The organism is Ensifer sp. 4252 (assembly GCF_050434565.1).
In the GTDB taxonomy this organism is placed as follows: Bacteria; Pseudomonadota; Alphaproteobacteria; order Rhizobiales; family Rhizobiaceae; genus Ensifer.
The window spans coordinates 1187874-1301174 of record NZ_JBNDIU010000001.1; the positions used below are offsets into that span (position 1 = coordinate 1187874).

General features: G+C 62.8%; 104 protein-coding genes, 3 tRNA genes, 2 pseudogenes and 1 riboswitch (2 of these 110 running past the window's edge). Of the genes and pseudogenes, 52 read left to right on the forward strand and 57 right to left on the reverse strand.

Annotated elements, in window-relative coordinates:
- Positions 1-266, reverse strand: the start of a protein-coding gene (locus ABIE33_RS05770; RefSeq protein WP_429122467.1) for a calcium:proton antiporter. It extends 823 nt beyond the left edge of the window; only the first 266 of its 1089 coding nucleotides appear in the window; the start codon lies at positions 264-266; the stop codon falls past the left edge of the window.
- Positions 267-450: 184 nt separating this feature from the next.
- Here ABIE33_RS05770 and ABIE33_RS05775 point away from each other — a divergent pair, with 184 nt between their 5' ends.
- From ABIE33_RS05775 to ABIE33_RS05790, 4 genes are all read left to right on the forward strand, one after another.
- On the forward strand, positions 451-1095 hold the full coding sequence (locus tag ABIE33_RS05775; RefSeq protein ID WP_429122470.1) for a S24 family peptidase: 645 nt from the start codon (positions 451-453) through the stop codon (positions 1093-1095).
- A gap of 13 nt (positions 1096-1108) precedes the next feature.
- Positions 1109-1939: a thermonuclease family protein gene (locus ABIE33_RS05780; RefSeq protein WP_429122472.1), complete on the forward strand. Its 831-nt coding sequence runs from the start codon at positions 1109-1111 to the stop codon at positions 1937-1939.
- A 50-nt stretch (positions 1940-1989) separates the two neighbouring features.
- Positions 1990-2400 carry a tellurite resistance TerB family protein gene (locus ABIE33_RS05785; RefSeq protein WP_429122475.1) on the forward strand — a complete coding sequence of 137 codons (411 nt, stop codon included), beginning with the start codon at positions 1990-1992 and terminating at the stop codon, positions 2398-2400.
- 98 nt (positions 2401-2498) lie between these two features.
- Positions 2499-3317, forward strand: coding sequence for a sterol desaturase family protein (locus tag ABIE33_RS05790; RefSeq protein WP_429122477.1), 819 nt, complete (start codon positions 2499-2501; stop codon positions 3315-3317).
- Here the strand turns inward: ABIE33_RS05790 and ABIE33_RS05795 are convergent.
- The 3 genes from ABIE33_RS05795 to ABIE33_RS05805 form a co-directional block, all read right to left on the reverse strand.
- Complete coding sequence (locus ABIE33_RS05795) at positions 3311-4144, reverse strand: transporter substrate-binding domain-containing protein (RefSeq protein ID WP_429122480.1); 834 nt, start codon at positions 4142-4144, stop codon at positions 3311-3313. The two genes, ABIE33_RS05790 and ABIE33_RS05795, sit on opposite strands and share 7 nt — an antisense overlap.
- A 184-nt stretch (positions 4145-4328) precedes the next feature.
- A tRNA-Gly gene (locus ABIE33_RS05800) sits at positions 4329-4403 on the reverse strand.
- Between the two features lie 80 nt (positions 4404-4483).
- Complete coding sequence (locus ABIE33_RS05805; protein ID WP_429122483.1) at positions 4484-5581, reverse strand: 2'-deoxycytidine 5'-triphosphate deaminase; 1098 nt, start codon at positions 5579-5581, stop codon at positions 4484-4486.
- A gap of 74 nt (positions 5582-5655) precedes the next feature.
- Positions 5656-5734, forward strand: a riboswitch (SAM riboswitch).
- A 44-nt stretch (positions 5735-5778) separates the two neighbouring features.
- Here ABIE33_RS05805 and ABIE33_RS05810 point away from each other — a divergent pair.
- Positions 5779-6963, forward strand: coding sequence for an O-succinylhomoserine sulfhydrylase (locus tag ABIE33_RS05810; RefSeq protein WP_429122486.1), 1185 nt, complete (start codon positions 5779-5781; stop codon positions 6961-6963).
- A 44-nt stretch (positions 6964-7007) separates the two neighbouring features.
- On the opposite strand, the gene ABIE33_RS05815 is transcribed toward ABIE33_RS05810, so the two are convergent.
- Positions 7008-7622, reverse strand: a complete 615-nt coding sequence (locus tag ABIE33_RS05815) for a CDP-alcohol phosphatidyltransferase family protein (protein ID WP_429122489.1) — start codon at positions 7620-7622, stop codon at positions 7008-7010.
- Positions 7623-7733: 111 nt separating this feature from the next.
- Here ABIE33_RS05815 and apaG point away from each other — a divergent pair, with 111 nt between their 5' ends.
- Positions 7734-8126, forward strand: a complete 393-nt coding sequence (gene apaG, locus ABIE33_RS05820) for a Co2+/Mg2+ efflux protein ApaG (RefSeq protein ID WP_429123117.1) — start codon at positions 7734-7736, stop codon at positions 8124-8126.
- A gap of 3 nt (positions 8127-8129) precedes the next feature.
- On the opposite strand, the gene ABIE33_RS05825 is transcribed toward apaG, so the two are convergent.
- The 3 genes from ABIE33_RS05825 to ABIE33_RS05835 all read right to left on the reverse strand — a co-directional run bounded on the left by ABIE33_RS05825 (position 8130) and on the right by ABIE33_RS05835 (position 11813).
- A complete protein-coding gene (locus ABIE33_RS05825) occupies positions 8130-9119 on the reverse strand; it encodes an Hsp33 family molecular chaperone (protein WP_429122492.1) in 990 nt (329 codons plus the stop codon).
- Positions 9120-9465: 346 nt separating this feature from the next.
- Entirely contained in the window at positions 9466-10383 is a 918-nt protein-coding gene (gene argF, locus ABIE33_RS05830) for an ornithine carbamoyltransferase (RefSeq protein WP_429122495.1), read from the reverse strand.
- Between the two features lie 230 nt (positions 10384-10613).
- Entirely contained in the window at positions 10614-11813 is a 1200-nt protein-coding gene (locus ABIE33_RS05835) for an aspartate aminotransferase family protein (RefSeq protein WP_429122497.1), read from the reverse strand.
- A 421-nt stretch (positions 11814-12234) separates the two neighbouring features.
- Between ABIE33_RS05835 and ABIE33_RS05840 the strand changes: the two genes are divergently transcribed.
- Positions 12235-12756: a GcrA family cell cycle regulator gene (locus ABIE33_RS05840; protein ID WP_429122500.1), complete on the forward strand. Its 522-nt coding sequence runs from the start codon at positions 12235-12237 to the stop codon at positions 12754-12756.
- Positions 12757-12824: 68 nt separating this feature from the next.
- On the opposite strand, the gene phoB is transcribed toward ABIE33_RS05840, so the two are convergent.
- The 7 genes from phoB to phoR all read right to left on the reverse strand — a co-directional run bounded on the left by phoB (position 12825) and on the right by phoR (position 20685).
- Positions 12825-13508 (reverse strand): phosphate regulon transcriptional regulator PhoB, encoded by a 684-nt coding sequence (gene phoB, locus ABIE33_RS05845; RefSeq protein WP_065794638.1) that lies wholly within the window; start codon positions 13506-13508, stop codon positions 12825-12827.
- Between the two features lie 198 nt (positions 13509-13706).
- Positions 13707-14417: a phosphate signaling complex protein PhoU gene (gene phoU / locus ABIE33_RS05850; RefSeq protein WP_025425799.1), complete on the reverse strand. Its 711-nt coding sequence runs from the start codon at positions 14415-14417 to the stop codon at positions 13707-13709.
- Positions 14418-14472: 55 nt separating this feature from the next.
- Positions 14473-15288, reverse strand: a complete 816-nt coding sequence (gene pstB / locus ABIE33_RS05855) for a phosphate ABC transporter ATP-binding protein PstB (RefSeq protein WP_429122504.1) — start codon at positions 15286-15288, stop codon at positions 14473-14475.
- Positions 15289-15301: 13 nt separating this feature from the next.
- On the reverse strand, positions 15302-16624 hold the full coding sequence (gene pstA, locus ABIE33_RS05860) for a phosphate ABC transporter permease PstA (protein ID WP_429122507.1): 1323 nt from the start codon (positions 16622-16624) through the stop codon (positions 15302-15304).
- Positions 16621-18105 carry a phosphate ABC transporter permease subunit PstC gene (gene pstC, locus ABIE33_RS05865; RefSeq protein ID WP_429122509.1) on the reverse strand — a complete coding sequence of 495 codons (1485 nt, stop codon included), beginning with the start codon at positions 18103-18105 and terminating at the stop codon, positions 16621-16623. The genes pstA and pstC overlap by 4 nt, the downstream gene beginning before the upstream one ends.
- A gap of 95 nt (positions 18106-18200) precedes the next feature.
- Positions 18201-19235, reverse strand: coding sequence for a substrate-binding domain-containing protein (locus tag ABIE33_RS05870; protein ID WP_429122512.1), 1035 nt, complete (start codon positions 19233-19235; stop codon positions 18201-18203).
- A gap of 193 nt (positions 19236-19428) precedes the next feature.
- On the reverse strand, positions 19429-20685 hold the full coding sequence (gene phoR / locus ABIE33_RS05875) for a phosphate regulon sensor histidine kinase PhoR (RefSeq protein ID WP_429123120.1): 1257 nt from the start codon (positions 20683-20685) through the stop codon (positions 19429-19431).
- Between the two features lie 146 nt (positions 20686-20831).
- Between phoR and ppk2 the strand changes: the two genes are divergently transcribed.
- The gene (gene ppk2, locus ABIE33_RS05880) at positions 20832-21728 is read left to right on the forward strand and encodes a polyphosphate kinase 2 (protein WP_429122515.1); all 897 of its coding nucleotides are present in this window, start codon (positions 20832-20834) and stop codon (positions 21726-21728) included.
- A gap of 105 nt (positions 21729-21833) precedes the next feature.
- Here ppk2 and ABIE33_RS05885 read toward each other — a convergent pair whose 3' ends face one another.
- A complete protein-coding gene (locus ABIE33_RS05885; RefSeq protein ID WP_429122517.1) occupies positions 21834-23009 on the reverse strand; it encodes a biotin transporter BioY in 1176 nt (391 codons plus the stop codon).
- Positions 23010-23421: 412 nt separating this feature from the next.
- Here ABIE33_RS05885 and ABIE33_RS05890 point away from each other — a divergent pair, with 412 nt between their 5' ends.
- From ABIE33_RS05890 to ABIE33_RS05900, 3 genes are all read left to right on the forward strand, one after another.
- Positions 23422-24432, forward strand: a complete 1011-nt coding sequence (locus ABIE33_RS05890) for an NAD(P)H-dependent flavin oxidoreductase (protein WP_429122520.1) — start codon at positions 23422-23424, stop codon at positions 24430-24432.
- 78 nt (positions 24433-24510) lie between these two features.
- Positions 24511-24586, forward strand: a tRNA-Thr gene (locus ABIE33_RS05895).
- A 116-nt stretch (positions 24587-24702) separates the two neighbouring features.
- On the forward strand, positions 24703-25053 hold the full coding sequence (locus ABIE33_RS05900) for a hypothetical protein (protein ID WP_429122522.1): 351 nt from the start codon (positions 24703-24705) through the stop codon (positions 25051-25053).
- 28 nt (positions 25054-25081) lie between these two features.
- Here the strand turns inward: ABIE33_RS05900 and ABIE33_RS05905 are convergent, their stop codons facing one another.
- On the reverse strand, positions 25082-26254 hold the full coding sequence (locus ABIE33_RS05905) for an MFS transporter (protein WP_429122525.1): 1173 nt from the start codon (positions 26252-26254) through the stop codon (positions 25082-25084).
- 357 nt (positions 26255-26611) lie between these two features.
- On the opposite strand from ABIE33_RS05905, the gene ABIE33_RS05910 reads away from it, so the two are divergent.
- On the forward strand, positions 26612-27835 hold the full coding sequence (locus tag ABIE33_RS05910; RefSeq protein WP_429122528.1) for an alpha/beta hydrolase: 1224 nt from the start codon (positions 26612-26614) through the stop codon (positions 27833-27835).
- 39 nt (positions 27836-27874) lie between these two features.
- On the opposite strand, the gene ABIE33_RS05915 is transcribed toward ABIE33_RS05910, so the two are convergent.
- From ABIE33_RS05915 to ABIE33_RS05950, 8 genes and pseudogenes are all read right to left on the reverse strand, one after another.
- Positions 27875-28567, reverse strand: a complete 693-nt coding sequence (locus ABIE33_RS05915) for a response regulator (RefSeq protein ID WP_429122531.1) — start codon at positions 28565-28567, stop codon at positions 27875-27877.
- Positions 28564-31260, reverse strand: a complete 2697-nt coding sequence (locus tag ABIE33_RS05920) for a DUF4118 domain-containing protein (RefSeq protein ID WP_429122534.1) — start codon at positions 31258-31260, stop codon at positions 28564-28566. The genes ABIE33_RS05915 and ABIE33_RS05920 overlap by 4 nt, the downstream gene beginning before the upstream one ends.
- A gap of 21 nt (positions 31261-31281) precedes the next feature.
- A complete protein-coding gene (kdpC, locus tag ABIE33_RS05925; RefSeq protein ID WP_429122537.1) occupies positions 31282-31851 on the reverse strand; it encodes a potassium-transporting ATPase subunit KdpC in 570 nt (189 codons plus the stop codon).
- A gap of 2 nt (positions 31852-31853) precedes the next feature.
- A pseudogene (kdpB, locus tag ABIE33_RS05930) lies at positions 31854-33979 on the reverse strand (potassium-transporting ATPase subunit KdpB).
- An 11-nt stretch (positions 33980-33990) separates the two neighbouring features.
- Positions 33991-35700: a potassium-transporting ATPase subunit KdpA gene (gene kdpA / locus ABIE33_RS05935; protein ID WP_429122540.1), complete on the reverse strand. Its 1710-nt coding sequence runs from the start codon at positions 35698-35700 to the stop codon at positions 33991-33993.
- Between the two features lie 131 nt (positions 35701-35831).
- Positions 35832-35918 (reverse strand): potassium-transporting ATPase subunit F, encoded by an 87-nt coding sequence (locus ABIE33_RS05940; RefSeq protein ID WP_429123122.1) that lies wholly within the window; start codon positions 35916-35918, stop codon positions 35832-35834.
- A gap of 331 nt (positions 35919-36249) precedes the next feature.
- The gene (locus ABIE33_RS05945; protein WP_429123125.1) at positions 36250-37410 is read right to left on the reverse strand and encodes an AI-2E family transporter; all 1161 of its coding nucleotides are present in this window, start codon (positions 37408-37410) and stop codon (positions 36250-36252) included.
- A gap of 280 nt (positions 37411-37690) precedes the next feature.
- The gene (locus ABIE33_RS05950) at positions 37691-38914 is read right to left on the reverse strand and encodes an MFS transporter (RefSeq protein WP_429122543.1); all 1224 of its coding nucleotides are present in this window, start codon (positions 38912-38914) and stop codon (positions 37691-37693) included.
- A 341-nt stretch (positions 38915-39255) separates the two neighbouring features.
- Between ABIE33_RS05950 and ABIE33_RS05955 the strand changes: the two genes are divergently transcribed.
- Together ABIE33_RS05955 and pgi are read left to right on the forward strand one after the other, a co-directional pair.
- The gene (locus ABIE33_RS05955; protein ID WP_429122545.1) at positions 39256-40956 is read left to right on the forward strand and encodes a long-chain fatty acid--CoA ligase; all 1701 of its coding nucleotides are present in this window, start codon (positions 39256-39258) and stop codon (positions 40954-40956) included.
- 128 nt (positions 40957-41084) lie between these two features.
- Positions 41085-42710, forward strand: coding sequence for a glucose-6-phosphate isomerase (pgi, locus tag ABIE33_RS05960; protein ID WP_429122548.1), 1626 nt, complete (start codon positions 41085-41087; stop codon positions 42708-42710).
- 39 nt (positions 42711-42749) lie between these two features.
- Here the strand turns inward: pgi and ABIE33_RS05965 are convergent, their stop codons facing one another.
- On the reverse strand, positions 42750-43343 hold the full coding sequence (locus tag ABIE33_RS05965) for a hypothetical protein (RefSeq protein ID WP_429122550.1): 594 nt from the start codon (positions 43341-43343) through the stop codon (positions 42750-42752).
- An 81-nt stretch (positions 43344-43424) separates the two neighbouring features.
- On the opposite strand from ABIE33_RS05965, the gene ABIE33_RS05970 reads away from it, so the two are divergent.
- Both ABIE33_RS05970 and ABIE33_RS05975 read left to right on the forward strand, forming a co-directional pair.
- Positions 43425-43979, forward strand: a complete 555-nt coding sequence (locus tag ABIE33_RS05970) for a DUF2975 domain-containing protein (protein WP_429122552.1) — start codon at positions 43425-43427, stop codon at positions 43977-43979.
- Between the two features lie 107 nt (positions 43980-44086).
- The gene (locus ABIE33_RS05975; RefSeq protein ID WP_429122555.1) at positions 44087-44305 is read left to right on the forward strand and encodes a helix-turn-helix domain-containing protein; all 219 of its coding nucleotides are present in this window, start codon (positions 44087-44089) and stop codon (positions 44303-44305) included.
- Between the two features lie 18 nt (positions 44306-44323).
- Here ABIE33_RS05975 and ABIE33_RS05980 read toward each other — a convergent pair whose 3' ends face one another.
- From ABIE33_RS05980 to ABIE33_RS06010, 7 genes are all read right to left on the reverse strand, one after another.
- The gene (locus ABIE33_RS05980; protein WP_429123128.1) at positions 44324-45250 is read right to left on the reverse strand and encodes a carbohydrate kinase family protein; all 927 of its coding nucleotides are present in this window, start codon (positions 45248-45250) and stop codon (positions 44324-44326) included.
- A 71-nt stretch (positions 45251-45321) separates the two neighbouring features.
- The gene (locus ABIE33_RS05985; RefSeq protein WP_429122558.1) at positions 45322-46020 is read right to left on the reverse strand and encodes an orotate phosphoribosyltransferase; all 699 of its coding nucleotides are present in this window, start codon (positions 46018-46020) and stop codon (positions 45322-45324) included.
- Positions 46021-46046: 26 nt separating this feature from the next.
- A complete protein-coding gene (gene pyrC / locus ABIE33_RS05990) occupies positions 46047-47084 on the reverse strand; it encodes a dihydroorotase (RefSeq protein ID WP_429122560.1) in 1038 nt (345 codons plus the stop codon).
- 142 nt (positions 47085-47226) lie between these two features.
- On the reverse strand, positions 47227-47847 hold the full coding sequence (locus tag ABIE33_RS05995; RefSeq protein ID WP_429122562.1) for a nucleoside triphosphate hydrolase: 621 nt from the start codon (positions 47845-47847) through the stop codon (positions 47227-47229).
- Positions 47844-48626: an ATP-binding cassette domain-containing protein gene (locus ABIE33_RS06000; RefSeq protein ID WP_429122565.1), complete on the reverse strand. Its 783-nt coding sequence runs from the start codon at positions 48624-48626 to the stop codon at positions 47844-47846. Before ABIE33_RS06000 ends, ABIE33_RS05995 begins: the two co-directional genes overlap by 4 nt.
- A complete protein-coding gene (locus tag ABIE33_RS06005) occupies positions 48626-49711 on the reverse strand; it encodes an ABC transporter permease (RefSeq protein ID WP_429122567.1) in 1086 nt (361 codons plus the stop codon). Before ABIE33_RS06005 ends, ABIE33_RS06000 begins: the two co-directional genes overlap by 1 nt.
- 201 nt (positions 49712-49912) lie before the next feature.
- Positions 49913-50938: a sugar ABC transporter substrate-binding protein gene (locus ABIE33_RS06010; protein ID WP_429122570.1), complete on the reverse strand. Its 1026-nt coding sequence runs from the start codon at positions 50936-50938 to the stop codon at positions 49913-49915.
- A 283-nt stretch (positions 50939-51221) separates the two neighbouring features.
- On the opposite strand from ABIE33_RS06010, the gene ABIE33_RS06015 reads away from it, so the two are divergent.
- Together ABIE33_RS06015 and ABIE33_RS06020 are read left to right on the forward strand one after the other, a co-directional pair.
- Complete coding sequence (locus ABIE33_RS06015) at positions 51222-52454, forward strand: ROK family transcriptional regulator (RefSeq protein ID WP_429122572.1); 1233 nt, start codon at positions 51222-51224, stop codon at positions 52452-52454.
- Positions 52454-52882, forward strand: coding sequence for an RbsD/FucU family protein (locus tag ABIE33_RS06020; RefSeq protein ID WP_429122575.1), 429 nt, complete (start codon positions 52454-52456; stop codon positions 52880-52882). Before ABIE33_RS06015 ends, ABIE33_RS06020 begins: the two co-directional genes overlap by 1 nt.
- A 73-nt stretch (positions 52883-52955) precedes the next feature.
- On the opposite strand, the gene ABIE33_RS06025 is transcribed toward ABIE33_RS06020, so the two are convergent.
- Positions 52956-53378 carry a DoxX family protein gene (locus ABIE33_RS06025; RefSeq protein ID WP_429122577.1) on the reverse strand — a complete coding sequence of 141 codons (423 nt, stop codon included), beginning with the start codon at positions 53376-53378 and terminating at the stop codon, positions 52956-52958.
- Between the two features lie 265 nt (positions 53379-53643).
- On the opposite strand from ABIE33_RS06025, the gene ABIE33_RS06030 reads away from it, so the two are divergent.
- Both ABIE33_RS06030 and ABIE33_RS06035 read left to right on the forward strand, forming a co-directional pair.
- The gene (locus tag ABIE33_RS06030) at positions 53644-54348 is read left to right on the forward strand and encodes a Crp/Fnr family transcriptional regulator (RefSeq protein WP_429122579.1); all 705 of its coding nucleotides are present in this window, start codon (positions 53644-53646) and stop codon (positions 54346-54348) included.
- Positions 54349-54353: 5 nt separating this feature from the next.
- Positions 54354-56228, forward strand: a complete 1875-nt coding sequence (locus ABIE33_RS06035; protein WP_429122581.1) for a CHASE2 domain-containing protein — start codon at positions 54354-54356, stop codon at positions 56226-56228.
- Positions 56229-56300: 72 nt separating this feature from the next.
- Here ABIE33_RS06035 and ABIE33_RS06040 read toward each other — a convergent pair whose 3' ends face one another.
- On the reverse strand, positions 56301-56918 hold the full coding sequence (locus ABIE33_RS06040) for a FecR family protein (protein WP_429123129.1): 618 nt from the start codon (positions 56916-56918) through the stop codon (positions 56301-56303).
- Positions 56919-57140: 222 nt separating this feature from the next.
- On the opposite strand from ABIE33_RS06040, the pseudogene ABIE33_RS06045 reads away from it, so the two are divergent.
- From ABIE33_RS06045 to ABIE33_RS06085, 9 genes and pseudogenes are all read left to right on the forward strand, one after another.
- Positions 57141-57686: pseudogene (locus ABIE33_RS06045) on the forward strand (sel1 repeat family protein); the annotation flags it as partial.
- Positions 57663-58001 (forward strand): tetratricopeptide repeat protein, encoded by a 339-nt coding sequence (locus ABIE33_RS06050; RefSeq protein WP_429123132.1) that lies wholly within the window; start codon positions 57663-57665, stop codon positions 57999-58001. The pseudogene ABIE33_RS06045 and the gene ABIE33_RS06050, both read left to right, overlap by 24 nt.
- A 130-nt stretch (positions 58002-58131) precedes the next feature.
- Positions 58132-58938 (forward strand): 2', 3'cyclic nucleotide phosphodiesterase SpdA, encoded by an 807-nt coding sequence (spdA, locus tag ABIE33_RS06055; protein WP_429122584.1) that lies wholly within the window; start codon positions 58132-58134, stop codon positions 58936-58938.
- A 311-nt stretch (positions 58939-59249) separates the two neighbouring features.
- Positions 59250-59564, forward strand: coding sequence for a YkgJ family cysteine cluster protein (locus ABIE33_RS06060; protein ID WP_429122586.1), 315 nt, complete (start codon positions 59250-59252; stop codon positions 59562-59564).
- Between the two features lie 189 nt (positions 59565-59753).
- Positions 59754-63461, forward strand: coding sequence for a trifunctional transcriptional regulator/proline dehydrogenase/L-glutamate gamma-semialdehyde dehydrogenase (gene putA / locus ABIE33_RS06065; RefSeq protein ID WP_429122589.1), 3708 nt, complete (start codon positions 59754-59756; stop codon positions 63459-63461).
- A 358-nt stretch (positions 63462-63819) separates the two neighbouring features.
- Positions 63820-64404 (forward strand): IMPACT family protein, encoded by a 585-nt coding sequence (locus ABIE33_RS06070; RefSeq protein WP_429122592.1) that lies wholly within the window; start codon positions 63820-63822, stop codon positions 64402-64404.
- 97 nt (positions 64405-64501) lie between these two features.
- A complete protein-coding gene (locus tag ABIE33_RS06075) occupies positions 64502-65488 on the forward strand; it encodes an aldo/keto reductase (RefSeq protein ID WP_429122595.1) in 987 nt (328 codons plus the stop codon).
- Between the two features lie 89 nt (positions 65489-65577).
- Entirely contained in the window at positions 65578-66012 is a 435-nt protein-coding gene (locus tag ABIE33_RS06080; protein WP_429122598.1) for a DUF1810 domain-containing protein, read from the forward strand.
- 688 nt (positions 66013-66700) lie between these two features.
- Positions 66701-67171, forward strand: coding sequence for an aminoacyl-tRNA deacylase (locus ABIE33_RS06085; protein WP_429122600.1), 471 nt, complete (start codon positions 66701-66703; stop codon positions 67169-67171).
- A 195-nt stretch (positions 67172-67366) separates the two neighbouring features.
- Here the strand turns inward: ABIE33_RS06085 and ABIE33_RS06090 are convergent.
- The 5 genes from ABIE33_RS06090 to ABIE33_RS06110 form a co-directional block, all read right to left on the reverse strand.
- Positions 67367-67443: transfer RNA gene (locus ABIE33_RS06090), tRNA-Arg, on the reverse strand.
- Between the two features lie 161 nt (positions 67444-67604).
- Positions 67605-69086, reverse strand: coding sequence for an ATP-binding protein (locus ABIE33_RS06095; RefSeq protein ID WP_429122603.1), 1482 nt, complete (start codon positions 69084-69086; stop codon positions 67605-67607).
- A gap of 22 nt (positions 69087-69108) precedes the next feature.
- Complete coding sequence (locus ABIE33_RS06100) at positions 69109-70533, reverse strand: dihydrolipoyl dehydrogenase family protein (protein ID WP_429122605.1); 1425 nt, start codon at positions 70531-70533, stop codon at positions 69109-69111.
- A 16-nt stretch (positions 70534-70549) separates the two neighbouring features.
- On the reverse strand, positions 70550-71350 hold the full coding sequence (locus ABIE33_RS06105; protein WP_429122607.1) for a TVP38/TMEM64 family protein: 801 nt from the start codon (positions 71348-71350) through the stop codon (positions 70550-70552).
- 244 nt (positions 71351-71594) lie between these two features.
- A complete protein-coding gene (locus tag ABIE33_RS06110; protein WP_429122609.1) occupies positions 71595-73598 on the reverse strand; it encodes a methyl-accepting chemotaxis protein in 2004 nt (667 codons plus the stop codon).
- Positions 73599-73986: 388 nt separating this feature from the next.
- On the opposite strand from ABIE33_RS06110, the gene rpmH reads away from it, so the two are divergent.
- The 6 genes from rpmH (at position 73987) to ABIE33_RS06140 (ending at position 78799) form a co-directional block, all read left to right on the forward strand.
- Positions 73987-74121: a 50S ribosomal protein L34 gene (gene rpmH / locus ABIE33_RS06115; protein ID WP_081788836.1), complete on the forward strand. Its 135-nt coding sequence runs from the start codon at positions 73987-73989 to the stop codon at positions 74119-74121.
- A 20-nt stretch (positions 74122-74141) separates the two neighbouring features.
- Positions 74142-74540: a ribonuclease P protein component gene (gene rnpA / locus ABIE33_RS06120; protein WP_025425750.1), complete on the forward strand. Its 399-nt coding sequence runs from the start codon at positions 74142-74144 to the stop codon at positions 74538-74540.
- Positions 74540-76336: a membrane protein insertase YidC gene (gene yidC / locus ABIE33_RS06125; protein WP_429122614.1), complete on the forward strand. Its 1797-nt coding sequence runs from the start codon at positions 74540-74542 to the stop codon at positions 76334-76336. Before rnpA ends, yidC begins: the two co-directional genes overlap by 1 nt.
- A 158-nt stretch (positions 76337-76494) precedes the next feature.
- Positions 76495-77409, forward strand: coding sequence for a DMT family transporter (locus tag ABIE33_RS06130; RefSeq protein WP_429122617.1), 915 nt, complete (start codon positions 76495-76497; stop codon positions 77407-77409).
- A 77-nt stretch (positions 77410-77486) separates the two neighbouring features.
- Positions 77487-78140 (forward strand): ribosome biogenesis GTP-binding protein YihA/YsxC, encoded by a 654-nt coding sequence (gene yihA / locus ABIE33_RS06135; protein ID WP_429122620.1) that lies wholly within the window; start codon positions 77487-77489, stop codon positions 78138-78140.
- 119 nt (positions 78141-78259) lie between these two features.
- Complete coding sequence (locus ABIE33_RS06140; RefSeq protein WP_429122623.1) at positions 78260-78799, forward strand: DUF1269 domain-containing protein; 540 nt, start codon at positions 78260-78262, stop codon at positions 78797-78799.
- A 46-nt stretch (positions 78800-78845) separates the two neighbouring features.
- Here the strand turns inward: ABIE33_RS06140 and msrB are convergent, their stop codons facing one another.
- From msrB to ABIE33_RS06160, 4 genes are all read right to left on the reverse strand, one after another.
- Positions 78846-79340, reverse strand: a complete 495-nt coding sequence (gene msrB, locus ABIE33_RS06145; RefSeq protein ID WP_429123135.1) for a peptide-methionine (R)-S-oxide reductase MsrB — start codon at positions 79338-79340, stop codon at positions 78846-78848.
- Between the two features lie 217 nt (positions 79341-79557).
- Entirely contained in the window at positions 79558-80115 is a 558-nt protein-coding gene (locus tag ABIE33_RS06150) for a fasciclin domain-containing protein (protein ID WP_429122626.1), read from the reverse strand.
- A 161-nt stretch (positions 80116-80276) separates the two neighbouring features.
- Positions 80277-80999: an anti-sigma factor gene (locus ABIE33_RS06155; protein ID WP_429122629.1), complete on the reverse strand. Its 723-nt coding sequence runs from the start codon at positions 80997-80999 to the stop codon at positions 80277-80279.
- Complete coding sequence (locus ABIE33_RS06160; protein ID WP_429122632.1) at positions 80996-81535, reverse strand: sigma-70 family RNA polymerase sigma factor; 540 nt, start codon at positions 81533-81535, stop codon at positions 80996-80998. The genes ABIE33_RS06155 and ABIE33_RS06160 overlap by 4 nt, the downstream gene beginning before the upstream one ends.
- Before the next feature lie 156 nt (positions 81536-81691).
- Between ABIE33_RS06160 and argB the strand changes: the two genes are divergently transcribed.
- On the forward strand, positions 81692-82579 hold the full coding sequence (gene argB / locus ABIE33_RS06165; RefSeq protein ID WP_429122635.1) for an acetylglutamate kinase: 888 nt from the start codon (positions 81692-81694) through the stop codon (positions 82577-82579).
- A gap of 79 nt (positions 82580-82658) precedes the next feature.
- Here the strand turns inward: argB and ABIE33_RS06170 are convergent, their stop codons facing one another.
- From ABIE33_RS06170 to ABIE33_RS06185, 4 genes are all read right to left on the reverse strand, one after another.
- Positions 82659-83426, reverse strand: coding sequence for an isocitrate lyase/PEP mutase family protein (locus ABIE33_RS06170; RefSeq protein WP_429122638.1), 768 nt, complete (start codon positions 83424-83426; stop codon positions 82659-82661).
- Positions 83423-84502 carry a bifunctional transcriptional activator/DNA repair enzyme AdaA gene (locus ABIE33_RS06175; protein WP_429122641.1) on the reverse strand — a complete coding sequence of 360 codons (1080 nt, stop codon included), beginning with the start codon at positions 84500-84502 and terminating at the stop codon, positions 83423-83425. The genes ABIE33_RS06170 and ABIE33_RS06175 overlap by 4 nt, the downstream gene beginning before the upstream one ends.
- An 80-nt stretch (positions 84503-84582) precedes the next feature.
- Positions 84583-85497 carry an EamA family transporter gene (locus ABIE33_RS06180; protein ID WP_429122644.1) on the reverse strand — a complete coding sequence of 305 codons (915 nt, stop codon included), beginning with the start codon at positions 85495-85497 and terminating at the stop codon, positions 84583-84585.
- A gap of 80 nt (positions 85498-85577) precedes the next feature.
- Positions 85578-86369, reverse strand: coding sequence for a sterol desaturase family protein (locus ABIE33_RS06185; RefSeq protein ID WP_429122647.1), 792 nt, complete (start codon positions 86367-86369; stop codon positions 85578-85580).
- A 156-nt stretch (positions 86370-86525) separates the two neighbouring features.
- On the opposite strand from ABIE33_RS06185, the gene ABIE33_RS06190 reads away from it, so the two are divergent.
- Positions 86526-87239, forward strand: coding sequence for a pyrimidine 5'-nucleotidase (locus ABIE33_RS06190; RefSeq protein WP_429122649.1), 714 nt, complete (start codon positions 86526-86528; stop codon positions 87237-87239).
- Between the two features lie 128 nt (positions 87240-87367).
- A complete protein-coding gene (locus tag ABIE33_RS06195) occupies positions 87368-87889 on the forward strand; it encodes an EF-hand domain-containing protein (RefSeq protein ID WP_429122652.1) in 522 nt (173 codons plus the stop codon).
- 217 nt (positions 87890-88106) lie between these two features.
- On the opposite strand, the gene ABIE33_RS06200 is transcribed toward ABIE33_RS06195, so the two are convergent.
- Complete coding sequence (locus ABIE33_RS06200) at positions 88107-89006, reverse strand: LOG family protein (protein ID WP_429122655.1); 900 nt, start codon at positions 89004-89006, stop codon at positions 88107-88109.
- A 310-nt stretch (positions 89007-89316) separates the two neighbouring features.
- Between ABIE33_RS06200 and dapD the strand changes: the two genes are divergently transcribed.
- From dapD to ABIE33_RS06215, 3 genes are all read left to right on the forward strand, one after another.
- On the forward strand, positions 89317-90174 hold the full coding sequence (dapD, locus tag ABIE33_RS06205; protein ID WP_429122658.1) for a 2,3,4,5-tetrahydropyridine-2,6-dicarboxylate N-succinyltransferase: 858 nt from the start codon (positions 89317-89319) through the stop codon (positions 90172-90174).
- 4 nt (positions 90175-90178) lie between these two features.
- Positions 90179-90562, forward strand: coding sequence for a DUF805 domain-containing protein (locus tag ABIE33_RS06210; RefSeq protein ID WP_429122660.1), 384 nt, complete (start codon positions 90179-90181; stop codon positions 90560-90562).
- Positions 90563-90718: 156 nt separating this feature from the next.
- Complete coding sequence (locus tag ABIE33_RS06215; protein ID WP_429122663.1) at positions 90719-92680, forward strand: DEAD/DEAH box helicase; 1962 nt, start codon at positions 90719-90721, stop codon at positions 92678-92680.
- A gap of 92 nt (positions 92681-92772) precedes the next feature.
- Here the strand turns inward: ABIE33_RS06215 and ABIE33_RS06220 are convergent, their stop codons facing one another.
- Positions 92773-93090: a DMT family transporter gene (locus tag ABIE33_RS06220; protein WP_053248943.1), complete on the reverse strand. Its 318-nt coding sequence runs from the start codon at positions 93088-93090 to the stop codon at positions 92773-92775.
- 82 nt (positions 93091-93172) lie between these two features.
- Between ABIE33_RS06220 and ABIE33_RS06225 the strand changes: the two genes are divergently transcribed.
- The gene (locus ABIE33_RS06225) at positions 93173-93574 is read left to right on the forward strand and encodes a winged helix-turn-helix transcriptional regulator (RefSeq protein WP_429122667.1); all 402 of its coding nucleotides are present in this window, start codon (positions 93173-93175) and stop codon (positions 93572-93574) included.
- A gap of 2 nt (positions 93575-93576) precedes the next feature.
- Here the strand turns inward: ABIE33_RS06225 and ABIE33_RS06230 are convergent, their stop codons facing one another.
- Positions 93577-94488, reverse strand: coding sequence for a LysR substrate-binding domain-containing protein (locus ABIE33_RS06230; RefSeq protein WP_429122670.1), 912 nt, complete (start codon positions 94486-94488; stop codon positions 93577-93579).
- Positions 94489-94628: 140 nt separating this feature from the next.
- Between ABIE33_RS06230 and ABIE33_RS06235 the strand changes: the two genes are divergently transcribed.
- The 5 genes from ABIE33_RS06235 (at position 94629) to ABIE33_RS06255 (ending at position 102031) form a co-directional block, all read left to right on the forward strand.
- Positions 94629-95453, forward strand: a complete 825-nt coding sequence (locus tag ABIE33_RS06235; RefSeq protein WP_429123138.1) for an alpha/beta hydrolase — start codon at positions 94629-94631, stop codon at positions 95451-95453.
- Positions 95454-95538: 85 nt separating this feature from the next.
- Positions 95539-96744: an efflux RND transporter periplasmic adaptor subunit gene (locus tag ABIE33_RS06240; RefSeq protein WP_429122672.1), complete on the forward strand. Its 1206-nt coding sequence runs from the start codon at positions 95539-95541 to the stop codon at positions 96742-96744.
- Between the two features lie 139 nt (positions 96745-96883).
- The gene (locus ABIE33_RS06245) at positions 96884-100069 is read left to right on the forward strand and encodes an efflux RND transporter permease subunit (RefSeq protein ID WP_429122674.1); all 3186 of its coding nucleotides are present in this window, start codon (positions 96884-96886) and stop codon (positions 100067-100069) included.
- 185 nt (positions 100070-100254) lie between these two features.
- Complete coding sequence (gene dapE / locus ABIE33_RS06250; protein ID WP_429122677.1) at positions 100255-101448, forward strand: succinyl-diaminopimelate desuccinylase; 1194 nt, start codon at positions 100255-100257, stop codon at positions 101446-101448.
- Positions 101435-102031, forward strand: a complete 597-nt coding sequence (locus tag ABIE33_RS06255; RefSeq protein ID WP_429122680.1) for a hypothetical protein — start codon at positions 101435-101437, stop codon at positions 102029-102031. Before dapE ends, ABIE33_RS06255 begins: the two co-directional genes overlap by 14 nt.
- Positions 102032-102091: 60 nt before the next feature.
- On the opposite strand, the gene truA is transcribed toward ABIE33_RS06255, so the two are convergent.
- The 3 genes from truA to def all read right to left on the reverse strand — a co-directional run bounded on the left by truA (position 102092) and on the right by def (position 104400).
- Complete coding sequence (gene truA / locus ABIE33_RS06260; RefSeq protein WP_429122683.1) at positions 102092-102835, reverse strand: tRNA pseudouridine(38-40) synthase TruA; 744 nt, start codon at positions 102833-102835, stop codon at positions 102092-102094.
- Positions 102835-103770 (reverse strand): methionyl-tRNA formyltransferase, encoded by a 936-nt coding sequence (gene fmt / locus ABIE33_RS06265; RefSeq protein WP_429122686.1) that lies wholly within the window; start codon positions 103768-103770, stop codon positions 102835-102837. Before fmt ends, truA begins: the two co-directional genes overlap by 1 nt.
- A 105-nt stretch (positions 103771-103875) precedes the next feature.
- The gene (gene def / locus ABIE33_RS06270; RefSeq protein WP_429122689.1) at positions 103876-104400 is read right to left on the reverse strand and encodes a peptide deformylase; all 525 of its coding nucleotides are present in this window, start codon (positions 104398-104400) and stop codon (positions 103876-103878) included.
- 151 nt (positions 104401-104551) lie between these two features.
- Here def and ABIE33_RS06275 point away from each other — a divergent pair, with 151 nt between their 5' ends.
- From ABIE33_RS06275 to ABIE33_RS06285, 3 genes are all read left to right on the forward strand, one after another.
- On the forward strand, positions 104552-105745 hold the full coding sequence (locus tag ABIE33_RS06275; RefSeq protein ID WP_429122692.1) for a DNA recombination protein RmuC: 1194 nt from the start codon (positions 104552-104554) through the stop codon (positions 105743-105745).
- Between the two features lie 51 nt (positions 105746-105796).
- Entirely contained in the window at positions 105797-106696 is a 900-nt protein-coding gene (locus ABIE33_RS06280; protein WP_429122695.1) for a ribokinase, read from the forward strand.
- Positions 106697-107178: 482 nt separating this feature from the next.
- The gene (locus ABIE33_RS06285) at positions 107179-109584 is read left to right on the forward strand and encodes a methyl-accepting chemotaxis protein (RefSeq protein ID WP_429122698.1); all 2406 of its coding nucleotides are present in this window, start codon (positions 107179-107181) and stop codon (positions 109582-109584) included.
- A 72-nt stretch (positions 109585-109656) separates the two neighbouring features.
- On the opposite strand, the gene ABIE33_RS06290 is transcribed toward ABIE33_RS06285, so the two are convergent.
- On the reverse strand, positions 109657-110601 hold the full coding sequence (locus ABIE33_RS06290; RefSeq protein ID WP_429122701.1) for a nucleoside hydrolase: 945 nt from the start codon (positions 110599-110601) through the stop codon (positions 109657-109659).
- Positions 110602-110759: 158 nt separating this feature from the next.
- On the opposite strand from ABIE33_RS06290, the gene ABIE33_RS06295 reads away from it, so the two are divergent.
- Positions 110760-111191, forward strand: a complete 432-nt coding sequence (locus tag ABIE33_RS06295) for an Hsp20 family protein (RefSeq protein WP_053248867.1) — start codon at positions 110760-110762, stop codon at positions 111189-111191.
- A gap of 47 nt (positions 111192-111238) precedes the next feature.
- Positions 111239-111496: a DUF1150 family protein gene (locus tag ABIE33_RS06300; RefSeq protein ID WP_112809081.1), complete on the forward strand. Its 258-nt coding sequence runs from the start codon at positions 111239-111241 to the stop codon at positions 111494-111496.
- Positions 111497-111613: 117 nt separating this feature from the next.
- Here the strand turns inward: ABIE33_RS06300 and trmB are convergent, their stop codons facing one another.
- Together trmB and metK are read right to left on the reverse strand one after the other, a co-directional pair.
- Positions 111614-112312: a tRNA (guanosine(46)-N7)-methyltransferase TrmB gene (gene trmB, locus ABIE33_RS06305; RefSeq protein ID WP_429122706.1), complete on the reverse strand. Its 699-nt coding sequence runs from the start codon at positions 112310-112312 to the stop codon at positions 111614-111616.
- A 99-nt stretch (positions 112313-112411) separates the two neighbouring features.
- On the reverse strand, positions 112412-113301 hold the 3' portion of the coding sequence (gene metK / locus ABIE33_RS06310) for a methionine adenosyltransferase (RefSeq protein WP_429122709.1). 349 nt of this gene lie beyond the right edge of the window; only the last 890 of its 1239 coding nucleotides appear in the window; its start codon lies off the right edge, out of view — the gene reads right to left on this strand; its stop codon occupies positions 112412-112414.

Consider the following 113301-nt stretch of genomic DNA (forward strand, 5'->3'; position numbering starts at 1 on the left):
ATGATCGCGAGGATGATCACCTCCACCAGGACGGCGGAAAGCGTCAGGATCATCGTGCCATAGGGGTCGCCGACCTTGGCCGCCAGGACTTCGGCGTGATGGGCGACCCGCATCGACGCCAGCACGATCGCGCCCACCAATGCCGCCGCCCCGGCAAGCGAAGCTGCCTGCCCCATTTCGAGCAAGGGGTACTCGAGCACAAAACCGGCGACTGCGGCAAGCAAGGCGGCGAACAGCAGTCGTTCGGATTTCAGCACCGCCAACAAATGAGCCCCCTCGCCGGCCAAACTCAAGCAATGACAAGGACTATAGAAGCAGGCCACTCTATTTCAATCGGAACAGCTAAGGATTATTTTCCTCCCTGTTCTTTACCACCCTGGCCGGCTTGGTTAATCTACTGTCGAATAGAGGCGTAGCGGCCGTCGCTGCCCTGGCCCGGAACAGACATTCATGCTGTCGCACGATACCATCTGGCACGCCATCGATGCGCTGGCCGAGCGCCACCAGCTCTCGCCCTCCGGGCTTGCGCGCCGCGCCGGGCTCGACCCGACATCCTTCAACAAATCGAAGCGCCAGTCCGCCGATGGCCGCGAGCGCTGGCCGTCGACGGAATCGATCGCCAAGGTGCTTGATGCGACCGGAGCCACCATCGACCAGTTCATGGCACTGATGCGCCCGGACACGACCCGAAGCGAGCCTTACAAGGGTGCCATACCGCTGATCGGTTTTGCCCAGGCCGGCGCCGGCGGCTTCTTCGACGACGGCGGCTTTCCGGCCGGTCAGGGCTGGGACGTCGTCGACTTCCCCGCAGCGGCCGAGCGGCGCGCCGGCATCTACGCGCTCGAGATCCAGGGGGAAAGCATGCTGCCGCTTTATCGCGATGGCGATGTGCTGATCGTCGATCCGGGTGCGCAGGTCCGGCGCGGCGATCGCGTCGTGGTCAAGACCCGTGAAGGCGAGGTCATGGCGAAAATCCTGGTGCGGCATACTCCGCGCAATATCGAACTGCTATCGCTCAACCCGGAGCATCCCAACCGGAGTTTCGAAATGAGCGAAGTCGAATGGATCGCCCGGATCATCTGGGCCAGCCAATAGGACATCTTTCCTGATGCGGCAGCAACTGATCACCCTTGCAGGCGGGATTGCCGCCCTGGCGCTCTATACGGGCATCCTCTATGCCGGTGCTGCGACGATCCGCGACCGGGAAAGTGCTGCCACGCCGGACTTCGTGCTCGAAACGCCCGACATGGGGGAAATGGAGCCGGCGGACGGAGCCGACGACGTGCCGTTCGACATGACTGCCCCTGAACCGAACGACACGCCGCCTGATGGCGGCCAGAGCGAAAGCAGCTCCCACTCGACCGAGACCACTGCCCGGACCATCGAACCGCAACAGTTCGGCTTGCCCGAAGAGGTGACGACGAAGCCGCTTGAACGCATAGAGCCGCGCACGCCGCTGTCGGATACGAACACGGAAAAGCCCAAGGCGCCGACGATCCTCCAGCGACCGCTAGCGCTCGCAGCCGGGCTTATCCGCTTCGACAAGATGACGCTTCAGCTCGACGGCATCGAGCCGGAAGCGGCGGAACGGACCTGTGAAAGCGGCGGCAAGAGCTGGCCCTGCGGCATGGTCGCCCGGACAGCGTTCCGCAATTTCCTGCGTGCCCGCGCGGTCAGTTGCGATATTGCCGGCGACGGAACGGGCGAGACCGTCACCGCCCATTGCACCGTAGGCGGCCAGGATCCTGCAGCCTGGCTCGTTGCCAATGGCTGGGCGATGCCGTTGCCCGGCTCGCCGCTCGAAGAGCAAGCCGACGCGGCGCGCAAGGCAAAGCTTGGCTTCTACGGCGATGACCCGCGCGATTTTCGCCAGACGCCGATGCCATTCGACGATCCGAGCGCAGCAGCGGCGATGGACGAAGCTGCACCGGACTTGTAAGGAACGGCGGAACACACCAACTCTTCCCCGACACTTGCCGGAAAGCACCCATGCCCCCAAGCCTCAGCCAGCACGAAGCCCTCGTCTATGTCATGGTCATGATGTCGGCCGTCGACCGGGAGATGAGCGACGACGAGTTCGCGCGCATCGGCAGGCTCGTGCAGTTTCTTCCGGCCTTCGAAGGCTTCGACGAGGACCAGCTCGTGCTTGTCGGCCACGAATGTGCGGCCCAGCTTGCCGCCCCCGAGGGTCTCGACATCGTGCTTGAGATCGTGCGCGAGGCGCTGCCCGAGAGGCTTCACGAAACGGCTTATGCACTCGCGGTCGAGATTGCGGCCGCCGACCAGCGCATCCGCAACGAGGAGATCCGCCTGTTGCAATTGCTGCGCGATCGCCTCAGCCTCGACAAACTCACCTGCGCCGCAATCGAGCGCGGCGCCCTCGCCCGCTTCCGCAAATAACGACGGCCCCATTCAGCCGGCTCACGTCAACGTGTCTTGGCGCGGCGCTGGTGACGCGTGATATCGCTTTGCGGCAAACCAACAGTGAGGCGTAACGGATGCAGCTTTTCGGCGTGACCGAGCCACTATGGCGCCTTGCGGCCTTTCTCTCGGTCTTTGCTGCCCTGGCAGTGCTTGAGCTTCTGCATCCGCGTCTGGAGCGCCCAGAACTGCAACGGGCGCTGAAGGCGCGGCGCTGGTTTACCAACCTCTCCATTCTGGTGCTGTCCTCGCTTTCGCTGCGGCTGATCTTCCCGGCCGCGGCTACCGGCGCGGCACTCTGGGCCCAGGCCCGGGGATACGGCCTGCTGCCGGTGTTGGGCGTTCCTTCGCTGCTCGCCGGCGTGATCGCCTTCATCGTACTCGACTTCGCCATCTGGCTGGAACACGTCGTTTTTCACAAGATCCCGCTCCTGTGGCGGATGCACCGGGTGCATCACGCCGACCCTGGCGTCGACCTGACCACGGCGTTGCGGTTTCACCCGCTGGAGATCCTCTTCTCGATGGCCTGGAAGACTGGCGTCATCGTCGTGCTCGGCGCGCCTGCGGTCGCCGTGCTTTTGTTCGAGATCGTGCTGAACGCCGCCGCCATGTTCAATCATGCCAATCTGCGGCTGCCACCCCGCCTCGACCGTGCGCTGCGGCCGCTGATCGTCACGCCCGACATGCATCGCATCCACCACTCGACCGAGCGCTCGGAGACGGATTCGAACTACGGTTTCAACCTGGCGATCTGGGATCGGCTGTTTTCGACCTATACGGACCGGCCGAAGCTGGGCGACGATGCGATCGAAACGGGGCTCACTGCCTATGGCCGAAGCGAGCCGACCAGGCTTCTGTGGTCGTTGCTTCTGCCGTTCCGGCGTACGGATCAGTAAATACCGTTCGGGAAATAGCGAAGGTAGATCTCGTCCAGCCGTCCGCTGCGCGAAAGCGCCAGCAGGGCATGATCGATCGCCTGCGTCAGCGCCGGCTCGGCCTTGCGGTTCATGATCGTCAGCCCCTCGCCCAGAAAGCGCTGCGAGAAATAGGCGCCGTCGACAAGCGCGCAGCAACCGGCAGCAGCGCTGCCGGACACCCAGAAGGAAAGCTGCATGCCGTCGGAAAAGACGGCCGGCACCTCACCCTTTTGCAGGGCAGCGAGCATCGCATCGCGATCGGGAAAGATCTTGGCTTCGAGCTTCGGGAAGAAAGCCCTAAACATCACCTCATGCGTGGTCCCGGAGACGACGCCGACCGACTTGGCCTTCAGATCAGTCGGAGTAGAGACGGCACCGGCCGCCTTGGTGTTGACGGCGAAGCGTGCGGGAAGCCGCATGAACGGCCGCGAGAAGCCGAAGCGCTGACGCAATTCCGGGCTGACCGCGATGCCGGCAGCAACCGCCTCGCCCTGCCCCTCTTCCAGCGCCGGAAGCAGTTCGGCATAGGTTACCGCCTGGATCTGGCATTTGGCTTCGATATCGAGTTCGCGGCAAATCTCGCGCACCAGGTCGACATGGAAGCCCGAAAGCTTGCCCGACTGGTCAATGAAGTTGAACGGTGGAAAATCCACCGTGGTCAGAAACCTGAGCCGCGCAAGGCCGGTCAGGTCCGGCTTTGCGATGCGCTCACGCGCATCGAACAGATTGGGCAGGTCCTTGGGCTGGGCGGCGAGCGGAGCGGCCATCAGATAGACGCAGAGAGCCAGCAGTCGGTGAATTTTCATGGGCAAGGGCCAGCGCGTCTCTTCGGGATGCCATGCGGCCTGCAAAGCCGCGGATGATTCATGGGTGATGACAAGATTAGCCGGATGGAACCGGGCTGGCTACTGGCTTCGGCGCCATACCGTTCGCGCCGTCGCCCTCAGGAGTGCCGGCTCAAAGCCTGGCTGGCCGATATCGAAGAAAAAGTGGAGCGGGTGATCGGGATCGAACCGACGACATCAAGCTTGGGAAGCTGGCGTTCTACCACTGAACTACACCCGCAGCGCTTCGGAAACTTCCTCAACCGCATGCATCTGTCAAGGACCGTTGCGCCGCGTTGCCGCGCAACGGCGCTTTTTCTGTTATTCCGCGTGGAAATGTTTGGAGAGCTTGAGGCCCTGCGCCTGGTAGTTGGAGCCGAGGCCGAGGCCGTACAGTCCTTCCGGACGCTCGAGCATATGCTCATAGACCAGTCGGCCAACGATCTGGCCGTGCTCGAGGATGAACGGAACCTCGTGGCTGCGCACTTCGAGCACGGCACGGCTGCCGCTGCCACCGGCGGACGCGTGGCCAAAGCCCGGATCGAAGAAGCCGGCATAGTGCACGCGGAATTCACCGACCAATGGATCGAACGGCGTCATCTCGGCAGCGTAAAGCGGCGGAACGTGCACCGCTTCGCGCGACACGAGGATGTAGAATTCGTCGGGATCGAGGATCAGCTCGTCGCGGCCGCGGCTGTAGAGCGGCTCCCAGAAATCGAAGACCGCATGCTGCGCCTTCTTGTCGACGTCGACGACCGCCGTGTGATGCTTGCCGCGATAACCGATAAGCCCGTCCGGACCGGTTCCCTTGAGGTCGATCGAGAGCGCAATCCCACCGCCGCTGACATTGGGTTTCTCGCTTGCAACCAGCATGTCGCTTTCATGCAGCGCCAGCAGCTCCTGCTCGGAGAGCAGCGACTGGCCGGTGCGGAAGCGGATCTGCGACAGGCGCGAGCCGCGCCTAACGACGATCGGGAAAGTGCGAGGGCTGATTTCGAGATAGAGCGGGCCGCGATATCCAGCCGGGATCTTGTCGAACTCCTGGGCGCGATCGGTGATGACGCGGGTGAAGATGTCGAGGCGACCGGTCGAGCTCTTCGGGTTCGCCGAAGCCGACATGGTCTCCGGCAAGTCGAGGCTTTCCATCAGCGGCACGATATAGACGCAGCCGGTCTCCAGCACGGCGCCGTCGGAGAGATCGACGACATGCAGTTTCAGCCGGTCGAGCTTGTCGGCAACAAGGTGAGCCGGACCCGGCATGAAGCTCGCGCGCACGCGAAATGCCTTGGCGCCAAGGCGCAGGTCGAGGCTTGCCGGCTGGATCTGATCGGCATCCAGCGCCTTTTCGCTTTTCAAGCGCCCGGTCGCAAACAGCGCGGCGATCGCGCGGTCGGCCAAAATCCCAGTCTCGCGGCCCATTTCGATCCTCTTTTCAGTTGCGAGACAAAACCAAACTCCAGGAATTGACGCAAGCGCACCCAAGCAGTATTGGAGCTTTATCCCGTGGTGATTTGGCCGGTCGGCTTGCAGCCACGTTAAACAAGTAGCTAAAAAGGCCGGGTATCAAACCGGCCCTTCACGCGGCCGGTTTTTTTGTTTTTGAAGGTGACCGTCACATGAGCAAAAACTGGCGCCCGGCAACCCAACTCGTCCACGGCGGAACGACCCGCTCCCAGCACGGCGAGACGTCCGAGGCTATCTTCCTCACCCAGGGCTTCGTCTACGACACATCCGAGGCGGCGGAGGCGCGCTTCAAGGGCGAGACCGAAGGCTTCATCTATGCCCGTTACGGCAGCCCCACCAACGACATGTTCGAAAAGCGCATGTGCATGCTGGAAGGCGCCGAAGATGCGCGCGCCACGGCATCGGGCATGGCCGCCGTCACCGCCGCCATTCTCTGCCAGCTGAAGGCCGGCGACCATATCGTTGCCGCCCGCGCCCTCTTCGGCTCCTGCCGCTGGGTGGTCGAGACGCTGGCGCCGAAGTACGGCATCGAGTGCACGCTGGTCGACGGTCGCGATCTCGCCAACTGGGAAAAGGCAATCCAGAAGAACACCAAGGTCTTCTTCCTGGAAAGCCCGACCAACCCGACGCTCGAAGTGATCGACATCGCCGGCGTTTCCAAGCTTGCCAACCAGATCGGCGCCAAGGTGGTGGTCGACAACGTCTTCGCCACGCCGCTGTTCCAGAAGCCGCTCGAGCTTGGCGCGCATATCGTCGTCTACTCCGCCACCAAGCATATTGATGGCCAGGGCCGTTGCCTCGGCGGCGTGGTGCTGTCCGACAAGGACTGGATCAACGAGCATCTGCACGATTACTTCCGCCACACCGGCCCGGCGATGTCGCCGTTCAACGCCTGGACCTTGCTGAAGGGCATCGAGACGCTGCCGCTGCGCGTCAAGCAGCAGACCGAGAACGCCCGCCGCATCGCCGATTTCCTCGCTGAGCAGCCGCAGGTCGCCAAGGTGATCTACCCCGGCCGCGCGGACCATCCGCAGGCCGACATTATCGCCAAGCAGATGACCGGCGGCTCGACCCTCGTCGCCTTCGAACTCAAGGGCGGCAAGGATGCGGCCTTCGCGCTGCAGAACGCGCTGCAGATCGCCCGCATCTCCAACAATCTCGGTGATTCCAAGAGCCTGATCACGCATCCGGCGACGACGACGCACAAGAACCTGACGGACGAGGCTCGCGACGAACTCGGTATTTCTGCTGGTACCGTGCGTTTCTCGGCCGGCATCGAGGACAGCGACGACATCGTCGAGGACTTCGCCCGCGCGCTGAAGGCCGTGAAGGCCTGATGCACACGAACAAAACGGCCGCCCCACGAGATCGGCGGCGGCCGCTACTCTACGTCGCGAAAACGCATTCGCGCGAGCACAATGCGCGATAGCGCGGTGTAGAGGCAGACGACGGCAAACAGCGCCGCCAGCACCGGAAACCACGTCGGGAACAGGCAGAAGGCCAGGAAGACGGCGATCGTCTCGGTCGCCTCAGCAAGCCCCGTGGTGAAGTAGAGCGACTTTGCCCCCCGCACCTCCGTCGTCATCGCGCGCTTCTCGGCCATGATGGCATAGGCGAGAAAACTCGACCCGTTGACGTAGAACGAGAAGAGCAGCAGACCGCCCGCGAGACCGTTGGCCGGCGGATCGGCGACGATGAAACCGAGCGGGATGGCGCCGTAGAAAACGAAGTCGAGCACGATATCGAGGAAACCGCCGAAATCGGTCTTGCGCGTCGCCCGCGCCACCGCGCCGTCGAGCCCATCGCAAAGCCGGCTGACGGCGATAACGACGGCTGCGACAAGATAGTATTGTCCGGCAATCAGCACGGCGGCAACGAGGCCGAACGCGAGGCCCGCGATCGTGACCGCATTGGCGCTGACACCGCCGCGGGCAAGTGCCACACCCAACCGATCCAGCATCGGATCAAGCCGTTTTCTCACCGCACCATCAAGCATCGGCCTCGCCTTTCCGCCGCCTTGCCGCCGACGCATGCAATCCTGCCGTTATTCTTGACGAAACCATCTTGCTGTAGAATACCCTGAAAGACTTGAAACAAGGTGTTGCCCATGTATCGCGCGCTCACTCGCGACATAGAAGTTACGGTGGAGCCTTACTATCTGGAAGAGCAATCTGATCCGGATGACAGCCGCTATGTCTGGGGCTACCGCATCGTCATCGCCAACCATTCGGCCGAGACAGTACGGCTGATGACGCGCTACTGGCACATTACCGACGAGAACGGCCAGGTAGACGAAGTCAGTGGCCCGGGCGTCATCGGAGAGCAGCCGTTGCTGAACCCCGGCGATACCTACGAATATTCCTCCGGATGCCCACTCGACACGCCGTCGGGAGTCATGTTCGGCCACTACAGCATGGAATCGGAAGGCGGAGAACACTTCAACGTGGCAATCCCCGCCTTCTCGCTTGATTCACCAGGGCTCGTTCGAACCCTGAATTGAGATCTACTGTTGACGAACTTCGCTTGCTTCGAAGCGATAGGTGGTCGAGCAGAACTCGCACGTCACCTTGATCAAGCCGTCCTCGATCGTGCTCTCGATATCGTCGGCATGCAGCCCGATCAGCACCGAACGGATCTTTTCGCGCGAGCAGCTGCAGCGATCATAGACCGCTTGCGGCTGGTAGACGCGAACGCCGCGCTCGTGGAACAGCCGATAGAGCAGACGTTCCGTGCCGACCATGGGGTCGGTCAGCTCGTCGGCATCGATCGTCTCGACCATAACCTTGGCTTCCGCCCAGAGATCGTCCTCGTCGAAGAGGTCCTCGTTGTCGTCGCCGTCGCCGCCCGAAAGATCCGGCTGGCGCATGCGCTCCGGCGCATCCGGCAGGAACTGCGCGACCATGCCGCCGGCACGCCAGCGATGGCGCGGCTTGCCGTTCTCGTCGCGGTCGAGCAGTTCGGCGACGCCGAGGCGCACCTTGGTCGGGATCTGCTCGGACTGGCGGAAATAGACGCCGGCGATCTCCTCGAGCGTAGCGCCATCGAGCGCAACGATGCCCTGATAGCGCTGGGTATGGGCGCCCTGGTCGATGGTGAAGGCGAGAACGCCCTTGCCGAGCAGTTCATGAGACTGGGTGCGTCCGTCCTTCAGAGCCTCCTCCAGCGCTTCCTCATTGAAGCGGGCATAAGCGCGCACCCGATCGGGCGTGGCAAAATCGGCGACGACGAGATCGACCGGACCGTCGCCCTTCGTCTGAACGATAAGCTTGCCTTCGAACTTCAGCGACGTGCCGAGCAACACGGTCAACACGACGGTCTCGGCAACGAGCCGAGCGACCGGAAGCGGATAGTTGTGGCGCTCAAGGATCGCATCGAGCATCGGGCCGAGCTGAACGGCACGGCCACGCACGTCGAGGCCTTCCACCTGGAAGGGCACGACATGGTCGTCACCGGCAAAATCGAATTCGCCAAGTCCTGGTGCCATCTCAGTCATCTGCTGCTCCTTACGTCACTAAAGCGCGTCGCGATCGCCAGGATTCGCTGACTGCGCCTTAAGTTTTTGTTCTCACGCATGTCGTTATCGCAAAACCGCTGCGCACTTTTCCGCGACATGCTCTGGAGAAGGCCGCGCAGAGGACATAAACATCCTCCGGCGCAGCCTGCCCGTTACCCTATTTGATCCCGCCATAAACGGATTTGTCCAGCAGGCATGTGCCGTTTTGACGGCCGATCATGCGCTGCCTGTCGTCAGGTTGCGTCCGTTGTTTCCACCCCGGAACGTCCCGTATGCGGCCTAAATCGGGTCGCATGCGGCAAATTTCAATAGGCAGACTCGCCGATCAGACGAGCCCCATGCACCAGGCGATGATCGACTTCTGTGCGTGCAGCCTGTTTTCCGCCTCGTCGAACACCACCGACTGCGGGCCGTCGATGACCTCGTCGGTCACTTCCTCGCCGCGATGCGCCGGCAGGCAGTGCATGAACAGCGCGTCCGGCGAGGCGTGCTTCATTAACGCTTCGTTGACCTGGAACGGCTGGAAGACGTTGTGGCCGCGAGCGCGATGCTCCTGGTTCATGGAGATCCAGGTGTCGGTAACGACGCAATGGGCACCGGCGACGGCCTGCTCGGCATCATGGCAAAGCAGGATCTCGCCGCCATTGTTGCGCGCCCAGTTGAGGATCTTGTCGTGCGGCTCGGAGCCGAGCGGCACAGCCATGTTCATGCGGTAGCCGAAACGAGCAGACCCCTCGATCAGCGAGTGAAGCACATTGTTGCCGTCGCCGGTCCAGGCGATGGTCTTGCCCTTCACCGGGCCGCGGTGCTCCTCGAAGGTCATGATATCGGCCATGATCTGACAGGGATGGGTGTCGTCGGTCAGGCCGTTGATGACGGGTACCGTCGCGTGCTCGGCAAGCTCGATAAGCCGGCGATGGTCGGTGGTGCGGATCATGATCGCATCGACGTAGCGCGACAGCACCTTTGCGGTGTCGCCGATGGTCTCGGCACGGCCGAGCTGCATCTCGGTGCCCGAGAGAAACAGGGTTTCGCCGCCGAGCTGGCGCATGCCGACATCGAAGGAGACGCGCGTACGGGTCGAAGGCTTTTCGAAAATCATCGCCAGCATCTTGCCGGCGAGCGGCTTCTCGGCCGTTCCGGCCTTCGTCGCCGTCTTTCGCACGAGGGCATCGTCGATGATGGTCCTGAGATCCGCTGCCGTCATGACCGAAAGATCGATGAAATGTCTTGTGCCTGCCATCGTACTCAATTCCTGTCCTCAGAATGGCCCGTGAAGCGCGGCTGGTGTCGAAGAGCAAAAAACGCTTCGACACCTCGGGTTCGCGCATGGACCCTTGGGAAAATCGCTGCCGATTTCCGGGTTCACAAACTCGAGCGTTTCTGGCTTAGAAGGAACAACAGAAACGCTTATCACTTTGTTTTACGCATTTTCCCAACGGAAAACCGCTCCGCACTTTTCCTGGAAATGCTCTAGGCTGCGGCGGTGCCGCTGCTGCTTCTCACCGCTTCGGCCGCGCGCTCGATGCGCGCCAGACCCTCGCGCGCTTCTGCGGCCGTCACCGTCAGCGGCGGCAGCAGGCGCAGCACGTTCTCGCCGGCCGGAACGGCCAGCAGCTTCTCTGCGCGGATCGCCTTCAGGAGATCAGCCGAAGGACCTTTCGCCTTGATACCGAGCATCAGCCCATCGCCGCGAATGTCCTCGATCACATCGGGGAAACGATCCTTCAGCGAGGCGAGACCCTGACGGAAGACCAACGCAACGTCGCGAACATGCTCCAGGAAGCCGTCGGCCAGGATGACGTCGAGCACGGCGTTGCCGACGGCCATGGCAAGCGGGTTGCCGCCATAGGTCGAACCGTGCGTACCGGCGACCATGCCGGCAGCCGCCTCTTCGGTCGCAAGGCAGGCGCCGAGCGGAAAGCCGCCGCCGATGCCCTTGGCGACAGCCATGATATCCGGACGGATGCCAGACCATTCATGGGCGAAAAGCTTGCCGGTGCGGCCGACGCCGGTCTGCACCTCGTCGAGGATCAACAGCAGACCGAACTCGTCGCAAAGCGCGCGCAACTCCTGCATGAACTCCTTGGTGACCGGGCGGATGCCGCCCTCGCCCTGGATCGGCTCGATCAGGATCGCGGCCGTCTCGTCGGTGATCGCATCCTTGACCGCTGCGATATCGCCGAAGGGAACCTGGTAGAAACCCGGAGCCTTCGGACCGAAGCCTTCGATGTACTTCTGCTGACCGCCTGCCGCGATAGTGGCGATCGTGCGTCCGTGGAAGGCGCCCTCGAAGGTGATGATGTGGAACTTCTCCGGATTGCCCTTGGCATAGTGGTACCGACGGGCAGTCTTGATCGCGCATTCGAGCGCCTCGGCACCCGAGTTGGTGAAGAAGGCACGATCGGCGAAGGTGACGGCCGTCAGCCGGCGTGCAAGGCTCTCCTGGCCGGGGACTTCATAAAGGTTGGACAGGTGCCAGACCTTCTCGGCCTGCGCCTTCAACGCCTCGACCAGATGCGGATGCGCATGGCCAAGCGAGTTGACGGCGACGCCGGCGGCGAAGTCGAGATAGCGCGAGCCGTCTTCGGCGATCAGCCAGACGCCCTCTCCTCGCTCGAAACGCAACGGCGCACGCATGTAGGTGTCGTAAAGCGGCGTGGTTGCAGTCATGGCGAGCCTCTCCTTCATTGCTATCGGCATCGATCCGAGCCCTCATTGAGCGCGGCAAAAAATTAAAAATGCCGCCTTGCGGCGGCGCAGGCACTATTCCTATTTCGCAGCGCAATGTCAACAAAACCAAGCTGTGCAGTGCGGTCGGACGGGTCTGATCCATGCGACGAAAAAATCGCGCGGCAGGGCTTGCAAAAATGCAACGCCCGCAGAGCAAGTTGGGGAAAACTAGGAAATCGATTCGGCGTGATTCCCGGGACTCTTGCCACGGAGTCCAGCGGTCAGTAGGTTAATGTTCAATTACTAGACGCATGCGGCGGACCTAGTCACCAAAAGTGTTATCGCGTTGCAGCTCCGGAGCCTGTCCGGAGCGTGGTGAGAGATTCTGTCATCGCCAACGCTGAGAACGGAGAGTGCAGAAATGAACTGGACTGACGAGCGGGTGGAAAAACTGAAGAAGCTTTGGTCCGAGGGCCTGAGCGCGAGCCAGATCGCGGCACAGCTCGGCGGCGTCAGCCGCAATGCGGTCATCGGCAAGGTTCACCGACTGAGCCTGCCCGGCAGGGCCAAAGCTGGCGGAACCACCGCCGCGACCCGGCCGAAGCAGCGCCCGACTTCGGCGCCGCGCGCTCCGAACTACGCTTCGCGCGTCACCACCCGCACGGTGACCCGTGCGGCCGGAGCAACCGTCCTCAAGGAAGAGGTCGAAGTCGATCTCGTCGCCGAACAGGACTTCCACATTCAGAAGGATGTGGTCGTGCCGATGTCGCGCCGCCTGGAGCTGACGCAGCTGACCGAACGCACCTGCAAGTGGCCGATCGGCGACCCGCTGAAGGAAGAGTTTCACTTCTGCGGCAACGACTCCCCGGAGGCTTCGCCCTATTGCAGCTTCCATGCACGGCTTGCCTACCAGCCTTCCGCCGAGCGCCGCCGCGCTCGCTAAGGCTACCAAGGATACGTACAGAAAAGGGGCCGCGCGGCCCCTTTTTTATTGCCTGCCGATTGGCCGGCTCAGCTTTCCAGCGAGTAGCCGGCGCCACGAACGGTGCGGATGACATCCGGCATGCTCGAGAAGTTCAGCGCCTTACGAAGGCGACCAACATGCACGTCAACTGTGCGCTCGTCGACATAGATATCGTGCCCCCAGACGCCGTCCAGAAGCTGTGACCGAGAGAAGACCCGGCCCGGAGAAGACATCAGGAATTCGAGCAGACGGAATTCCGTCGGTCCGAGACGGACCTCGCGGCTGCGGCGATGGACGCGGTGGGTCTCGCGGTCGAGCTCGATATCGCCGCAGCGAAGTAGCGTCGAGAGAACCTCGGGCTTGGCGCGTCGCAGCATCGCCTTGACGCGGGCCATCAGCTCCGGCGTCGAGAACGGCTTGACGACATAGTCGTCGGCTCCGGTGGCAAGGCCACGAACCCGCTCGCTCTCCTCGCCACGCGCCGTCAGCATGATGATCGGCAGGCGCTCGGTTTCCGGGCGCTGGCGAAGCCGGCGGCACAGCTCGATACCGGAAACCCCCGGCAGCATCCAGTCGAGGATCAGGAGATCCGGCAGGCGCTCCTGCAGGCGGATCTCCGCCTCGTCTCCGCGCAGGATCGTATCGACATCGAACCCTTCGGCTTCGAGGTTATAACGCAACAGGACACTCAGCGCCTCTTCGTCTTCGACAACGGCGATTTTCGGCAACATCAGGTAACGTCTCCTTACCCAGAGCGTCTCGCGTTCGATCGAACGGGCAGAGATGCTCGAACATATAGAATCTGGAGCATTCCGCGCGTTTTCAAAGGCACGTGCGAAAACGGATAGCTTCAGACGCAGTAGAGCTGGGCCGCAACCAGGGCTGCGACCGGAGCAGGTTCACAAGCAGGCACTCGAACGTATCCGGGCTCAGTCCTTCACGGCACCCAGCGTCGACGTATTGTCATCCTTCGGACGCTCGCCTTCCGGCTGCGCGCCCGTCGCCATGTAGTAGATCGTCTCGGCGATGTTGGTGGCGTGGTCTCCGATGCGCTCGATGTTCTTGGCGCAGAACAGAAGATGCGTGCAGGGCGTGATGTTGCGCGGATCTTCCATCATGTAGGTAAGCAGCTCGCGGAACAGAGAGGTGTAGATCGCATCGATCTCCTCGTCGCGCTCGCGAATGCTGTTGGCCTTCTCCGGCGAGCGGGAGGCGTAGACGTCGAGGACTTCCTTGAGCTGCACGAGCGCAAGCTCGGCCAGGTGCTCGAGGCCGCGTGCCAGCTTGCGCGGGATGCCGGAGCCGGCAACGGCAATGACGCGCTTGGCGTTGTTCTTGCCGAGGTCGCCGACGCGCTCGAGATCGGACGCGATGCGGATAGACCCCATGATCTCGCGAAGGTCGGCAGCAACCGGCTGACGCTTGGCGATGGTGACGATCGCCTTTTCGCCGATCTGGCGTTCGGCTTCATCAAGAATGGTGTCGTCGGAGATCACCTTCTGCGCCAATGCAAGGTCGGAATTGACCAGGGCGCGAACGGATTCACCGACCATCTGCTCGGCCAGGCCACCCATCTCGGAGATGCGGCGTGTGAGGTATTTCAGTTCTTCGTCATAGGCGGACATTATGTGCATGGACATAGTCTTCGATCCTTGCGGGCGCGTTCAGGAAACGGGTTGAAGGGGGCTTCGGCCATCAACCGAAGCGGCCCATGATGTAGTCCTGGGTACGCTGGTCATCCGGATTGGTGAACATCTTGTCGGTGTCGTTTTCCTCGACGAGATTGCCGAGGTGGAACATGGCGGTGCGCTGCGAAACGCGCGCCGCCTGCTGCATCGAGTGGGTGACGATGACGATCGTGAAGTTCGTGCGCAGCTCGTGGATCAGTTCCTCGACCTTGGCCGTCGCGATCGGATCGAGCGCCGAACAGGGCTCGTCCATCAGGATCACTTCGGGGCTGACGGCAACGGCGCGCGCGATGCACAGGCGCTGCTGCTGGCCACCCGAAAGCCCGGTGCCCGGCTCCTGCAGACGATCTTTCACCTCGTTCCACAAACCAGCCTTCTGCAGGCTGGTCTCGACGACTTCGTCGAACTCGGACTTGGTGCGGGCAAGCCCGTGGATGCGCGGGCCGTAGGAGACGTTATCGTAGATCGACTTCGGGAACGGGTTTGGCTTCTGGAAGACCATGCCGACGCGGGCGCGCAGTTCCACGACGTCGATCGTCGGGTCGTAGATATCATCTTCATCCAGCGTGATCTTGCCGTTGACGCGGCAGTTCTCGATGGTGTCGTTCATGCGGTTCAGCGTGCGCAGGAAGGTCGACTTGCCGCAGCCCGAAGGGCCGATCAGCGCCGTAACCGTGTTCTCGCGGACGTTGAGGTTGACGTCGAAAAGCGCCCGCTTCTCGCCGTAGTAGACCGACACATCCTTGCCGATCATCTTGTAGGGCACGGTGTTCATTTTCTGATCCAAGGCTTTCTCGACTGCTGCTTCTGACATGATGTTCATAGTAATTACCTCACTACCAACGGCGCTCAAAGCGACGTCGCAACAGAATGGCGCCAAGGTTCATGACGACGAGGAAGATGAGAAGAATGATGATCGCGCCGGATGTGCGCTCGACGAAGGCGCGTTCTGCCTCGTTGGCCCACATGTAGATCTGCACCGGCAGCGCGGTCGACGGCTCCATCGGTGAGCCGGGATAGTCGACGACGAAGGCGACCATGCCGATCAACAATAGCGGCGCGGTTTCGCCAAGCGCATGGGCGAGACCGATGATCGTGCCGGTCAGGATACCCGGCATCGCCAGCGGCAGGACGTGGTGGAAAATGGTCTGCATCTTCGACGCACCGAGGCCGAGCGCTGCCGAACGGATCGACGGCGGGACCGCCTTCAACGCCGCACGGGTGGCGATGATGATCGTCGGCAATGTCATCAGCGTCAGCACCAGGCCGCCGACGAGGGCCGCCGAGCGCGGCATGCCGGCGAAGTTGATGAACACGGCCAACCCCAGGAGACCGTAGACGATCGACGGAACGGCGGCGAGATTGTTGATGTTGACCTCGATGAGATCGGTCAACCGGTTCTTCGGCGCGAATTCTTCGAGATAGATCGACGCGGCAACTCCGATCGGCAGCGACAGCACGAGCACGATCAACATCATGAACAGCGAGCCGAGGGCGGCAACGCCAACACCTGCCGCTTCCGGACGGCTCGAGGCGCCGAAGGTGAAGATGCCGGTGTTGAAGCTCTTCTTCAGGACGCCGGCACTTGCAAGCTCGTTCATCCAGGTGACCTGCTGGTCCTTGACCTTGCGCTTGCTCTCGTCGACCTTCAGGTCGATCTGCCCCTTGAAGGCGGAGTCGACATTGGCTTCGGCGAGCAGTGTCACCGGTACGGTCTTGCCGATAACCGACGGGTCGGCGACGACGATGTCGCGCAGCAGCGTGCGGGAGCTTGCAGACACCATGTCGGTGGCTCGCTTGACCAGCGGGCGATTGCTCGGATCGATGCCGAGTTGCTTGATCAGCGCATCGCGCACCAACAGCGGATAGTTGGCCGCCATCAGCACCTTGCCGTCGGTCGCGCGCTCACCCTTGGGATCGATGACCTTTTCGGTGAATTCGATCGGCAGCGTGATCGTCGTCTGCTGGAACGCGGTGTAGCCGTTGGAGATCACAGTCCACAGCAGCAGAGCGAGAAAGAACAGGCCGAGACTGATGGCGCTGATGCCATAGGCACGGAACCGACGCTCGGCCGCGTAGCGACGCTTGATGCCGATATCGCGCTTGGCGGATTCAGGACGGGCGGAGATCCGGACGGTCGGGGAAGCGATGTCGGTCATTCGTACTGTTCCCGATATTTGCGCACGATGTAGAGCGCATAAATGTTGAGGCCGAGCGTGATGACGAAGAGCGTGATGCCGAGTGCGAAGGCAACCAGCGTCTGCGGCGAGGTGAACTCAAGGTCACCCGTCAGCTGGTTGACGATCTTCACCGTCACCGTGGTCATCGGCTCGAAAGGATTGATTTGCATACGGGCCGCGACACCGGCGGCAAGCACCACGATCATCGTCTCGCCGACGGCACGCGAGGCGGTCAAAAGCAGGGCGCCGACGATGCCCGGAAGTGCTGCGGGAAGGATGACCTTCTTGACCGTCTCGGAACGCGTTGCACCGAGGCCGAGCGAGCCGTCGCGAAGCGCCCGCGGCACCTGGGTAATGATGTCGTCGGAGAGCGAGGACACGAACGGGATCAGCATGATGCCCATGACGATGCCGGCGGTCAAAACGCTCTGTGCCTGGATGAAGTTCTGATAATTGCCAGTGACGAGACCGTTCAGCTGGGCAGAAATATCGCGCAGGAACGGACCGACGGTCACGAGCGCGAAGAAACCGTAGACGATGGTCGGAATGCCGGCGAGCACTTCGAGCAAGGGCTTTGCCGTCGAACGCAGGCGGGGGCTGGCATACTCCGCCATGTAGATGGCTGCAAACAGGCCGATCGGCACCGCAAAGAGCATGGCGACGAAAGCGATATAGAGCGTGCCGGCGAGAAGCGGGATCAGGCCGAACTGGCCGGAAGAGCCACCGCTGCCGGCAGCGGCAAACCGCGGATCCCAGACCGTGCCGAAGAAGAACTCGAAGGGCGAAACCATGGTGAAGAAGCGGCCGGCTTCCGACAGCATCGAGGCGATGATGCCGACCGTCGTCAGGATGGCGATCGAGGAAGCGACGATCAGCGCGCCGAGCATGACGCGCTCGACCTGATTGCGGGCGCGGAAACGGGTGGCGATGTTGCGGATCGCGTAAACGCCGCCGGCAATGGCGATCAGCAGGACGACGGCGCTCATCAGCCAACGGTTGGTGACGCTCATCGCGTTGAAATGCTGGGCGGCGGTGATCATGTAGGCCTCGCCCTCGCCGGCAAGAGCCACGCCCTTGGCCGCAAGCGTGGAGCGAAGATTGGTCGAGCCGCTTTCAAGCGCCTGAACTTCTTCGGCCGTCAGCCGCTTCAGGCCGCCGGCGACCGACTTGACCTGGCCAAGCGCCAGCTCGACCGTGGCACCGCCCTGCGTCTGCACCGTCTCGGGCAGGGTCGCCCGGGTGCTGGAGTCGATATACATGGGCGCGGCGATGAGCCAGGCGCCAAGCACGAGTGCGGCCGGAAGGATCGCCCAGATGGCGACATAGCTGCCGTGATACCCGGGCAAGGAATGCAGATTGGAGAGCTTGCCGCCAGCCTGCGCGAAGGAGCGCGCACGGCCCGCAAAGTAAGAAATAAAGCCAATTATAACAATGAGCAAAAGAAGAAATGAAGTACTCATCGGCACGTCTCCGTGGCGTGACGCTCAATGCGCTGCCGGCAGTTCGGATGGAGGCATGCCCCGGCGCGAGACCATCGCGCCGGGGCTTGTCAGTATCAGAGCATGTTGCCGGCTGTGAAAGCCTTGCGAACTTCTTCGCGCTCGGCGTCCGGAGCAGCAACGAGGCCGTATTCGGCAAGCGGGCTTTCCGGGCCGATCATCTGATCGTCAAGGAAGAACTCAACATATTCCTTGAGGCCCGTGATAACGCCGAGATGTGCCTTCTTGACGTAGAAGTACAGGGGGCGGGACACCGGGTATTCGCCGGAAGCGATCGTTTCGGTCGACGGAACGATGCCGTTGACGGTGGCGACCTTCAGCTTGTCGGCGTTGTTTTCGTAGAAGGACAGGCCGAATACGCCGATGCCGCTCTTGTTGGCAGCGATGCGGGCCAGCGTTTCGGTGTAGTCGCCGTCGATGTCGACAGCCATGCCGTCCTTGCGGACCGCGACGCACTTGCTGTGCTGCTGCTTTTCATCGGCAACGGCAGCCTTGATGACGTCAACGGCGCCGGCTTCCTTGCAGCCTGCGGCCAGGATCTTCTCTTCGAAGACTTCGCGCGTGCCGTGCTTTTCGCCCGGGATGAAGGCGGCGATGTCGGCGTCCGGCAGACCGGAGTTGACTTCAGACCACTTCTTGTAAGGGTTGGCGACGAGCTTGCCGTCGACGACGACTTCAGCAGCCAGACCCTTGTAGAGATCAGCAGGCTTCAGGGCGAGGTCGGCGTTACCGGCGTCGGTTGCGAAGACGATGCCGTCATAACCGATCTGGATTTCCTGGATCTCGGTGACGCCAGCGGCCTTGCAGGCCTCGACTTCGCTGTCCTTGATCTTGCGCGAGGAGTTGGCGATGTCGATGGTGTCAGGGCCGACGCCCTTGCAGAATTCCTTCAGGCCGGCCGAGGAGCCGCCGGATTCGACAACCGGAGTCTTGAAGTCCGGGAAGGTTTCGCCGAACGTCTCGGCGACGATCTTTGCGTAGGGAAGAACGGTCGAGGAGCCGGCGACCTGAACCTGATCGCGCGCGGCAGCCACGCCAGCGAATGCAGCGGATGCGACGAGCGCCGCTACAGTGAGTTTAAGAGCTTTCATAGAAGTTCTCCCGGAATGGGCTTGTGTTGAGTGCGCCAGCGTTGCAGCGCTCTTCGCCGTTTGATCGGCTGCCCCTAACTAGCCGCCGATAGCCACACCTTTTATGTCAGTTTCGCGAAACATTTATGACAGTTCATGTCATTGAAAATAATAATGAAAAATGCACCCGGTGACTTTATCCCGCGCCAATATGTCAAAAACGCACGGTAAACACGGTGCCCTTGCCCAACTCGGAGTGGATCAGGAGCCGCGCGCGATGGCGGGTCAGGATGTGCTTGACGATCGCAAGGCCGAGACCGGTGCCTTTTTTCGAACGGCTCGCCTCCACATTGACGCGGTAAAAGCGCTCGGTGATGCGCGGCACATGCTCGGCCGGAATGCCGGGGCCGTAGTCTCTGACCACAACCTCGGCCTGCCCGCCCTCCCCGCCGGAAAGCTCGACATCGACCTTCTTGCCTTCCTGGCCGTATTTGCAGGCATTCTCGATCAGGTTCTCGAAAACCTCGATCAGTTCGTCGCGATCCCCCTGAACGACCACAGGCGTCTCGGGCATTGTCAGCGTGATCGTCACGTCGAGATCGCTCGCAAGCGGCGCAAGACTGTCGCGGACATGGCCGAGCAGCGGGCGCAGATCGATCGTATCGTCGGGCGCAATGTGCGATTTCAGCTCGAGCCGCGACAATGACAGGAGGTCGTCGACGAGGCGGCTCATGCGCGTCGCCTGCTCGTGCATGATGCCGAAGAACTTTTCCTGCGCCTTCATATCATTGCGCGCCGGCCCTTGCATGGTTTCGATGAAGCCGCGCAGCGAAGCCAGCGGCGTGCGCAGCTCGTGGCTGGCATTGGCGACGAAGTCCGAGCGCATGCGATCGATGCGGCGGGCCTGCGAAATATCGCGGTAGGTCAAGAGGAAGATCCGGCGCCATGGGCCATCGCCGCCGATTTCGGCGGGCGCCACCCTGACCACGTAGACGGCATCGGACGGCAGCCGCTCGGTGTGCTCGATCTGGTTGATCTTACCGGTCGCGATCGTCTCGCGGACCATATCGAGAATGCCAGGCGAGCGGACGCGGGCGGCGAGATAGCTGTTGGGTGGGATGGTGCCGAAAGCCTTTTCGGCAGCGATGTTCTGGAAGACGACCGTTTCATCGACGGCCACCACCAGCACCGGCATATCGAGCGCGTTCAGAGCCGGAATCAGGGCGTCGCTTGCCGCGCCCGTCACTGCCGCCACCTTCGCCGCTTTTGCGGCCTTCGGCAGCACTGAAGGCGCACTGCGGTTGAGCAGGGCTGCGGCAAGCACGATCCAGAACGGCAGGACAACGAGGAAATGAATGCCAGCGACAGTCGCAAGCGCGGCGAGCAGCGCCGTCAGACCCAGCAGCCAACGCTCTGCCTTCAGTCGCGGCACGAGCGCCCGCCAGAACGCCTTTGAACCGTCCAGCACCATATCCTCATGAATCACTTTGTCTTCCTCCCGACCCTAAATGGTCGAGAGATAGCGACCCTTCATGACATGATTTTCACGACGCGCTTGAATCCGCAATGCAATTGTGGCCTCCTCACAGGAAATCGCTCGGGCTGGAGGAAGACCATATGGCGTCGATGCAGGCAGCAACGAAGACCGAAAGCCGGGCCGTAGAACTCGATATCGGCGGCAAGAAGAAGCTCTTCGACATCGACAATCCCGAATTGCCGAAGTGGATCGACGAGGCCGCGTTCTCCTCCGACGACTACCCCTACAAGAAGAAGGTCGATGAGGAAGAATACTTAGAGACGCTGGAAAAGCTGCAGATCGAACTGGTCAAGCTGCAGCTCTGGCAGCAGGCAACCGGCAAGCGCATCATCGCCCTGTTCGAGGGCCGCGACGCCGCCGGCAAGGGCGGCGCGATCCAAGCCACCAGCGGCAACCTGAACCCACGCTGGGCGCGCGTGGTTGCGCTTACAAAGCCGACGGAGACCGAGCGTGGACAATGGTATTTCCAGCGCTATATCGCGACGATGCCGACATCAGGCGAACTCGTTCTCTACGACCGGTCCTGGTACAACCGCGCCGGCGTCGAACCGGTCATGGGCTTCTGCACCCCCGAGCAGCACGAACAATTCCTGAAGCAGGTGCCGCGCTTTGAAAAGATGATCGTGCACGAAGGCATTCAGTTCTTCAAATTCTGGATCAACATCGGACGCGAGATGCAGCTCAAGCGTTTTCACGACCGCTGCCATGATCCCCTGAAGATCTGGAAGCTGTCGCCGATGGATATCGCCGCACTCAACAAGTGGGAAGACTATACCGAGAAGCGCAATCAGATGCTGAAAGAGACCCATACGGACCAGGCGCCGTGGACCGTGGTGCGCGGCAACGACAAGCGGCGGGCGCGTCTCAACCTCATTCGCCACATGCTTTCCAGGCTCGATTATGACGGCAAGGACAAGGACGCGATCGGCGAAGTCGATGACAAGATCATCGGCTCAGGCCCCGGCTTCCTGAAATAGGCTTACAGCGCCGCGCGTCAATTATGACGCGCAAAGGACGCTGTAACGCTTTAAACTTGCTCCGCCGGCCGGCCGGAGGTCGGCTTATACCAACCTGCGCTGGTCTTATTGTCCCGGCAGAACGCGGATGGCGTAAAGATTCAAGCCCTTGCCGCCGCCGCTGATGTCGCTGTTGATGACGATCTGCCCGGCAGCACTCGGCGCAAGGCTGCGATCGAACGTCACCTTGAACAGCATGTCGACCCGTTCGTCATGCAGAGTAAAGCGGTGGCGGCCGCACTCGCCCAGCGATGAGAAGTTGCACTCCACCGCAAACTCGGTCGACTTGCCGGGTATGGCCTGCACGGTCAACGCCAGTGTCGACGTCTTGCCTGAAAGCTCGGCCAGGATCTCGGCCGGGATCTCGATGGTCACGTCGCCGTCGGCATCGGCATCCGCCGATGTCAGCAGGACGCGCGGTCCGCCATCGTCGTTGACCTGCTCGGCGGTCGCCTGCGGGCCGGGCGTGATCGCGCCTGTTTTCCCGGGCGCGTACACTTCGACCCAGTCGCCGGTGAAGCCTTCCTGGGCACCGAGGGTCTGCAGGCCGGCAGCGCCATCGAAATCCTGCGATGCCACGGTTGCCGGCGGATTGGCGACATTGGTATCGCGCGCGGCCGGCGACTGCAGCAGATTGTTGGTCTCGACCCACCAGACGGCGGCCACCACCGCGGCAGCAAGCGTCGCAACGACCATGGCGAGCGAAAGCAGACGCCCCCGCTTGCGTCGACGCTTGCGACCGTCCATCGCGCGCACTTCCGGCGCGACCGCGCCTCGGCCCTCATTCGACTGCCTGGCTGCAACCTCGCCGGCCGCTGCCGTCGAGACAACCGGGCCATCGCGATCGGCGCGCAGGCCGCCAAGTCCACCATCATTCTGCGCGTCGCGCGGCGGCTGGCCGGCAAAAGCCGGCTCGCGGCGGCCAGTGGCGGGCGCGGACGGCTGCGGCTCGGGCCTGGCCGCTGCTGTATCGCGTGGTGCAACCGCCTCATCGAGGCTGACCGAAGGGGCCGGCGCCGGGCGTGCCTTCAGCGCCGCGCGCTCCTCGGTTTCGATCGCGTGAATGACCGCTTCCAGCCGATGGCGCTGCTGGGCGACGACGTTCTGGTCCTCGATCCCCTGCTTCTGCAGCCCGGTTTCCAGCGCCTGTCGCGCGGATTGATAGATGCGCGCCCGCGTTTCGGCGTTGGTCCTGTCGGAGCGCTCCAGCGCATTTCGGATTGCAGTTTCGAGTCCGCTCACGTCAAATCCTTCTGTGCACATCGGGCCTTACGGCGCCGCGCGTCAAATATGGCGCGCAAGGACGCTGTAACGCTTTAAATCTGCTGCATAATCTTATCCTTAAATCGGATCCGATTTAAGGGATCGTGCAGCAGCCCCGCCGGCGCCCGTCATTCGATCGGCGCTTTTTCATCACCCGCAAGCTATTATCGTTTGACTCCGGATTCACGCCGTTGGTTTTGTTAACAATTGCGTAACCGCTGCTTTCAAAATCCGCAAGTCCGGCGCGCTGGCGACCCCGGCAACGCCGGGGAAAACTGCATCCGCACCGTCACTTCGCCCCAAAAATCCGTATCTTTGCAAGCGCGCAACTTGCTGCTATCTATTTTGACGTTTACGCAAACGTCAAAAATTTCATGGGATGGAGAACTCGATGTCGCTGCCGCCAATTCTTTCCGGAACAACGAGACTGCCTGTTGTCGGCGCACCCTTGTTCATCATCTCGCATCCCAAACTGACGATCGCACAATGCAAGGCCGGCGTGATCGGCGCCTTCCCGGCGCTCAACGCCCGCCCGCAATCGCAGCTCGACGAGTGGCTTGCCGAAATCACCGAAACGCTGGCTGACCACGACGCCAAGAACCCCGGCCGCAAGGCTGCCCCCTTTGCCGTCAACCAGATCGTCCACAAGTCCAACACCCGCCTCGAGCAGGATCTGATGCTCTGCATCAAGTACAAGGTGCCGGTGGTCATATCTTCGCTTGGCGCCGTGCCCGAGGTCAACGCCGCCATTCATTCCTATGGCGGTATCGTCCTGCATGACGTCATCAACAACCGCCACGCCAATTCGGCGATCCGCAAGGGCGCCGACGGGCTGATCGCCGTTGCGGCCGGCGCGGGCGGCCATGCAGGCACGCTCTCGCCCTTCGCCCTCGTCCAGGAAATCCGTTCCTGGTTCGACGGCCCCCTGCTGCTCTCCGGCGCGATCGCCAACGGCGGCGCCATCCTGGCAGCCCAGGCGATGGGCGCCGACATGGCTTATATCGGCTCGCCCTTCATCGCCACGGAGGAAGCACGCGCCAGCGACGCCTACAAGCAGATGATCGTCGACAGCAATGCCGCCGACATCGTCTATTCCAACTACTTCACCGGCATCCACGGCAACTACCTGAAGCCATCGATCCTGGCGGCCGGCATGGACCCGGAAAGCCTGCCGGAAGCGGACCCGTCGAAGATGGACTTCGCCCAGGCCACCGAGGGCGCCAAAGCCTGGAAGGACATCTGGGGCTGCGGCCAGGGCATCGGCGCTGTCCGCGAGGTCACTTCGGTCGCGCATATGGTCGATCGGTGGGAGCGCGAATACGACGCCGCGCGCGCGCGCCTCGGGCTCCGTCCCACCCCCACGATCGCTGCCAACAAGGAATTTTCAAGTTCTCGAAACTGATGGCTTGAAATCTTGGCGCTTTGCGTTTATCAGCGCCTCACACTTCGTTCCGCGGTCTTTTCGCGGAACCGCCTCAGGGCCGCTTTAGCTCAGTCGGTAGAGCACATCATTCGTAATGATGGGGTCACGTGTTCGAGTCACGTAAGCGGCACCATTTTCCTTCAAAGAAATGAGCACTGTAGCGGGATGATAGTCTGAAGCTGGCCCAGGGCCAGTTCGTCTGCCACGCATGAGCGGCCGGCAAGAGGTCCATTTCGAGGAAGCCGATCGATGTCACTTAAGGTTAGCCGTTTTCAAGTTCATGAGAATTCCGTCCAGGCCAATGTCTCCGGCCGGACCTGCGCCTTGTCGGCGCTTGAGATCGGCGGCGAGGTGCTTGTCGTGCTCACATGGCTCGGAAACAAGGACGCGGGCCTGCGCCGGCCCGAATACGTGCTGCCGCTGGCCTCGATTCCGCATCAATCGCGCGAACCGGATGCCAGCTCGCCCTATCGCTGGGTCCTGACCGGGACATTGCCGATGTCGCTGTTCGACGGCAGCGCGTCGCGGCAGGTCCGCCGGCAGCATGGCGTCAGCCCCGGCCCGGCGCTCAACCTGCCGCTGCCCGTTACCGCCTCTTGATCTGCAAGCCAGCGGCAGCCTAAAGCGCTTACGACGCCGCTTGGCGGCTGACCTTGTTCGACGCTGGCGCTCGCCATGTTGCGGCAAAGGCCGCGACGACGGCAAGGCCGGCCAGGATCGCGGCTGCGGCCGGAAGCGCAGATGGCGAGGCCGCCTCGACCAGCACGCCGCCGATACCCGTGCCCAACCCGACGCCGACATGCATCGCCGACAGGTTGAGACCGATACCGGCTTCCGCCGTCTGCGGGCTCTGCCTGATCAGGAAGCTCTGCACCACCGGCGAAATCATCCAGCTGATGCAGCCCCACAGCATCATCACCGCAAGGAACGGCAAACGCGTATCGGCCACGAAGGGTATGGCGATCAGCGCGAGGAGGTAGGCGAGCGGCGTCAGGCGGATCGCCAGCCGCGGCGCCACGGCATCGCTGAACCGGCCGCCGAGATATCCACCGCAGACACCCGCAACGCCGAAGGCGAAAAAGGCCGTGACGACCTCATCGCCCCGCATGCCGACGATCTCGGCCAGATAGGGTGCGAGATAGGCGAACAGGATGAAGTGACCGCCGATCATCAGCACCGACACGAGTTGCGCGCAGACACAGGAGAGCGAGCGCAAGTGGCTGGCATAGCGGCCACCGCGCGGCGGCTTCGACCGGCCGGCCACTGGCACAAACCACCGGCATGCGAACAGGACTGAGGCCGCAAACAGCGCAAGGCCGATGAAGACGCTGCGCCAGCCGAAGGCGCTGCTCACCAGCATGCCTGCCGGCACGCCGAGAACGAGCGAGGCGCTGATGCCCATGAAGATCAGGCCGATCGCGCGGCCTCGCTTCCCGGGCGGCACGATCTCCGTTGCCAGCATGGTCGCGACCAGGCAGGCGGTGGCGCTCGCGGCTGCCATGCCAATGCGGGCGGCGACCAAGACGCCGTAGTTCAGGCTGGCAGCCGCCAACAGGTTGCTGGCGACGAAGAGCCCCAGCGCCAACAAAAGCAAGGTCTTGCGCCCCAGACGTGCCGTCAGCAGCAGGGCTGCTGGCGCCGCCAGTGCAAATGTCACCGAGAAGACCGAGGTCAACTGACCGGCGAGGCCTGTCGAGACGCCGAGCCCTGACGCCACATCCGGCAGGATGCCGATGACGATGTTTTCCGCCGTCCCGGTTGCGAAGGTTGCCAATGCGACGAGAAGAAGGGGGATGTTCATCTTGCCTTTTCCGATCGGTGGACGCCACGATCGGAAAAAGGCTTCCCGATGTGGCGACTGGTTGCACACCGGGTTTCGAGGCAGAGCTTCGGTTATCCCTTTGATTGCGCTCCTAACACGGATCGGCGCCGGCGAGAAGCGCCAAGGTCCGCCGACTTGTGCCGCCCCCACCCAGCCACCACCTGACCCGCACCACCATAACGCGAGAAACCGGGAAATACCCGCTTTCTTCCGCCGGCATGGAGTGCTGTCATCGCGCCGTCGCGAAAGCACAGTCTGATGCGGCTCGTTTTGTTTCTGCGTGGGGCGCCGATGATTGAGAATGCGCGTACGGTCTTGGTGGCACGGGCACGGGGAATGAAAACCCTTGTCCTGCCTGTTGTCCTTTCCTTGGCGCTTTCAGGCTGCGGCGGGAACGCAAAAGGCGTCATGACGCCGGTGGCCCTGACGGCACAGACACCGAAAACATCACAGGTGGACATGCTCGTCGCGACGACCCGGCAGCCTTCGGGCGATCCCGCGACGCTGTTTTCCGGCGAAAGAGACGCCAACACGTTCATGACCGAAGTCGCGGTGTCGATCCCGCCGGACTCGGTGCGCAAGCCCGGCACCGTGCAATGGCCGCGCAAGCTGCCGCCCAATCCGAGCACCGACTTTGCGGTCACGCGGGTGCGGGAGCTGGACACGCTGGCCGACGGCAAGGCCTGGTTCAAGCAGCACAGCGTCGGCGGCCACGCCTTCGTCTTCGTGCACGGGTTCAACAACCGCTACGAGGATTCCGTCTTCCGGCTGGCGCAGATCATCCACGATTCGGGCGCCCAGACGACGCCGATCCTCTTCACCTGGCCGTCGCGCGCCAATGTGTTCGAATACAATTACGACAAGGAAAGCACGAACTACTCGCGAACCGCGCTCGAAGACACGCTGCGCATCCTCGCCGACGCGCCGAACGTCAAGGACATTACCATCCTGGCGCATTCGATGGGCACGTGGCTGACGATGGAATCGCTCAGGCAGATGGGTATTCGCGACGGCAACGTGCCCCCGAAGATCCAGAACGTGATCCTGGCCTCTCCAGATATCGACCTCGACGTCTTTGCCAAGCAATGGGTCGAGATGGGCAAGCGGAAGCCGAAGTTCACAATCTTCGTCTCGCAGGACGATCGCGCGCTCGCGCTTTCGAGCTTCATTTCCGGCGACGTTTCGCGGCTCGGCGCCATCGACCCGTCGAAGGAGCCCTATCGCACCGACCTGGAGAAATCCGGCATCACCGCCATCGACCTGACCAAGGTCGAGACCGATGACGGGCTGCATCATGGCAAGTTCGCCGAGAGCCCGGAGATCGTGCAGTTGATCGGCCAGCGGCTGATCAAGGGCCAGACGCTGACCGATTCCAACATCTCGGTCGGGACGGGCATTGCCGCCGTCGTGGCCGGCACGGCCAGAGGCGTCGGCAATGTCGCCGCGACAACGCTATCCGCGCCGGTCAACATCATCGAGAATCCACGCCCCGCGAAAAAGCGGCCGGTGGTCGGCGACACGCTGGCCGAAGATCAGCCGAAACCGTTGGTGACCAACTGAAGGACGGCTCGATAAGACGATGGGTGAGGCCGGTCGACGTCAGTCGCCGTCGCCGACGAAGCGGTAGCCGACGCCCGGCTCCGTGCGGATGATCTTCGGATCGGCCGGATCACGCTCGATCTTGCCCCGCAACTGGCCGATGAAGACGCGCAGATAGTGCAGGTCCTCGCCATGGGCCGCACCCCAGACCGACGTCAGCAGCGTCTTGTGGGTGACGACGCGCCCGGCATGGTGCGCCAGCATGACGAGAAGGTCATATTCCTTCGGCGTCAAACGCACTGGCTCGCCGTCACGCGTCACCAGCCGCTTGATCGTGTCGATCGCGACGCCATCGGCCGAGAGCTGGGTGTGACCGCCCTCCATCTGGATGCGGTGGCGAAGGGCCGCCCGGATGCGCGCCGTCAACTCGCCGATGCCGAAGGGTTTTTCGATATAGTCGTCGGCGCCGAGATCGAGGGCAGCGATCTTTTCGCTCTCCCGGTCGCGCGCCGACAGGATGATGATCGGCACCTGCGACCAGGCACGGATGTTGGCGATGACATCCTTGCCGTCCATGTCGGGCAGGCCGAGGTCGAGGATCACCACGTCCGGCGCGGTGGTCGCTGCCGCCTTCAATGCCTCCGTTCCGGTCAACGCCTCCAACACTTCGTAGCCGGCCGCGCTCAAGGCCGGTCGCAGAAAGCGCTGGATCTGGGGTTCGTCGTCGACAACGAGGATACGCTCCACGCTCATGCACGGTCCTTTTCGGAAATTTCAGCTTCGGCGGCGGGAAACCGCATCGAGATGCGCGTTCCGCGGCGCCTGAGCGCCGGGCTCTCCGCCTTGATGCGCCCGCCCATCGCCTCGACGAAGCCCTTGGCGATCGACAGTCCGAGACCGGTGCCCGGCGTGCGGCCGTCCACCTTGCCCCTGCGGAAGAATTTCTCGAATACCTGTTCCAGATCGCCCGCCGCAATCCCCTTGCCGAGATCGGTCACCGACAGGACGATCTCGTTGCCTTCCCGGCGGGCATAGATGCTGACCGGCTCGTCGCCACCGTATTTGTTGGCATTGTCGAGCAGGTTGAACAGCACCTGGCCGAGAAGCACGCTGTCGCCGCGCATCAACGGCAGCTCGGGGGCGATGCTGGTCTCGACCTCGCGATCCGGAAAATACTTGCGTGCCCGGTCGACGGCGGCGCGCACAGCGTCGGCGACATCCACCCAATCCCGCTTGGCATTGACGGTTCCTGCCTCGATGCGGGTCATGTCCAGGAGGTTGGCGACGAAACGCGTCAGCCGACCGCCCTCCTCCTCGATCGACTGCAGCAGATCGTCACGGCTTTCGGGCGGCATGCGGTCGCCGAGCTGGCGAAGGCTGGTGACGGCGCCGGTGATGGTGGCAAGCGGCGTGCGCAGATCATGCGAGATCGACGACAGCAGTGCGGCACGAAACCGCTCCCCCTCGAGCTTGGCGGCGTGATCCAGGCTCTCGCGCGAAAGGCGCGCCCGGTCGATGGCAATCGCCGTCTGGTCGAGGATTGCGGCCAGCGCCCGCTCCTCGTTGATGTCCAGCGGTTTGCCGGCCTGCACAAAGCCGCAAACGCCGACGACGCCATGGGGGCTCGTCAGCGGCCGGAAGTGAAACGGGCTGTTCGGCAGCGTGCCGGTGCCGTTGCCGGCCGCCTCCTTCTTGTCCATCGCCCAGCGCGCGGCCATGGTGTCGGTGACATCAAGTTCGGTGTCCGGCGGCCAGGCGGCCTTGAGCCGCAAGTCCCCCTCCTCCGGCAACAGGAGCGCGACATTGCGCTTCAGTGTCGTCTGCATCCGGGTGACCGCCGCCCAGAGCACATCGTCGACATTGGCGGTTCCGGAAAGCTTGCGGGAGAAATCGTAGAGCGCCTGCGTTGCCGCGGCACGACGCCGCGCGGATTTCGCCTGTTCGCGCACCCGGGAGGCGAGGCTGCCGGCAAGTGCTGCCGCAACCAGAAAAATGAACAGCGCGAAGACTTCGTGAGGCTCGGCGACCGTGAACGTGCCGACCGGATTGATGAAGAAGAAGTTATAGGCAAGGACGGAAAGCAGGGCAGCCGCGATCGCCGAGACGTGGCCGGCATAAGTCGCCGAGGCCAGCACTGCGAGCAGGAAGAGCAGCGAAATATTCGGCAGGTTGATGAACCGCTCGATCAGGACGCCGAGCGCAACTGCCGCCGCCACGGTGGCGGTGGCGATTGCGAGCGCCCGCCCGAAACCCTCCGGCACTTGCCGCTTGACGGCCGCGCCTCTCTTCGGGCGCGGCGGCTCCTTGTCGGTCACCAGATGAATGCCGACGCCGCTTATGCGCTCCGCCAGCGCATCGGGAAGCGATTGCCGGAAAAGCCGCAGCGGGAACGGCTGGCGCCGGATGCCGATAACGATCTGCGTCGCATGCTCGCGGCGGGCGAGCTTGAGGATTTCCTCGACAAAGTCGTTGCCGACGATGCGGCGGGTCTCGGCGCCGAGCTGTTCGGCAAGGCGGAACGTCTCGTCGAGCCTTCGGGCCGCCTCGCCATCGCCGCTTTCGCGGTCGGCCCGTTCGATGAAGACGACGATCCAGGGCGCGTTCAGCCCCGAAGCCAGGCGGCTGGCGGTGCGTACCACCTTTTCCGACAGCGGATCGGGACCGATGCACACCAGCAGACGTTCACCGCTCGCCCAGGGACCCTCGATGGCATTCTGCTTGAGATAGTCGACCATCTGGTCGTCGACCCGATCGGCCGTCCGCCGCAGCGCCAACTCGCGCAGCGCCGTCAGGTTGCCCAGGCGGAAGAAGCGCTCGATCGCGCGCTTGGCGCTGTCGGGCAGATAGACCTTGCCCTGGTTCAGCCGCTCGATGAGCTCGGCCGGCGGCAGGTCGACCAAAAGCACGTCGTCGGCACGGCTGATCACCGTGTCGGGCACCCGCTCGCGCACCGGAACGCCGGTGATCTGGGCGACGACATCGGACAGGCTCTCCAGATGCTGGATGTTGAGCGCCGTCCAGACGTCGATGCCGGCGGCAATCAGTTCCTCGACATCCTGATAGCGCTTCGGATGGCGGCTGCCCTCCGGGTTGCTATGCGCCAGTTCGTCGACGACGATGATCTTTGGCCGACGGGCGAGCGCTGCGTCGAGATCGAATTCGGAAAGCACGCGGCCGCGATGGTTGACATCGCGGCGCGGCAGTATCTCCAGCCCGTCGACGAGCGCGGCCGTCTCGCCGCGCCCATGCGTCTCCACCAGGCCGATGACGATATCGACGCCGTCAGCCTCGAGCCGACGCGCCCGCGTCAGCATCGTATAGGTCTTGCCGACGCCAGGGGCTGCGCCGAGAAAAACCGTCAACTTTCCTTTTCGCCCCTGCCCGGCCAGTGCCAGCAGTGCGTCCGGGTCGGGACGGCTTTTCGATTCGCGATCATTTTCAGGCATTCAGTGTCTCTGGCTTCAAACTCAGCTTCTCCGGGCATCCAGAGCAAGGTTGAGTTCTAGCACATTGACGCGCGGCTCGCCTATGATCCCGAGCAAGCGTCCTTCCGTCGCCTGTTCGACCAGGGTCGCCACATCCGGCTCCGCAAGCCCACGTGCCTTGGCAACGCGGGAAACCTGCTCGCGGGCGAAAGCCGGCGAAATATGCGGGTCAAGACCGGAGCCGGACGCCGTGCCGCCGTCGGCGGCGATTTCCCCTGTTATGCCGCTGGCGCGCAGCTTCTCGACGTCGGCAGCGACCCGATCCTTCAGCTTGACCGAGGTCGGGCCGAGGTTGGAGCCGGTCGAACCGCCTGCATTGTAGGCTTCAGGACCGGTCGCGGAGGGCCGCGGCCAGAAATACTTGTCGGAGGTGAAGTTCTGCCCGATCAGATCGGAGCCGACGATGGTGCCATTCATGCTGATCAGGCTGCCATTGGCCTGCGCCGGCATCAGCGCCTGCGAGACGCCGGTGATTGCGAAGGGATAGGCAAGGCCGGTGATCGCGGTCAGCAGCAGGGCCATGACGATTGCGGGGCGAAGTTGGTTCAACATGATTACACCAGATTGAGAGCAGAGACGACGATGTCGACGAGCTTGATGCCGGCGAAAGGCAGGACCAGGCCACCGAGACCGTAGACCAGCAGGTTGCGGCGCAGGAGAGCGGCGGCGCCGACCGGACGATACTTGACACCCTTCAGCGCCAGCGGGATGAGCGCCACGATGATCAAGGCGTTGAAGATGACCGCCGACAGGATCGCCGATTGCGGCGACGACAACCCCATGATGTTGAGTGCTGCCAGCGCCGGATAGGTGGTGATGAACAGCGCCGGGATGATGGCAAAGTATTTTGCCACGTCGTTGGCGATCGAGAAGGTCGTCAGCGAGCCGCGGGTCATCAACAGCTGCTTGCCGATCTCGACGATCTCGATGAGCTTGGTCGGGCTGGAATCGAGGTCGACCATGTTGGCCGCCTCGCGCGCCGCCTGCGTGCCGGTCTGCATCGCCACGCCGACATCGGCCTGAGCCAGCGCCGGCGCATCGTTGGTGCCGTCGCCGCACATGGCGATCAGGCGGCCGCCCTGCTGCTCCTTGCGGATAAAGCCGAGCTTGTCTTCCGGCGTCGCCTCGGCGAGGAAGTCGTCGACACCCGCTTCCGACGCGATTGCCGCTGCCGTGACCGGGTTGTCACCGGTCACCATGACGGTGCGGATACCCATGGCCCGCAGAGCTGCGAAGCGCTCCTTGATGCCGGGCTTGACCACGTCCTTGAGGTGAATGACGCCAAGCAGACGGTTGCCGTCGGCAACGGCCAGCGGCGTGCCGCCGGTGCGCGCGACCTGGTCGACGGCCCGGCGGAACTCGGCCGGCACGTTTTCGTCACGAACGCCAGCGAACTTCAGGATCGAGTCCACCGCGCCCTTGCGCAACCGCCGACCGCCAAAGTCGACGCCCGACAGCCTCGTTTCGGCAGCAAAGGGCACGACAGTATCGATTGCCAAAGCTCCTGCTTGAACCGAGCCGCCACCGACCGCCAAGGCCACGACTTCGCGGCCCTTCTGCTTGCCGGAAACCGGCAGAGACACGGCCGGCGTCTGACGACCGAATTCACCGGTCGCAAGCGCTGCGATCGAGCGGCCCTCCGGCGTCTCGTCAGCGAGGCTTGCCAGCAGCGCGGCATCGGCAAGTTCGGCATCCGTCACGCCGGGGACCGGCATGAAGTTGGCGGCCATGCGGTTGCCGAAGGTGATCGTGCCTGTTTTGTCGAGCAGCAGCGTATCGACGTCACCCGCCGCCTCGACGGCGCGGCCGGATGTGGCGATGACGTTGAAGCGCACCAGCCTGTCCATACCGGCGATGCCGATGGCCGACAGCAGGCCGCCGATGGTGGTCGGGATCAGCGTAACGAGCAGCGCTGCAAGAACCGTGACCGAGAGAACCGTACCGGAATAGCCGGCCAGACCCCAGAGCGTCACGACGGCAACCAGGAAGACCAGCGTCAGACCCGAGAGCAGGATCGACAGCGCGACCTCGTTCGGGGTTTTCTGGCGCTGTGCGCCTTCAATGAGCGCAATCATGCGGTCGACGAAGGTGTCGCCAGGCGCCGTGCCGATGCGCACCTTGATCCAGTCCGACAGCACCTGCGTACCGCCGGTGACGGCGGAGCGGTCACCGCCGGACTCACGGATGACGGGGGCCGATTCACCGGTGATCGCACTTTCGTTGACCGAGGCGACACCCTCGACGACGTCGCCGTCGCCCGGGATCAGTTCGCCTGCTTCGACCAGCACGAGGTCGCCGACCTTCAGCGAGGTGGCAGCGATCGTCTGCGTTTCGCGACCTTCCGCCGAGACCAGCTTGCGGGCCATCAGTTCGGACTTTGTGCGGCGCAGGCTGTCGGCCTGCGCCTTGCCGCGCCCTTCGGCAACCGCTTCGGCGAAGGTGGCAAAGAGCACCGTGAACCACAGCCAGGCGGCAATCTGCCCCGAAAACAGCGGACTGCCGGTGCCGGTGGCAAGGTCGCGGATGAAGAAGACCGTGACATGGCTGCCACAACCTCGGTGACGAAGATCACCGGGTTGCGAATAAGCTGGCGCGGGTCGAGCTTGGTGAATGCGGCCTTGAATGCCGGCAGGAGAATCGCCGGGTCGAGAAGACCAGGGGCGACGGGTTTCGAAGACATTGTTTGTTCCTTCAGAAGGTCTGGCCCGAGAGCATGGCGAATTGCTCAGCGATGGGACCAAGCGCGAGGGCCGGGAAATATTGCAGCCCGCCGAGGATGAGGATGATGCCGATGAGCAGGCCGACAAAGAGCGGCGTGTGCGTCGGGAAGGTTCCCTTGGAAGCCGGATGGCGCGTCTTGGCGGCAAGCGAGCCGGCAATGGCGAGCACCGGGATCGCATAGGCAAAGCGGCCGAGCAGCATCGCGAAACCGAGCGTAGTGTTGTACCAGGGCGTGTTTGCCGAAAGGCCGCCGAAGGCCGAGCCGTTGTTGCCGGTTGCCGAAGTATAGGCATAGAGGATTTCCGACAGGCCGTGCGGTCCGGCGGTACCAATGCTGGCGACGGCCGAGGGCATGACGGCTGATATCGCGGTGAAGCCGAGGATCGAGGCCGGCAGGATGAGGATCGCCAACATGGCATATTTCATCTCACGACCTTCGATCTTCTTGCCGAGCAGTTCGGGCGTGCGCCCGACCATCAGGCCGGCGACGAAGACGGAGAGGATCGCAAAGACGACCATGCCGTAGAGGCCGGAGCCGACGCCGCCGGGCAGCACTTCACCAAGCTGGATGAGCAGCATGGGAACAAGGCCGCCGATGCCGGTGAAGGAACCGTGCATGCCGTTGACCGCCCCGGTCGAGATACCGGTGGTCACGCCGGCATAGGCCGCCGACATCGCCTGGCCGAAGCGAACTTCCTTGCCTTCCATGTTGCCGAGGGACGCCTCGAGGCCGAGGCTGTGAAGGATCGGGTTGCCGTAGCTTTCGGCCCAGTAGATGACGCCGATGCCGGCAATCAGCAGGGTCGCCATGGCGGCGATGAAGGCCCAGCCCTGGCGGCGGTCACCAACCATCTGGCCGAAGGTGTAGACCAGCGCCGAGGTGATCGAAAGCATCGCGAAGATCGACAGGTAGTTGCTGAGCGCGCTCGGATTTTCGAACGGGTGGGCAGCATTGGCGTTGAAGAAACCGCCGCCATTGGTACCGAGCTGCTTGATGGCTTCCTGGCTTGCGACAGGACCAAGCGCGATCGTCTGCTGCACGCCCTCGAGCGTGGTGGCACTGACGGAGGCGTGGAAGGTCTGCGGCATGCCCATCGCGACGAAGGCGAGAGCAACGAGGATTGCCAGCGGCAGCAGCACATAGAGGGTCGAGCGGGTCAGGTCGACCCAGAAATTGCCGAGCGTCGATGCACCGGAACGGGCAAAGGCGCGGGTGACGGCAAGCGCGATGGCGATACCGGTCGCCGCCGAGACGAAGTTCTGCACCGTGAGGCCAGCCATCTGGCTGAAGTGGCTCATGGTGGTCTCGCCACCATAGGATTGCCAGTTGGTATTCGTCAGGAAGCTGACCGCCGTGTTGAAGGCGAGGTCCGCCGGGACGTTGACAAACCCTTGAGGGTTCAGCGGCAGCGAACCCTGGAAGCGCAGGATCGCGTAGAGAAGCACGAAACCGGCCGCGCTAAAGGCGAGCATCGACAGCGTATAGGCAAGCCAGCCCTGCTCCTTCCGGTCATCGACGCCGGCTGCGAGGTAGAGGCCGCGCTCGACGGGACCGAGAACCGGAGAGAGGAAATTGCGTTCGCCGGCGAAAACCCGTGCCATATAGAGGCCAAGGGGCTTGATCGCGAGGAAGACGGCGAGGAAGAGGAGGCTGATCTGCAGCCACCCGATAATAGACATGAGGAATTCTCCACGAAAGACGACCGGAGGTGGGAAGGACGGCCCCTCGGGTACGAAACTCGACCTGGAGGTACGAAACTCGACCTGGAGGTATGGACTTCGACCCCGGGGGTATGAACTTCAACCCGGGATCAGAACCGTTCCGGTCGAACGAGCGTCACGATGAGGTAGACCGTCAGTGCGGCGGCTATAGTGAGACCGAGCAAGGCTTCGAACATCGACGCCTCCTAGAGCCGGCTGAGCGTGCGCGCGTAGAGCGCAAACACGACAAGGCCGCCGATGCCGGCGGCTAGAAAAAGTAGATCGGACATGTGCATACTCCGGGACTGGTTATTGCCGGATGATGCACCTTGAGCGGGTCAATTATCGATTGGGATGGTTTCGCGGGCGCATAAGGAAAAGATAAGGACACTGGCGCCGCCCAACGGCCGCTGACGCATTGGCGGCGTCAGCGCGTTTCCGGTTTAGACGGAGCCGCAGAACACTCTATCTCCTTGATTCCACGCATTTCCTGACGGAAACCCGCTTCGCACTTTTCCTGGAGATGCCTCAGCCCTTGATGATCGGACTTACCGTCGGCGCCGCTTCGCTGGTCACTTCGCGCATCCACTCGCGCCAGATGGCGACCAGCAGTGCCATCAGCACCGGGCCGACAAAGAGGCCGAGAAAGCCCATGGTCTTCACGCCGCCGACGAGGCCGAAGAAGGTCGGCAGGAAGGGCAGCTTGATCGGTCCGCCGACGAGGCGCGGGCGCAACGTCTTGTCGACGATGAAGAGTTCGGTCGTGCCCCAGGCAAACAGCGCAATGCCGTGAACCGGCGAGCCGCTGGCGACGAGATAGACGGAAACCAGCGTGAAGCAGAGCGGCGCACCGCCGGGGATCAGCGCCATCAGGCCGGTGATGATGCCGAGCGTGACCGGGGACGGAACGCCGGCCAGCCAATAGGCGACGCCGAGCACGATGCCCTCGCCAATGGCGATGATGCCCATGCCGGTCACCGTCGAGCTGATCGTCAGCGGCACCACGCGCGACAGCCGTTCCCAGCGCATCGGGAAGATGCGCTCGCCGAGATGGTCGAGCTGCTTGGAGAAGGAGTGTCCGTCGCGATAGACGAAGAACAGCGTGATCAGCATGAAGAGCAGCGTCAGGAAGGCATGAAACGCCGACGCGCCGATAACCAGCACGCCGCGATAGATATTGCCGATGTTGGAGCCGCTGACGAGCTGGACCAGTTCGCCGAGCGCGCCGGGATGACCGACATATTTGACCCATTGTTCGCCGAGCCAGGCGCCGGCAACCGGGATCGTCGTCAGCCAGACGGGCACGCCCGCGCCGTTGGCATTGGTTTCAACCGCCCACACCAGCCAGTCGCGCACTTCGTCGACGGCATAGACGGCAGCAACCGAGATCGGCACGACGATGAAGGCGACGACGCAGATGATGGCAATGGTCGCCGCTAATGTGCGATTGCCGTCGACGGCCGCCAGCAGGCGGCGATAGATCGGCCAGCTGGCAAACCCGATGACGACGGCGGCCAGAACCGGGACGAGGAAGCCGTGGAAGAAATAGACGCCGGCCAGAAGCACGAAGACGAGCATCCAGCGCGCAGCGGTGATCGGACCAACCAGAGCCGAGCGCGACGCCGCCGCATGCCCGAAGAGCCGCGGCTCTGCGGGAAGGTTTTCTCGTTCGCGATTGCCCAGCTGCACCAACATTCCTCCGTCTCCAGACGACTTTACAACAAACCCGAGGCCTTGCCAGCCTGTACAGCGCGCGCGTCTCCTACAAAGACGCGCAAAGGTCGCCGTACCACGATCTGATGCATGATTTTGCGCTTAAATCGACCCCGATCTAAGGACAAAATCATGCGGTAGCGCCCCAATGACCCCGGTTTACGGTAGTTTCGGGGCCATAGCCGACGCTAGCGGCGGGACATGACAGAAAAATTTAGCGGCGCGCAAGCTCTCGGGCTTTATTTGATGGCAGGAGTCATTCTGCCGCACGCGTCGCGGCCTGCCTTGTCGTCTCGGCGCGATCGATGAAAACCGAGGCGAGAAAGATGCCGAAGCCAGCAACACCCATGACGGCGCCGACAAGGCCGGTCGAGGTCCAGCCATAGCCTGATGCAATAGACCAGCCGCCAAGCCAGGCGCCAAGCGCATTGGCGAGGTTGAAGGCGGAATGGCTGAGCGCTGCAGCAAGCGTCTGTGCCTCGCCCGACACGTCCATCAGCCGGGTCTGCACACCCGGCACGACGGCGAAGCCGCCGCCGATGAACAACACGTTGACGATAGCGATCCACGGATTGCCCATGGTGAAATAGAACAGCACATAGGCGAAGATGTTAAAGGCAAGCGCGATGCCGATCGCCGGCAGCAGCGCCCAGTCGGCAAGACGCGAACCGACAATGTTGCCAAGGATCATGCCGGCGCCGAACACCGACAACATGATCGGCACATTGGCACCGGAAACGCCTGCGACTTCGGTCAATGCCGGGGCGATGTAGCTGAACACGGCGAACATGCCGCCGCAGCCAATGGCACAGATGCCGAGCATCAGCCAAACCTGCAGCTTGCCCAGGGCGCCAAGCTCGCGCAGCGGCGTCGCCTGTGGATTGCCCTTGTCGCGCGGCACGTAGGACCAGGTGAGCGCAATGGTCAGAAGGCTGATGCCGCCGACAATGGCGAAGGCCGAACGCCAGCCGAGCGCCTGACCGAACCAGGCAACGAGCGGCGTTCCAAACAGGGTCGCGATCGTCAGGCCCATCATCACCCGCCCGACGGCACGCGCCCGCTGGTTGGGTGCGGCCAGCCCTGCAGCCACCAGCGCCGCCACGCCGAAATAGGCGCCGTGCGGAAGACCGGCAAAGAAGCGCGCAGCAACCAGCGTGTAGAAATCCGGCGCGATGGCGCTTGCGAAATTGCCGATCGCAAACAGCAGCATCAGCACCAGAAGCACACGAAAGCGGGAAAACCGTGCGGCAAGCACGGCGATCAACGGTGCGCCGACGACAACGCCGAGTGCATAGGCGCTGATCACGGCGCCGGCCTTCGGCACCGAAACACCGACGTCGTCGGCCACCTGCGGCAGCAGCCCCATGATGGCGAATTCGCCCGTACCGATCCCGAATCCGCCAACGGCAAGCGCAACCTCGGCAACAGAGATGCGGCTTCGGCGCGGATCGACGGCAGAAGAATAGGCTTCGTCACACATGAGCAATGACCTGTGTCGTTCGGCCTCGAACAGCGGAACAAATCTGTGGGTGCTGGCAGCGGATAGCGGACGGTATCCGATGTAGATATGCTGCAACGCAATACAGGCTTTGAGCCCGACTGGCAAAGGGTTTGCGGCACTCATCATACTTTTTCACGTGCGAACAAGCCGGGTCGGTTAACCGTTACCTGAGTTGACGTTTACGTCAAAGTTATATAATCCCGAATCTCGGCTTGAAGAGGTGTCGCAAAAGCATCATCTTCATCGGCAAGAGAAGACCGGGAGGGTACTTCTTTGGCCGCAAGCAAGGCCAGCCTGTGGCGACCAGAGGGAGAGAGGTCATGGCGGAACTCAACACGCAACCAACAGGCACCAGCCCAGAGAAGATCTGGCTGAAGTCCTATCCGCCGGGCATTGCCGCCGAGATCGGCCCGCTGCCCTACAAATCGATCGGCGACTTCTTCGACCATGCCGTCGCGCGTTATTCGCGCCGCTTCGCGTTTACCTGCATGGGCAAATCGCTGACCTTCTCCGAACTCAATGCCGAATCCGCCAAGATCGGCGCCTGGCTGCAGGCACACGGGCTGTCGAAGGGCGACCGCGTCGCGGTGATGATGCCGAACATCCTGCAGAATCCTGTCATCGTCTACGGCATCCTCAGGGCAGGTTTCACGGTGGTGAACGTCAACCCGCTCTACACGCCGCGTGAACTCGAGCACCAGTTCGTCGACTCGGGTGCCAAGGCGATCTTCGTGCTTGAGAACTTCGCCCATACGGTCCAGCAGGTTGCGGCCAAGACCAGCATCAAGCACGTGGTGGTCGCGACGATGGGCGACATGCTCGGCTTCAAGGGCGTAATCGTCAATCTGGTCGTGCGCCGGGTGAAGAAGCTCGTGCCCGCCTGGTCGATCCCCGGCCATCATTCCTTCAAGTCGGTGCTTGCCCAAGGCGGTCGCCTGAAGCTGACCAAGCCCAACGTCGCGCCTAGTGACGTCGCTTTCCTGCAATATACCGGCGGCACCACAGGCGTTTCCAAGGGGGCGACGCTCACCCATTCCAACCTCTTGTCGAACATGGCGCAGATGGAAATCTGGTTCGACACGGCGTTCCGTTCGCGTCCGCGCCCCGACAATCTCGTCTTCATGTGCGCGCTGCCGCTCTATCATATCTTCGCGCTGACGGTGAACTCGCTGATGGGCCTTGCCACCGGCGGCAACAACATCCTGATCCCCAACCCGCGCGATATTCCCGGCTTCGTCAAGGAGCTCGGCAAGTACAAGACCAACATCTTCCCGGGCCTCAACACGCTGTTCAACGCGCTGATGAACAACGCCGAATTCCAGAAGCTCGACTTCTCGTCGCTGATGCTCACCTTCGGCGGCGGCATGGCCATCCAAAGACCGGTGGCCGAACGCTGGCAGAAGATGACGGGGTGCCCGATCGCCGAAGGCTACGGCCTTTCCGAGACGTCGCCGGTCGCCACCGCCAACCTTCTCGATTCGACCGAGTTCACCGGCACGATCGGCTTTCCGATCCCCTCGACCGACGTTGAGATCCGCGACGACCAGGGCAACACCCTGGCGATCGGCGAAGTCGGCGAAATCTGCATTCGCGGGCCGCAGGTGATGGCCGGTTACTGGCAGCGGCCGGACGAGACCGCCAAGGCGATTTCGCCTGATGGTTTCTTCCGCTCCGGCGATATCGGCTTCATAAACCCCGCGGGCCTCGTCAAGATCGTCGACCGCAAGAAAGACATGATCCTGGTTTCAGGCTTCAACGTCTTCCCGAACGAGATCGAGGAAGTGGCGATGACCCATCCCGGTATTCTCGAATGCGCAGCGATCGGCGTTCCGGACGAACATTCGGGCGAAGCGGTCAAGCTGTTCGTCGTGCGCAAGGATGCGACTCTCACCGAAGAGGACGTCAAGCGGCATTGCGCGGCCAATCTCACCAACTACAAGCGGCCGCGCTTCGTCGAATTCCGCACGGAGTTGCCGAAAACCAATGTCGGCAAGATCCTGAGGAAGGATCTACGGGGGTAAATTACTCCGAAATTTTAAACGATTTAAAAAACCCTGAAAACCGCCATTTCGGCGGTTTTGCGGGCTTGATTTGAGCGGCTTAAAGCGAATAGCTACGCAGGCGAATGTCCGACACAAGGAGCCCCGCGATGAAAGCGCTTGTCGATCAACTCAAAGCAACCGCCGCGCAGACCAATGCGACCGATATCCGCGCCGCCTTCGCGAGCGATGCAGAGCGCTTCTCGCGCTTCAGCACCTCGCTCGACGATCTGCTGCTCGATTATTCGAAATGCGCGGTGAACGAGCAGGTGCTCGACGGTCTCGAGGCGCTGGCGAAAGCAGCCAAGGTCGAAGAGAAGCGCGACGCGATGTTCCGCGGCGACATCATCAACATCACCGAAGAACGGGCCGTGCTGCACACGGCGCTGCGCAACCGCGGCAATCGCCCTGTGATGGTCGATGGCAAGGATGTGATGCCCGACGTCAACGGCGTGCTCGAAACCATGGGCGCCTTTGCCGATGGCATCCGCTCGGGCGCGCTCAAGGGTGCGACCGGCGAGAAGATCACCGATGTGGTCAATATCGGCATCGGCGGCTCGGATCTCGGCCCGGTGATGGCAACGCTGGCACTTGCACCGTTCCACGACGGCCCGCGCCTGCATTTCGTCTCCAACATCGATGGCGCGCATATCGCCGATACGCTGAAGCTCGTCGATCCGGAAACGACCCTCTTCATCGTCGCCTCCAAGACCTTCACCACCATCGAGACGATGACCAACGCGGCGACCGCCCGCGCCTTCATCGCCGGCAAGCTCGGTGAAGCCGCCGTCGGTCATCACTTCGCCGCCGTCTCAACCGCGCTCGACAAGGTCGCGGCTTTCGGCATCGACCAGGCGCGCGTGTTCGGCTTCTGGGATTGGGTCGGCGGCCGCTACTCCATCTGGTCGGCGATCGGCCTGCCGCTGATGATCGCCATCGGCAAGGAGAACTTCGGCCGCTTCCTCGATGGCGGCCATGCCATCGACGAGCATTTCCGCACCGCGCCCGTCCGCCAGAACCTGCCGATGCTGCTCGGCCTCCTCGGTTTCTACAACCGCAACGTTCTCGGCTACCCCTCGCGCGCAATCCTGCCCTATGACCAGCGCCTGTCGCGCTTTCCCGCCTACCTGCAACAGCTCGACATGGAATCGAACGGCAAGGCCGTGACGCTCGACAGCAAGCCGGTCGAGTATTCGACCGGTCCGGTCGTCTGGGGCGAGCCGGGCACCAATGGCCAGCACGCCTTCTACCAGCTGATCCATCAGGGCACGGACGTCATCCCGGCCGAGTTCATGATCGCTGCCAACGGCCACGAGAAGAACCTGCGCCACCAGCACGAACTGCTGATTGCCAATTGCCTTGCCCAGTCTGAAGCCCTGATGAAGGGGCGCACGCTTGCCGAGGCGAAGGCGCAGCTGACCTCCAAGGGCATGGCGGACGCCAAGGCCGACAAAATCGCACCGCACCGTGTCTTTGCCGGCAACCGCCCGTCGCTGACACTGGTCTACGACCAGCTCGACCCCTTCGCGCTCGGCCGGCTGATCGCCCTCTACGAGCACCGCGTCTTCGTCGAAGGCGCGCTCTTCAACATCAACTCCTTCGACCAGTGGGGCGTCGAGCTCGGCAAGGAGCTGGCAACGGGTCTGCTGCCAGTGGTCGAAGGCAAGGAAAGTGCGGCAGGTCACGATTCGTCGACATCAGGCCTTGTGGCCGTGCTGCTCAAGGCTGCCCGCTAGAAAGCCAAGGCCAGGGGCGCGAACGTCGCCCCCGGCCACTCACGCCGCGCAGGCCGGCAGCGCCTTGACGCCGGACTGGCGGAGCGTGTCCATCAGATCCAGTCCTGAAAGGATCTGGAAGTAGCTTTCGTCGGAACGGGTACGGATCCAGGCATCGACCGTGATCTTCTGGTCGGCGGGGAATTGACCGGTCCAGCAGCCGCCGGAAAAACCGACCGCGAGGCTGCCGCGCCCCTTTGCTTCGATACCCTTGGTCACCGCAATCTTCTCCTGCATATCGCGCAGGCGCTCGGCATCAGCGGGCGTCAATGTCAGGACATAGAGTGTCTGCCCGTTCCGCATCCGCTCAGTCAGGGCCGGCGCTCCGGCATTGCCGGACTGGATCTGAAGCGCGAAATGGCGGGTGTCGAGGGGAGTGCCATCCGCCTTCCACGAAATCCCGAGCATCGCATCGCCGCGCCGCAGCGACAGCCCTTCCGGCACCAAAAGCGCAACACGCAGCTCTGCCGGATCGGACGTGAGCGGATCGACGCTCGAGAGCTTTTCAAGCGAACCGACATTGAGCGCCGCGCAGGCGGCGAGCACATTGAGCGACAGGAAAAGGCATGGGTTCATCAAAATACGGAAAGACATAAACGCACCAAAATCACAATTGACGCGAAATAATTATTGTTTTACAACAAAAAAACAAGTGAGCCGATAAGGAATTTTCCAATGAGCGAATCCCCCGAGCGGCTACGCAAGCTGAGCCGCATCATGAAGCACATGGTCGTCTTGTGTGGTGCAGTGTTCTGCGCAGCCGTCGTCTATATGCATTGGCAGATTTTCTTCGACCGGGCCGGCTTCGAGCAGGGCATCCGCGATGTCGTGTTCCCGAAACTTGGGACGATTACGCTCTCCTATCGCGCAATCTCGACCGTGATATTTCTCACCGCCTTGAACAATGCGCTTGTCATCGCGGGGCTGGCTTTCGCCTGGCAGCTCTTTGATGGGTTCGAGCGCAGGGAAATTCTCTCCAGCCGCAATGGCGTCCTTTTGAAGCGGATCGGGATCATCGCAATCGTCGGCTCGCTCAGCCTCGTGATCAGCAACGCGATCGGCGTGATGGCCGTCACCTATGACAATCCCAGCGCGACCGGACACTCCGTTCTCATCGATATCAATGGAGGAACGGTGATCGTTCTGTTAATGGCCGGACTGCTTCTTGTGCTTGGCCACGTCATGGTCATCGCATCGGGGATCGACGCCGAGAACCGGAGCTTCGTCTAGAGACGTTTCCATCTCAGGCAGAGTCATGGAAACGCTCTTTCTCTTTAATTTCTGAGCATTTCCTGACGGAAAACCGCTTCGCACTTTTCCTGGAAAGGCTTTAGGCGATGCCCATCATAGTCAATCTCGACGTCATGCTGGCAAAAAGGAAGGTCCGCTCCCGCGACCTTGCAGAGCAGGTCGGCATCACCGAGCAGAACATATCCCTTTTAAAATCCGGCAAGGTGAAAGGCGTGCGCTTCGACACGCTGGAGAAGATCTGCGCCGTTCTCGACTGCCAGCCGGGCGACATTCTCGAATATCGTCCGGTGGAGGAGGAAGGTTGAGTTATGGGCGGGCTCTCCTCAGAGCCCGATTTCATGCTTCCAGGGTGGGTTTGCGCCGGCACGCGAAACGGTGACGGCGGCCGCCTTGGCACCCAGCGCCAGGGCGTCGCCGACGGCGCTCTCCGAGAGGTTTGCGACGGTGTCCTTGGTCAGCAGATCGCTCAGCTTCAGCGACGCCAGCACGCCGGCATCGAAGGTATCGCCGGCGCCGACCGTATCGACGACGGCCACGCGCTCGCCGGTGACGTCCACCTTGTGGCGGGCGGTATAACCCACGGCCCCGTCGGCGCCCTTGGTGATCAGAACAAGCTTCGGCCCACGCTTCAGCCATTCGGCCGCCAGATCGTCGTGGCTGCCGGTCATGCCGAACCAGTCGAGATCCTCGTCGGAGAACTTGATGATGTCCGACATCGCCGCCATGCGGTTCATGCGGGCGAGATGGGCTTCCCGGTCCTTGATGAAGCCGGGCCGGATGTTCGGGTCGAAGGAGATGACGCGCTTCTCGTGTTCGCGGGTCATCAGCGCCTCATAAGTCGAGCCGCAGGGCTCGGGGATCAGGCTGATCGCGCCGAAATGCAGCGCCTCGCAGAAATCGCCGAGCGCCGGCAGATGGTCCTTGGTGATCATGCGCCCTGCCGTATTCTCATCGAAAAAGGCGTAGGTGGCATGGCCATTGACGAGCTTGACGAAGGCAAGCGTCGTATGCAGCGACAGGGTCGCGCACGGGCCGAAGTCGACATTCGCCGCCTTCAGCGTTTCGCGGAGGATATCGCCGAACATGTCATCCGAAAGGCCGGTGAAGAAGCCGGTGGGAATACCGAGCCGACCGAGTGCGATCGCGGTGTTGAAGATCGCCCCGCCGGCATAGGGTGCAAATGCACTCTCGCCCGCGGTCGTGTCCCGCGGCAGCATGTCAATCAGCGCTTCACCACAACATACGATCATCGGCATTTCTCCCCTGAAGACATTTCAATTGATTTCAATGACTTTCGACGAAACCCCAGAACTGCTGGCGCCTACTGGGCGGCAAGCGCGCTGACGCCGCCATTGCGGCCCGACCAGGCCAGCGGGTCGTTGAGGAAGGCCTCGACTTCGCCCAGCGTCTTGTCGTCGAACAGCGCCTGCTGACGGGCGACGGCCAGAACGTTGCGCCACGTGGCGATCCAGTGCAGGTCGACACCCTTCGACTTCATGTCGCCGACAGCTTCCGGGAAGATGTCGTAATAGAAGAGCGCTATGCCATGGTCGACGATGCCGCCTGCAGCGCGGATCGCGTCGATGAACTTGAACATCGAGCCGCCGGCCGTCGTCAGGTCCTCGATCACCAGAACACGGGCGCCCTCCGGCATGTGGCCTTCGATCTGGGCGTTGCGGCCATGGCCCTTCGGCGCCTTGCGCACGTAGATCATCGGCAGGCCCAGGCGCTCGGCCAGCATGGCCGCGAAGGGAATGCCGGCCGTCTCGCCGCCTGCAACGACGTCGAACTGCTCGAAACCGGCCTCACGCAGGATGGATGCCGCCGCAAAATCCATCACCGCCGAGCGGATGCGCGGATAGGAGATCAGCTTGCGGCAGTCGATATAAACAGGGCTCGCCATGCCGGACGACAGCTTATAGGGCTTGTCGGCGCTGAAATGCACGGCCTTGATCTCCCAGAGCATTTTTGCGACCAGCTCGGCCATGACGGCCTTGTCGGTGAACGCGTTGGAAAACATCAAACTCTCCTTCAATTGTCAGGCGATCAGACGACGGCCCAGTGTAGCGGGAACATCGGATCGAAAACGGTGACCGGACCGGCGCCGGTGTCGATCTTCTTGGGATAGCTGACGGCGTCCGCCTGCTTCCTGAGGGTGATCGTCTCTTCGTTGATAGGCAGGCCGTACCAGGCCGGGCCGTTCAGCGACGCGAAGGCTTCGAGCTTGTCGAGCGCGGCTTCCTCTTCGAACACATGGGCAAGGCAGCTCATGGTGTTGATCGAGGTGTAGATGCCGGCGCAGCCGCAGGCGCATTCCTTCAGCGGATCGACATGCGGCGCCGAGTCGGTGCCGAGGAAAAACCGCTTGTCGCCCGAGATCGCCGCTGCGCGTAAAGCCAGGCGGTGGTTTTCGCGCTTGGCAACCGGCAGGCAGTAGTAATGCGGCTTGATACCGCCGACGAGAATGGCGTTGCGGTTGATGATCAGGTGGTGCGTGGTGATCGAGCCGGCGAGATTTGCCTTCGACGCCCTGATGTAGTCGACGCCGTCCTTGGTGGTGACGTGCTCCATCGTGACTTTCAGTTCCGGCAGGCGCTGGCACAAGGGATCAAGCACCGTTTCGATGAACACCGCCTCGCGGTCGAAGATATCGACGTCCGACGTCGTCACTTCGCCGTGGACGCAGAGCTGCAGGCCGATCTTGGCCATGCGCTCCAGCACCGGCATCGCCTTGTCGATGTCGCGAACGCCGCTGTGCGAGTTGGTCGTCGCCCCTGCCGGATAGAGCTTGACCGCCTTGACGAGACCGCTTTTGTGGCCGGCCTCGACATCGTCGGGGTCCGTGCCCTCGGTCAGATAGAGCGTCATCAGCGGCTCGAAGCGGTCGCCGGCCGGAATGGCGGCGACGATCCGCTCGCGATAGGCAGCCGCTTCGGCCGCGGTGACGACCGGCGGCACGAGGTTGGGCATGATGATCGCGCGGGCGAAATGGCGGCTGGTATCGGCGATGACGCCCTTCAGCATGTCGCCGTCGCGCAGGTGAAGGTGCCAATCATCCGGCCGGCGGATAACGAGGTCTTGCATGGTCAGCGTTCTCCTCGCGCCCGATCCGCGCGCGCAGCTTTGCAGCCGGCAGGTGCGGGCGACGGGCGGTAACTCATGTGGTGAAACCGCGTCTCGATATCACCAATGCGCCCGGGAATACAATCCGCAATCCGACCATCGCTCAGAAATCCGCAAGCACGAGGTCGGCAGGCTGCTGATGATCGACAACCCGATGCGCGTTTGGAATGTCGTTGCCTAGCGCCTTTCGGCGGGCTCCTTCCTCGTCATAGCCATGGTCGCGCCAGCGCTTCAGCAGGCGCCGCTCCAACTCCTCAATGCCGGGATTGATGAAGATGGAGAAGTCGAAGGCGCCATCGAGTTTCGACCAGGGCGCTTCGTCGAGCAGCAGGTAATTTCCTTCGACGAGAATGAGGCGGGTGTCGGCCGCCACCACGCGCGCCGAGGCGATCGCCTGTTCGCGCGAGCGATCGAAGACCGGGACCAGCACTTCGCCGTCATTGGCCCTGACGGCGGCGATCGTCGCCAGGAACGACCTGAGGTCAAAGGTCTCCGGCGCGCCCTTTCGGGCAAGCAGGCCCTTCTGCTCGAGCACGGCATTGTCCATGTGGAAGCCGTCCATCGGCAGCACCGCTGCCTTTTCTCCCGCAGCAATCAGCGCTTCGGCAAGCGCATCCGACAGCGTCGATTTTCCGGCGCCGGGCGGACCGGCAATCGCCACGATGAAACGGGCAGCACCTGCCGCCCGTTCCAGAAGCTGGTCAACCAACGGCGCAACTGTCATGCGGCGAGCGCCTCGCGCGGCGGCTCCTTCGCCCCGGTCATGAAGGCGACGGCATCCGACATCGTATGCTCCTTCGGATTGATGACGCAGAGGCGTTTGCCGAGCCTGTGGATGTGGATGCGGTCGGCGACCTCGAACACATGCGGCATGTTGTGCGAGATCAGCACGATCGGCAGGCCGCGCGAACGCACGTCGAGGATCAGCTCCAACACCCGCCGGCTTTCCTTGACGCCAAGGGCTGCCGTCGGCTCGTCCATGATCACCACCTTGGAGCCGAAGGCTGCGGCTCGCGCCACGGCCACACCCTGGCGCTGGCCGCCCGAAAGGGTTTCCACCGCCTGGTTGATGTTCTGGATCGTCATCAGGCCGAGCTCGGACAATTTTGCCCGTGCCCGTTTCTCCATCTCCGCACGGTCGAGCGTGCGGAAGAGCTTGCCCATGATGCCGGGTTTACGGATCTCACGGCCGAGAAACATGTTGTCGGCGATCGAGAGCGCCGGCGACAGCGCCAGGTTCTGGTAGACGGTCTCGATGCCGGCGGTGCGCGCCTCCATCGGCGAGCGGAAGTTGATCTGTTGCCCCTCGAGCCGGATCTCCCCCTCATCGGGCGTGATGGCGCCGGAGATCGCCTTGATCATCGAGGACTTGCCGGCGCCGTTGTCGCCGATGACCGCCAGGATCTCGCCCGGGTAGAGGTCGAAATCGGCATGATCCAGCGCCGTGACCCGGCCATAACGCTTGACCAGGCCGCGCGCGGTGAGAATGGGTTCCTGAGCCATCAGCCTGCTACCTTTCTGATCCACTGGTCGATTGCAACGGCGGTGATGATCAGCACGCCGGTGAGGAAGACTTTCCATTGCGGATCGGCTCCCAGCATGTTGAGGCCCATCGAGACCACGCCGACGATCATCGCGCCGATCAGGGTTCCGAGGATCGATCCACGCCCGCCGAAGAGCGAGATGCCGCCGATCACGGCTGCGGTGATGGCCTGCAGATTGTAGTCAGTGACCGCTGCCGAAGGCGAGATCGAGCCGTTGCGGCCGATCGAAACCCAGGCGGCAAGTGCCGCGATCAGACCGGCGAGCGTATAGGCGCTAAGCAGCACGCGGCTGGTGCGGATACCGGAAAGCTTGGCCGCTTCCGGATCATCACCAACGGCATAGAGATGCCGACCCCAGGCCGTATGATTGAGCGCATACCAGAGGCCAAGGACCAGCACGACCATCATTACCACACCGAGCGTGAAGACCGCGGATCCCACCTTGAAGCTGACGCCGAAGACGTGAAGCATCTTGGTGACGGCGGTCACGTCGGCCTCGCGGATCGTCGCATTGGCCGAGTAGATGAAGTTCGTCGACATGATGACGTACCAGGTGCCGAGCGTCACAATGAACGGCGGAAGCTTGACCCTGGAGACGAGGAAACCGTTGAGGAAGCCGCAGGCACCGCCGACGACGAAGCCGATGAAGATCGCGATCGGTGCTGGAAGGCCGTAGGTCACGGCGCAATTGCCCATGATCACCGCCGAAAGCACCATGATCACGCCGATCGAAAGATCGATGCCGGCTGTCAGGATCACCAGGGTCTGCGCCGCACCCAGGATGCCGACGATGGCGATCTGCTGCAGGATCAGCGTTAGCGTATAGGACGAGAAGAACTTTCCACCGATCGTCAAACCGAAGATCAGGATCGCTGCAACGAGCACGATGAACGGCACGGCCGCCGGCGTCGAATGCAGGAAATGCTGGATCCTCTGGATCGGCGTCTTGTCATGCGTGTCGAACGACGCGACCTGCGTCGAACTGTTGACCAGGACCTTTTCGAATTCCTGGGATGGCTGTGCGGCTGCGTTGGGCTCGCCCATGGACCTTCCTCCGGTGAACCCCACTCCCAAGGGGTTGCGATGCAATCTGGTGCGCAGCCCGCCCACCATGGGGCGGACATCAGCACTCACTCAAGAGGCTGCGCGGTTTCCGTCGCCTTGTCAAAGACATCGGCGCTTACGCGAAGGGCGGCCGGGGCCGCCCTTCCGTTACTGGCTCATGCGATCGAAGAGCGGAGGCGATCAGCCCCAGCACTTCTCCGTGCCGACCTTGACGTCGATCGATTCAACGCCTGCAGCCGGCTTGTCGGTGACGAGCGAAACGCCGGTGTCGAAGAAGTCCTTGCCTTCGGTCGGCTTCGGCTTTTCACCGCTGTCGGCGAACTTCTTGATCGCCTCGATGCCAAGCGCCGCCATCATCAGCGGATACTGCTGCGAGGTGGCACCGATGACGCCTTCGGCGACCGACTTGACGCCGGGGCAACCGCCGTCGACCGATACGATCAGCACGTCCTTTTCCTTGCCAACGGCTTTCAGCGCCTGGTAGGCGCCGACGGCGGCCGGCTCGTTGATGGTATGGATCACGTTGATATCGGGATCCTTCTGCAGAAGGTTTTCCATCGCCTTGCGGCCACCTTCTTCGTTGCCGTTGGTGACGTCGTGGCCGACGATGCGCGGGTCATCCTCGTCGCCGATCTTGGCCGGATCCTTCGGATCAATGCCGAAGCCGATCATGAAGCCCTGGTCACGCAACACGTCGACCGTCGGCTGTGAAGGGATGAGGTCCAGGAAGCCGATCTTTGCGGTCTTCGCATTCTCGCCCATCGTAGCGGCGGCCCATTGGCCGATCAGCTTGCCGGCAAGCAGGTTGTCGGTTGCAAACGTCGCATCGGCGGCGGTTGCCGGATCAAGCGGCGTGTCGAGCGCGATCACGAGCAGACCGGCTTCCTGGGCCTTCTTGACCTGATCGACGATCGCCTTGGTGTCGGAAGCGGCGATCAGGATGCCCTTGGCACCATCGGCGATGCAGGATTCGACCGCAGCCACCTGGCTGTCATGGTCGCCGTCGATCTTGCCGGCATAGGACTTCAGCGTGACGCCGAGTTCCTGGGCCTTGGCGGTAGCGCCTTCCTTCATCTTGACGAAGAAGGGATTGGTATCGGTCTTGGTAATCAGGCAGGCGCTGACATCAGCGGCCTGCGCCGGAGCGGCGAACACGACGCCGAGCGACAGCACGCCGAACGCGGCGGAGAGAACAGTCTTCTTCATGTAATCCTCCCAAGGATGAAAAACGCGCCGGCGGACCGGCCCAGGCCTCGCCACCACAGCATTCTCCTCCGCTGCAGCAGGCGCTTCCGGATCAAAAACAAACACTAAATTTCTGGGGTGTCAATAAATAAATCAAATTGAATTATTATTTCGATGTGGCATTCTTGGGATAACGGCGATCCGGGACCATCCGGGCCGATGCGCAAATTGACAGGTCCGCCCAGAGCGGAAACAACAGACCCGCGCCAAGCGGGCATTTATGCCAACGGGAGGAGACGGTGGCATGTCATTGACAGACGGCCCCGACAGGGGGCCGGTACAACCTGAAGTCATCGACCCGAGCGGCGGGGCGAACCAGACACGCGTGCGCGCCTATAACGAAAGGCTGGTGATGTCGCTGGTTCGTCGTCACGGCGGGCTCTCGAAGGCGGATATCGCCCGGCGCTCCGGCCTTTCGGCGCAGACCGTTTCCGTCATCATGCGCGCGCTTGAAAGCGATGGCCTGCTGGTGCGCGGCCAACCGGTTCGCGGCCGCGTCGGCCAACCCTCGACACCGATGCGGCTCAACCCGGATGCGGTGTTTTCCTTTGGGGTGAAGATCGGGCGACGCAGCGCAGACCTGGTGCTGATGGATTTCGTCGGCAATATCCGCCTGCACCTGCACCAGATCCATGCCTATCCCCTGCCCGGCGAGCTCGTCGACTTCATCATCGGCGGCATCGAGAAACTCGAGAAGCAACTGAGCTCGGAGGAGCGTAAACGCATCGCCGGCATCGGCATCGCCACACCCTTCGAACTGTGGAACTGGGCGGAAGAGGTAGGCGCTCCACGCGAACAGATGGATCGCTGGCGCGAGGTGGATCTGCAGGCGATCGTAGCGCAACGGACCCGCCATCCGGTGTTTCTGCAGAACGACGGAACCAGCGCCTGCGGCGCCGAACTCGCCTTCGGCGTCGGCGCCAGCTATCCCGACTTCGTCTATTTCTACATCGGCTCGTTCATCGGCGGCGGTATCGTCATCAATTCCGCGCTCTTTTCCGGCCGGACCGGCACCGCCGGCGCCGTCGGCCCGCTGCCGGTATCCGGCAAGGACGGCAAGACCATCCAGTTGCTGAAGATCGCCTCGGTGTTCGTGCTCGAAAATCTGCTGCGCGAACGTGGCATCGATCCGAAGCCCTTGTGGTATTCCGCCGACGACTGGATCGATTTCGGCGAACCGCTGACCATCTGGATCGACGACAGCGCAGCGGCCCTTGCCCAGGCCGTCGTCTCCGCCGTCTCGATCGTCGACTTCTCGGCCGTCGTCATCGACGGCGGCTTTCCGCCCTGGGTGCGCGCCCGGCTGCTGACGGCAACGCGCAAGGCTCTCCACGAGCTCGACCTCCAGGGCGTGACAATTCCCGAACTGGTCGAAGGCATGGTCGGCAGCCACGCACGCGCCATCGGCGGCGCGAGCCTGCCATTGTTCTCCCGCTACCTGCTCGACACCAACGTCCTCTTCAAGGAGCTCAGCTGATGCTGAAAGGCATAGACCCGATCCTCAGCCCGGAATTGCTCGCGACGCTTCGAGCCATGGGTCACGGCGACGAGATCGCGCTGGTCGATGGCAACTATCCCGGCCAGGAACATGCCCGCCGACTGGTTCGGCTCGACGGCCACGGGCTGATCCGGGTGCTCGACGCCATTCTCAGCGTTTTGCCTATCGACGATTTCGTGCCTGCGGCGATCTTCCGCGCCACGGCCAGGCACGACCGGGACGCGCTCGATCCGGTTCACCGGGAGATCATCGATTGCTGCGGCAAGCATGAGCCGGCACGAACGGTCGTTCCGCTGCTCGGCCCCGAATTCTACCCGCGGGTGCAGGCCGCCCACACGGTGGTGCAGACCAGCGAGCCGCGGCTTTACGGCAACGTCATCCTGCGCAAGGGCGTTATCTACCCCTGACGGATTTGGCGGGACAAAACGAAAAACCCGCCGGCGGAACCGACGGGCCTTCTCGTTTCATGTCTTTGGTGTTTTAGGCGCGGCGCTCGTCGATCGACAGCGCGCCCGGGCCGAAAGCTGCAAGCACCAGGAAGCCACCGGCGACCGAGATGTTCTTCATCATCATCAGGCCGTTGAAGACAGTCAACAGGCCGTTTGCTTCCGGCGGGAAGGTCGGAATGTTGATTGCGCCGCTGTGGAAGACGAAAGCGGTGACCAGGCAGAAGAGAGCCAGCAGATAGGCCGCGATCTTCGTCTGGAAACCGACGAGAACGGCAAGACCGGCGATCAGCTCGAAGGCGCCGGCGAGGTAGGCAAGTGCAGTTGCTGCCGGCCAGCCGGCATTGGCGATCATTCCGGCGGTGCCGGCTGGATCTGTCAGTTTGCCGAACCCGGCGGTGATGAACATGATAGAAAGAAGAATGCGTCCGATGAGGACGACGACATTCTGAGACATGCGAGGCTCCTGTGGGAAACGAGTGTTGGCAGCAGAAGTATCAGCATTTTCAAATTCATCTAGCCGCACGCCCGGCGACAGATCGTTCACAGCGTAGAGACAACCGGGATTTATCGTCAACCGACATTTGGGTCTCGGCGCTGTCTGTTCAGTCCTTTTCTTCATCAGAAGCGCCGGTTCGGCCCTAAGTGTTCTTTTCTGTTGCAACGAAGGTTCGGCTGGGCGAAATTCAGGCGCGGCAGGGCACGCCGCGCGGGGGCATCTCATGAACGAAATCAACAGGAGCCCGGCCTTCTGGCGCTCATTCGCGATCTTCGAAGGGTTTGACAAGAAGACGATCGAGGATCTCGCCGATATCGCCACCTATCGAAAGTGGCCGGCCGGCACGGTGATCTTCCAGCGCGGCGACGAAGGCAACTATATGATCGTCGTCATATCGGGCCGCATCAAGCTTTCGCTGATCACACCGCAGGGCCGCGAACTGATGCTGCGCCAGCATGAAGCCGGCGCGATCTTCGGCGAGATGGCGGTGCTCGACGGCCAGACGCGGTCGGCAGACGCAACGGCGCAGACCGCGGCCGAAGGCTATGTGATCGGCAAGAAGGCGTTTCTCGACATGGTCACAACCCGGCCTGCGGCGGCCGAGTCCGTCATCCGCTTTCTCTGCGCGCAGCTGCGCGACACCACCGAGCGGCTGGAAACCATCGCGCTTTACGACCTCAATGCCCGCGTTGCCCGCTTCTTCCTGGCCACGCTCCGACAGATCCACGGCAACGAGCTTCCCGAAAGCGCCAATCTGCGACTGACGATGAGCCAGACGGATATCGCCGGCGTTCTCGGCGCCAGCCGCCCCAAGGTCAACCGGGCCATCCTGTGGCTTGAAGAGAGCGGTGCGATCAAGCGGGGAGACGGCATCATCGCCTGCAAGGTAGGCCGGCTGCTGAGCATCGCCGATCCCGAAGAGGATTAGGCGAAATGACCTCACAATCTTGCCGGCACTTTCGTTTCACTCCGCTCGCCGGCGGGATCCTGACAAGCCTGATCGTCGCACTGGCACTCTATTGCTATGCGGAACCCGTGTTCGAAACGCAGCGGGAACTGTTCTTCGACAGCCTGACGCAATGGGTGCCGTCACCGCAGTCGCCCGACATCGTCGTTGTCGACATCGACCGGGCGGCCTACCAATCCCGGCCGAGCGGCGACTGGGACAGGGCGGCAACCGCCGAGCTTCTATCCGGACTGACCGAGGCCGGCGCCAAGGTCGTCGCCGTCGACTTCGTCTTCAGTTCCGATTGTGCGGCAGAGCTACCGGGCAATGCATCGCTTTCGCAAGCGCTCTCGACAGTACCTGTGGTTCTCGGCTTTCTCATTGCCGATACGCTGCAGGAGCGCCCTCGCCCGGTTCCGCCGCTGGCGTTGAGCCGGCCCTTCGCAGCACCCGAACTCTGGTTCCTCGACGGCGCCGAAACCTCCTGTCCCGCTTTCATGGACCATGCCAAAGCGGCTGCCGCATCGTTTCTGGTGGGTGACGAGGATGCCCGTATCCGGCGAGCGCAGGCCTTCGCTATCCTCGGCGAAGAGGCCTATCCGACGCTTGCGATCGAAGCGACGCGACTGATGACCGGCGCTGGCACTCCGATTCTCGGCGGTAATCCGGCCTGGCTGCGTCTCGACCGGCAGGTGATCACGTTCGACGATACCGGCAGCCTGCGCTTCGTCGCGAGCGCGCCTGATACGATCGCCGCCCGGACGATTTCGGCAGCCGATATTCTCGCAAGGAATGCAGGCAAAGACCGGCTTTCGGGCAAACTTGTTTTCATCGGCAGCAGCCTGCCCAATCTCGGCGGCCTCAGGCCCAGCGCCTCCATGCCGCTCGAACCCTCGGTGCAGATCCATGCCGATATCGCCAATGCGATCGCCACCGGCTTCATTCCACGGCGTGACGCGCGGCTTCCCCTCATTGAAGCCCTGTTCTCGCTCGCAGCGGGCATTGCCGCCGCCTATGGCGCGGCAAGGCTCCGGCCGATGACATCGGCAGTGCTCGGCATCATCGCGGTTGCCGTCGTCGTCGCAGCGACCGCCGCGATCTACCGCAGCAGCGGCTGGCTCGTGGATGCAGTAAGCATTTCGGTCGCGCTTGCAGCGGTGCTGGCGGTGACGAGCACGCTGCAGTTCGGCCATATCAGGCGTGCGGAGGCGACGGCACGGGAAAAATTCTCGCAATATCTGCCGCAATCGGTCGTCGCGCGTTACATCGACAATCCCGGTGCGGCCCGGGTTGCGGGCGAGGAACGGGCGGTGACGGCGCTGTTCACCGACATCGAGAGCTTTTCGACTCTTTCGCAAAAACTCGGGCCGCGCGACCTCATCGCCCTGCTCGACATCTACTTCACCGAGGTCAACGGGCTGGTGGCGCAATATGGCGGCATGGTCGACAAGGTGGTCGGCGACGCCGTGCACGCCTTCTTCAACGCGCCGGAGGACCTTGCCGACCACGTCGACAAGGCGATCGAATGCGCCAAGGCGATCCATGCGCTGACGGAAGAAATGCGCAGGCGACCGCCGTTTGCGGCAAGGGATTTCGGGCGCACGCGCATCGGGGTCGAGACCGGTCAGGCGGTCCTTGGCGAGGTCGGCGCCGGCGGCAAGCTCGACTATACTGCCCATGGCGACGCCATCAACCTTGCGGCAAGACTGCAGGAGGCAAACAAGTTTCTGGGCACGGCAATCTGCGTCGGCCCGGCAGCGGCGGCGGAAAGCAAGCAGCGGCTTCGCTCGCTCGGCGAACATGAAATCCGGGGCTTTGCCACCATGGAACTCTTCACGGTCGCCGATCCTGAACAGGTGTAGCGATCCCGCAGAATTCCATAGGTCGGCATCTATGGAGGGAGAGAATTACCCCTCGTGGCGCTGAGGGCGCTATTACAAGCCCACACTGGCATAGGCCTCGCTGATCCGCGCCTGCCCCCAGTTGACCGGTTCGCTCGGCGCCTCACCTCGCTGTCGGAACTCGACGCCCTGCCCCGCGGCGACAATCTGCGTTACGCCGCCCGCCGCGACCGCAACGCTGCCATGCTCGACGAAGACGGCAAACGCGACCCGGCTCGGGCCGCAGAAGAACTTGGTGCCGCGCACGCCGATCATGCCGAAGGCGGTCCTGACAGCAACATCGACCTTCGGCAGCCCCTCGGGGCGGTCGAACACCATTCGGCCTATGCCGAGTTCGAGCGTGCCACCCTGCCCGGCAATGAAACTGTCAACCAGCAGGTCGGTCTCGGCACCCAGCAGGACGCGGGTGTCGGTACCAAGCGCCAGGGTTGCGAAACTTTCAGCCTCAGTGCGCACATGATCATTGTCGAAGATTTGCGCTCCGACAGCCAAAGCGTCTTCCTGTTCAGCCTGCCGACGACGAACGGCGCCGCGGATTTCCGTCGCCTTGCCGATCACCGGGCTCGCCATGGTCGTTGCCACGCCGCCGCCGATGGCAGCCAACAACAGGCCGCCAACGACGACGCGCCTCTTCACCAGCATCTGCCGCACCGGCCCCCGGTCCATCATGGTCCTTCTCCCTGTTCGACTGTTCGAGCCCTCGATCGCCCGACTTTCCTAAAGGATATCCCTGATATCCGGGGAAACAAGCCGAATGCGCGTCGATAACTTGCTTGCCACTTCGCCAGAGCGCCGGCAATCCGGCTGTTACCGCCGGAACAGGCAGTGCGACCCCGTCGGGCTAAGTTGGTTTCACGAGACGGGGAGAGCATCATGGAAAACCAGCGCAAAACAGGCATTCGCATCTTCAACGCATTGCTTCTTGCCATCGTCAGCTTCCTGGCGCTCGCAGCGATCGCGCTTCCTCCCGCCCGTGCGGCAGAGCTTTCGGCCGCCGACATCTGCGACCGCGAGGCGGGCAGCATCTTCGACTTGCAGCGCAACCAGGCTTACCCGGCTGTCGCGACCGAAGACATGAAGATCGGTATCGCGCTTTCGGCCTGCCGCGAGGCTTATAACCAGCATGCCGGCGCCCGCATCGAGTTCCAGCTGGCGCGCGTGCTCGACAAGGCCGGCCAGAAGATCCAGTCGCTGCGCATCCTCAGTGAAGCTGCCGACCATGGCCACGCGCTGGCCATGACCAACTATGCGGTGCTTGTCGGCGAACAGGGCGACATCAAAACCGAATTCGCGCTTAATCAGAAAGCCGCTGCAGCAGGCAATATCCTTGCCGCCTACAATCTCGGCGTCGCCTACCGCGACGGCATGGGCACAGTGGCAAACGGCAAGCTTGCCATCGAATGGTTCGAGCGGGCAACGCTCGCCGGCGATGACGTCGCCGCGTTCAACCTCGCGGTCATCCTGGATGAAGGCAAGCTGGTGCCGGAAGACAACGCCAGGGCCGCCAGGTTCTATCGCCTCGCCGTCGAGCGCGGCAATGTCGACGCCATGGTCAATCTCGGCCTGATGCTGGAAACCGGCGAAGGCGTGACCAGGGATCTGCCCGCCGCACGCGCCGTGTTCCGCAAGGCAGCAGCCGAGGGCGATGCGTATGCGGAGCGCAAATTCGCCGAACTCAGCGGGGCCAACAATTTCGAGACGGCCATGCTCGACAAGATGAGCCGCATCAAATGACCCATTGCGGGACGACCTGAATGGGTCGGCCCGCTTTATGTACAGGCAGATCCCGCCCAAAGATGCAGCTTGACGTGCAGCCGGGTGCACTACAGCTTGGGCGGGAAGACACCCTTTGCCTGGATATGTAATGACGAAACTGATTATCTTTACCGACCTGCATATTGTCCCCGAAGGCACGACGATCATCGGCCTCGATCCCTACCAACGCCTGGCCAACGGCATCGCGCATGTGAACCGCTACCACGCGGACGCCGATCGGGTGATCTTCACCGGCGACCTCGCGCACCATGCTGACCGCGCCTCTTACGAGCGGTTGAAAACGCTGATCGATCAATTGTTACCTCCGGCCGCGATCATGGTCGGCAACCATGACCGGCGCGACGTGTTTCTCGACGTCTTTGCAGACGCGGTGACGGACGACGACGGCTTCGTGCAGCAGGTGATCGACTTTGGCGATTGCCGGGCGATTCTGCTCGACACGCTGTTTGCGCCGCCCTACGACTATCCCAACAGCCATGCCGGCCTATTGTGCCAGAAACGCCTTGCCTGGCTCGATCGTCAATTGGCCGATGCCGGCGAAAAGCCCGTGCTCATCTTCATGCATCATCCGCCGCACGCGACGGGCTTTACCGCCATGGACATGATCCGCCTGGTCAACGAAGTGGAATTCTATGCACTGGTGAAGAAACACGGCAATGTGCGCCACATCTTCGCCGGCCACGTGCATCGCACGATCAGCGGCTCAAGCCGCGGCATCCCCTTCTCCATCTTCAAGAGCCCGGTGCACCAGCAGCCGATGCCGTTCGATGCACCGGATGCCTCGCTCTCGGTCGATGAACCCGCCGCCTACGGCATTGCCCTGGTGACGAAGGATGGTGTTCTCGTTCATACCGAGGATTATGAAATCGCCCGCCGGGACGCCGCCTTCGCCTGATACCAACCTGCACGGATATTGACCCATTGCGCCGGAGCGATTTTGGTTTCCGGCAAGGAGAAAACCGGAGCCGGACCCAAGCGGTCCGGTGAGGATTGTCGACGCTGTCCGGAGGCCAAAAGCGGCCGGCCCTTCGGGTGGGCCGCCTGTCGGCCACCGGCAGCGTCGCAATCCTCGACCGATGCCAAGGCATCGCCCTGCGGTATGCTCCTTGCCGGACGACCGCAGACGATCCCACGCAATGGGCCAATATCCGCGCAGGTTGGTATGAGGGGCATTTCGGCGGCGCGGCCTTCATGCTAGGTTGGCCCATGACCGAAACCACCGTCACCGATGAAAACCTCGACTGTCAGAGCTGCGGCGCCTGCTGCGCCTATTCCTCCGACTGGCCGCGATTCTCGATGGAGACGGACGAGGAACTCGACCTGATACCGGAAGAGTATGTCGCAGCCGACCTCGGCGGCATGCGCTGCGAGGACAACCGTTGCACGGCCCTTGGCGGCAAGCTCGGCGTGCATGTCTCCTGCAAGATCTACGCGGTCAGGCCGATCGTCTGTCGCACCTGCATGCCCGGTGACGACGAGTGTCTGATGGCGCGCGAACGGCACTTCGGGCAGGCCGCTTAAGACTTCGGATCATCCGGCACTCAAGCTTACACTCCGCATCCCCATCGGTTTTGTGGCGCTGCGATAGTGAAACATTCCGAGAATGATGAAATTTGCCGGATGGATGTTCGGCGCAACGACGCGTATTTTCTGCCCACGATATCCAGGGCGCATTGCGCCTTGTCACCGCCTTCCAAAGGACCGCGTTCGATGAGCCAGAACCAGCTTCACAAATCCAGCCCAAACGCCGATCAGGCCCCGGCCCCCTTTGCCGATTTCGCACCGCCGATCCGCGCGCAGAGCACGCTGCGCCAGGCGATCACCGCCGCCTATCGCCGTCCTGAGACCGAAGCCCTGCCATCGCTCGTCGAGGCTGCAACGCTTCCGGCCGAGACCCAGAAGGCAGCTGCACGGACGGCCCGCAAGCTGATCGAAGCCCTGCGTGCGAAACATAAAGGCTCCGGCGTCGAAGGTCTGGTGCACGAATATTCGCTGTCGAGCCAGGAAGGCGTGGCGCTGATGTGCCTGGCAGAAGCGCTGCTGCGCATTCCCGACACGGCGACGCGCGACGCGCTGATCCGCGACAAGATTTCCGACGGCGACTGGAAGTCGCATCTGGGCGGCGGCCGCTCGTTGTTCGTCAACGCCGCGACCTGGGGTCTGGTGGTTACCGGCAAGCTGACGTCGACCGTTAACGACCGCAGCCTTTCGGCCGCGCTGACGCGCCTGATCGCCCGCTGCGGCGAACCGGTGATCCGCCGCGGCGTCGACATGGCGATGCGCATGATGGGCGAACAGTTCGTCACCGGCGAAACGATCGACGAGGCGTTGCGCCGCTCGCGCGCGCTCGAGCAGAAAGGCTTCCGCTACTCCTACGACATGTTGGGCGAAGCGGCGACGACGGCCGCCGACGCCGAACGCTACTACAAGGATTACGAAACCGCGATCCATGCCATCGGCAAGGCATCGGCCGGGCGCGGCATCTATGAAGGCCCCGGCATCTCGATCAAGCTTTCGGCGCTGCATCCGCGTTATGTGCGGGCGCAGTCGACCCGCGTCATGGAAGAGCTGCTGCCGAAGGTGAAGGCGCTCGCCGTCATCGCCAAGACATACGACATCGGCCTCAACATCGACGCCGAGGAAGCCGATCGCCTGGAACTCTCCCTTGATCTCCTCGAAGAGCTTTGCCTCGACAAGGACCTCGCCGGCTGGGACGGCATGGGCTTCGTCGTCCAGGCCTATGGCAAGCGTTGCCCCTTCGTGCTCGATTTCATCATCGACCTCGCCCGCCGCGCTGGCCGACGTATCATGGTTCGCCTGGTCAAGGGCGCCTATTGGGACGCCGAGATCAAGCGCGCCCAGCTCGACGGTCTGGAAGACTTCCCCGTCTACACCCGCAAGATCTACACCGACGTTTCCTACATCGCCTGCGCCCGCAAGCTGCTGGCGGCAACGGACGTGATCTTCCCGCAGTTTGCCACCCACAACGCCCAGTCGCTCGCCACCATCTACGAGCTGGCCGGCAAGGATTTCCAGGTCGGCAAGTACGAGTTCCAGTGCCTGCACGGCATGGGCGAGCCGCTTTACGACGAAGTCGTCGGCAAGGGCAATCTCGACCGGCCGTGCCGCATCTATGCGCCTGTCGGCACGCACGAAACGCTGCTTGCCTATCTGGTTCGCCGTCTGCTTGAAAACGGCGCCAACTCCTCCTTCGTCAACCGCATCGCCGACCCGAAGGTCTCGATCGACGAACTGGTCGCCGACCCCGTCGACATCGTGCGCGCCATGCCTGTTGTCGGCGCGACGCACGCGCAGATCGCCCTGCCGGTCGGCCTGTTCGGTGATGCACGCCCGAACTCCAGCGGACTCGACCTTTCCAACGAAACCTCGCTCGCATCGCTGACAGAAGCGCTCAAGGCAAGTGCTGCCGTCGACTGGCGCGCAGTGCCGCTGCTGGCAACCGGTCCGGCATCGGGCGAGACCCATCCGGTCGTCAATCCCGGCGACCACCGCGATATCGTCGGCGCCGTCACCGAAACATCGGAAGCGGACGCCCGCCAGGCGGCAAGCCTTGCCTCGAAGGCTGCTTCGAGCTGGTCGGCAGTGTCGCCGGCCGAGCGCGCCGCCTGCCTGGTCCGCGCCGCCGACATCATGCAGGCCCGCATGCCGACGCTGCTCGGCCTGATCGTGCGCGAAGCCGGCAAGTCGCTGCCGAACGCCATCGCCGAAGTGCGCGAAGCGATCGACTTCCTGCGCTACTATGCCGAGCAGACGCGCCGCACGCTCGGTCCTGCCCATAAGGCTCTAGGCCCAATCGTCTGCATCAGCCCGTGGAACTTCCCGCTGGCGATCTTTGCCGGCCAGATTGCCGCAGCACTGGTCGCCGGCAACCCGGTGCTGGCAAAGCCGGCGGAAGAAACGCCGCTGATCGCCGCCGAAGGCGTGCGCATCCTGCACGAAGCCGGCATTCCGGCCGACGCGCTGCAGCTACTGCCAGGCGACGGCCGCATCGGCGCAGCGCTGGTTGCAGCACCCGAAATCGCCGGTGTGATGTTCACCGGCTCGACCGAAGTTGCACGCCTGATCCAGGCGCAGCTTGCAGATCGGCTGTCGCCGTCCGGCCGGCCGATCCCGCTGATTGCCGAAACCGGCGGCCAGAACGCCATGATCGTCGACAGCTCGGCACTCGCCGAACAGGTCGTCGGCGACGTGATCGCCTCGGCCTTCGACAGCGCCGGCCAGCGTTGCTCGGCACTGCGGGTGCTGTGCCTGCAGGAAGATGTCGCCGACCGTATCCTTTCGATGCTGAAGGGCGCACTGCACGAGCTGAAGATCGGCCGCACGGACAAGCTTTCCGTCGATGTCGGTCCCGTCATCACCGCGGAAGCGCAAGGGATCATCGAGAAGCACATCGAAACCATGCGCGGCATGGGCCGCAAGGTCGAGCAGATCGGCCTCGCATCTGAAACCGACCTCGGCACCTTCGTACCGCCGACGATCGTCGAGCTCGAAAAGCTCGCAGATCTCAAGCGCGAAGTGTTTGGGCCCGTTCTGCACGTCATCCGCTACCGCCGCGACGATCTCGACCGATTGATCGACGACATCAACGCGACGGGCTATGGTTTGACCTTCGGCCTGCACACCCGCCTCGACGAGACCATCGCCCACGTCACGTCACGGGTGAAGGCCGGCAACCTCTACGTCAACCGCAACGTCATCGGCGCCGTCGTCGGCGTGCAGCCGTTCGGCGGCCGTGGCCTTTCGGGCACCGGCCCGAAGGCCGGCGGCCCGCTCTACCTCGGCCGCCTCGTCGTCACCGCCCCGGTGCCGCCGCAGCACAGCTCGGTGCACACCGATCCGGCGCTGCTCGACTTCGCCAAGTGGCTCGACGGCAAGGGTGCCAAGGCGGAAGCGGAAGCTGCCCGCACCGCCGGCAGCAATTCGGCCCTCGGCCTCATCTCCGAGCTTCCGGGTCCGGTTGGCGAGCGCAACCTCTATGCACTGCATCCGCGCGGCCGCGTGCTCCTGGTGCCGGCCACCGAGACCGGCCTCTATCGCCAGCTCGGCGCGGCACTTGCGACCGGCAACACCGTCGTCATCGACGCAGCATCGGGCCTGCAGTCTGCGCTGAAGAACCTGCCGGCCAGCGTGTCCGCTCGCCTGTCCTGGTCGAAGGACTGGTCGGCGGACGGTCCGTTTGCCGGCGCGCTGGTCGAAGGCGACGGCGAGCGCGTCCGCCAGGTCAGCAAGCTGATCGCCGGCCTGCCGGGTCCGCTCATCCTGGTCCAGGCCGCCTCGACCGAGGAAATCGGCCGCAACCCGGACGCCTATTGCCTCAACTGGCTGCTGGAAGAGGTGTCGACCTCGATCAACACGGCGGCTGCCGGCGGTAACGCCAGCCTGATGGCGATCGGCTGATCGCTGCTGCGCTAGGTAAGTGTCCCCTCTCCCTAAACATGGGAGGGGGCGTATGGTCGCAATCTCATTCGACCGTGGGCCGCTGATCTGACGGCGTTCACGTTTTGCGCGACCTCATCCCTGTGCTCGTCACAGGGATCTAGCGGTGCCGCGTCCGCGGCGCCAGAAGACCACGACATGTACATGACGGCTGATTTGGTTCCTCCACAGCGCGGACGCGCCGTGGCTGGACCCCTGTGACGAGCACAGGGGTGAGGGCTGGGGCGCTGATGTGCCAGTCGCCAGCCGGACCAAGTCGAACCATGTGGCGCCAATCCGCACAATCCGTTATCAGCGTTGAACAAAACGGAAGCAGCGGATGTTCACCCTCAAGCGCACAGAAACCTCGACGCAGGAAATCAAGAAGAGCCGGTTTCTGGCCGTCTGTGCGCCCGTGCCGGACGAGCAGGCGGCAAAGGCTTTCCTCGCCGCGCATTCGGATCCGACGGCGAACCACAATTGCTGGGCCTGGCGCATCGGTCAGGCCTATCGCTTCAACGACGACGGCGAGCCGAGCGGCACGGCGGGCAAGCCGATCCTGGCTGCGATCGACGGCCAATCGCTCGATCGTGTCGTCGTCGTGGTCACCCGCTGGTTCGGCGGTATCCTGCTTGGCAGCGGCGGCCTGATCCGAGCCTATGGCGGCACCGCCGCGCTCTGTCTGCGCGCAGCCGAGAAGATCGAAATGATCGAGACGGTGCGCATCACCATCGCCTGCGATTTTGCCGACCTGGCGCTGATCAAGGCCCGCCTTCTTGCCCGCGACGTGACGATCGCCGGCGAAACCTTCACCGACAAGGGGCCGGTGATGACGGTCGACATGCGCAAGGACGAGGCAGACGGCATTCTTGCCATGGTCACCGATCTCAGCCGCGGCCGTGCGGTCATTTCGACCGACGATTGATCGCCTTCCCTTTGCCGGCCGAACCATCATAAAAGCGACCGGCAAACTGAATAATATTCAATCCGATAATGCTATCGACGCCAGGGAGATGATCAGCATGAAAACGAGAGTTCTGGGCAAGACGGGCGCGACGATCTCGGAGATCGGCTTCGGCGCCTGGCAGATCGGCGGCTCGTGGGGCGACGTCAGCGAAACGGATGGCAAGCGCGCGCTGAATGCAGCACTCGACAGCGGTGTCACCTTCATCGACACGGCCGACGTCTATGGCGACGGACGGTCCGAAAAAATCATTGCCGCCGTGCTGAAGGAGCGTGGTGGCGAAAGGCCATTCGTCGCCACCAAGGCCGGACGCAGGCTGAACCCCCACGTCACCGAAGGCTACACCGGCGCCAATGTCGAAGCCTTCATCGATCGCAGCCTCAGCAATCTCGGCGTCGAAACGCTGGATCTCGTACAGCTCCACTGCCCCCCGAGCGAAGTCTACTACCGTCCGGAGCTGTTCGGTGCTCTCGACCAGTTGATCACCAAGGGCAAGATCCGCCACTACGGCGTCTCGGTCGAGAAGGTCGAGGAAGCGCTGAAGGCGATCGAATATCCGGGCGTTGCCACGGTTCAGATCATCTACAACATCTTCCGCCAGCGCCCGCAGGACCTGTTCTTCACCGAAGCGAGCAAGAAGAATGTCGGCGTCATCGTGCGCGTGCCGCTCGCCTCCGGGCTGCTTTCGGGCAAGATCACCCGAGACACGGCCTTTGCCGCCGACGATCACCGCAACTTCAACCGCCATGGTGAAGCCTTCGATGTCGGCGAGACCTTTGCGGGCGTGCCTTTCGAGGCGGCACTGGAAGCCGTCGAGCAGCTTCGCCCGCTGGTGCCCGCAGGCGTGGCGATGGCGCAGTTTGCGCTGCGCTGGATCCTAGAGCAGGATGCCGTCTCCGTCGTCATCCCTGGCGCCCGCAACGCTGCGCAGGCGCAATCCAATGCCGCCGCCAGCGCGCTGCCGGCCATCGACGAAAAAGCCAAGGCCGCCATTGCCGCGCTTTACGAGCGACTGGTCAAGGTTCATGTTCATCATCGCTGGTAGGACGCATCGCCGCTGCCGCCGGGCATGACCGGCGGCAACTGACATAGCCCTGGCGGGCACAGAGACGCGCCAGGGCGAAAGAAGGGACCATGGACGACCCTTTCATGCTGCAGCGATTTGTCGATGCCCAAGACCGCACTTACGCGGCCGCACGCGATGAGCTGCGTCGCGGCCGCAAAGAGACCCACTGGATGTGGTTCATCTTTCCCCAGCTTGCCGGCCTCGGCCATTCGCCGATGGCCCAGCGCTTCGCCATTTCGGGGCTGGAGGAGGCCCGGGCCTACCTCGCCCACCCGATACTCGGACCAAGGCTTATCGACTGCACCGAGACCGTCAACGGCGTTACGGGGCATTCGGCGCACGAAATCTTCGCAAGCCCTGATGACATGAAGTTCCGCTCGTCGATGACACTGTTTTCGAAGGCCGCAAACACAGGCAGCGTCTTCGGGCAGGCGCTCAGTCTTTATTTTGCCGGAGAAGAGGATCGTCGAACGCTCGACCTACTCGGCCAGCCTTCGCCGTGACGGCGCACAAGCGCCAGGGGTGTTCGGCGCGAGGATCCCGTCAGACGCCGTGCGCGGCGCTGGCGAGGAAGAACAGGATCACGAAAGCGCAGACGGAAAGCCCGGCAACGATCACCAGCAGCTCTTTCATCATATAACGATACATCGGGCACCTCCTTTCCATCAGCCGTACGGCTCCCCTCTATATGGGAATCGGACCGGCCGTTTTTCAGTCGCAGACTTCAAAAGATCGTGAGGATGCGCTCCGCCCCTTTTCCCGTCGCCGCAGACGCCTCCGGATCGCTTTCGTCCGCCCCTCATCACAGCGCCGCGCGCCAAATATGGCGCGCTAAGGACGCTGTAACGTTATAAATTTGCTGCATAATTCCTTAAATCGATTCCGATTTAAGGAATTATGCAGTAGGCGCAACCGTTAAGTTACATTATACTAATATATAGATTTTTTACAACCGTTCTTACGGCTCGCCGAAGCACATAACGGTCGGATGAAACGGCGAGCCAGCCCTGCTTTTTTGATCCGCGGCGCACGTGAGGCGCCGACGAAAAAACCTCGCAAACACAACCGGATGTTCAATCAACCGAATCGGGCGTGCGTGCGCTTGTGGCCGCAGGCTCGTCGTTGACTTCGCAGGCGATGAGAGGAGAATGTCTTTTTATGCGTCACAACGTAACACAAGGGGCGCCAACGATGACTATCGCAAGGAAACTTCAGGACTATATCGACGGCGAGGGGGTCGCCTACGACACCGTCGCCCATCATCGTACGGCAACGACCAGCCAGTCGGCGCGAGCCGCGCATATTCCGGGCGGCAGACTGGCCAAGTCCGTGGTCGTACATCACGAAATGGGGTACGTCCTCGCCGTTGTTCCAAGCACGCACCGGATCGAGCTCTCCACATTGCAGAGTGTTATGAACAGACGCCTCGGCCTCGCCTCGGAGGAGGAGGTCAGTTCGCTTTTCGCCGATTGCGACATTGGCGCGGTGCCGCCGATCGGATCGGCCTACGATGTACCGGTGATCCTCGACGAAAGCCTCGGCGACGCCAGCGACGTCTATTTCGAAGGCGGCGACCACAAAACACTGGTGCATGTCAGCGGACCTAACTTCCGCAGCCTGATGAAGGATGCGCAGGTCGCTCGCTTCAGCCACCTACCGTAGATGCCACGATCCTGCATCGTGGGTCTCGCAGCGGCCGACGGGAGTTGATGCCTGCAGGGAGCGTGCTGGAAGGCACGCTTTCACCATGCGATCTCTAAGTTCACGGAGGACTTGAAAGACTGGCACCAAAAATCTAAGTGGGAAACGTCCAGGGAATGCTGGGGAACGTGCCTTCAGCTAAGGCTTTGAAATGGTTGGCGCACCCGAAGAGATTCGAACTCCTGACCCCCAGATTCGTAGTCTGGTGCTCTATCCAGCTGAGCTACGGGTGCTTGCCTGAAGCGGTCGAACCGCTTGCGTGAGCGGTTCTCTAAAGGGTCCTTTCGGGGATTGCAAGCGCCGTTCGGCAAAAAAATTTCATTTTTACGACGGCGGGGTCTGAAGCTGTGGATTTTCACGGCGAAACCGGACTCGACATTGCCCGCAAGCCCCTTCAATGGCGGGCTTTGGAGCGAAATGCATCGAGCGGAACAGGGCGGTCCGGTAATTCTATGCGAAAAAGCGTTCCGGGCGTCGGCTTTTCCACAAGCGCAATGGTGCCGCCATGGGCGAGCACCAATTCGCGCGCAATCGCCAGGCCAAGACCCGTACCACCGGAGCGCGCCGAGCCGCGGAAGGCGGCAAACAGGTTCTCGCGCGCCTTCGGCGGCATGCCTGGGCCGGTGTCGTCAACGGAAATGGTGACGACGCTGCCCATGCGCATCGCCGAAACGCTGACGACGCGTGGCCGGCCGTCCTCCGCCTCGTGATTCGTCAGGGCCTGGACGGCGTTGCGGCAGATATTGTGCACCACCCGGAACAATTGCTCGCTGTCGGCATCGACCTCGAGGTCGTCCTGCACCTGGATCTGGAATTCGATGCCGGATTGCGGATCGATCGAAAGCAGCTCGGCGACATCGGAGACCAGCGGCTTGAGGGCGACGAACCGGCGGTGCGGCTCGGCCTCGGTCGTACGCCCGTAGGAGAGAACCTCGCGGGTATAACCGACGGCCCGGTCGATCGCCCGCAGCAGAGTCGGCGCGAAGCGCTTGACGACGGGATCGTCGACATCGGCGAGACGATCGGAGATCAGCTGCGCCGACGACAGGATGTTGCGCATGTCATGGTTGATCTTCGACACCGCTAGGCCGAGCTCGGCAAGGCTCTTCTGCTGCTTCAGCGTCTTCTGCAGCTCGCGCTGCATGCTGGCCAGATGCTGGCCGGCAACCGCCAGTTCGTCTCGCCCCTCCGGCGGAACGAGCACGCGGGCGGGATTGGAGGGGTCGTCGGAGAATTCCTGCATGCTCGCGGTCATCCGCCGGATCGGCACGATCAGCATCCGGTTGATGGCAAGGAAGATCAAGGTGGCGGTGATCAGCGAGATGATGATCGACAGGAAGAACACGTTGCGGGAATAGACGAGCATCGCCTTGTGCAGGCTGGCATCGGCCATGACCAACTCGATCACCGCGTCGCTTTCACCGAGCGGCCCGTAGACGCGCACCACCCGGTTGCCGCCGAACAGCAGCGTATCGAACGCATCGCGGATCGCCGCAAAGGCGGTGAAGTTGGCCGTGTCGTATTCGCCGTCGATCTCTGACGGCATGTCGGCGGCCGCGATCATCCGCGAGGCGTCCTTGCGACGAATGACGATCGCCTTGGTGCCCGTCGCCATCAGCGTGTCATCCTGGACGTTGCGCGGCAGCTCGACATTCTGCAGGCCGTCGACGACGACGGCAGCGGCAGCAACGGTGTTCAACCGATCCTGCAGCCAGCGAATGCGCATGTTTGCAACCGAAGGCACGAAGATCAGCACCTCGGCCAGCATGACGAAAACGATCGTCAACAGCAGCAGCTTGCCCGAGAGCCCGCGAAAGAAGCCCCCTGCGGTTCGCGGCGCTTCACTCACCGTCGTCGGCTGCGCCTCTTCGCTCATCGTCCCGAAAAATCCCTGTCCGTCAGCCGAAATACCGCAAGGCCCTGATGGCGGACCGCACGACGGCATTCTTCGCCAAGGGCGCATAATAGGAGATGGCCGCCTGTTTTCCAATCTCGGAAAGGGTCGGATAGGGTGCGACATAGCCGCGGACCTGCTTCAGCGTCATGCGGTTGGCCACCACGAGCGACCACATGTTGATCAGTTCTCCCGCACCGGGGGCGACGATGCCGACGCCGAGGATGCGTGCACTGCGACCGACAACGAGCTTGATCAGGCCCGCTTCGACCCCGTCCGTACGGGCGCGATCGCCTGCGGCAAGATCAGTCCCGATGACATCGACGGCACCGAATTTTTCCCGTGCCTCGGCCTCGCTCAATCCGACCTCGGCGATTTCCGGATCGGTGTAGGTGACTTTCGGCACGATCGCCCGGTCGTCCCGCGCCGGCAATCGAAACAGCATCTGCTGCAGCACGAGCCGGGCATGATAGCTTGCCACATGCGTGAACTGCAGCCCGCCTGCGGCATCGCCGATCGCATAGACGCGGCGATTGCTGGTGCGAAGGTTCGGCCCGACCTCTATGCCTTTCGCATTGTGGTCAATGCCGGCGGCGGCAAGGCCGAGCGACGCGTGGTTCGGCCGACGGCCGGCGGCGATCAGGAGATCGCTCCCTTCGACCTGGAAAACGCCGCCTCCGTTCTCCAATCGCAGAACGACCCGCTCACCGTCTTGCTCGGCCCCAAGGATCGTCGTTGCCTCGTGCAGGACCACGCCCTCGTGTCGAAGTGCCGCAATCGCGATCGACACCAGCTCGGGATCGGCATCCGAAAGCGCTCGCCGGCTCTCGATGACGGTGACGTCGGCGCCGAGCCGGCGATAGGCCTGGGCCATCTCGATGCCAACAGGACCCGCGCCGACAATGATCAAATGGGCAGGAAGCCGGGTCAGATCGAACAGCGTCTCGTTGGTCAGGAACGACACTTTGTCGAGGCCCGGAATGTCCGGGATCGCCGGCGACGAGCCGGTGGCGATGACGAAACGGCGGGCGCGGATAAGGTGATCTCCGGCGGCAACGGTGTTTTCATCGACGAACCGGGCGGAGGATTGCAGCACTTCGACGCCGAGACCGGTAAAGCGCTCGACGCTATCGTGGGGGGCGATACCGGCAATGACCTCGTGGATGCGGGAACGAAGGCGCTCATAGTCGACGACGGGCTCGCTAGCGATCAGGCCGAACCGACCCGCCGTGCGGATCGCCTGCGCGTGCCTGGCTGCGGCGATCAGCGTCTTCGACGGTACGCATCCATGGTTCAGACAATCGCCGCCCATCGGGCCGCGTTCGATCAGGACCACGGGAACGCCGAAGGCTGCGGCACCCGCCGCCACGGAAAGCCCGGCGGCACCGCCACCGATCACGCAGATATCCGGATTGATGACTTTCGCCACGCCTGCCCCACACCCGTCAGAAAGCCTTGCGGCGCGACCATACTCGCTTGAAGACGAGTGGCAATGCCGCAAACAACGCAAGTGCCACGAGCGCCAAGGTCAACTTCGGCGTCGCGAAATCCGACAGCGACAGCTCGCGCCCCGCATCAGCCGAGCGGGCGATCACTTCGTCGAGCCCGCCGCCAAGCCAGGCATAGGCGAAGGTGGCGGGAATGATGCCGATCAGGGTTGCCATCGCAAATGTCCTCAATCTCACCTCGAGGAAGGCGGGCGCGATGTTGACGATGAAGAACGGGAAGATCGGCGTGAGCCGAAGGACAAGAAGATAGAGAAACGCATTGCGACAGAATCCGTCGGCAAAGCGCGCGAGAAATGGGCTGGCACGCCGCCGCAGGAGATCGCCGAACATGCTGCGGGCCGCCAGAAACAGCAAGCATGAGCCGAGCGTTGCGGCTGCAACGACGAGAAGGCCACCGCCGGCGCAACCGAAGAGAAAGCCGGCAAAGATCGTCAGAACCGAAGCGGCCGGGATCGAGAAGACCACCACCGCGATGTAGACCAGGAAAAACAGACCGGCGGCCTGAAGCGGATAGGCTTCGACATAGAGTTGCAACGCCTCACGGTGATGGACGAGTGCGCTCAGAGACAGATAACGCTGAAGTCCGAAGGCATAGGAGGCAAACCCTCCGGCGACGAGCAGGGTCAACAGCACTAGGCGCCACGCGACCTTGCCGCGATCTTCGGGCGAGCCCTCGCCAAGTGCCTCCGGCGGCGTTGGACGGGCATCCCCGGCTCTGTTGATGGCGCTTCGGTTCATGTGATTTCGTTTCTTGGAAAAGTCTGTCCTTGCAGTATCGGGAATCCGGACCGTGAACCAATAACGAATGGTCGCGTCGCAAAACGTCAGCGTGAATGGGTCCACAAGACAACTCACGTTGCCGTGAGACGAATGCCGCGGCAGCAGCGGTGGCGCCTTCATCGTCGTTTATCCACGGAAAACGCCCGCGGAGACGTCAGTCGTCCGCGAGCGTCGATGGGTGCAATCCGTCAAACCGGTCGGATCAGAACTCTTCCCAATTGTCCCTGGCGACGGCAGCCGAAGATCCGCCGCTGAAGGCGCGGGCGACGTTGCCCATCATCCGGCGGGCGGGCGATTCGACCGGACGGCTGGTCTCCCTCGCCGGTGCGATCATGCGTGCAGCCGAAGCGCCGTCGAGCTTGAAGTAGGCGATCAGGCTCGCAAGGTTGTTGGCTTCCGCCGACAGCTTGTGGGTCGCGGCATTCGCCTCTTCCACCATGGCGGCGTTCTGCTGGGTGACCTGGTCCATCTGGTTGACGGCAGTGCTGACTTCGCCAAGGCCGGTCGACTGTTCGCGTGCGGCCGTTGCGATCGAGTGGATATGATCGTTGATCTTGAGCACGCGCTCCTCGATCTCGCCAAGCGCCGAGCCGGTCTCCTGCACGAGCCGGACGCCGGTTGCGACTTCCGAGCCCGACTTCGAGATCAGGGCCTTGATGTCCTTGGCAGCACTGGCCGCCCGCTGGGCAAGCTCGCGCACTTCCTGGGCGACGACGGCAAAACCCTTGCCGGCATCACCGGCACGTGCCGCCTCGACGCCGGCGTTGAGCGCCAGCAGGTTGGTCTGGAAGGCGATCTCGTCGATGACGTTGGTGATCTGGCCGATTTCGCTCGATGCCTGCTCGATCCGACCCATGGCCTCGACCGCATTGCGCACGACCGCGGCGGATTCGGCAGCGCTTTCCTTGGCTTCGTTGACCATTACGGTCGCTTCCTGCGCACGCTCGGTCGAACTCCGGACGGCCACGGTGATCTCGTCGAGTGCCGCCGACGTCTCTTCGAGTGCTGCGGCCTGCTGCTCGGTGCGCTTCGACAGATCATCGGCAGCAGAACGAAGCTCGGACGAGTTGCCGTTGATCGAGTCCGTGGTGACACGCACTTCGCGCAGTGTCTTCTGCAACGTCGACAGCGTCTCGTTGACGTTCTTCTGCAGTTCGGCGAAGGCGCCCTGGAACTGGCCGTTCATGCTCTGGGTCAGATCACCGGCGGCGAGGCTGGCGATGACGCGGCGCGTTTCGGCGATGCCCGCATCGACGCTGCCGACGAGCTCGTTGACGCTGGAGGCGAAGCGATTGAGATCGTCGTTCTCGTAGTCCTTGCCGATGCGCTTGGTGAAGTCGCCAGCGGCCGCAGCCGAGACGACGACGCCGATGCTCGTCTGCAGATCGGCGCTCTTTTCGCGCAGCGCCGCTTCCTGGGCGTTGAGATCGCGAACCGCAAGGCCGTTCTGTTTGAAGATCTGGACCGCCGCAGCCATTTCGCCGATTTCGTCCTTGCGGTCGGCAAAGGGCACGTCGGCGGAAAGATCGCCGCCGGCCAGCAGCTTCATCTTGCCGGTGAGGTCGAGGATCGGCCGGCTCAGATGGTTGGTGCCGATGTAGAAGGCGGTGCCGATACCGACGGCAAGTCCGAGCCCGGCGATGCCGAGAATGATGATGATGACCGAACGCTCGAATGAAGCGATGTCAGCCGTGACCGTCTCGAGCGTTGCGAGGTTGCCTTCGACGACGGCGTCGATCTCGGCCTGGAACGCCTTGCGGTTGGCGCGGTTGGCGTCGGTGTTGCCCTGCTCGTTGGCCGCCTGCGGCGAGACCTCCTGGCCGAGACGCGCGGTTTCGACGCGGAACGTCTTGAACTCCTCAGCGCGCTTGGTCAGCGCATCGAACGAGCCGAGCTTGTCGGCCGGCACGAGGGGGCGCCATTCGGCAAACAATGCATCGATTTTTTCGAGATTCTTCAGAATGCCCTCGGCAAAGGGCTTTGCCTTTTCGATGGTCGGCGCTGCGTAGATACCGCGCGCTTCCATGACGACACCGGTGACCAATCGATTGAGGTGCTCGCCGTTGAAGGCGCGCTCCGAAGCGTTCTGGTACTGATGGAACCGGCTGTTGTATTGAGAAACCACCAGCAGCGACATGCCGGTCACCGCGATCGCCAGGAGGCTCATCACCCCGACGATCAGATTGATCTTGCCACGTATTTTCATCCCTGCCTCCACGACACCGCAAGACTTGCCCGGTTATCGGAAGGGTCGCGGCCTCATTGCACCGAGGCCACGCTAAAACATACGTGGTTAATAAAGATCGCGGTGAACAGCCGGCATTCTGGGGAGTGCCGGTTAGCTCCCTGTTTACCAGTCTGAGATAGTGCGTCGCCGCTTGCGCCCGCGAAATCGAGGTCGCCCGGATATCTGGATCCGATCACTTTTGCCTTCGAACGGGCCGGCGTGATTGACTTTCCGGGAAATTTGCCTTTATAAGCCGCCCACGTCCGGCCAAGCCTGCCTGCCCGACAGGCGGAGCTATGTCCGGAACGTAAACGCTCCTTGCTACATGCAAACCCAAGAAGGGCCGCACACCGCGGTATTAAAATAAATGAAGCGTACTTACCAACCGTCCAAGCTTGTTCGCAAGCGCCGTCACGGCTTCCGTGCACGCATGTCCACCTCGGGTGGCCAGAAGGTCCTCGCAGCCCGCCGGGCTCGTGGCCGCAAGCGTCTTTCGGCTTAAGCCGAAGTTGCCCGAAACCAGTGTCCGGGCACATGACGTCAGATAAAGACAAAACGACTGTCGGGCGGCTGAAAAGCCGTCCGCAGTTTTTGGCCGTTCGGGCAGGAGAAAGCCGTAGAGGCCCGTTGTTTCTCCTCGAAGTGCTCGACCGCAACGATCCGGAGGGCGAGGCTCGCGTCGGCTTCACCGTCACCAAGAAACACGGCAATGCCGTCGAGCGAAACCGGATGCGCCGACGCCTGAAAGAGGCGGTGCGGCTTTCCGCCGGGTTTGCAATGAAACCCGGACACGACTATGTGATTGTCGCGCGACGCGATCTCCTGAATGCCCCCTTCGACGCCTTGACCCGGGGGCTTGGCGAGCGCATCGAAAACAAGCCGAAACAGAAGCGGCCGCCGGCCGGTTCCAGGAAACAATGATGGAAAAAAACCGCAACTATTTCGTGGCGATTGGCCTGTCCGTGCTGATCCTCGTCGCCTGGCAGTTCCTTTACGTCAATCCGAAGATGGAAAAGGAACGCATCGCTGCGGAAGCGCTGCAGGCCCAACAGGCTCAGCAGACCCAATCGCAGCCGGGCGCCACGGCTCAACAGCCGGCGACCGGTCAGGTCCTGCCTGGCGGCACAGTTCCCGGGACGGGCGAAAACCGCGACCAGGCGCTTGCCAAGTCGGCGCGCGTTGCGATCGACACGCCGGCGGTTTCCGGTTCCATCAACCTGACCGGCGCGCGCTTCGACGATCTCAAGCTCAAGGCCTACCACGAGACCGTCAGCAAGCAGAGCCCGATCATCACCCTGTTCAGCCCGGCTGAGACCACCGACGGTTACTTCACCGAAATCGGCTATGTCGGCGACGCGGCAAGCGGCAGCGTGCCCGGTCCGCAGACCGTGTGGACGCTTTCGGGCGGCGACAAGCTGACGCCTTCCACACCGGTGACCCTCAGCTACACCAACGAGAAGGGCATCACCTTCAACCGGACGATCTCGGTCGACGAACGCTACATGTTCCAGGTGGTCGACAGCATCAAGAACGATACGACTGAGCCGGTATCGCTCTCCTCCTACGGTCGCGTGACGCGCTTCAACAAGCCGACGACACCGAGCGTCTACGTTCTGCATGAAGGCTTCATCGGCGTCATCGGCGACCATGGCCTGCAGGAAGTCGGCTACTCGAAGATCGAGGACGACAAGGCAATCGAGCCCGGCAAGGCAACCGGCGGCTGGCTCGGCATCACCGACAAGTATTGGGCTGCAGCGGTCGTTCCGCCGCAGGCGACGCCCTACGAGACCCGCTTCTCGCACTTCACCGACGGCCGCGCTCGCTACCAGAGCGACTACAAGAGCGACGCAATCACGATTGCCGCCGGCCAGTCCGCGGAACTCAAGAACCTCGTTTTTGCCGGCGCCAAGGAAGTACCCGTCGTCGACAACTACGAAGCAGCCTATTCTATCCCCAACTTCGACAAGCTGATCGACTGGGGCTGGTTCTACTTCATCACCAAGCCGATGTTCAAAATGATGGATTACTTCTATCGTTTGTTCGGTAATTTCGGCATCGCGATCCTGATCACGACGATCGTCGTCAAGCTGCTGTTCTTCCCGCTCGCCAACAAGCAATACGCTTCGATGGCGAACATGAAGAAGGTTCAGCCGAAGATGGAAGAACTGAAGAAGAAGTTCGGCGACGACCGCATGGGCCTGCAGCAAGCGATGATGCAGCTCTACAAGGACGAGAAGATCAATCCGCTCGCGGGTTGCTGGCCGATCCTCATCCAGATCCCGGTGTTCTTCGCGCTCTACAAGGTGATCTACATCACCATCGAGATGCGCCACGCGCCGTTCTTCGGCTGGATCCACGACCTGTCTGCGCCGGATCCGACGACGATCTTCAACCTCTTCGGCCTGCTGCCGTTCGACGCACCGTCCTTCCTGCATCTCGGCGTCTGGCCGATCATCATGGGCGTCACCATGTTCGTGCAGATGCGCATGAACCCGACGCCGCCGGATCCGACCCAGGCGATGCTGTTCACCTGGATGCCCGTGGTCTTCACCTTCATGCTGGCATCGTTCCCGGCCGGTCTGGTGATCTACTGGGCCTGGAACAACACGCTTTCGGTGCTGCAGCAGTCGATCATCATGAAGCGCCAGGGCGTGAAGATCGAGCTGTTCGACAATCTGAAGAACCTGTTCTCGAAGAAACCCAAGCCGGCGGAGTGACGCCGGCAGACAGAGCCTTCGCGAGGCCCCGGACCTTTCGGTCCGGGGCCTTTTCTTTTGGTACTTATCCCTGTTTGCGACGGGCGGTTGTCGTAGATACCGGCGCCCGCGCGCGCGTGACGTCTTAGTCTTCGACCATCGCCATCCGGATCCTGACGATGTCGCAGTCGACCCTCCGCCCAGCGGCGACGCCTCTCCAAAGCCGCGCTGGCGGCGTTTTGCTAGTGCTCGGCTCCGCCATCGTCTGGAGCTTCGGTGGCACGCTGGCGCGATTCCTCGATATTGCCGACGGCTGGACGATCGTCTTCTGGCGATCGACCTTCGCGGCCCTTTTCCTGCTCGGCTTCATGCTGGTGCGCGACGGCGCCCCCAACATGGCACGCTTGTTCCGGGAGATGGGCTGGCCGGGCATTGCCGTCGGCTGCTGTTTTGCCACGGCTTCGACCAGCTTCATCCTGGCGCTGGCCTATACCACCGTTGCCAATATCGTACTCATCCAGGCGGGCGTGCCGTTGATCGCAGCCCTCATCAGCTGGCTGCTCTTCCGCGAGCGGGTTTCAACCACCACCTGGGCGGCAATCGCCGCCGTCATCGCCGGTGTCGTCGTGATGGTCTCGGACTCGATCGGCGGCGGCGTGTCACCGGTCGGCGATGCGCTGGCGCTGCTGATTGCGCTCGCCTTTGCCTCGGCCACCGTGATCACCCGCCGCTACGCCCATGTGCGCATGGCGCCGGCCGCCTGCTTCGGCACCATCGTCGCCGGCACCATTGCGGGGACGCAGGCCTCGGGCTTTGCCGTCACTCCGAGCGAGCTTGCAATCCTTGTTGCCTTCGGCGCCCTCAACTTCGGCCTTGGCCTGGCGCTGTTCGTCACCGGTGCGCGGCTGCTACCCTCGGCCCTTGCCGCGCTGCTCGGCACGCTCGAAACCGTGCTGGCGCCGCTGTGGGTCGCCGTCATCCACGGAGAGATTCCTCGCGCCAACACCATCGTTGGCGGGCTGATCGTCCTTGCGGCCCTGTTGGTTTACCTGACGGTCGAGCTTCTGCGCCAGCAAATCCGGCCGGTTCGGTAGCTGCGCCGAGCCGAAAGCTTGACATCGCCGGCCAAAACCGTGAAGCCAAGTCAATCTTGACGAAGGAATGAACATCGATGGCCGACACAAAGACAAAAGACGACAAGCCGCTGTTCGGCCGGCCGTGGATTTTCATTCGCGGCGTTCCGGCGATGAAGTTCCTGCCGCCGGAAGGACCGACCGAAATCGCCTTTGCCGGTCGCTCGAATGTCGGCAAGTCGTCGCTGATCAATGCGCTGGTCGGCCAGAAGGGGTTGGCGCGCACATCCAATACCCCCGGGCGCACCCAGGAACTCAACTACTTCGTGCCCGACGGCTATTCCGGCGAAGCGGGCGATCTGCCGCCGATGGCGCTGGTCGACATGCCCGGCTACGGTTATGCCCAGGCGCCGAAGGAACAGGTGGATGCCTGGACCAAGCTGGTGTTCGACTACCTGCGCGGCCGCGCGACGCTGAAGCGCGTCTACGTGCTGATCGACTCCCGCCACGGCATCAAGAAGAATGACGAGGACGTGCTGTCGCTGCTCGACAAGGCGGCCGTCTCCTACCAGATCATCCTGACCAAGACGGACAAGATCAAGGCTGCCGGCGTACCGCGGCTGATCACAGAGACGCTCGAGAAGATCAAGAAGCACCCCGCCGCATTTCCCGAGGTTGTCTCCACCTCCTCCGAAAAGGGAGAGGGCATCGACGAGCTTCGCGCGACGATCGAACTTGCGCTTACGCGCTGAGAGCGGAAATCGCCCGAAAGTCTTTGATCTCCGTCACTACCCTGACATCCAAACCGCTCTATCTCTGCCGTGCGGTCGCGCGTTTCCTTGCGCGATAGCGTCAAGGATAGGAGAGACATATGTCCGATTTGATCGTTGTGGGATTCGATACGCCCGAAGAGGCTGACAAGGTTCTCGTCAAGCTCGCCGGCCTCAAGAAGGAATATCTGATCGATCTCGAGGACGCCGTCGTCGTCGTGCGCGACGCGGAAGGCAAGGTCCATCTCAAGCAGAGCCTCAACCTGACCGCGATCGGGGCGACGTCCGGCCTGTTGTCCGGCTCCATCTGGGGCGGACTTGTCGGGTTGCTGTTCCTCAATCCGCTCGCCGGCTTTGCCATCGGCGGCGCAATTGGCGCCGGCGCCGGTGCGCTTTCCGGTTCGCTGACCGATTACGGCATCGATGACGACTTCATCAAATCGCTCGGCAACACCATCCCGAACAACTCGTCGGCCCTGTTCATCCTGGTGCGCAAGGTACAGCCGGAAAAGGTTCTGGCAGAGTTCTCGGGCCTGCGTGGCCGCGTCCTGAAAACATCGCTATCGCCCGAGCAGGAACAAAAGCTTCAGGCAGCGCTCTCCGACGCCCAGACGCCTTCGCCGCAAGCCGGAACGTTCTGAGAGAGACTTTCCTGCGGACGCACTTTGTCGTCCGCAGGAAGCACTGTCAGGCGCTGGCCGGAACGAACGTCAGTGCGAAACCATTGATGCAATGGCGCTTGCCGGTCGGCGGCGGACCATCGTCAAACACGTGGCCGAGATGCCCGCCGCAGCGCTGGCAGTGACATTCCGTGCGCGTCATGAACAGCGAGTTGTCCTCGCGCGTTGCCACACCGCCGGGCAAGGATTGCCAGAAACTCGGCCAACCGGTGCCGCTGTCATATTTGGCTTCGGACGCATAGACCGGCAGCGCGCAGCCGGCGCATTGAAACGTGCCCTTGCGCTTTTCATTGTTGAGCGCGCTGGTAAACGGACGCTCGGTGTCCTCGTGGCGCAGGATCCGGTATTGTTCATCCGTCAGGATCGCCCGCCATTCGGCATCGGTCTTGGTAACCTCGAACGTCTCGCCCGAGGCGGCGCGCGCCGAAAGCGGAAGGCCCTTTGCCAGCGCAACGGCGCTCAGCGTTCTGCCGAAGATCAGAAAGTTCCGCCGGTTCACGATCGAACCCTCCTTGTCATGCCCCTCACGCCGCCGAGGTCGAAGATAGCGGCCGCCCGGTCACGCGGCAAAACAAGACCGATCAAAGCGCCGTGAAGGAGCCGGGTTGAAAAGGCCACCGATCGCGGACGACCGGTGGCAGGAGCACCGGAGGCATGAGACCTCCGGCGGCGGATCGCCTGCGAATGCTTGCCGCGGCGATCCGGAGGAAGCAGAAGCCTCAGCCCTTGGGCAACAGCACCTTGTCGATCACGTGGATCACGCCGTTGGACTGCTTGACGTCGGCGATTGTGACAGTGGCGGTGCCACCGGCCTCGTCGGTGAGCGTGATCTTGCCACCGTCATCCTTGGCCTTGAGAACGCAACCGCCAACGGTCTTGACGTCATGCTCGCCGCCATCATCCTTGACCATCTTGGCGATCGCCGACGACATTGCGTCGGCGGAGACGACGTGGCAGGTCAGAACCGTGGTGAGCTTATCCTTGTTTTCCGGCTTCAGGAGCGTGTCGACCGTGCCGGCCGGCAAGGCGTCGAAAGCTTCGTTTGTCGGCGCGAAGACCGTGAACGGGCCCTTGCCCTGCAGGGTCTCGACCAGCCCGGCGGCCTTGACCGCTGCGACCAGCGTGGTGTGATCCTTCGAGTTGACGGCGTTTTCGACGATATTCTTGTCCGCATACATCGCCGCCCCACCGACCATCGGGTTTTCGGCATGGGCGATTGCAGCGCTTGCAGTCAGTATGGCAATGGCGGCGAACGAACGGATCCCAGAGGTGAACATCTTAGTCTTCCTTCCTGTTGAGCCTGTCAGGGAGGCGACAGCCAGCCGCCTCGTTGAAACTGCCGTTCCCTCCTCGGGAACATGACAAGCAACGGAAGCCTTGAGAAAAGAGTTTCAGGAATTTTCGGATTGGTGAAGAAGAGCGTCGAACACTGCTGACCCTAGAGATCGCGCGCCTTGCCAAGCGCGATAATCGGGCCGGTGGCCGATCCTGTCGGCGAACCGCCGAGCGGCTCGATACTGACGGCCAGAACCGAACCGCGCGAGAATTTCTCCCGCATGGCCGGGGCGATAATGATCTCGCCTTCGCCGGTCTGGGGCAGTACCCCGAGGGAAACAGCCGGGTTGTCGCCATTGATGAGCCACAGCTCCAACGATTTCTCCTCCGCCTGTCGCGTGGCAACGGGCGTCACCCTGAGATGGCCGGAATCCCGATCAAAACGGGCGACGAGGTCGACCGAGATGCCCTTGCCGGTCATTTCGGCGACAAGCGGCCGGCCGCCGGATGGCGGCGCAAACAGGCCCGCCATCGACGCGTACATGACGCCGACGGCAGCGAGCGAAGCGAGTGCCAGGCCGCGCCACAACGCAAGCGACTGCCAGAGACCCGCCCGCACCGGGGCCGCGGCCGGCGAGGCCGTTTCGAAAAGCCTGCGTTCGATCGCTGCAAAGGTCCGCGCCGGCGGAGCGACGGGATCATAGGCTTCGTCGAAGGAGGAAAGGTTGTTTTGCCAGCGCGTCACCATGGCGGCGAAGTTGCGGTCGGATGCAAGGCGCGCCTCGACCTTGCGGCGGTCGTCGGCAGACAGCACGCCCAGCACATATTCCCCGGCGATCACTTCGTCGCGGCGGAAATCTCCTTTGTCTGGGGTGGACGCTGTCATCGCTCCATGCACTCTCTCAACTTCAACAGGCTGCGCCTCAACCAGGTTCGCATCGTGTTCAGCGGCACAGCGTACATGTCCGCCAGTTCCTGGTAGCTCAGGCCTTCGACGTAGGCGCGTCGCACGGCGTCCGCCCGATCGGTTTCGAGCTCCTCCATGCACGCATCGATCCGCCTGCCCTCCGCTCTGACCACTGCCGATTTTTCCGGATCGGCAGCAGGATCAGCCAAATCGTAGGCTTCGTCAATCGCGTTGGCGACGGGTTTTCGCGCCCGGATCAGGTCGATGGCACGGTTGCGCGCAACCGCGGCCAACCAGGGCATCGGCGTTGACTGGCCGGGAGAAAAACGGTCGGCGTGCTGCCAGATTCTGACGTAGATTTCCTGTAGCGTTTCTTCCGCTTCACTCCGATCTCTGAGGATACGCAGGCAAATGGCGAAAAGTTTCGGGCTGGTCAGCCGGTAAAGCTCAGCAAAGGCCGCACGATCCTTGAGCGCAACACGGCCGAGCAGTCCGGAAATTTCCTCGTCGATCATTGCCAACCCGACCCGATGCATTCTTAAGACAGGACATAGGGCACAAATCGCTATCCGCCAGCGTGTAGCGTCATTGCTGTTTTATGTTGCTCGCCGATCATTCCATCAACGGGAAACTTGCGTTAAACAGCAGCCGGTATTTTTCGAGGGTCCGCCATGTCCGCCAATGAAAGTGAAATCCAGGCACGCCTGCTTACTCAGGCCCTGCCTTACATGCAGCGTTACGAGAACAAGACGATTGTCGTGAAATATGGCGGCCACGCCATGGGCAATGCCGAACTCGGCCGTGCCTTTGCAAGCGACATCGCGCTGTTGAAACAGTCGGGCGTCAACCCGATCGTCGTACACGGCGGCGGCCCGCAGATCGGCGCTATGCTGACGAAAATGGGCATCGAATCGAAATTCGAAGGCGGCCTGCGCGTCACCGACGAAAAGACCGTCGAGATCGTCGAGATGGTTCTGGCCGGTTCGATCAACAAGGAGATCGTCGCCCTCATCAACCAGACCGGCGAATGGGCGATCGGCCTTTGCGGCAAGGACGGCAACATGGTCTTTGCCGAGAAGGCGCGCAAGACCGTCAAGGATCCGGATTCCAACATCGAGCGCGTGCTCGATCTCGGCTTCGTCGGCGAAGTCGTCGAAGTCGACCGCACCCTGATCGACCTGCTCGCCCGCTCGGAGATGATCCCGGTGATCGCGCCGGTCGCGCCTGGCCGCGACGGGCACACCTACAATATCAACGCCGACACGTTTGCCGGCGCCATCGCCGGCGCGCTGAACGCCACCCGTCTCTTGTTCCTGACCGACGTGCCTGGCGTGCTCGACAAGGAAGGCAAGCTGATCAAGGAACTGTCCGTAGCCCAGGCACGGGCGCTTATCGCCGACGGCACGATTTCCGGCGGCATGATCCCGAAGGTCGAGACCTGCATCGATGCGATCAAGGCCGGCGTCCAGGGCGTCGTCATCCTCAACGGCAAGACGGCGCATTCGGTGCTGCTCGAAATCTTCACCGAGCGCGGCGCCGGCACGCTGATCGTTCCCTGATCGACAGCAAGACAAGAACGCATGAAAAAGCGGGATACGGTTTCAGGCCGTATCCCGCTTTCATTTTGGTGCCACTCGCTCAGGCCTGATAAACGGCCTGGGCCTCCTGCTTCAGCTTTTCCATCATTGCCCGGTAGGGAAATGGGCCGTAGCTGACGCGGGCGACGCCGGCGCTGGCCAGCGCCTTCAGATCCGGCGCGCCGGGCCGCATCATCACGTTGACCGGCAGGCTCGAGGCGGCGCAGACCTTGGCAATCAGCCCCTCATCCACCAGCCACGGCACGAAGAAGCCGCTGGCGCCGGCTTCGGCAAAGGCCTTTCCGCGCGCAATCGCCTCGTCGACGAGGTCGGCATGGCGCGCCGCATCACTCTCCTGCAGGAACAGGTCAGTGCGGGCATTGATGAAGAAAGGCACGCCGCGGCGGCCGGCCATATCGCGGATCGCGCGGATGCGGGCTGCCTGCTTTTCGATCGGATGCACGCCGGATTTTCCGACCACCTGATCCTCGAAGTTGATGCCGATGGCGCCGACGTCGATCAGGCGCGAGACATTGGCAGCCCCCGTCGCCGGATCGTCGGAATAGGCGCCCTCAAAATCGACCGTCACCGGCATCTCCGTCGAGGCAACGATCAGCCGGGCGATATCGGTAAGCAGCGCCAGCGGAACCTTCTCGCCATCGCCAAAGCCATGCGCGGCGGCAATCGACCAACTGCCGGTCGCGAGCGCCTTGGCTCCAGCCTCGGCGACGGCCTTGGCGCTGCCCGCATCCCAGATATTGTAGAGCACCACCGGATCGCCCTTGCGATGCAGAGCGGCGAATTCGGCGGCCTTTTCAGTCTGGTTCATTGCATTTCCTCCGCAAACAATCCCACAGGTTTCATCTTGCCTTCGTGCCGGAGCAGCCATTGCTTGCGCCACAACCCGCCACCGTATCCCGTCAGTGAGCCATCGGCGCCGATGCAGCGGTGACAGGGAATGACGATGGCGATCTGGTTGGACCCGTTGGCTTTCGCCACGGCACGCACCGCCTGGATCGTATCGACCTCGCGCGCGATGTCACCATAGGAACGTGTTTCACCGAGCGGAATTTTCACGAGCTTTGCCCAGACCGCGCGCTCGAAGGCCGTGCCGGTGAGCGCTAGCGGTGTGCGGAATTCTGTTAGCTCGCCCGAGAAATAGGCTTTCAGCTCCGCCTCCATCTGGTCGATCGGCGCCGTGCGGCCCGGAACGACCGCCGAGCGGGTTTTGTTTTTCAGCTTTTCCAGCTCGGTCGGCAACGCCTTGCGATCGTGAAATTCGAGGATATGCAGATGCGTCTTGTCGGCGACCGCCACCATCGGTCCGAGCGGCGTATCGATGCGGTCGGCAAACAGAAGTTCTCGGCCCTGCGCCATCGCCGGCGCTTCGCCAAGCAGTTTGGCAAAGGCCGCGCGAAAGCCGCTTGGCGATTCATATCCGGCGTCGATCTGCGCATCGATGACCCGGCTGCCCTCGGCAAGTTGGCGGGCGGCAAGGCCCAGGCGCCGGTGACGGGCAAGGTCGAGAAAGGTAATGCCGAGATTGCGCTTGAAGGCGCGGCGAACGGTCGACGGATCGTGGCCGCGGCGAACCAGATCGTCCTCTGTCCAGCGCCGTTCAGGTGCGGCTTCCAGCGCCTGCAGCAGATCGCCGACCAGCGGATCCTTGGCGCCAACGGCCGCCAGCGGCTTGCAGCGCTGGCACGGGCGAAAGCCCGATTCGAGGCAGGTGCCGATCGAACCGACGAAGATGGTGTTCTCGCGCTTCGGCTTGCGGGCGGGACAGGAGAGGCGGCAGAAGATCCCCGTCGTCTTGACGCAGACATAGGCGGCGCCCTCGTATTCGGTGCTGCGCGCCATCAGGGCATCGTAGAGTGTTTCGTCGGAAGGAAGATCGAACAACATGCGGCTCTTCTACCATGCCTGCGATGGCGCGGGCGCCGGTTTTCGGGCGTCTATTTTTCCGGTGACAGTCTGGCGTCGGGTTAGATGAGGACGAGCGTCACCACGCCGAGCACGATCAGGAGGCAGCCGAGAAGTTCGAGACGATTGATCCACTCGCGGAAGATGAAGAAGGACGAGGCGAACGTGAACAGCATCTCGACCTGCGCCACCACCTTGACGATCGCCGCCTGCTGCAGCGTCATCGCCATGAACCAGCCGAAGGAGGCGGAGGCGCCGACAAAGCCGACGACGAAGGCGGGCTTCCACGCGGCGGCAATGCGCTTCAATTCGGCCGGCTCGCGAGCCACGATCCAGATCAGCATCACCACCGTCTGCAGCAGAATGACGAAGCCGAGCGTGAAGCTCGCCTGCATCATGTAGTCCGGTGCCGGCAGGCTGGGCGCGAGCGCCAGCGAGGCCGAGCGATAGGCCACGGCCGAGAGCCCGAAGAACGTGCCCGAGAGAAGGCCGATGCCGGCCGTGCGGCTGAAAACCGACGTGACCAGCGAGCGCGGGCTCAGCGTCGTACGCGCAACCGAAATCAGCATGACACCGACGACGGAGATGGCGATCGCCACCAGCGTGCCCTCGCTCGCCCGCTCGCCCAGGAAGATGAGGCCGAAGAGTGCTGCCTGGGCCGGTTCTGTGCGCGAATAGGCAGTGCCGACCGCAAAGTTGCGGAAGGAGAAGAGGTGGACCAGCAGGAAGGTCGCTGCGATCTGCGCCAGCCCGCCGATGACCGCCCAGAGGAAGAACGTGCCGTTCGGGACCGGCAACGGATGGCCCGCCACGCGCCAGAGCACCAAGAGATAGAGAAGAGCAAAAGGCAGGCCGAAACCGAAGCGCACGAAGGTGGCGCCGGTCGTGCCCATGACGCCCTTCAGGTGTTTCTGCATGGCGGAGCGGACGTTCTGAAGGAAGGCCGCAGCGACGGTGATAAGTACCCAGGTTTCCATGGCTGCGAGCTAGCACGCAGGCCCGGACATTGCCAAGAACTCCGTACAGTCTCGGCGACTTATACCAACCCGCGCTGATGTTAGTCCGGCTTTTCCTGAACTTCCGCCAGGTCGCCGGCCCGACTGAACGTGAGCGGGGGGCCTTCTTCTTCGAAGGTCTTCACGCGCTGATCGTAGTTCGGCGAGATCGTGCCCAGCACGCGATCCCAGAACGAGAAATAGTTGCCGTAGTTGTACTTGAAGCCGGAATGATGCTGGTCGTGGAACGTCGTACACAACAAAGGGGACGGATAACGCGCCGTCGATGAGGCGAAATACTCGAACCCGCAATGCCCGAACATGCCGTTGAAATGTTCGAACAGCCGGTGTCCGATGAGGATCACCGGCGGAAACGGGACGGCGAAAACGACAACGGCTGAAAAACTCTGCAAAAGGAAGTTGTCGAAGACATCCTCCGAATAGGTGCTCCAGATCGTTGGTGCGACGCTCCTGTGATGAAGAGCGTGCAGTGGGAAGAGCCACCTGGTGTGCAGCAGCCGATGCATGAAATAGAACCAGGTATCGTAGAGGAACATGCACAGGACAAAGAGTGGTACCGCCGCCCACCAATTGAAGGTCCAGGGCGCAGGCGCCCAGCCCTTTTGCTGGGCATAGAGGCCGATCGTCAGCGGCAGGCAGGCACTGAACATCGACGCCAGGCTCTGGCGGATCTCCGCCTTGCGGCGCCTGTCGGCACTGCGCCCCTTCTGAATCTTTCGCTCGGGATTGCGCTCGTTGACCCAGGTCAGGCCATAGCCAAAGGCGAAATAGGTAACGACCGTCGTCGCGTAGAATCCGAACAGAAACAGCAGATAGAAAAGTTCGTCCGACATTGGCATCTGCCGTCCCAAGTCAAAAGCCGCCCCGGCCGGAAGATGCCATGCCGTTTTGGCAATTCAAAGTGGAAACATGCGCGTCGGCAAGACAACCCGTGCTGCAACATGCATTTTGTCGTTTGCCGCCATTCACCGCCATGTCATAAGGCGGTCATGAAAAAGCTCGATCGCCTGCCGACCCACGACGAATTCGCCCATGTCACCGACTGGGTCTTCGATCTGGACAACACGCTCTACCCGCATCACGTCAATCTGTTTTCGCAGATCGACCGCAACATGACGGCTTACGTTTCGGCGCTGCTGTCGCTGGAGCCGGCGGATGCGAAGAAGCTGCAGAAAGACTACTACCGCGACCACGGCACGACGCTCAAAGGCCTGATGATCCATCACGGTATCGATCCGAGCGACTTCCTCGAAAAGGCGCATGCGATCGACTACAGCATCGTGCCGCCGGACCCGACGCTGGGCGAGGCGATCAAGGCGTTGCCGGGGCGCAAGTTCATCTTCACCAATGGCAGCGTTGCGCATGCGGAAATGACCGCACGGGCACTCGGCATCCTCGATCACTTCAACGACATCTTCGATATCGTCGCTGCCGATTTCGTGCCGAAGCCGGCCGGCGAAACCTATGACAAGTTCATGAGCCTGCACCGGGTCGATACCCGCAATGCGGTCATGTTCGAGGACCTGCCGCGCAACCTTCTGGTTCCGAAAACGCTCGGGATGAAGACGGTGCTACGGGTGCCGCGCAACTTCGAATACGAGTTCGCCGAATCCTGGGAACAGTCCGGCGACGAGGACGAGCAGATCGATTTCGTCACCGAAGATCTCGCCAGCTTCCTCCGGCGCGTGGTCGCCGACCTCTGACGTCGACACAATTTTGCCAAGGAAAGACCCCTTTCCCGCCAAAGGCTTAAATTACCAAAGTTTAACTGGTGCCCGCCGGCTAGCTGCCTATCATTCGTTCAGGGATAACCCGATCGAAAGGAAGCATGATGCGGAACAGAACCCTGATCCTTGGTGTAACCGCCCTTGCCGTCGCCGTCACCGGATTGGCTGCGCCATCATTTGCCGCCAGAGACAAGATGACGCCTGAACAGCGGGCCGAACGCATGATCAAGCGACTGGACACCAACAGCGATTCCAAGGTGTCGCTCGACGAGTTTCAGGCGCGCATGACCACGAACTTCAAAACCTTCGACACCAATGGCGATGGCCAGATCAGTGCCGACGAGATGAAGGCGAAGCGCCAGGCGTTCCGCGACGCCCGCAAGGCCTGGCAGGAAGCCAAGAGCAAGGATGGCAAGGAGCGCGACGCAGCGCTTGCCCAGCTTAAGGATACCCGTCCGGCCATGGTGCCCGGCATGCGACCCAAGGCCTTCAAGCGGGTCGATACCGACGGCAACGGCTCTTTGAGCGCTGCCGAAGTCGCGAGCGCGAGCGAGAAGATGTTCAAGCGCCGAGACAAGAACGGTGACGGCGTCATCGACGCCGCCGACTTCACCAAGAAGATCTAGACCGGGAAGATCTAGCCCGGATGGCGACACCCTCCCCCGCCCGGTGGAGCGTGTCGTCTGCGTGGCGCCTCCTCCTGGCATCGGACACGATCGCAAGGGGGAGGCGTGAATTTCAGTAGAGCCTAATCCTTCCCAAACGACAACGCCGCGCGCCAGATATGGCGCGCGGCGTTGTTTATGCGTCAGGCAAGCATTCTGCCCGAACGAGTATGGCTCTTTAGCGCCGGCCGTTCGCCATCGGCACCGACCGCGGATCGACGGTCTCGTAGAAACGCGAAATGATATCCCAGGCCTCGTCGGCGGTTTCGACGAACTGGACGAGATCGATATCGTTCGGCGCAATCGTGCCGAATTCGGCAAGCGCCTCGAAGTTGATGATCGAGCGCCAGAACTTTTCCCCGAAGAGAATGAGCGGAACCAGCGCCAGGCGGCCGGTCTGCATCAACGTCATCGTTTCAAACAGTTCGTCTAGCGTGCCGAAGCCGCCGGGGAAGACCACCACCGCCTTCGCACGCAGGAGGAAGTGCATCTTGCGGATCGCGAAATAGTGAAAGTTGAACGACAACTCGGGCGTGACGAAACGGTTCGGCGCCTGCTCATGCGGCAGCACGATGTTGAGGCCGATCGACGGTGCGCCGACATCGTCGGCGCCGCGGTTGCCCGCCTCCATCACGCCCGGCCCACCGCCGGTGACGACGACATATTCCTTGTAGTGCAGCTTGGCGGAATGTTCCGAGACGGTCTGCGCGAACTTGCGCGCCTCGTAGTAATAGACCGAGGCGGCTTCGAGGTTCTTGCGCTGGGTATCGTTCTTGGCAGCCCAGGCGTCGCCGCCGGGCTCGGGAATGCGCGCACCGCCGAACATCACCACGGTCGAGTTGATGCCGTACTCCTCCAGCATCATCTCGGTCTTCAGCAGTTCGAGCTGCAGCCGCACCGGGCGCAGTTCCTCGCGGCAGAGAAAATCGTCGTCGATATAGGCCAGGCGATAGGAAGGAGAGGCCGATTGCGGCGTCAGCGGCACCGTCTGCGCCCGTTGCCGGCTCTGCGAGCTATCCGCCAGCGGATCCCAAACCCCATCCTTGCGGCGCAGACTGCGCTTCTTCATGCGTGCCATGCTATCGTCTTTCCCGTCGCGTTCCGGACAATCGGCATCTCGGGCGGACGCGTCCTATCCTGTTTCATCGGTCATGAATGCCCCTGATGCCGCAGTCGACCGGGCTTGCCAAGCCCTGCCGGCAGGGTCGCGGCCGAAAAGCGGTTCAACTTTTCCGGAACCGGCCTCGGGCGCCACGCATTCCATCGGTTCAGAACACCCATGGCCGCACATCGCGTCGCTGCTTAATTTTGTCCTTAAATCGATTCCGATTTGCGGAATTATGCAGTAGAGCTTTCGCAGGATAACCGCCGAACTTTAAGGAATTCCGATGACGAACCACAACCTCGCCTCCCTGTCGCAGACGATCGACGCCGCCTTTGATGACCGTGATTCCGTAAACACCGGAACACGCGGCGCGGCGCGCGACGCCGTGGAGACGGCACTGAACCTGCTCGACAGCGGCAAGGTGCGGGTGGCAGAGCGTGGCGCCGACGGCAACTGGACCGTCAATCAGTGGCTGAAGAAGGCCGTGCTGCTCTCCTTCCGCCTCAACCCGATGGAAATCGTCCGAGGCGGCCCGGGCGAATCCGTCTGGTGGGACAAGGTCGCTTCCAAGTTCGACGGCTGGAGCGTCAACGAGTTCGAGAAGGCCGGCTTCCGCGCCGTGCCGAACTGCGTCGTGCGCCGCTCGGCCTATATCGCGCCGAACGCCATCCTGATGCCGTCCTTCGTCAACCTCGGCGCCTACGTCGGCGAAGGCACGATGGTCGACACCTGGGCCACCGTCGGCTCCTGCGCCCAGATCGGCAAGAACGTTCACCTGTCCGGCGGCGTCGGCATCGGCGGCGTGCTGGAGCCGATGCAGGCCGGCCCGACGATCATCGAGGACAATTGCTTCATCGGCGCGCGCTCCGAAGTCGTTGAAGGCTGCATCGTGCGCGAGGGCTCGGTCCTCGGCATGGGCGTCTTCATCGGCAAGTCGACCAAGATCGTTGACCGCGCCACCGGCGAAGTGACCTATGGCGAAGTCCCGCCCTATTCCGTCGTCGTCGCCGGCTCGATGCCGTCGGGCTCGACCATGGGCAACGGCCAGCCGGCACCGAACCTCTACTGCGCCGTCATCGTCAAGCGCGTCGATGAGAAGACCCGCTCCAAGACCGGCATCAACGAACTGCTTCGAGACTAATCCGATGACACCGGAGGGGCGGCGGGGAAGCATGACCTGGCTGTTCTTCAGCCCCTCCGGTCGCATCACCCGCCTGCCCTTTTTTCTGTCCTGGCTCTTCTGGCTCCTGATCGGCGGTTTTGTCGTCGCGCAGATGCTCGCCAACGAGAGCCAAAAGACCGCGCTGGCGCTCTGGACGCTGGCGCTGATCGTGTCCGGTATCGTTTCCACGCTCTCGATCGCCATGCTTGCGATCAAGCGGCTGCACGATATCGGGTATCCCGGACCGCTAGCGCTTTGCCTGTTCATCCCGGTCCTGAGCCCCATCGTTTTCATCGCGCTCTGTCTCTGGCCGGGCACGGAAGGCCCGAACGAATTCGGCCAAACCGGCGATGAACCCGGCGCTTGAGCGGCGCACTGTACATTTCGGGCCCGAACGCGTATGTAGCGCGCCATGAACAGGCCGGCGACAAGATGCTGGCCGCGGCAATCGGCGCCTGATGACGACCTGATCCAAGGTCTTGTTCGTTTACCGGCGCGAAAACCGAAATCCGAAAGACGAGAGATGACAGAATTCGAAGGGATCGCGCCTGCGATCGCCGAGGCGTTGGCAAAACGCGGTTACAACGAGTTGACGCCGGTTCAAAAGGCGATGCGCGATCCTGATCTTGCGGGCAAGGATGCGCTGGTATCGGCCCAGACCGGCTCCGGCAAGACCGTCGCCTTCGGCCTGGCGCTGGCACCGACCCTGCTCAGCGGTGAACGCCGCTTCAGCGCGCCCGGCGCGCCGCTGGCGCTGGTCATCGCACCGACCCGCGAACTGGCGCTGCAGGTCAAGCGCGAGCTCGAATGGCTCTACGAACAGACCGGCGCGACGATCACTTCGTGCGTCGGCGGCATGGACATGCGCACCGAGAAGCGCGCGCTGGAGCGCGGCGCCCACATCGTCGTCGGTACGCCCGGACGCCTTTGCGACCATATCCGCCGCAACTCGCTCGACATCTCCTCACTGAGCGCCGTCGTGCTCGACGAGGCCGACGAGATGCTCGACCTCGGCTTCCGCGAGGACCTCGAATTCATCCTCGAGGAATCCCCCGATGACCGCCGCACCCTGATGTTTTCGGCAACCGTGCCGCGCTCGATCGCGACGCTTGCCAAGAACTACCAGCGCGACGCCGTGCGCATCAGCACCGCTTCGGAGCAGAAGCAGCACGTCGATATCGAATACCGGGCGCTGACCGTGGCGTCGAACGACCGCGAAAACGCAATCATCAACGTCCTGCGCTACTATGAAGCGAAGAACGCCATCGTCTTCTGCTCGACCCGTGCTGCCGTCAACCATCTGACCGCCCGCTTCAACAACCGCGGTTTCTCGGTGGTGGCGCTGTCGGGCGAACTCAGCCAGAACGAACGCACGCACGCGCTGCAGGCCATGCGCGATGGTCGCGCCCGCGTCTGCATCGCCACCGACGTTGCCGCCCGCGGCATCGACCTGCCCGGCCTGGAGCTGGTCATCCACGCCGACCTGCCGACCAACCCGGATACACTGCTGCACCGCAGCGGCCGCACCGGTCGCGCCGGCCAGAAGGGCGTCAGCGCCCTGATCGTGCCGGTCAGCCAGCGCCGCAAGGCCGAGCGCCTGCTCGAAAACGCCCGTATCACCGCCAACTGGGCACGGCCGCCGTCCGCCGACGAGGTCAGCCGCCGCGACGACGAGCGCCTGCTTGCCGATACCAGCTTTGCCGAGCCGATCCGCGAAGACGAAGAAGCGATCGTGCGCGCCCTCATCGAGCTTCACGGTGCCGAACAGATGGCCGCCGCCTTCGTGCGCCAGTTCCGCTCGGGCCGCTCCGCCCCGGAAGACCTGATCGAGGTCGCGGTCGGCGATAGCCGCGCCAAGCCGCGCCGCGACGAGAAATCTGCGCCGCGCGAAGACTATGACGCGCCGCGCGCCGATTTCAGCGACGGCAGCTGGTTCTCGCTCTCGGTCGGCCGCAAGCAGAGCGCCGAGCCGCGCTGGCTGATCCCAATGCTGTGCCGTCACGGCAAGCTCACCAAGCGCGACATCGGCGCGATCCGCATGCAGCAGGACGAAACCTTCGTCGAGATGACTGCCGACGGCGCCGAGCGCTTCCTGTCGGCGATCGGCAAGGAAGGCATGCTGGAAAAAGGCATCCGGGTGAAGACGCTCCCCGGCGCGCCGGATCTGTCGCAGCAGCGCCAGGAGAAGCCGAGCTTCTCCAAGGACAAGCCAAACTTCTCCAAGCCAGCCTTCTCCAAGGACAAGCCGGCCTTTGCCAAGAAGCGCCCCTATGCCGACGATACGGCGCGCAGCGACGGCGACTTCAAGCCGAAGCGCAAGTTCGATAAGAAGCCGGCCTATGCCGCCGCCCCGGCCCACACCGACGACAAGCCGCCGGAAAACCGCGACGCCTGGACCAAGAAGAAGGCCAAGCCGAACGCCGGCAAGGACGGCGGCTTCAAGCCCAAGCCCAAGGGCAACAACGCCAAGAACCGCCAGAGCTAAGCTCAGCGCGGACGCGTTGTCACGACCCATCAAAAAGCGCCGCGATCCGATCGCGGCGCTTTTTTTCGTCAAGGTCGGTGGAAGCTGCCGTATCAGGCTTCGAGGAAGCGAAGGCCGGCGACGGCGACGATGATCATCGCGATGCAGGTGATTCGCATCCAGGAAACGGGGTCGCCGAACAGCACGATGCCGAGCACGGTGATGCCGACGGAGCCGATGCCGGTCCAGGCGGCGTAGGCGGTGCCGGCCGGCAGGTCGCGCATGGCGATCGTCAGGAGATAGACGCTGCCGAGCGCGGCTGCGATGCCGATCACGCTCGGCACCAGTTTCGTCCAGCCTTCGGCGTATTTGAGCGCCAGACCCATGATGATTTCAATCAGGCTCGCCGCTATCAGGATGATCCATGCCATTACCGTCTCCATCGAAATTTCCATCTGGAGAACAATCTGGTAGGGTAGGCACCGAAGAGCAATTACGCACCTTTTGGTAACTATGAAAATCTCAACAGACCCGCTTGAAGCGCCCCTTACCTCCACTCCTGACGTCTTCGACCCGACCTGCTCCTCGCGCCATGCGCTGGAGCTGATCGCCAGCAAATGGGCGATGCTGGTCATCTCGGCGCTCGAGGAAGGGCCGATGCGCAACGCCGCACTGATGCGTCGCCTTGGCAATGTCTCACAGAAGATGCTGACACAGACGCTGAAGGAGCTGGAGCGCAACGGCCTTGTCCTTCGCGAAGACAAGAAGACCGTGCCGCCGCATGTGGAATACAGCCTCAGCGCTGTCGGCCGTTCGCTCAGCGAAACGCTGCTGGTGCTTGATCGCTGGGCCGAGACGCATTTCGGCACGCTCGACGCGGCGCGTGAACGCTACGATGCCGAGCGAGGAAAGTAGGTCTATTCGCCGTCGAGCTGCGACTGGGCGACGACTTTCACCACCCAATCGGCAAAGACGCGCAAGCGGCTGCTCAGGTGCCGGTTGGGCGGATAGACGAGATAGATCGGCATCGATTCGATCTGCCAGTCCGTGAGCACCGGCCGCATGGCGCCGGTCTTCAGATCCTCACGCACCATGAAGCGCGGCGCCTGGATGACGCCGAGGCCAGCGCGGGCGGCGGCGAGATAGGTGGTCGATTCGTTGGCGGCCACCGCATAGCGGCCATGGACCTCGATCTCCTCGGCCCCGCGCTTGAAGTAGAACGGCATCTGCTGGCCGGTCTGCGGGCGGAAGTAACCGACGACGTAACAATTCTTTGAAAGGTCTGAAGGATGTTGCGGCGTCGAGCAGCGGTCGAGATAATCGGGCGCTGCACACGCGATGAAGCTCATGTCGGTGATGCGCCGGGCAATCAGCGACTGGTCGGTCAAGGTGCCGACACGAATGGCGCAGTCGACATTCTCGGCGACATAATCGACCGTGCGGTCCGAGACGCCAAGGTCGATCTGGATGTCTGGATAGCGCTTGTGGAATTCGGGCAGAGCCGGGATGACGATGAGGTTGGCAAGGGCGCTCGCCATCTCCACGCGCAGCCGCCCCTTCGGCAAGGTCTGGGCGCTCGACAGGCTGCCGTCGAGCTCATCGAGGTCGGTCACGAGGCGCGCGGCGCGCTCATAGTAGAGTGCACCATCCGGCGTCACCAGAACCCGCCGCGTCGTGCGGTTGAGCAGCTTGGTGCGCAGATGCGCTTCCAATCCCTGGATGAGATTGGTGACGGTCGCCTTGGGCATATTGAGCGAAGCGGAAGCACGTGTGAAATTACCGGTTTCGACAACGCGGAGAAACGCGCGCATGGCCGTGAGCTGGTCCATTTTCAATAGCCGTTATTGTTCGAGATACTGAATAGTGTAGTCGGATTGGACGGACTATTCCAGACAGAAGACAATGTTATTCTCCCACCATGGCGGGTTGTCGCCTCATGTGGGATGACCCCGTGGCAAAGGCAAGAGAGATGGGTGAACGCTTTACAGTAGAGACGATGCAGACGGGCCAAGGCTCGTGCTCGGCACGTGTCTATCGTGGCGAGACTCTGCTCAATCCGCCGCCCGTGGTGCTGCATCTGCATGGCGGCTCCTTCGTCGGCAGTTCGATCGCAGCCGGCGAGCGCGTCGCCAAGGCGCTTGCGGCAGCCGGCGCCGTCGTCATCTCGCCGGAATATTCCTCTGCCTGCCTCAATCCGTTTCCGGCCGCACTCGACGTCACCTATTCCATGCTTTCCTCGATGCGTGCGCGCTGCCCGCAATTCGCGCACAAAAAGTCGATGCTGTTTGTGGCTGGCGAGGAGGCGGGCGGCAACTTGGCAGCCGGCGTGGCGCTGATGGCCCGCGACCAGTTCCTCACCGACCTGAAGGGGCAGATCCTTCTCTCACCGATGCTCGATCCGTGCCTGGCGACTGCATCGTTTCGCAAATACTGTCCCGAAGGTTCGGTGCAATCGATCGCCGAAGGCTGGCAACGGTATCTCGGCGAATGCGGTGGATTCACGCATCCCTATGCCGCTCCGGCGCACTGTACGCGGCTGGCCGGCCTTGTTCCCTCGCTCATCCTGACCAGCGAGGAATGCCCGATGCGCGACGAGACTGCTGCTTATGCAGACCGTCTTCGGCAGGCGGGTGTGAGCGTTCAGTCCCATATCCTTCCCGGCCGCGCCGGGTGGATACCGGAAAATACCGTGAACGCTGAAACCTGGGGCTCCCAGGAAGAAACGATTACCGGCATCTTTTCCCGCTTCTTTCAACAAGCAGGAGCGAAGCCGGCGGAAATGACGATGCGTTAGACAAGGACGACAGGGCCGCCGGCCTTTCCCTTTCGCTGACGACAGCAGCAAGAAAAGCCGGCTCCCAACCGGCAAGGAGAGAAAAATGACATCGACAATGACCCGCCGGGCCCTTTGGGGCGCCGGCCTGAGTATCCTATTGTCCGCCGCCGGCGGTGCCGCCGTTCTTCTCGGCCTGCCGCAGCACTTCGAGGCGGATGCGGCAACCGAAACGGCAGCCGCCCCACCGCCGGCCGTGCCGGTTTCCGTGGCCAAGGCGCAGTCGCGCCGCATCACCACCTGGGAAGATTTTTCCGGGCGGCTCGAAGCGATCGAACGCGTCGAGATTCGCCCCCGCGTCGGCGGCGCCATTCTTCAGGCTCACTTCCGCGAAGGCGCGCTGGTGAAAAAGGGCGACCTGCTGGTCACCATCGACCCAGAGCCCTATGCCGCAGCCGTCGATCGGGCAGCAGCCGAGGTCACAGCAGCCGAGGCACGCGTCGCGCTCGCCAGGACAGAACTCGACCGAGGACGCAAGCTCGTGACCACGAGCGCCATCCCGCAGAGCGGCGTCGACCAGCGCCTCAGCGCCTTCGATGAGGCGCAGGCAAGCGTGCGCTCCGCCAAGGCGGCGTTGCGTACCGCCGAACTGGATCTGGAATACACCGAGGTCAAGGCACCGATCTCCGGCCGCGTCGGCCGGCTGGAGGTGACCGCCGGCAATCTCGTCGCGGCTGGTTCCGCCTCGCCGGTGCTGACAACGCTGGTCTCGGTCGACCCGATCTATGCAAGCTTCAGCGCCAGCGAAGAGGTCGTCACCACCGCACTCGCACGTCTCTCGGCCTCGGCCGGCGGCAGTGCCATCGAACGCATCCCGGTCCAGATCGGTACCGCTGCCGACGAAGGCACGCCGATCTCCGGCCATATCCAGCTCATCAACAACGAGGTGGATGCGGCAACCGGCACGATCCGCGTCCGTGCCGCGCTCGAGAATGCCGACGGACGACTGATCCCGGGCCAATTCGTGCGCATTCGCATCGGCGAACCCGAGCCCGAAGAAAAACTCGTGATCAGCGATCGCGCCATCGGCTCCGACCAGGACAAGAAGTTCGTGTTCGTCGTCGGCTCCGACAACAAGGTCGAATACCGCCAGGTGACGCTCGGTCCGAACTCCGACGGACTGCGCATCGTCGAAAGCGGCCTGAAGACCGGCGAGAACATCGTCGTCAACGGCCTGCAGCGGGTGCGCCCGGGTGTGCTCGTGGCACCGCAGCAGGTGGAAGAAACCACGGCGTCGATCGCCACGAAATAAGGCATGACGGCATCCGCTTCGGCTCTCGCCGAAGCGGACAGGCCGCCCAGACATCACTCTGCAGATCCCGGCGCGTGGCGAGCATTCTCGCCGCGACGAAAGGAGATTTGCCTGAACTCGTCCCAAGGGGGATACGTCAATGAATTTCTCACGCTTCTTCGTCGACCGCCCGGTCTTCGCGGGCGTTCTCTCGGTCCTGATCTTCGTGGGCGGCCTGATCGGCATGACCGGTCTGCCGATCTCCGAATATCCCGAAGTCGTGCCGCCGCAGATCGTCGTGCGGGGACAATATCCGGGTGCCAACCCGGCGGTCATCGCCGAAACCGTGGCAACGCCGCTCGAAGAACAGATCAACGGCGTCGAGGGCATGCTCTACATGCAGAGCCAGGCGACAGCGGACGGTCTGATGACCCTGACCGTCACCTTCGAACTCGGCACCGACCCGGACCAGGCCCAGCAGCTGGTGCAGAACCGCGTCTCGCAGGCCGAGCCGCGCCTGCCGGAGGAAGTGCGCCGTCTCGGCGTCACCACCGTCAAGAGTTCGCCGGACCTGACGCTCGTCGTGCACCTGTTGTCGCCCAACGGCCAGTACGACATCAACTACCTGCGCAATTACGGCGTGCTGAACGTCAAGGACCGGCTCGCCCGCATCGACGGCGTCGGCCAGGTGCAGATCTTCGGCGGCGGCGACTATTCGATGCGCATCTGGATCGACCCGCAGAAGGCTGCCGAGCGCGGCCTTGCGGCAAGCGACGTGGCCAACGCCATCCGGGCGCAAAACGTCCAGGCCGCAGCCGGCGTCATCGGCGCTTCGCCGTCGGTTCCCGGGCTCGACCTGCAGCTCTCCGTCAACGCGCAAGGCCGCCTGCAGACGCCTGAGGACTTTGCCGACATCGTCGTCAAGTCTGGCGCCGGCGGCGAGGTCACCCGCCTCGGCGACGTCGCGCGTGTCGAAATGGGCGCTGCCGACTACTCGCTGCGCTCGCTGCTCGACAACAAGGCCGCGGTCGGCATGGGCGTCTTCCAGGCGCCGGGCTCGAACGCGATCCAGATCTCGGAAAACATCCACAAGGCCATGGCCGAGCTGAAGCTGACCATGCCTGACGGCGTCGATTACGAGATCGTCTACGATACCACCCAGTTCGTGCGCGCCTCGATCGAGTCGGTCATTCACACCCTGCTTGAAGCGATTGCGCTCGTCGTCATCGTCGTCATCGTCTTCCTGCAGACCTGGCGCGCCTCGATCATCCCGCTCGTGGCGGTTCCCGTCTCGATCGTCGGCACCTTTGCGGTGATGTACGTCTTCGGCTTCTCGATCAATGCGCTCAGCCTGTTCGGACTGGTGCTGGCGATCGGTATCGTCGTCGACGACGCCATCGTCGTGGTCGAAAACGTCGAGCGCAATATCGAGCAGGGTCTGTCGCCGGTCCAGGCGACCTACCGTGCGATGCAGGAAGTCTCCGGACCGATCATCGCGATTGCGCTGGTGCTCGTCGCGGTGTTCGTACCGCTTGCCTTCATTACCGGCCTGACCGGGCAGTTCTATCGCCAGTTCGCGCTGACGATCGCGATCTCCACGGTGATCTCCGCCATCAACTCGCTGACGCTCTCGCCTGCGCTCGCCGCCCTCCTGCTGCGCGATCACCACGCACCGAAGGATTGGCTGACCCGCGCCATGGACAGGGTGTTCGGCTGGTTCTTCCGCGGCTTCAACCGCTTCTTCGGACGCAGCTCGGAAGCCTATGGCCGCGGCGTCGGCCGGATCCTGACACGCAAGTCGCTGATCATGGGCGTCTATGTCGTCCTGCTCGGCGTCACCTTCGTCCTGTTCCGCGCCGTTCCCGGCGGCTTCGTGCCGGCCCAGGACAAGCAGTATCTGATCGGTTTTGCGCAGTTGCCGGACGCAGCGACGCTCGACCGCTCGGAAGACGTCATCCGCCGCATGAGCGACATCGCGCTCAAGCATCCCGGCGTCGAAAACGCCATCGCCTTCCCGGGCCTGTCGATCAACGGCTTCACCAACTCGTCGAATTCCGGCATCGTCTTCGTGGCGCTGAAGCCATTCGAGGAACGCACGACGCCCGAACTTTCGGGCGGCGCGATCGCCATGCAGCTGAACCAGGAATTCGGCGCGATCCAGGATGCCTTCATCGCCATGTTCCCGCCGCCGCCCGTCCAGGGTCTCGGTACCACCGGCGGCTTCAAGCTGCAGATCGAGGACAAGAACGGCCTCGGCTACCAGGCACTGAACGAGGCGACCAAGGCGTTCCTTGCCAAGGCCTACCAGACGCCGGAGCTGGCTGGTATCTACTCGAGCTTCCAGATCAACGTGCCGCAGCTCTATGCCGATCTCGATCGCGTCAAGGCGCGCCAGCTCGGCGTCGAGGTGACCGATGTGTTCGAAACGCTGCAGATCTATCTGGGCTCGCTCTACGTCAACGACTTCAACGCGTTTGGCCGCACCTACAGCGTTCGCGTCCAGGCCGATGCCAACTACCGCAGCCATGCCGACGACATCGGCAAGCTGAAGGTGCGTTCGCAATCGGGCGAGATGATCCCGCTGTCGGCGCTGTTGAAGGTAGAGCAGACGGTCGGCGCCGAGCGGGCGATCCGCTACAACGGCTTCCTGTCGGCCGACATCAACGGCGGTCCGGCACCCGGCTTCTCCTCGGGCCAAGCGCAGGCCGCCATCGAGAAGATCGCCGCCGAAACGCTGCCGCCGGGTATCTCGTTCGAGTGGACGGACCTGACCTACCAGCAGATTCTTGCCGGCAATTCGGGCATGCTCGTCTTCCCGCTGGCGCTGCTGCTGGTCTATCTGGTACTGGCCGCCCAGTATGAGAGCCTGACGCTGCCGATAGCAATCATCCTGATCGTGCCGATGGGCATCATGGCCGCCCTTGCCGGCGTCTGGTTGACGGGAGGCGACAACAACGTCTTCACGCAGATCGGCTTGATCGTGCTTGTCGGGCTTTCCGCCAAGAACGCGATCCTGATCGTCGAGTTCGCCCGCGAACTGGAACTATCAGGCAGCACCGCCGTCCAGGCGGCGATCGAGGCGAGCCGGCTGCGCCTGCGGCCGATCCTGATGACCTCGATGGCCTTCATCATGGGTGTCGTGCCCTTGGTGATCTCCACCGGCGCCGGCGCCGAAATGCGCTCGGCCATGGGTGTCGCGGTCTTTGCCGGCATGATCGGCGTCACCGCCTTCGGCATCTTCATGACGCCGGTGTTCTACGTGCTGATCCGCAAGCTTTCGGGCGAGCGACCTTTGAAGCACGCAGGAGCGCATATCGAAGCACCTCATCTCGCGCCCGGAGAATGAGGTAACCCTGCCCCATATGCGCTTCGAGCGGGCCGGATCTGATCCGGCCCGCTTACGTTGAAGACGGACGGACGATCTCAGCCGTCGGATGCATGTCCATCCTGCGTGACAGCCGCGCAACGATCGGATAAACCAGCACCCTCAATCCCATTGGCCCCAGCGCCACGCAGACGGCATATCGCTACATGACCTCGACCGATCCGATCGCCAATCTCGCCACCCTCATCCGTTGCCCCTCCGTTACCCCTGCCGAAGGCGGCGCGCTCTCAGCGCTTGAAGCCATGCTGGGGCCGCTCGGCTTTGCCGTCGACCGGGTCACGGCGACGGAGGCCGGAACGCCCGATATCGAGAACCTCTATGCCCGGCTCGGCAGCGAAGGCCCGCATCTGATGTTTGCCGGCCATACCGACGTGGTGCCGGTCGGCGACGAAAGCGCCTGGACCCACGGTCCGTTTTCCGCCGATATCGCCGGCGGCGAAATGTATGGCCGCGGCGCCGTCGACATGAAGGGCGGTATTGCCTGCTTCGTCGCAGCGGTTGCCCGTCACATCGAAAAGCACGGGGTCCCCAAGGGCTCGGTTTCCTTTCTCATCACCGGCGACGAGGAAGGCCCTGCCATCAACGGCACGACAAAACTTCTTGACTGGGCTGCTGCCAAGGGCGAGCGCTGGGATGCCTGCCTTGTCGGCGAGCCGACCAATCCCGACCGGCTCGGCGACATGATCAAGATAGGCCGCCGCGGCTCGCTTTCGGGCCGGATCACCGTCAACGGCGTCCAGGGCCACGCGGCCTATCCGCATCTGGCGGACAATCCGGTGCGGGGCATTCTGCAACTGACCCAGGCGCTGATGGATCCGCCCTTCGACAACGGCACGGAAAACTTCCAGCCGTCGAACCTGGAAGTGACGACGATCGACGTCGGCAACAGCGCCGTCAACGTCATTCCGGCGAAGGCGAGTGCTACCTTCAACATTCGCTTCAACGACACCTGGACCGCCGACAGCCTGATGGCGGAGATCATCGCCCGCCTCGACCGCGCGGCAGCGGACGGCGCGCTGCGGGCGGGCCGCGATCCGGTCCGATACGAGATCACCTGGAACGAACGGCCGAGCCACGTTTTCCTAACGCGCAACAACGCGCTGATCTCATCGCTGTCGGGCGCTGTCGAAGCGGTTACCGGCCAGCAGCCGAAGCTTTCGACCACCGGCGGCACCTCCGATGCGCGGTTCATCAAGGACTATTGCCCGGTCGTCGAATTCGGCCTCGTCGGCCAGACCATGCACATGGTCGACGAACGTGTCGCCGTCGCCGACCTCGAGACGCTGACGCAAATCTACGAAACCTTCATCTTCAGCTGGTTCGGCCATGCCGCTGCTTGAGGAGGTTCTTTCCTACATCAAGGGCCTCTGGCTGCTGATCCAGGGCAACGGCGAGGGCTTCCGCTGGCTCGACTTCAGCGAAAGCGGACTGTGGCGTTCATTTACAGCGATGCTCTGGTGCTTGCCGGCCATTGCCGTCACCTGGGCGTCCTGGCGGCTTTATTATCTCTCTGCGATGCCCTCGGGAACGACCGTCGGCTTCAGCTTCGTCTTCAAGCTTCTGGTCGTCGATCTCGTCAGCTGGCTGCTGCCACTCGTGCTGATCTTCGTCCTGGCACGCCCGCTCGGCTTTGCCGCGGCTGTTGTCCCGATCGTCGTCACCACCAACTGGCTTTCCGTTCCGCTGTCCTACGCGATGGCGGTGCCGGCAGCGATCCGCCTCGTCATTCCCGGCAGCGAAGGGCTGACGAGCCTGATCTGGCTGGTGCTGCTCTTCGTCAGCATCGGCATGCTCTTCCGGCTTCTGCGCATTATCACCGGAAACCAGACCTTGCTGGCCACGGCGCTGACGGCGCTCTTCCTGCTGCCGTCAATGATGATAGGCGAATTGCTGCAGCGGTTCTTCGGCCTGATCCCGAGCTGAAAAAGCTACACGACGATACCGATAAGCGTCACGCGCCGTTCGCGCGCGACGGTCTCTCTCTCAATAATCGACCTGCATGAAATAAAGCCCGTCGGGCGGCGCCACCGGGCCGCAGGCCTTGCGGTCGCGCGCTTCGAGTGCCGCCCGCAGATCGTCCGGTGTCCATTTTCCCTCGCCCACCAGCTTCAGTGAGCCGGCGAAGGAGCGGATCTGATTGTGCAGGAAGCTCTGCGCGGTGGCGCGAATTTCGATCAGATCACCGGTGCGGGTAACGTCCAGCCGGTCGAGCGTGCGCATCGGGCTCGTCGCCTGGCAATGGACGGAGCGGAAGGTGGTGAAGTCGTGATGACCGACGAGCCGCTGCGCGCCTTCATGCATCGCCTGGTGATCGAGCGGCTTCGTCACCCACCAGGCGCGTTTTGCCTCCAGCGCCAGCCGCGACTGTCGGCAGATGATGCGGTAGAGGTAATGTCGGCGCAGCGCCGAAAACCGCGCATCGAAGGCGTCGGTGACCTCCTGGGCTTCGAGGATCGAAACGCCCTCGCCGGCCATGCCCAGATGGGCATTCAGGGCATTGCGCAACGTGTGCGGTTTCCACTGGCGCGTCAGGTCCGCATGCGCCACCTGCCCGACGGCATGAACGCCGGAATCGGTGCGCCCGGCACCGCGGATCGAGACCGTTTCGCCGGTCAAAGACAGGATCGCCTTTTCGATCGCGCCCTGGACGGAGGGACCGTTGTCCTGCCGCTGCCAGCCGACATAGTTCGAACCGTCATATTCGACGGTCATTCGAAAGCGCGGCATCAGTCAACCCTCGCGCCGGCGGCGACCGGCGTGCCGCGCAGGAAGTCGGCAACGCCGAGCGCCTTGCCGCCCGCGCGCTGCAGCCGCGTCGGCCGGACGGCACCTTTGCCGCAGCCGATGATGAGAGTGTCGTCGAGCACCGTTCCGGCCGGCCCTTCCGCGGTCACGCGCTCGGAATTCAGCACCTTGACGCGCTCCGGCTTGCCGCCGATCTCAAGTTCGAACCAGGCGCCGGGAAACGGCGACAGGCCGCGAATATGGTCGTGCACTTCGCGCGCGGTCCTGGCAAAATCGATGCGGGTCTCGGCCTTGCTGATCTTGGCGGCGTAGACGACGCCCTCCCCCGCCTGCTCGGTGAGCGGCAGATCATCGGCTTCGAGCTTGCCGATCGCTTCCTTCATCAGGTTCGCGCCGACCTGCATCAGTCGGTCGTGCAGTTCGCCCGCCGTCATCGTCTCGCCGATCTGCACCGCCTTGGTGAGCGCGACCGGGCCTGTGTCCAGCCCCTTGTCCATCTTCATCACCATCATGCCGGTCTCATGATCGCCGGCCATGATGGCGCGCTGGATCGGAGCCGCACCGCGCCAGCGCGGCAAGAGCGAGGCGTGGCCATTGTAGCAGCCGAGCCGCGTTCCGGTCAGGATTGCCTCCGGCAGCAGCAGGCCATAGGCGACGACGACGGCGACGTCGGCGTTAAAATCGCGGAAGGTCTGGCGGTCGGATTCGTCCTTGAAGTTGACGGGCGTGAGCACGGGAATGCCCAGCAGTTCGGCCGCCTGATGCACGGGCGACTTCTGCAGATCGAGCCCCCGGCGTCCGCCAGGCCGCGGCGGCTGGGTATAGACGGCGACGATCTCGTGACCGGCGCCCGCAAGTGCGGCAAGCGTCGGCACGGAAAATTCCGGCGTTCCCATGAAGATGATGCGAAGCGACAAGGCGGATACTCCGACCGTTTGAAATCAGGCCCCTTCAAACGGGTTTCCGCGCCTCAAATCAAGCCCTTCGACGACAAAGCGCCATGCGGGCGCTTTGCTCGGGGATCAGATCGCCTTGGCGCCGCGGGTCTTGGCGGCCTTGGTGAACCTGCGGATCACCATGTCGCGCTTGAGCTTGGAGATGTGGTCGATGAACAGCACGCCGTTCAGGTGATCGATCTCGTGCTGCAGGCAGGTCGCTAGCAGCCCGTCGGCCTTGACGATATGTTCCTTGCCGTCGCGATCGAGGTGCTTGACGGTGACCGCCGCCGGACGCTCCACTTCAGCGTAATAGTCCGGAATGGAAAGGCAGCCTTCCTCGTAGACCGATAACTCGTCGGACGAAGCGACGATTTCGGGATTGATGAAGACATGCGGGGTTTTCTCGTCCCCTTCCTTGGAGACATCGAGCACCAGCATGCGCTTGGCCACGCCGATCTGGATGGCAGCGAGCCCGATGCCGGGCGCGTCATACATGGTCTCGAGCATATCGTCGGCAAGGCGACGGATGTCGGCGTCAATGGTTTCGATCGGGGTCGAGACCTGACGCAGAACAGGATCGGGAAGGATGATAAGCGGCTTGATCGTCATGTTGCTCCCATAACCGATCTTTCCGTCCGGGTGCAAGAAAATTGGCGCGCACGCTGCCGACGTCCCGGCAATGTCTCCTCTCGTTAACCGCGCCGGGCGAATGTTCTTGTTTTGATCTGGTCTTCGAAAGAGAATCTGTTAGGTTTAGTGCATGGAACCTGCGCCAATTTCGTTCGATCAGCCCGTTTTTCTCATCGGCACCGTGCCGGTGACTGTCGCCCACCTCTGCATGGTTCTGGCCGTGCTGGCAGTCGGCCTCGTGCTGATGTCCGGTTCGCGGCGGCGGCGGGCTGGGGACGACGAGCGTCATGAACAGATGGCCATGCTTCTGGCAGCGCAAACAGAAATGCAGGGCCGTATCGCGGCCATGGCGGACGTCTTCGGCAGCCGCCAGGCCGAGTTGAACCAGACGCTGAGCCAGCGGATCGACGGCATGACGCACCGGATCGGCGCCTCGATCACCGAGCAGACCAAGGCGACGCACGAAAACCTGCGGCGACTGCAGGAGCGCCTGGCAGTGATCGACACCGCCCAGAACAACATCCAGTCGCTGGCAAAGGACATGGCCGGGCTGCAGGCCATCCTTTCGAACAAGCAGACACGCGGTGCCTTCGGCCAGTCGCGCATGGAAACGATCGTCGCCGACGGCCTGCCGATGGGCGCCTTTGCCTTCCAGACGACACTGTCCAACGGCGCCCGCCCCGACTGCACCATCCGCATGCCGAACGACCAGCCGCCGCTGGTGATCGATGCAAAATTTCCGCTGGAAGCCTGGAACGGCATGCGGGACGCGGCCACTCCGGAACGCCGCCAGCAGATGGCGCAGCTCTTCCGTCGCGACATGGAGGTGCATGTCCGCGATATCGCCAGCAAATATCTGATCCCCGGCGAGACGCAGGAGACGGCTTTCCTCTTCGTTCCCTCCGAATCGATCTTCGCGGAGATCCACGAGCATTTCGAAGCGATCGTCCAGAAGGCGCATCGCCAGCGGATCGTCATCGTCTCGCCATCGCTGCTGCTCCTGTCGATCCAGGTGATCCAGGCAATCCTCAGGGACGCCCGTATGCGCGAGCAGGCGCATCTCATCCAGGGTGAAGTGGTGCGGCTGATGGAGGACCTGACGCGCCTCGACGAACGGGTGCGCAAGCTGCAGGGGCACTTCGCCATGAGCCAGAAGGATGTCGAAGAGATCCTCATCTCCTCGGGCAAGCTTGCGCGCCGCGGAGCCAAGATCGAAGCGCTGGAACTAGAGGCGGAAGGTGCAGCGCGGCCGGATGCCGAACCGCGCCATGCCGTCGACAATCGCGTCGGGCAATTGCGCCTCAGGGTGGTTGACGAGGACTGACGGTCTCGGGCACTCTCCGGCCAAAATCAGCAATTCGACGGGACATCTCACATGATCACTGTTTTTGGGTCCATCAACATGGACCTGATCGCCACGACCGCGCGCCTGCCGAAGCCGGGCGAAACCGTTGCCGGCTCGGGCTTTTCAACCGCCGCCGGCGGCAAGGGCGCCAACCAGGCGTTGGCCGCACGGCGTGCCGGCGCCATCGTCCACATGGCCGGCGCCGTCGGCTCGGACAGCTTTGCCGATGGCGCGCTCGAATTGCTCAAGGAGGCTGGTGCCGACCTGTCGCTGACCAAAACCGTCGAGGAGCCGACGGGCACGGCCCATATCCTCGTCGGCGGTGACGGCGAGAATGTCATCGTCGTCGTTGCCAGCGCCAACGCAACGGTCAACGAAGCCGATGCAGTTGCCGCCGTTGATGGCCTGAACGCCGGCGACACCCTGATGCTGCAGCTGGAAATACCGGCGGCGGCGGTGGAAAAGGCGCTCGCAGAAGCCCGGCGCAAGGGCATCCGCTCGGTCATCAATATCGCGCCCCTGACGCCGGAGGCCGCTCGCCTTGGCCGGTTGGCCGATATCGTCATTGCCAACGAGACGGAATTCGAGCTGCTCGCGGGCAAGACCGGCATCGACGGGACTGAGCGCGAAGAGGCGATGAAAAAGCTGCATGCCGAAACCGGTCACACGGTCATCGTCACGCTGGGTGCCGAAGGCGTCGTCGCCGTGCACGAGGGCGAGATCCATCGCGCCCGGGGCCTGAAGATCGATCCGGTCGATACCGTCGGCGCCGGCGATACGTTCTGCGGTTACCTGGCTGCAAGCCTCGACGAGAAGCTCGCGTTTCCTGATGCGCTCAGGCGCGCTGCGGTCGCCGGATCGCTCGCCTGCCTCAAGCGTGGTGCGCAGCCGTCGATCCCGCTTGCCTCGGAGGTGGAGCCGCGCATCTGAGATTGCGGCGTCGAACTTAAAGCGCGCCGCGACCCCACGCCTGTCGCGCTTTAGGCTCTCGTTTTTTACGCATGTCGCTATCGCAAAACCGCTGCACATTTTTGCGCAACAGGCTTTGACGCGCGTCGTGTGCGAATATCTCGCCCTCCCATCCTCGTCGTCCCGACGGGACAGTACGTCCGGGAAGACGACCTAGAATTCAGTTCATCGCCAGCGTTTGCGCAATCCGGACAGCCTTTGTCGCGGAGGTAAAACTCTGCGTGCAGATTCTCCATGAGCGGGGCATGAATTAGCCGTTGCGTTGGCCCTATCTTAAGATTTGATCGTCTATTCAAGACCTTGAGAAAGCCGTTTCCCCAAGGGATGGGCAGCCTCCTTAATGCCGGTTGGCATCTGGCGCTCCATGATGGAGTTTCACCCACATTGTGAAATGCGTTCGCCGCAGGTCTCAGCCTGCGGACCTCCCAGCACGTGAGGATTTCATGTTCAAGTTCCAAGCCAAATCGCTGGCGACCAAGCTGATCGCGGTGACGGGCGGCACGATCGCGCTCGTGTTGCTCGCCTCGAACTTCGTTCTCATCTCCCAGACACAGGACCGCGTCGAGACGCTGGTACTCGATCAGGCAAGCGGCGAAGCAAAAGCCATCGCCTCTGATATCGCCGGCGGCATCGGCGAGCTGGCAAGCGCTTCGCGCTCGATGGCCGGCATCCTTGGCCGCAGCCATGCGGAAAAATCGATGGAACGCGCCGGCGTGATCAACATCCTCAGGGCCAATCTCGAGCAGAACCCCTTTGCCTTCGGCAGCTGGTTTGCCGAAGAGCCCAAGGCCTTCGACGGCCGCAAGGAGGACGTGGCCAACAACAAGGAGCTGGGTGCCAACGAGGAAGGCATCTTCGCGCCCTACTGGTCCAAGAACCGCAACAACGAGATCCAGTTCTCGACCTTCCGCGCGGACTACGCTGCGGAATGGTACAGCCTTGCTGCAAAGAGCGGCAAGGGCGCGATCACGCCGCCCTACACCGCGCAGGACACCGACGTCCCGACCGCAATGAGCTCGATCGCCTATCCCGTCATGTCCAACGGCAAGCTGATCGGCGTTTCCGGCGTCGACATTTCGCTCGCCTCACTGGCGGACGGCCTCTCCAAACTGAAGCCGTTCGAAACCGGCCGCGTCTATCTGCTGTCCCAGACCGGCAAGTGGCTGGTCGCGCCGATCCCGGAGCTTTTGCTCAAGGATTATGACGGTGAAGGCAACGAGATCGTCAAGAAGGCACTGGCTTCCGGGACTTCGGGCGTGATCAAGAACCTGTCTTACGATGGTAACGAGCCGTTCGACCGCGTCGTCTACCCCTTCGCCGTATCCGGCGTGAACACCAGCTGGATCGTGCTCGTCGACGTGCCACGCACAGCGATCAACGCTCCGGTCCGCGACCAGACCTACATGATGATCATCGGTGGCCTCGTCGTCCTCGGCGCAGTGCTGCTCGGCCTTTATTTCGCTGTCCGTGGTTTCGTCCAGAAGCCGCTCGCAGGCCTCGTCAACGACGTCCGCAACCTCAGCAACGGCGACTACGCCAATTCGATCACCGGTCAGGAGCGCTCCGACGAGACCGGCCAGGTCGCAAAGGCGCTCGAAGGCTTCCGTCACCAGCTGGCCGACACCAAGCGGCTGGAGGGCGAAGCGCGCCACGAGCGGGAGCAGGCGGAGCACGAGCGCGGCCGTTCCGAGACCGAGCGGGCCTCATCCAGCGCCCTTCAGCGCGACATCGTCGCCCGCCTCGGCAAGGGTCTGTCGCACCTTTCCTCCGGCGATCTCGCCTTCCGCATCACCGACGAGTTCCCCGGTGAATACGCCCAGCTGAAGCGCGACTTCAACGCGACGATGGATAGCCTCGAAGAGACGATCCGCACCGTCAACCACTCCGTCGTCAACATCGGCAACGGCACCAGCGAGATCAGCAGTGCCGCCAATGATCTGTCGCACCGCACCGAACAGCAGGCGGCAAGCCTGGAAGAGACGGCAGCAGCCCTCGACGAGCTGACCTCGCAGGTCAACGCCAGCGCCGAGAACGCCAAGGTCGCCGCCAAGTCGGTGGAAGTGGCCAGCAGCGATGCCGGACAGTCCGGCGAAGTCGTGCAGAAGGCGATTGCCGCGATGAAGGGCATCGAGCAATCGTCGCACGAAGTCAGCCGCATCATCGGCGTCATCGACGAGATCGCCTTCCAGACCAACTTGCTGGCGCTCAATGCCGGCGTCGAAGCAGCACGCGCCGGTGACGCCGGCAAGGGTTTCGCCGTCGTCGCCCAGGAAGTCCGCGAGCTTGCCCAACGTTCGGCAAACGCTGCCAAGGAGATCAAGACGCTGATCAACACCTCGGCCGGCCAGGTGCGCGAAGGCGTCGATCTCGTCGGTCGCGCCGGCGGTGCGCTTGAAAAGATCGCCGAACAGGTCGTCCAGATCAACGGCCTCATCCGCCAGATCTCAAGCTCGGCCTCCGAACAGGCCGTCGGCCTCAAGGAGATCAACTCGGCCGTCAATCAGATGGACCAGGTGACCCAGCAGAACGCAGCGATGGTGGAAGAAACCACCGCCGCCGGCATGGCGCTCAACGAGGAAGCACGCTCGCTCAGCACGCTGGTCGCCCGCTTCCGCGTCGCACAGCGCTCGGGAACGACGGCAGCCCAGCCGAACTCGGCGGAGATGCTACGCGGCACAGCCGAGCGCATGCGCACGGCAGAACGCCCGACAACCGCACCTGCCCCTGCCCGCGATGCCCGTCCGGCACCCAGTGCTGCGCGCGCCGGCTACACGCCATCGACCCAGCGCGTCCTGACACAGACGTCAGGCGCCAACGCGCTCGCCCAGGACAATTGGGAAGAGTTCTGATCGGAAGTCCAAAAAACAAAAAACGGCGCCTCTCGGGGCGCCGTTTTCTTTTGTCGTTGTGATCAGCAGCGGTCAGATGCGCGCCAGTCGCTCCGTCAGCAGGTCGAAGAAGCCCTCGTCATCGATGTGCCGCATGACCTTGGCATTGTGCTTGCGGCCCATCACCTGCCACCAGTCAACCACGGTCATGCCCGTTGTCAGCGGCGATTGAACTTCGATCTCGACGTTGCAGTCGCGACCGGTGAAAAGCTCCGGCCGCAGGAGGTAGGCGATGACGGTCGGATCGTGCAGCGGCCCGCCGTCCGTGCCGTATTTCTCGATGTCGAACCGCTCGAAGAATTCCAGCATCTCGGCCATGGCGATCGCCGGTGCGCTGCCGATCTCGCGGATCTTCGCCACGCGCGCCTTGTGGGTCAGCACCCGGTGGGTAACGTCAAGCGGCATCATGACGATCGGGATGCCCGAACGGAAGACGATGTCGGCCGCTTCCGGGTCGACATAGATGTTGAATTCGGCCGCCGGCGTAATGTTGCCACCCTCGAAGAAGCCGCCGCCCATCATCACCAGTTCGCGCACCTTCGGCGCGATATCAGGAGCTTTCTGAAGGGCGAGCGCGACGTTGGTCAAGGGACCAAGCGTGCAGAGCGTCACCGTACCTGGCGCCTCGGTGCGCAGCGTCTCGATGATGAAGTCGACGCCATGCAGGGCCTGAAGCGCCATCTTCGGCTCGTAGAGCGTCGGCCCGTCGAGACCGGTCTTGCCATGCACGTGCTCGGCGGTGACGAGCGGGCGGGCGATCGGCCGGTCGGCGCCGGCGAAAACCTTGACGTCGGTCCTGTTGCACAGTTCGCAGATGATGCGGGCGTTGCGCGCCGTCATTGCCAGAGGAACGTTGCCGGCAACCGTCGTGATCCCCAGGAGATCGATTTCTTCCGGACTGCCGAAAGCGAGCATGATGGCGGCGGCATCGTCCTGCCCGGGATCAGTGTCTATGATTATTTTTCTCGGCACAGGCACGCTGGTGTTCCTCCTTGGATTCTCGCGCTGCGGACTATGATTTGCGTGCACGCCGGAGGCAAGCGGCTTGCGCTCATTGCGCACAGCTACCATATTAAGGGGAGGATGCTGCTTGGCAGGTCCGGATAATGGTCGCTTGATCTTACAAGGACTTGGGAATGAGCAGAATTACGCCTTTCACGAGCCCACTCCTGCTGGGTTTCGACACAATGGAAAAGACCCTCGAGCGTATCGCCAAGGGCAATGACGGCTACCCTCCCTATAATATCGAACGCATCCGCGGCGACGATTCTGTCGACGCGCCGGAGCGTTTGCGCATCACGCTCGCCGTTGCCGGCTTTTCCGAAGAAGATCTCGATGTCACGACCGAGGAAAACCAGCTCGTCATTCGCGGCCGTCAGGTCGATACCGGCGATCGCGACTACCTGCACCGTGGCATTGCCGCCCGGCAGTTCCAGCGCACATTCGTGCTTGCCGACGGCATGAAGGTGCTTGGCGCTGAATTGCGCAACGGCCTGCTCTCGGTCGATCTCGTTCGGCCGGAACCGGTCCGTATGGTAAAGAAAATTAACATTTCAGTCCCAGAGTAGGATAACCGGCGGGATTTTCCCCTGGCCGGCGACCACGGAGTACCACCATGGGACTGAAAGCCATCACCTCGTCATTGTCCATGAACGACCTCGCACATCTGGGAGAGGGCGAAGTCGGCTATATCAGAAAGATGCGTTCGGAAGAGGTTTCCCGTTGCTTCCCGGAAGCGCCGGAAATGGGACCGGGCATCGATCTGTGGGCCCTGTTCGGTGCGGACGGCACCCCGATCCTTCTGACCGACAACCGTTCCAGCACCTTCTACAAGGCTGCAGAAGACGATCTGAAGACCGTCAGCCTGCATTGATTATAAGCCGCGACGAACTTCGCCGACGGAATGCCACAACGCCGCGCGTCAAATCTGACGCGCAACAGAGGCTGCAACGCCTCGAGCGTCCCAAATCGTTTGCGCGTAGACCGCCGCTTAAACGCGACGGAAGGTAAGATAGGCGGAACTCCGCCCTTCCCGACGCGCCTTGGCCTCGTAGCGTGTGCTCGGCCAGCCCTCGTAAGGCGTCAACCAGTCCGATGCCTGTTCGGCCGTCCATTCGAAGGCCGCATGGTCGCGGCAGTGCAGCAACGTCCAGTTGACGTAGGTATCGATATCGGACGCAAAGCAGAAAAGACCGCCCGGCTTCAGCACCCGTGCAAATCGGTCGAGATTGACGCTGGAGACGAACCGGCGCTTCCAGTGTTTGCGCTTCGGCCAGGGGTCCGGATAGAGCAGGTCGATCTGGTCGACGCAAGCCGCCGGCATCCAGTCAAGAACCTGCGTGGCGTCGTCATTGTAGAGGCGAATGTTGGAGACGCCCTTCTCTTCGATCTGCCCGATCAGCTTTGCCATGGAGTTGACGAAGGGTTCGACGCCGATGAAACCGGTAGAAGGGTTCTCGGCCGCACGATGGATCAGATGCTCGCCGCCGCCGAAACCGATTTCCAAACGAATGCGTTCGACCGGCTCGGGAAAGAGCGCCTTCATGTCCTGCGGCGCGGCGGCGGCAAGATCAAGCTTCAGTTTCGGCAGAATGGTTTCGAGATGGGCCGCCTGGCGCTCGCGCAAGGGCTTGCCCTTGCGGCGTCCGAAGAAGGCTTCCGTAGCGCGGCTGCGGCGCGGTTCAGTCATGACAATCTTCCTTAAACGAGCAAGGCGGACACCCCTTTCGGGGGCATCCGCCTAAAGCTTTAGCGGCCGGACGTTCTGTGTCCGGCAAATGTCGAAGCGTCAAGCCCCGATGGCTTCCTTGAGCGGCTTGACCAGATCAAGCTTCTCCCAGGAGAAGGAGCCGTCACGACCGGCCTTGCGACCAAAGTGGCCGTAGGCCGCGGTCTTGGCATAGATCGGCTTGTTGAGGTCGAGGTGACGGCGGATACCGGTCGGCGACAGGTCCATCGTCTTGCGGATCGCATCTTCCACCTGGTCCTCGGAGACCTTGCCGGTGCCGTGCAGGTCGACGTAGACCGAGAGCGGCTGGGCAACGCCGATAGCGTAGGAAAGCTGGATCGTGCAACGATCGGAGAGACCGGCGGCAACAACGTTCTTGGCGAGGTAGCGGGCTGCATAGGCAGCCGAACGGTCGACCTTGGTCGTGTCCTTGCCCGAGAAGGCACCGCCGCCATGCGGAGCTGCGCCACCATAGGTGTCGACGATGATCTTGCGACCCGTCAGGCCGGCGTCACCATCCGGACCGCCGATGACGAACTTGCCGGTCGGGTTGATGTACCAGGTGCAATCGCTGGCGATCTTCAGATCGTCGAAAGCTTCGCGGATATAGGGCTCGACGACCGCACGAACCTTGGCCGAATCCCAACTCTCGTCGAGATGCTGCGTGGACAGAACGATCGAGACGACTTCTGCCGGCTTGCCGTCGACATAGCGAACAGTGACCTGGCTCTTGGCGTCCGGGCCGAGCTTGGCGACTTCGCCGTCGCCCTTCTTGCGGGCTGCGGCGAGCAGATGCAGGATGCGGTGCGAGTAATAGAGCGGCGCCGGCATCAGTTCAGAGGTCTCGCGGCATGCGTAACCGAACATGATGCCCTGGTCGCCAGCGCCTTCTTCACCCTGCTTGTCGGACGCGTTATCGACGCCCTGAGCGATGTGCGCGGACTGGAAGT

Excerpts from the sequence above, each read along its gene's own strand:
- kdpC (WP_429122537.1), bottom strand. The coding sequence starts at position 31,851 with ATGTTGAACCAACTTCGCCCCGCAATCGTCATGGCCCTGCTGCTGACC.
- ABIE33_RS05975 (WP_429122555.1), top strand. The coding sequence starts at position 44,087 with ATGCCCATCATAGTCAATCTCGACGTCATGCTGGCAAAAAGGAAGGTC.
- pstC (WP_429122509.1), bottom strand. The coding sequence starts at position 18,105 with ATGAGTACTTCATTTCTTCTTTTGCTCATTGTTATAATTGGCTTTATT.
- ABIE33_RS06235 (WP_429123138.1), top strand. The coding sequence starts at position 94,629 with ATGGGTGAACGCTTTACAGTAGAGACGATGCAGACGGGCCAAGGCTCG.
- ABIE33_RS06085 (WP_429122600.1), top strand. The coding sequence starts at position 66,701 with ATGACTATCGCAAGGAAACTTCAGGACTATATCGACGGCGAGGGGGTC.
- rpmH (WP_081788836.1), top strand. The coding sequence starts at position 73,987 with ATGAAGCGTACTTACCAACCGTCCAAGCTTGTTCGCAAGCGCCGTCAC.
- ABIE33_RS06000 (WP_429122565.1), bottom strand. The coding sequence starts at position 48,626 with ATGGCTCAGGAACCCATTCTCACCGCGCGCGGCCTGGTCAAGCGTTAT.
- dapD (WP_429122658.1), top strand. The coding sequence starts at position 89,317 with ATGACGAACCACAACCTCGCCTCCCTGTCGCAGACGATCGACGCCGCC.
- ABIE33_RS06295 (WP_053248867.1), top strand. The coding sequence starts at position 110,760 with ATGAGCAGAATTACGCCTTTCACGAGCCCACTCCTGCTGGGTTTCGAC.
- ABIE33_RS05965 (WP_429122550.1), bottom strand. The coding sequence starts at position 43,343 with ATGTCTTTCCGTATTTTGATGAACCCATGCCTTTTCCTGTCGCTCAAT.
- def (WP_429122689.1), bottom strand. The coding sequence starts at position 104,400 with ATGACGATCAAGCCGCTTATCATCCTTCCCGATCCTGTTCTGCGTCAG.
- pstA (WP_429122507.1), bottom strand. The coding sequence starts at position 16,624 with ATGACCGACATCGCTTCCCCGACCGTCCGGATCTCCGCCCGTCCTGAA.
- putA (WP_429122589.1), top strand. The coding sequence starts at position 59,754 with ATGAGCCAGAACCAGCTTCACAAATCCAGCCCAAACGCCGATCAGGCC.
- ABIE33_RS06005 (WP_429122567.1), bottom strand. The coding sequence starts at position 49,711 with ATGGGCGAGCCCAACGCAGCCGCACAGCCATCCCAGGAATTCGAAAAG.
- ABIE33_RS05890 (WP_429122520.1), top strand. The coding sequence starts at position 23,422 with ATGTCGCTGCCGCCAATTCTTTCCGGAACAACGAGACTGCCTGTTGTC.
- ABIE33_RS06170 (WP_429122638.1), bottom strand. The coding sequence starts at position 83,426 with ATGAACCAGACTGAAAAGGCCGCCGAATTCGCCGCTCTGCATCGCAAG.
- pgi (WP_429122548.1), top strand. The coding sequence starts at position 41,085 with ATGAAAGCGCTTGTCGATCAACTCAAAGCAACCGCCGCGCAGACCAAT.
- ABIE33_RS06210 (WP_429122660.1), top strand. The coding sequence starts at position 90,179 with ATGACACCGGAGGGGCGGCGGGGAAGCATGACCTGGCTGTTCTTCAGC.
- ABIE33_RS05940 (WP_429123122.1), bottom strand. The coding sequence starts at position 35,918 with ATGTTCGAAGCCTTGCTCGGTCTCACTATAGCCGCCGCACTGACGGTC.
- ABIE33_RS05995 (WP_429122562.1), bottom strand. The coding sequence starts at position 47,847 with ATGACAGTTGCGCCGTTGGTTGACCAGCTTCTGGAACGGGCGGCAGGT.
- ABIE33_RS05900 (WP_429122522.1), top strand. The coding sequence starts at position 24,703 with ATGTCACTTAAGGTTAGCCGTTTTCAAGTTCATGAGAATTCCGTCCAG.
- pyrC (WP_429122560.1), bottom strand. The coding sequence starts at position 47,084 with ATGCAAGACCTCGTTATCCGCCGGCCGGATGATTGGCACCTTCACCTG.
- ABIE33_RS06155 (WP_429122629.1), bottom strand. The coding sequence starts at position 80,999 with ATGACAGCGTCCACCCCAGACAAAGGAGATTTCCGCCGCGACGAAGTG.
- ABIE33_RS05955 (WP_429122545.1), top strand. The coding sequence starts at position 39,256 with ATGGCGGAACTCAACACGCAACCAACAGGCACCAGCCCAGAGAAGATC.
- ABIE33_RS05805 (WP_429122483.1), bottom strand. The coding sequence starts at position 5,581 with ATGGGCCGCGAGACTGGGATTTTGGCCGACCGCGCGATCGCCGCGCTG.
- ABIE33_RS06225 (WP_429122667.1), top strand. The coding sequence starts at position 93,173 with ATGAAAATCTCAACAGACCCGCTTGAAGCGCCCCTTACCTCCACTCCT.
- ABIE33_RS06185 (WP_429122647.1), bottom strand. The coding sequence starts at position 86,369 with ATGTCGGACGAACTTTTCTATCTGCTGTTTCTGTTCGGATTCTACGCG.
- ABIE33_RS05905 (WP_429122525.1), bottom strand. The coding sequence starts at position 26,254 with ATGAACATCCCCCTTCTTCTCGTCGCATTGGCAACCTTCGCAACCGGG.
- ABIE33_RS06240 (WP_429122672.1), top strand. The coding sequence starts at position 95,539 with ATGACATCGACAATGACCCGCCGGGCCCTTTGGGGCGCCGGCCTGAGT.
- ABIE33_RS05795 (WP_429122480.1), bottom strand. The coding sequence starts at position 4,144 with ATGAAAATTCACCGACTGCTGGCTCTCTGCGTCTATCTGATGGCCGCT.
- ABIE33_RS06020 (WP_429122575.1), top strand. The coding sequence starts at position 52,454 with ATGCTGAAAGGCATAGACCCGATCCTCAGCCCGGAATTGCTCGCGACG.
- ABIE33_RS05920 (WP_429122534.1), bottom strand. The coding sequence starts at position 31,260 with ATGCCTGAAAATGATCGCGAATCGAAAAGCCGTCCCGACCCGGACGCA.
- ABIE33_RS05825 (WP_429122492.1), bottom strand. The coding sequence starts at position 9,119 with ATGACTGAGATGGCACCAGGACTTGGCGAATTCGATTTTGCCGGTGAC.
- ABIE33_RS06160 (WP_429122632.1), bottom strand. The coding sequence starts at position 81,535 with ATGATCGACGAGGAAATTTCCGGACTGCTCGGCCGTGTTGCGCTCAAG.
- ABIE33_RS06195 (WP_429122652.1), top strand. The coding sequence starts at position 87,368 with ATGCGGAACAGAACCCTGATCCTTGGTGTAACCGCCCTTGCCGTCGCC.
- ABIE33_RS06140 (WP_429122623.1), top strand. The coding sequence starts at position 78,260 with ATGTCCGATTTGATCGTTGTGGGATTCGATACGCCCGAAGAGGCTGAC.
- ABIE33_RS06075 (WP_429122595.1), top strand. The coding sequence starts at position 64,502 with ATGAAAACGAGAGTTCTGGGCAAGACGGGCGCGACGATCTCGGAGATC.
- ABIE33_RS06095 (WP_429122603.1), bottom strand. The coding sequence starts at position 69,086 with ATGAGCGAAGAGGCGCAGCCGACGACGGTGAGTGAAGCGCCGCGAACC.
- ABIE33_RS05780 (WP_429122472.1), top strand. The coding sequence starts at position 1,109 with ATGCGGCAGCAACTGATCACCCTTGCAGGCGGGATTGCCGCCCTGGCG.
- ABIE33_RS06105 (WP_429122607.1), bottom strand. The coding sequence starts at position 71,350 with ATGAACCGAAGCGCCATCAACAGAGCCGGGGATGCCCGTCCAACGCCG.
- ABIE33_RS06180 (WP_429122644.1), bottom strand. The coding sequence starts at position 85,497 with ATGGAAACCTGGGTACTTATCACCGTCGCTGCGGCCTTCCTTCAGAAC.
- phoU (WP_025425799.1), bottom strand. The coding sequence starts at position 14,417 with ATGTCCATGCACATAATGTCCGCCTATGACGAAGAACTGAAATACCTC.
- dapE (WP_429122677.1), top strand. The coding sequence starts at position 100,255 with ATGACCTCGACCGATCCGATCGCCAATCTCGCCACCCTCATCCGTTGC.
- phoR (WP_429123120.1), bottom strand. The coding sequence starts at position 20,685 with ATGGTGCTGGACGGTTCAAAGGCGTTCTGGCGGGCGCTCGTGCCGCGA.
- ABIE33_RS06245 (WP_429122674.1), top strand. The coding sequence starts at position 96,884 with ATGAATTTCTCACGCTTCTTCGTCGACCGCCCGGTCTTCGCGGGCGTT.
- ABIE33_RS06150 (WP_429122626.1), bottom strand. The coding sequence starts at position 80,115 with ATGTTCACCTCTGGGATCCGTTCGTTCGCCGCCATTGCCATACTGACT.
- ABIE33_RS06255 (WP_429122680.1), top strand. The coding sequence starts at position 101,435 with ATGCCGCTGCTTGAGGAGGTTCTTTCCTACATCAAGGGCCTCTGGCTG.
- argB (WP_429122635.1), top strand. The coding sequence starts at position 81,692 with ATGTCCGCCAATGAAAGTGAAATCCAGGCACGCCTGCTTACTCAGGCC.
- ABIE33_RS06035 (WP_429122581.1), top strand. The coding sequence starts at position 54,354 with ATGACCTCACAATCTTGCCGGCACTTTCGTTTCACTCCGCTCGCCGGC.
- phoB (WP_065794638.1), bottom strand. The coding sequence starts at position 13,508 with ATGTTGCCGAAAATCGCCGTTGTCGAAGACGAAGAGGCGCTGAGTGTC.
- ABIE33_RS05985 (WP_429122558.1), bottom strand. The coding sequence starts at position 46,020 with ATGTTTTCCAACGCGTTCACCGACAAGGCCGTCATGGCCGAGCTGGTC.
- ABIE33_RS05915 (WP_429122531.1), bottom strand. The coding sequence starts at position 28,567 with ATGAGCGTGGAGCGTATCCTCGTTGTCGACGACGAACCCCAGATCCAG.
- ABIE33_RS06080 (WP_429122598.1), top strand. The coding sequence starts at position 65,578 with ATGGACGACCCTTTCATGCTGCAGCGATTTGTCGATGCCCAAGACCGC.
- ABIE33_RS05950 (WP_429122543.1), bottom strand. The coding sequence starts at position 38,914 with ATGTGTGACGAAGCCTATTCTTCTGCCGTCGATCCGCGCCGAAGCCGC.
- ABIE33_RS06015 (WP_429122572.1), top strand. The coding sequence starts at position 51,222 with ATGTCATTGACAGACGGCCCCGACAGGGGGCCGGTACAACCTGAAGTC.
- ABIE33_RS05870 (WP_429122512.1), bottom strand. The coding sequence starts at position 19,235 with ATGAAAGCTCTTAAACTCACTGTAGCGGCGCTCGTCGCATCCGCTGCA.
- ABIE33_RS06030 (WP_429122579.1), top strand. The coding sequence starts at position 53,644 with ATGAACGAAATCAACAGGAGCCCGGCCTTCTGGCGCTCATTCGCGATC.
- ABIE33_RS06285 (WP_429122698.1), top strand. The coding sequence starts at position 107,179 with ATGTTCAAGTTCCAAGCCAAATCGCTGGCGACCAAGCTGATCGCGGTG.
- ABIE33_RS05970 (WP_429122552.1), top strand. The coding sequence starts at position 43,425 with ATGAGCGAATCCCCCGAGCGGCTACGCAAGCTGAGCCGCATCATGAAG.
- ABIE33_RS05835 (WP_429122497.1), bottom strand. The coding sequence starts at position 11,813 with ATGACTGCAACCACGCCGCTTTACGACACCTACATGCGTGCGCCGTTG.
- ABIE33_RS06060 (WP_429122586.1), top strand. The coding sequence starts at position 59,250 with ATGACCGAAACCACCGTCACCGATGAAAACCTCGACTGTCAGAGCTGC.
- apaG (WP_429123117.1), top strand. The coding sequence starts at position 7,734 with ATGTATCGCGCGCTCACTCGCGACATAGAAGTTACGGTGGAGCCTTAC.
- pstB (WP_429122504.1), bottom strand. The coding sequence starts at position 15,288 with ATGAACATCATGTCAGAAGCAGCAGTCGAGAAAGCCTTGGATCAGAAA.
- argF (WP_429122495.1), bottom strand. The coding sequence starts at position 10,383 with ATGGCAGGCACAAGACATTTCATCGATCTTTCGGTCATGACGGCAGCG.
- ABIE33_RS05790 (WP_429122477.1), top strand. The coding sequence starts at position 2,499 with ATGCAGCTTTTCGGCGTGACCGAGCCACTATGGCGCCTTGCGGCCTTT.
- spdA (WP_429122584.1), top strand. The coding sequence starts at position 58,132 with ATGACGAAACTGATTATCTTTACCGACCTGCATATTGTCCCCGAAGGC.
- ABIE33_RS06300 (WP_112809081.1), top strand. The coding sequence starts at position 111,239 with ATGGGACTGAAAGCCATCACCTCGTCATTGTCCATGAACGACCTCGCA.
- ABIE33_RS06280 (WP_429122695.1), top strand. The coding sequence starts at position 105,797 with ATGATCACTGTTTTTGGGTCCATCAACATGGACCTGATCGCCACGACC.
- ABIE33_RS06275 (WP_429122692.1), top strand. The coding sequence starts at position 104,552 with ATGGAACCTGCGCCAATTTCGTTCGATCAGCCCGTTTTTCTCATCGGC.
- yihA (WP_429122620.1), top strand. The coding sequence starts at position 77,487 with ATGGCCGACACAAAGACAAAAGACGACAAGCCGCTGTTCGGCCGGCCG.
- ABIE33_RS06215 (WP_429122663.1), top strand. The coding sequence starts at position 90,719 with ATGACAGAATTCGAAGGGATCGCGCCTGCGATCGCCGAGGCGTTGGCA.
- ABIE33_RS05910 (WP_429122528.1), top strand. The coding sequence starts at position 26,612 with ATGAAAACCCTTGTCCTGCCTGTTGTCCTTTCCTTGGCGCTTTCAGGC.
- trmB (WP_429122706.1), bottom strand. The coding sequence starts at position 112,312 with ATGACTGAACCGCGCCGCAGCCGCGCTACGGAAGCCTTCTTCGGACGC.
- ABIE33_RS06220 (WP_053248943.1), bottom strand. The coding sequence starts at position 93,090 with ATGGCATGGATCATCCTGATAGCGGCGAGCCTGATTGAAATCATCATG.
- kdpA (WP_429122540.1), bottom strand. The coding sequence starts at position 35,700 with ATGTCTATTATCGGGTGGCTGCAGATCAGCCTCCTCTTCCTCGCCGTC.
- ABIE33_RS06010 (WP_429122570.1), bottom strand. The coding sequence starts at position 50,938 with ATGAAGAAGACTGTTCTCTCCGCCGCGTTCGGCGTGCTGTCGCTCGGC.
- yidC (WP_429122614.1), top strand. The coding sequence starts at position 74,540 with ATGGAAAAAAACCGCAACTATTTCGTGGCGATTGGCCTGTCCGTGCTG.
- ABIE33_RS06070 (WP_429122592.1), top strand. The coding sequence starts at position 63,820 with ATGTTCACCCTCAAGCGCACAGAAACCTCGACGCAGGAAATCAAGAAG.
- ABIE33_RS05980 (WP_429123128.1), bottom strand. The coding sequence starts at position 45,250 with ATGATCGTATGTTGTGGTGAAGCGCTGATTGACATGCTGCCGCGGGAC.
- ppk2 (WP_429122515.1), top strand. The coding sequence starts at position 20,832 with ATGGCGTCGATGCAGGCAGCAACGAAGACCGAAAGCCGGGCCGTAGAA.
- ABIE33_RS06230 (WP_429122670.1), bottom strand. The coding sequence starts at position 94,488 with ATGGACCAGCTCACGGCCATGCGCGCGTTTCTCCGCGTTGTCGAAACC.
- ABIE33_RS05815 (WP_429122489.1), bottom strand. The coding sequence starts at position 7,622 with ATGCTTGATGGTGCGGTGAGAAAACGGCTTGATCCGATGCTGGATCGG.
- ABIE33_RS06200 (WP_429122655.1), bottom strand. The coding sequence starts at position 89,006 with ATGGCACGCATGAAGAAGCGCAGTCTGCGCCGCAAGGATGGGGTTTGG.
- ABIE33_RS06110 (WP_429122609.1), bottom strand. The coding sequence starts at position 73,598 with ATGAAAATACGTGGCAAGATCAATCTGATCGTCGGGGTGATGAGCCTC.
- ABIE33_RS06025 (WP_429122577.1), bottom strand. The coding sequence starts at position 53,378 with ATGTCTCAGAATGTCGTCGTCCTCATCGGACGCATTCTTCTTTCTATC.
- ABIE33_RS06175 (WP_429122641.1), bottom strand. The coding sequence starts at position 84,502 with ATGTTGTTCGATCTTCCTTCCGACGAAACACTCTACGATGCCCTGATG.
- ABIE33_RS05810 (WP_429122486.1), top strand. The coding sequence starts at position 5,779 with ATGAGCAAAAACTGGCGCCCGGCAACCCAACTCGTCCACGGCGGAACG.
- ABIE33_RS06190 (WP_429122649.1), top strand. The coding sequence starts at position 86,526 with ATGAAAAAGCTCGATCGCCTGCCGACCCACGACGAATTCGCCCATGTC.
- ABIE33_RS06130 (WP_429122617.1), top strand. The coding sequence starts at position 76,495 with ATGTCGCAGTCGACCCTCCGCCCAGCGGCGACGCCTCTCCAAAGCCGC.
- truA (WP_429122683.1), bottom strand. The coding sequence starts at position 102,835 with ATGCCGCGCTTTCGAATGACCGTCGAATATGACGGTTCGAACTATGTC.
- ABIE33_RS05840 (WP_429122500.1), top strand. The coding sequence starts at position 12,235 with ATGAACTGGACTGACGAGCGGGTGGAAAAACTGAAGAAGCTTTGGTCC.
- ABIE33_RS05785 (WP_429122475.1), top strand. The coding sequence starts at position 1,990 with ATGCCCCCAAGCCTCAGCCAGCACGAAGCCCTCGTCTATGTCATGGTC.
- ABIE33_RS05775 (WP_429122470.1), top strand. The coding sequence starts at position 451 with ATGCTGTCGCACGATACCATCTGGCACGCCATCGATGCGCTGGCCGAG.